Here is a 112,557-nt window from a genome sequence, read left to right as displayed (position 1 = left end):
CGGTGGTGCGGGCCTCGCGTTTTGTGGCCTGTGGCTGTACCGGCGTAGCCACGCGCCGGCCATCTAGGCGGGTCGACGTATCTGCGCGCCCCCGCAGGTACGGCGGGTCCGTGTCGGAAGCTGGCCCGATCGTCAGCTGTCGCGGTGGACGGCCAAGCGTTCGGCGATAGCTGCCGCTTCCACGCGGGTCGAGGTGCCGGTCTTTCGGAGGATGTTGGAGACGTGCACGCTGACGGTCTTGTCGCTGATCACGAGTTCCTTCGCGATCTCGCCGTTGGAGCGTCCGGCCACCAGGAAGGCCAGGATCTCTCGCTCGCGGGCGGTGAGGCCGGCGAGCGCGGCTGGTGGTCTAGGCGTGTCCGCGATCGGGACGGGTTCGCGAAGGGTGACGCGTGCCATCCGTGCGAGCGATTCGACCTGCTCCTGCAATGGTCGGGCCCCGAGCTCAACAGAAGTCCGGTGGGCCTGCCGCAACAGCTCGCTCACGTCCGAGCCGGCCGACCCGGTGGCGATCAGAGCGTTGGCACAGCGCAGGCGCGACACGGCGGCATGCCACGGAGCACCAGCGGCGCTGCACTTCTCGATCGCCTGCTCCCATCGCGCCGCCTCATCGGATTGCCCTCGGCATCGGGCGACCTCGGCGTCGAAAAGCGCTGCGTGCATAGCTTGGATGTCGACGTCCGGGCCTGCCTTGAAAGGTCCCCGTGGCCAGCGTCCGAGCACTGCATCGAGAGTGGACACGGCCCGCGCGACGCTGTCGGTGTCACCGGTATCTCGACCAGCCACCGCGAGTTCGGCCGCGGCGTTTGCGAGGGCCACGAGGAGGTGGTCGTCGTAAACGCCGGGCATGCCTTCCGGAGCGAGCCGAGCCCGGATCCACTCGAGCGCCTTGCGCGGTTCACCAGTCGCCACGAAGACCTCCGCACCAGCCAGGGATATGCGCATGCGCAGTCCCGGGAAGTCCACTGAGATCAGCTCCAGCGCCCGATCCAGGTGCTGCCTGGCTTCAGCCAAACTCCCCAACCTGACGGCCAGTTGAGCCGCGACCAATCGAACCGCTGCACCGGGAATGGTTCCGCAGCGCGCGGACAACGCCTCCCGCAGTAGATCGCGACACTCCGGCCAGCGTCCCGAGAACAGCATGCCCTCAGCTGCCAAGGAGGCGAGATAGTAGCCATAGTGCGCTGATCCCGCCCGGAGCACGTCCTCGAACGCTGTCAGGGCGACATCCGTGGCCTCGTGGACCAGTCCGAACTTCAGCAGGCCAAGCACCCGCCAGTTCGCAGCTCTCTCAAGTTGCGCACTGTCGCCGCACAGCCGCGCAAGCCGGTCCGCTTCTGCCGCGTCCTTCATCGAGGACTCGACATCGTCGAGGCTGAAGTGGACGCTCGCGCGGACATTGAGGGCGCCAGCGAGCGCCACTTGCGCCCCAGATCTGCGAGCGACCTGCACGGCTTCCTCCGCGTGGCTCGCGGCCTCGGGGTGCATACCGTCCCACATCTCGGCGTCAGCCAAACTCGCTAGCGCGTGGGCACGCTGAGAGCTGTCATGAAATGGCTCAGTCAGCTCAACGGCTTCGAGGATCTCCTTGACAATTGCCGTCCCCGGAGCCGAGCGCTCCCATCTGTATTCGCTCAACGCCCCAAGCAGGGTGCTCGCCAAGAGGGGCTCGCGATCCCGCTTCACGAGGCTCAGCGCTTGTTCGAGCTGGGCGATGGCCGCATCGATTCGTCCGGCTCTCTCGCAAGCCTGGCTGGCTCGGAACAGGAGATCGACATGCTCGGCCGGTGTCCCCCGGACATCCAGGGAGACCGCGTTCCACAACGAACAAGCACGCTCCAGATTTATGGCCTCCTCAGCAGAGGCATGCAGACCTGCGGCATGGTCCGCCGCCATGAGTGACCACTGGAAGCTCTCGTCAGTCTGTCCGGCCCGCTCATTGTGAACCGCCAGGTCTGCCGCCGCACTTCCGCGTAACTCGTCGGGCAGGGACTCGAGCCCACCGATGTAGGTCGCGTGGACGCGAGCAGCTTCGCCCGGCGGCATGGTGTCGTACAGGACCTCTGCCAGCAGCGGGTGGCGGAACCACTGTCGTCCCTCGTCATCTGGGCGCAGTACGCCGTGGTCCTGGGCCTCGGTCAGGCAACCGGGTAGCTGGGCGGGGTCGACGCCGTGCTTTGCAACCACCTCAGTCAGCACCGCGAACTCGGTCGGACGGCCGCTTACGGCGAGCACGCGGGTGGCCTGGCGGGCCGGGGCTGAGAGGCCGTGCCAGCTGGCCAGCAGCGCATCGCGTAGCGCGGCCGGCGCGGTCGCCGGCAGGTCTGCCTCGGTCCCCGACAGGCCGTGGACCATCAGCTCGGTGAGATAGGGATTCCCGCCGGAGCGCTCGTGCACTTGGGCCGCGAACCCGACGTCCGTCGTGCGTCCCAGCAGACCTTCGAGCTGGGCCTCCGTCCCTGCGAGGTCGAGCCGGTCGAGATGGATTTCGGTGAACAGTGGCATCCGCCGCATGTCCGCGAGCCAGCCGTGCAACGGATGGCCCTCACCGCGGTGCTCGTCCCGACACGTCGCGAGCAACGCAATCCGCTGCTCGCGGAACCCGGTGATCAGATACGCGAGCACGTCCAGCGAGGTACTGTCCGCCCAGTGCAGGTCGTCGATCACGACCACGACCCGATGTCGGTCGGCGAGACGGTTGACGACCAGGTCGATCAGGGGCAGCAGCCGTCCAGGCTGTCCCGTGGGCGTATCACCCAGCCCCATCGCCGGCAGCAATACCGCGAGGTCACCGGCGCCGGCCAGCACTTCCGCGCGAGTCGCCGCGTCAGTCCGCGCCAGCCATGCCTGCAACGCGCCGATCACCGGCGCGAACGGGACCGATGCCTCGCCAAAGTGCACGCAACTGCCCCACAGCACCTCGGTCTCGTCGCCAAGACCTTCACACACCTCGCGAACCAGCCTGGTCTTGCCCACGCCGGCCTCACCGTGCACCACCACCGCGCACGGGTGTCCGCCCGCGGTCCCCTCCAAAGCACTCGCGAGAAGTTTCTGCTCGGCCGCCCGGCCGGCAAGCCGACGATCCGGCCCTACCGCCGCTGTCCCCACGAACTCAGTGTCCACCGCCCGGTTGCGGGTCACTCCAGATCGTGACGAACTGTCCGTTCACCGGACTCAGCGGCTGCCGCGGGGACTGCTGTAATTGGCTGGTGTTGACGGGCGAGTGGGTGCCGGTGACGAGCGGTGAGTCGGATACCAAGGTGTACCGGCGCGGCGACGGCGCGGCGTACGCCAAGGTCGCTCCGGCGAGCGGGATCGACGCATTGCGGGGCGAGCGGGATCGAGTCGCGTGGCTCGCCGGAACCGGGATCCCAGGTGCCGAGGTGCTCGAGTGGTCCGAGTCCGGCGACGGCCGCGCGTGCCTGGTGACGTCCGCGGTGGCCGGTGTTGCCGCGGTTGAACTGCCGCCGGATGCTCGGCCCAAGGCGGTGGAGCGGCTAGCTGGGATGCTTCGGCGGCTGCACGACCTTGACGTCGCGGCCTGCCCGTTCGTTCGTCCGTTGGGCAGCGTGTTCGGCCAGGCGGAGGACGTCGTACGGCGGGGTGCGGTGAATCCGCAGTTCCTCAGGGATGAGTGGCGACGGGAACGGCCGGAGGACCTGCTCGCTCGCCTAGAGTCCGAGTTGCCGTATGCGGAGGAGCGGGCGGCCGGTGATCTCGTGGTTTGCCATGGCGACGCGTGCCTGCCGAACTTCCTCTTCGACCCGGACTCGCTCGAGATCACCGGCCTGATCGATCTAGGTCGGCTGGGCGTCGCCGACCGGTACGCCGATCTCGCGCTGACCGCGGTCCAGCTCGTCGACGAGTGGGACCTCGATCCGGCCGGCTTCCTCACCGCATACGGCCTGCCGGATCCCGACCGGCGCCGCCTCGACGTCTACATGCTGCTCGACCCGCTCACCTGGGGATAGGGCTCTGGGCTGATGGCGTCAACGGCAGCGACCGCGGCAGCGCCGGCCAGCGGAAGCGCGGCCGCGGTGACGAAGTCCAGCTCGGCCGGCTTGACCGTGACGGAGGCAGCGGGCAGGAGCGCGTAGTCCGCGAGGGTGCCGGCCTGGACCGGGGGCGCGAGCAGCACATGGCCGAACACCTCGTCGCCGACCTGTACGTGGTCGACACCGGCACCGATCGCCTCGACCACCCCGGCGGCGTCACGGCCGAGGACGAGCGGGTACTCGTGCGACAGCATCGCGGCCATCATCCCGGCGGCGATGGCGTTGTCGATCGCGTTCAGCCCGGCCGCCTTGACCCTGACCAGAACGTGGCCGTCGGCAACCTCCGGGGTGGGCAGCTCGGACAGTTGCGGCTGCTCACCGGCGGCCGGGACGTGCAGTGCGCGCGTGATTTCTCCGGGTTTCAGTTGAACGAGTAAGGGCCGAAGCGGCCCCAGACGACGAGCGCGGCCAGGACGAGGATCACCAGGTTGACGGCGATCATCGGGAACTCCTTGCGGCGGGTGTGCGTGAGCGCGGCGCCGGCCATGATCAGCACCAGACCGACCGCGGCCAGCGGAACCAGTACCGGCACGATGTCGACAACGGCGGGCAGGATGAGGCCGATCGCCGCGAGGATCTCCAGCCCGCCGATCAGCTTGACCGTGTTCGCGCTGAAGTCGGCCGTCCACTCCATACCCGACGCGGCGAGCTTCTCCTTCGGCTGGCTGACCTTCATCAGCCCGGCTGCCAGGAACGCGGCGGCGAGCAGGCTCGCGATGATCCACAAGACGACGTTCATACGGGCGGTTCCTTCATGAGTTGAGTTCAAGCGTTAACTCAAACCTAGCTTCGATCAGTTAAAGGTGCAAGTGATGGGATCGTCGATCGTGAAGCTATAGTTGGGCGGTATGGGGACCGAGGAGGAGCCGCGCTGGCTGGATGACGAGGAGTGGCCCGCGTGGGTCGCACTGGCCAGCATGCTGGTGCGGCTGAACTCGGCGCTGGACGCACAGCTGCAGCGCGACGCCGGTATGAGTCACTTCGAGTACGGGGTGCTCGCAGCTCTGTCGGAGGTTCCGGAGCGCACGTTGCGGATGAGTTCCCTCGCGATGTTGTCCGATGGGTCGTTGCCGCGGTTGTCGCAGGTCGTCGGCCGGCTGGAGAAACGCGGCTGGGTCCGCCGTACGCCCGATCCCACCGATGGTCGCTACACCCTGGCGATCCTCACGGACGACGGCTGGGCGAAGCTCGTCGACACCGCACCAGGACATGTCGGGGCAGTCCGGCAGTACGTGTTCGACTCGTTGACCAGGGCCCAGGTCCGGCAGCTCACCAACATCGGCAACCGGGTCGCCCAAGCCATCGACCCCGGCGCACCCTGCCCGACAGAGCTGCGCAGCCGAAGCGCCGATTCCCAGCCGCTCCGCTGAATCGCGGTAGAGCCGTCAGCACCGCGGGCCAGCGTTGGTTCCGCGGGTTGCGGGCCAGGTTTGGTACTGCGTGTCGCGGGCTAACGTTGAGCGGTGGCCATCAGCAAAGACGTTGTCGTGGTGGGGTTGGGGGCGTTCGGGTCGGCCGCGTTGTGGCGGCTGGCGGGACGCGGGGTGGACGTCGCGGGGATCGAGCGGCAGGGGATCGGGCACCACCTCGGCTCGTCGCACGGGGCGACGCGGTTGTTCCGGATTGCTTGCCTTGAGCATCCAGGGCTGACCCCGATCGCGCAGCAGTCGCTGGCGTTGTGGACCGCGCTGGGGGAGCGGACGGGTGAGGTGTTCGTCCGGCAGAGCGGGTGCCTGAACGTCGGCGCCCCGTATTCACGCGCGGTCCGCGGAGCGATTGCGGCTGCGTCGGCGGCCGGCGCACCGATCGAGGAGTTGGGACACGACGAGCTTGCCGCGCGGTATCCGCAGTACGCCGGGCTCGGGGCGGACGATGTCGCGGTCTGGGATCCGGGCGCGGGGATCTGTTATGCCGAGCCGATCGTGCGTGCTCAGGTCGCTGAGGCGGAGCGGCTCGGCGCGGCGGTCTACCCGCACACGATGGTGACTGGGGTCGAGTTGGTCGACTCTGGGGTGGTCGTGAGGACGCCGACCGTCGAGTTCCGGGCTCGTCAGGTGGTCGTGTGTGCGGGTGCATGGCTGGGGAAGCTGGTCGGGGATCTGCCGTTGTCGCCCCGGCGGACGCCGCTGTACTGGTTCCGGGCGAAGGATTCGGGGGAGTTCGATCTCGGCCGGTTCCCGGCGTTCGTCTGGAAGCGTGAGGGCGCGCACTCGCTCTGGGGGCATGGGTCCGGGGACGGCTTCGGGGTGAAGATCGGGCTCGAGCACCTGGAGACCGAGGCTGGTCGGGTGGTGGTCGATCCGGACGAGGTGGATCGCTACATCCACCTGAGGGCGGACGTGGATGAGCTTGCCGAGACCGTGGCGGACGCGTTCCCGGGGCTTGAGCCGCGGCCGGAGAAGGTGCTGCCGTGCATGATCACCGATTCCCCGGACGGCCAGTTCCTGGTTGGCCGGCCGGGTGAGGATCCGCGGTTGGTGATCGCGGGTGGCGACAGCGGGCATGGCTTCAAGCACGCGGGCGGTCTCGGCGAACTCCTCGCTCAGCTGACCGTCGACGAGAGCCCGTACTGCGACGCGACCTTCCTCGACCCCAACCGCTTCACGCGCTGACGTGCACATCTCGACATGAGGTAGTCGGCTCGGCGGCAGGCCGCCCCGCCTGAGAGCAGGGAAAACTGGCCGCTGAGACCCACTACCTCCAGTCGAAATGCACGCAACCAGGCAGGCGGTCGCCCAGAGGAGGGGTTGGGATGGGGCCGGCCGCAGGGGTGTTGGCGGCCGGCCCCCTACGTGATCAGGCCGTGCGTACCAGCTGGGGGCGAGGAGCTGGGGCGGCCAGGGTTAGGAGGTCCAGACCGGCTACTCCGTAGCGGAGGAGGACCAGGCGGGCGACTTCGGCGCTCACGCCGAGGGGGCGGGAGACGGCGACGGCGCCGGCCTTGCGGGCGGTTTGCTCAGCCGTGTCTGGGAGGACGCCCGGGGCCAGGAAGAAGGAGCCGACAGCAACGTGGCGGCGGCCCTCGAGACGCCACTGGAGGACGGCCTCGGCCGGGCTCGGTGACGCGGCGGTGGTGAAGGCCGCGGTGACCGGGAGCTTGTGCCGCTGACCCCAGAGGCGGGCCAGCCGGGACACGGCCGCGTTCGCCTGCGAGTCGCTGGACCCGGCGCAGGCGAGCACCAGGGCGTCGAGTTCACGCACCCGGCCGTCCTTGAGCTCGGCCCGCATCCGCCGGTCGAGCACGTCCAGCAGCGTCTCGTCGTACCCGAGCACGTCGGAGGCGATGATCCGCAGGTCGGGGAACCGGGACCGGGCCTCGTCCACGACGGCCGGGACGTCGACCCGGGCGTGGAAGGCGTTCGACAGCAGCAGCGGCAGGATGACGACCTCTTCGACGCCTTCGGAGCCGAGTTTGCCGATCACCTGGTACGGCGTGGGCGGGCAGTGGTCGAGGAAGGAGGCTTCGATCCGCAGGTCGTCACGCAGCTCGCGCAGGCACTTCACGAGCGAGTGGACGGTGGCGGCCGAGCGCGGGTCGCGGCTGCCGTGGGCGAGGATCACAAGTGCTGGAGCGGTCACAGCGGTTCCCCTTCTTCGTGGTCGATCATGCCGGCCGCGAGGGTCCACCCGTCGTGGGCGTCGATCAGCAGGAACGATCCGGTGATGTTGTTGCTGGTGTACGGATCGGCGGCCAGCGGTGCGGCGATCTTGAGTTGCACCTTGCCGATGTCGTTCAGTTCGAGCCCGGTGGCGTCGATGACTCCGAGCGTGTCCAGGTCCAGGGCGCCGCTGATCTTGGTGACGATGGCCTGGGCGGTCGTGGTGGTGTGCTTGATCAGCAGCCGGGCGCCGACGGTCAGCGGGCGTTCGGACAACCAGCACACGGTGGCGGACAGTTCCCGGCGGGTGCCGGGAGAGGCGTCGGCCGCGACGATGACGGAACCGCGGGCGACGTCGATGTCGTCGGCGAGCCGCACGGTGACGGCCTCACCGGCGACAGCGGACGGGCGCTCGGCGACGGCCGTGGAGGTGGCGGTGACCACCGCGCGGTCGATCCCGACGATCGAGGTACGCCGGCCGGCCGGCAGCACGATCACCGGGTCACCCACCGAAACGGTGCCGGAGGCAACGGTCCCGGTGTAGCCGCGGTAGTCGCGGTACTCGTCGTCGGTCTGCGGCCGGATCACGTACTGGACCGGGAACCGCAGCGGTTGACCGGACACGTCGATCCGCCCGGACGCGTTCTCCAGGAACTCCAGCAGCGTCGGCCCGTCGTACCACGAGGTCTGCTCGGACCGCTCGACCACGTTGTCACCGACCAGCGCGGAGACCGGGATCGCCTGGACATCAGCGATCCCGAGCTGGTCGGCGAGTTGATCGACGTCCTTGGCGATGCCCTTGAACACGGCCTCGTCGTAGTTGACCAGGTCGATCTTGTTGACGGCCAGTACGACGTGCGGCACGCGGAGCAGGCCGGCCACGGCAAGGTGCCGCCGGGTCTGCTCCAGGACACCGTGACGGGCGTCGACCAGGATGATGACCACGTCCGCGGTGGACGCGCCGGTCACCGTGTTCCGGGTGTACTGCACGTGCCCGGGGCAGTCGGCCAGGATGAACGAGCGCTTGTCGGTGGCGAAGTACCGGTAGGCGACGTCGATCGTGATGCCCTGCTCGCGTTCGGCGCGCAGGCCGTCGGTCAGCAGGGCGAAGTCGAAGTCGCCGCCACGTGCTTCGGAGACCGTCTTCACGTGCGCGATCTGGTCGGCGAGGATCGCCTTGCAGTCGTGCAGCAGCCGGCCGACCAGCGTGGACTTGCCGTCGTCGACCGATCCAGCCGTGGCCAACCGAAGAAGGGTGTGCTCAACCGTGCCCATCAGAAGTACCCTTCCCGCTTGCGGTCTTCCATCGCGGCCTCGCTGACCCGGTCGTCGGCCCGCGTCGCGCCGCGCTCGGTCAACTCGCTCGCCGCGACCTCGACGATCACGTCGGCCGGCGTCGTCGCAGTACTGGCGACCGCGCCGGTGCAGGACATGTCGCCGACCGTGCGGTACCGGACCACCCGCTGGGTCACGGTCTCGTCCGGCCGCGGCTGCGAGTAGGGGCCAACGGCAAGCAACATGCCGTCGCGCTCGAACACGTCCCGCTCGTGCGCGTAGTAGATGCTCGGCAGGGCGATCTCTTCGCGGGCGATGTAGTTCCAGATGTCCAGCTCGGTCCAGTTGGACAGCGGGAACACCCGGACGTGCTCGCCCGGCCGGTGCTTGCCGTTGTACAGCGACCACAGCTCCGGCCGCTGGTTGCGCGGATCCCACTGGCCGAACTCGTCGCGCAGGCTGAAGATCCGCTCCTTCGCCCGGGCCCGCTCCTCGTCCCGGCGGCCACCGCCGAAGACGGCGTCGAACCGGTGCCCGTTGATTGCGTCGAGCAACGGTACGGTCTGCAGCGGGTTCCGGGTGCCGTCCGAGCGCTCGCGCAACCGGCCATCGGCGATGTAGTCCTCGACGCTGGCGACCTCGAGCCGCAGCCCGAGCGCCTTGACCGTGGCATCGCGGTAGTCGAGCACTTCGGTGAAGTTGTGCCCGGTGTCCACGTGCAGCAGCGTGAACGGCACCCCGGCCGGCGCGAACGCCTTGCGGGCCAGGTGCAGCATCACGATCGAGTCCTTGCCGCCGGAGAACAGGATCACCGGCCGCTCGAACTCCGCCGCCACCTCACGGAAGACGAAGATCGACTCGCTCTCCAGCGCGTCGAGCTCGCTCACGGTCGACCCGTTCGCGGGCGCTTCGGTGCTGACAAGGGCGGGCACGGACTCTCCGATCGTCGCGGACAAGGTAGGCAGTGCGGTAACCGGCGTTCCGATCGTCGCGGTCATGTGTGCAGCCCGCATTCGACCTTGCCCTGGCCGGCCCAGCGCCCACTGCGCGGATCCTCACCCGGTGCCACCTGCCGGGTGCACGGCGCGCACCCGATCGACGGGTAGCCGTCGTACTGCAGCAGGTTCACCAGGACCCCGTTGTCGGCGATGTAGCCGTCGAGATCGTCCTGCGTCCACGGCGCGATCGGGTTCAGTTTCACCATGTCGCGCTTCTCGTCGTACTCGACGACCTGGGTGTTCGCCCGGGTCGGGGCCTCTTCCCGCCGGACGCCGGTGACCCAGGCCTTGTAGCCGGACAGCACGCGGTTCAGCGGTTCGACCTTGCGGAGCGCGCAGCACTTGTCGGGTTCGCGGGCGAACAGGTCCTTGCCGTACTGCGCGTCCTGCTCCTCGACGGTCTGCTTCGGGGTCGCGTTGATCAGGTTGATCGGCAGCGTCGCGGCGACCGCGTCACGGGTGCCGATGGTCTCGGCGAAGTGGTAGCCGGTGTCGAGGAAGAGCACGTCCACGCCGGGGGCCGCCTCGGCCGCCAGGTGGGGGAGTGCCCCGTCTGCCATCGAAGCGGTCACCACGAGTTCGTCACCGAAGGTCTCCCGCGCCCACGCCAGCACTTCCTGCGCCGAGGCGTCGGCTAGTCGTTCATTCGCTTCCTCGGCGAGCGTCTTCAGGTTCGTACTCATTCCACCGTCACCCGCAGTCCGATCATCTTCAGCTGGAACACCCGTGCGCATGGCCGGCACTCCCAGGCGCCGTGCCCTTCCTCCGAGGGGCGGAGATCCTCGTCTCCGCAGTAAGGGCAGTACAGCGGTGCAGCACGCTCACTCATTGCAAAGCCTCCTCGTCAGCACGGACGACCCACTGGGCGAAGCGCTCGCCCTCGGACCGCTCTTTCAGGTAGTTCTGGGTGACGCGTTCGACGTAGTCGGTGAGTCCTTCCGCGGTGACCTTGTGGCCGCGCAGCTTGCGGCCGAACCCGGCGTCCAGGCCGAGCCCGCCACCGAGGTGCACCTGGTAACCGGGAACCTGCTTGCCGTCGGCACCCATCACCAACTGGCCCTTGAGGCCGATGTCGGCGACCTGGATCCGGGCGCAGGAGTTCGGGCAGCCGTTCACGTTCACCGTGATCGGCACGTCCAGGTCGGGGATCCGCTCCTCCAGCTCGTCGATCAGCTGGGCGGCCCGGGCCTTCGTCTCGACGATCGCCAGCTTGCAGAACTCGATCCCGGTGCAGGCCATCGTGTTCCGCCGCCACGCCGACGGCTTCGCCTTGAAACCGAGCGCGTCCAGCGCGGCCACCAGGGAGTCCACGCGAGACTCCTCGATGTCGAGCACGATCAGCTTCTGCTGCGCCGTCGTCCGGATCCGGTCCGACCCGTGCGCGGCGACCACATCGGCCACCTTCGCCAGCGTCTCGCCGGACACCCGGCCGACCACGGGCGCCACGCCCACGTAGTACCGGCCGTCCTTCTGCTTGTGCACGCCGACGTGGTCACCCTGTACGGCGGGAGTCTCGGGCGCGGGCCCGTCGATCAGCTTGCGCTTGAGGTACTTCTCCTCGAGGATCTCGCGGAACTTCTCGACGCCCCAGTCGGCGACCAGGAACTTCAGCCGCGCGCGGGTCCGCAGCCGGCGGTAGCCGTAGTCGCGGAAGATGCTGGTGACGCCCCACCAGGCCTCGTGCACCTCTTCGAGCGGGATCCAAGTACCGAGTCGCTGTGCCAGCATCGGGTTGGTGGACAGGCCGCCGCCGACCCACAGATCGAAGCCGGGGCCGTGTTCGGGGTGCACCACCCCGACGAAGGCGATGTCGTTCACCTCCGGCACCACGTCATGCGACGGGTGGCCGGTCATCGCGGTCTTGAACTTCCGCGGCAGGTTGGAGAACTCGTTCGTGCCGATGTACTTCTCGACGATGTCGTCGATGGCAGGCGTCGGGTCGATGATCTCGTCCGCGGCGATCCCGGCGACCGGGCTGGCAATGACGACGCGGGGGACGTCGCCGCACGCCTCGGTGGTGTAGAGGCCGACGGCTTCGAGCTTCTGCCAGATGGCCGGTACGTCCTCGACCCGGATCCAGTGCAGCTGGATGTTCTGCCGGTCGGTGATGTCGGCTGTGTCGCGCGCGTAGGTGCTGGACACCTCGGCGATCGTCCGCAGCTGCTCGGTGCTGAGCTGGCCGCCCTCGATCCGGACCCGGAGCATGAAGAACTTGTCGTCCAGCTCCTCGGGCTCGAGCGTCGCGGTCTTGCCGCCGTCGATCCCGGGCTTGCGCTGGGTGTAGAGACCCCACCAGCGGAACCGGCCGCGCAGGTCGGCGGGGTCGATCGAGTCGAAACCGCGGTGGGCGTAGACGTTCTCGATCCGGGCGCGGACGTTCAGCCCGTCGTCGTTCTTCTTGTTCTCCTCGTTCTTGTTCAACGGCTCGCGATAGCCGAGCGCCCACTGGCCTTCGCCCTTGCCTTTGCGGGGACGGGCAGGCTTGCGGGGGGCGGCAGAGGTGACGCCAGTCATCTCGGACGTGTCCTTGTCTGGTTGCGACAGGTGCGTCCGCGAGCCGAGCTCGAAGCGTCGTCGATTCGATCCGGTCTGCGGTGCACCCAGCGGTGATCGGGGGTGATCAGGGGCTCAGCGGCCTGCGGGGTGGCTGTCAGAACGTCGAAGGACAACAGATGGCACTGCGCATCCGCCCGAGGTCGACATGAATGCGACCTACGAGGTGGATGGTCATGGCAGCGCGCATGTCCACAACCATCAGCGCCAACAGCTGATAATTCAACTCCCAATCCTGCGATCTGAGACGCGATCTCACGATGCGGCTAAGTCAACCAGTCTGGTGGAGATTGATTCGCGCTCAATTCGTGATCTGCAAGAATTCTTGTGCAAGAGGTCTTGCGGTAATTAGTGTTGCCGTTGTGAGTCCTGTGAACCGCCGTACGGCGGACCCGTCGGTGATCGCCGCGATCCATCATCCACTCCGTCGCCGGCTGATCGACCTGCTCGGCGCGGACGGGCCGTCGACCGCGTCCCGGCTGGCCGCGTCGACCGGCGAGCTGGTCGGGAACATCAGTCACCACCTGAAGGTTCTCGCCGCCGCGGGGGTGATCGAGGAGGCTCCCGAGCTGGCGAAGACGCGGCGCGAACGCTGGTGGCGGACCGCCAAGGCGCCGTACACGTGGTCGTTCGCGGATGCCGGTGGAGACCCGGCCGGCGAGCTCGTCGCGGCGACCGTGGAGGAGGCGGATCTCGGTCGCCACGTGGCGAAGGTGCGGGAGTGGTTCGACGTTCGGGCCAAGTACGACGAGAGCTGGATCCGGGCCGCGTTCTCGACCGAGAGTTGGGTCACACTGACCCCATCGCGGCTCACCGAGCTCGGTGACCGGATCGGTGAACTGGTCCAGGAGTACGCCGATTCGCCGGACTCCGGTGACGATGCGAGAGCGGTCTACGTCTTCGCCCACGGCGTACCGGCCCGGCCCTGAGCGCGCCCCGCAGCCTAAGACGTGGTGGGGTGCTCCGAGCGCCAGTTCTTGATCAGTTGGTCGAGGTCGCTGTGGATGAAGGCGAAGAAGTCGGCGGCCTCGATCAGTCGGCGGCCGACCTCGGTGTCTGCACCGAAGAGGTCGGCGCCGGCTCGGCTGGAGGATTCCCATTCGGACAGCGCGTTGTTGCGGCGTTCCAGGATGGCCATGAAGACGTCGTCGCGGATCCGGTACTGGTCCTTGCGGGAGCCGGGCAGCCGTTCGCGGGTGATGAAGGAGACTTGCAGCAACTGGCGGACCGCGCCGGACACGGCCGGCTGGCTGATCTGCAGCGACTCGGCCAGCTCGGAGGCGGTCATCGTGCCGGTCGGGCTGACCAGCATCCGGCCCATCACCCGGGCCGACATGCTCGGTACGCCGCTGTTCGCGAGCACCCCGGCGAACCGTTCGACGAACTGGCTGACAGCTTCGGGAGACGGTTCCGGTGACATGTCAACACACTACTGGAATGCGATGTATCGGAAAATTGTGATCGTTGTGGGAACACGGAAGCGCCTCACCCAACCGGATGAGGCGCTTCCGCAAAAGGACGTCAGCTGAGCTCGAGGCCCGGGTACAGCGGGTGCTTGTCGAGGATCTCGGCGGAGGCCGCGTGGACCTTGTCGGCGACGCCGTCGGCGAGCACGTACTTCGCCTTCGACGGCGCCCCGGCCGAGGTGGTCGTCGGGGTGACGCTGGACAGCACGTCGACGATCAGCTCCGCGACCCGGTCGAACTCGTCCGCCCCGAAGCCGCGGGTGGTCAGCGCCGGCGTACCGATCCGGACGCCCGAGGTGTACCAGGCGCCGTTCGGGTCGCGCGGGATCGCGTTGCGGTTGGTGACGATGCCGGCGTCCAGCAGCGCCGACTCGGCCTGCCGCCCGGTGATCCCGTACGGCGAGACGTCGAGCAGCGCCAGGTGGTTCTCCGTGCCATCCGTGACGAGCTTGACGCCACGCTTCATCAGGCCCTCGGCCAGCGTGACCGCGTTGTCCGCGACGGCCTGCGCGTACGTCTGGAAGGAGGGCTGACGGGCCTCGGCGAGCGCTACCGCCTTCGCCGCCATCGTCTGGCTCAGCGGGCCACCCAGCACCATCGGGCAGCCACGGTCGACCGCGTCGGCGTACTCGGGTTGGCAGAGCACCATGCCGCCGCGCGGGCCGCGGAGCGACTTGTGCGTGGTGGTCGTGGTGACGTGCGCGTTCGGGACCGGGTCGAAGTCGCCGGTGAACACCTTGCCGGCGACCAGACCGGCGAAGTGGGCCATGTCGACCATCAGCGTCGCGCCGACCTCGTCGGCGATCTCGCGCATCTTGGCGAAATCGATCTTGCGCGGGTAGGCCGAGTAGCCGGCGATCAGGATCAGCGGCTTGAACTCACGCGCGGTCCTGGCGACCTCGTCGTAGTTCAGCAGCCCTGTCTCCGGGTCGGTGCCGTACGAGCTCTGGTGGAACATCTTGCCGGAGATGTTCGGCCGGAATCCGTGCGTCAGGTGGCCGCCCGCATCCAGCGACATCCCGAGCATCTTCTGGTCGCCGAGCGCCTTGCGGAGCTTGGCCCAGTCCTCGTCGGTCAGGTCGTTGACGTGCTTGGCGCCGGCCTCGGCGAGCGCGGGTGACTCGATCCGCTGGGCCAGGATCGCCCAGAAGGCGACCAGGTTGGCGTCGATCCCGGAGTGCGGCTGGACGTAGGCGTGCGGTGCGCCGAACAGGGCCGTCGCGTGGTCGGCGGCGGTCTGCTCGACGGTGTCGACGTTCTGGCAGCCGGCGTAGAAGCGGTGCCCGATGGTGCCCTCGGCGTACTTGTCGGACAGCCAGTTGCCCATCGTCAGCAAGGTGGCGGGGGAGGCGTAGTTCTCGCTGGCGATCAGCTTCAGCGAGGATCGCTGGTCGGCCAGTTCGGCCCTGATCGCACCGGCGATGGTGGGCTCCACCGCGCCGATCACCTCGAGCGCGTTGCGGTACGCGGCCGACGCCGCGGCAGCATCGAAGGGTTGAGTCATCGTCGTCTCTCTCCTGAGGTTGCTCGTTCGCGGCACCCAGGCGCACGGTGCCGGCGTGATTTCGCTCCCCGGTGGTTCTCCACCTCACGCGCCAGTCGCGACGCCGTAACCCTAGCGCCTGGCAACGTGATCAGAAGATGCGGTCGACTATCGGACCGAAGGGTGTCGTCCGGGGCAGGGTCCCGAACACACCACCCCAGTCGTTCGCCAGCCTGGAAGCCACGAAGGCGTCGGCGACCTCCGGGGTCGAGTAGCGGACGAGCAGAGACGCCTGCAGGCAGACGGCCATCCGCGCCGCGAGCCGGCGTGCTCCCGCTTCGGCCTCGGATACGTCGGAGAGCGCTTCGAGTACGTCGATGACGGCGGCGTCGAGCCGGGGATCCGCACCGCGGGCGGCGCCGACCTCGGTCAGCCAGGCGTCGAGCGATTCCGGCCGCCGCAGCGCCCGCAGTACGTCGAGGGCGTTGACGTTGCCGGAGCCCTCCCAGATCGAGTTGAGCGGCGACTCCCGGAACAGCAGCGGGAGACCGGACTCCTCGACGAACCCGTTGCCGCCAAGGCACTCCAGCGCCTCGGCGACTGTCATCGGGGTCCGCTTGCAGACCCAGAACTTGGCCAGCGGCAACGCGATCCGCCGGAACGCCTTGGCCTGTTCGTCCCCCTGCTCCGACGCGTCCACAGCCGCGGCGAGACGCATCGCGAGCGCGGTCGCGGCCTCGCTCTCCAGGGCCAGATCGGCCAGCACGTTCCGCATCGCCGGCTTGTCCCGTAGCAGCCCACCGAACGCACTCCGGTACGACGTGTGCCAGCTCGCCTCGACCAGGGCGCGACGCATCAACGCGGCCGACCCGAGAACGCAGTCGAGCCGGGTCGCCGCGACCATCTCGATGATCGTCCGGACCCCGGCGCCCTCGTCGCCCAGCCGGTACCCGACCGTGCCGTAGAACTCGACCTCGCTGGACGCGTTCGACCGGTTGCCGAGCTTGTCCTTCAGCCGTTGCAGGGCGAACGTGTTCCGGTTGCCATCGGCAAGGACCCGGGGGACGACGAAGCAGCTGAGACCTTCCGGCGCCTGGGCCAGGACGAGGAACACGTCCACCTGTGGGGCCGAGCAGAACCACTTGTGCCCGGTCAGCAGGTACTCGTTGCCGGTGCCGGACGGGGTGGCCGTGGTCAGGTTGGCCCGGACGTCGGAACCACCTTGTTTCTCGGTCATCCCCATCCCCGCGAGCACGCCGGTCTTCGCGGACGCGGGCAGCCGGCGTACGTCGTACTGGGTGGCGGCGAGGCGGGGGATCCAGTCCTTGGCGAGGTCCTCGGAGGCGCGGAGGGCGGGGACGGCGGCGTACGTCATGGAGATCGGGCAGCCGTGGCCGGGCTCGACCTGCGACCAGAGGTAGAAGCCGGCCGCGCGGGTCAGGTGGGGCGACGGGCGGTCGCTCGTCCATGGGGCCGCCTGCAGACCGAAGCCGACCGCCTTCTCCACCAACCAGTGCCAGGACGGATGGAACTCGACCTCGTCGATGCGGTTGCCGTAGCGGTCGTGGGTCTTCAGGACAGGCGGGTTCTGGTTCGCCGGAAGAGCCTGGGAGAGCGCTTCCTGACTACCCGCCAGCTCACCGATCCCGGTCAGGCCGGGATCGCCTTTGAGGTCCGCGTGCGGACGCAGAGCGTCACCAAGTGCCTGGTCCTGCGTGAAGAAGTTCACTCCCCGGAGTGGGGGAGCCTGATTCGTTACCGCGAATGGGTCCGCCATGTCAGTACGGTAAGCGGTATGGCACGCTCTGGGTCAGCGCACGGCGGTGGGACATCGGTCCCATTCGCCATGGTGCGGCGTATCCCCGCGACGACCTGGAAGCTGATCACCCAGACGGTCGGGGTCTGTCTGCGCTACCGGGTCACCGGGCTCGCGGCCGAGGCGGCGTTCTTCGCCATCCTCTCGCTGCCACCGCTGATCTTCGGGCTGGCCGGAAGTATCGGTTACATCGCGAGCCGGTACTTCGAGGTCGAGACGATCGAGGAGATCAAGACCCAGATTGCCGAGATCGCCGGCCAGGCGCTGACCGCCGACTCGGTCCGGGAAGTCATCGTGCCCACGCTCGACTCGGTGCTCGACGGCGGCCGGCCGGACGTGATCTCGATCGGTTTCGTGCTGGCGCTGTGGTCCGGCAGTCGCGCGCTGAACGTCTTCGTCGACACCATCACGATCATGTACGGGATGGGGGGCCGTCGTGGCATCGTCCGTACCCGCGCCCTGTCCTTCAGCCTGTACTGCGCGGCCCTGGTGATCGGCGTGATCGTTCTTCCACTGGTGCTGGCCGGTCCGGACGCTGTCAACTATGTGCTGCCGCAGCGAGTGGACTTCCTCAACCAGCTCTACTGGCCCGTGGTCACCATCCTGTCGGCGGGCTTCCTGAACACGCTCTATCACTTGTCGGTGCCGGTCCGGACGCCGTGGGTGTCGGATCTGCCGGGTGCGTTCCTGGCGTTGTCGATCTGGATCCTCGGCAGCTTCGTGTTGCGGTGGGTCCTGCAGAGCACGGTGGGCGGGACGTCGATCTACGGACCGCTGGCGGCACCGATCGCCGTTCTGCTGTGGTTGTACCTGACGGCGATCGCAGTACTGATCGGGGCGGCGCTGAACGCTGTGGTCGATCGGTTGTGGCCGCACAAGGCGCGGCAGGAGAAGCTCGCGCAGGAGCAGCTGGAGCAGGAGAGGTTGGCGCAGTCGGCGCAGGAGGGGTCGGAGCCGGTGATGAAGGCCGAGGCGGATCCGCATCACATCGCCGAGGAGCCTGGTGTCGGGGAGGAGCGGCCGGAGGTGAAGCTCGCCCGTGCGATCGAGGGGTCGGCGGGCCACGGGAAGCCGGCTCCCGCTCCCATCGACGCAGGGACGATCACGCCGGTCTCGGCGCCGGAACCCGTCGTCCGGCCGGGGCGGGAGGACGGTAAGGCTCCGCCGCGGACAGTGTCACCGCAGGAGGGGCCGTCGCGGGAGCCGGAGCGGGTCGGAAAATCTGGTGCGCCGGTCGACGGCGAAGACCTAGGCTGAGGGCATCGCGACAGTCCGTCGGAACCGACGGCAGGACAACCGAAGGGAGGCGAGCCGCCATGAGCCATCGATTGGCCGATTCGGCCGCAGTCTCCCGTACCGTCCGTCCGTTGAGCTGATCTCGCGGCCGGACCTCTTGAAAGGTTCGTCGCACGATGTCAGCTGATCTTCTGGCCCTGGGTCTCGACGACACCACGGCTGATTACTTCACCACTCTTCCGGGTTCCGCCGAACTGGTTCCGGGGCGAGTTGCCCGGGTCGACAAGGGTCTGTCGACCGTGTTCACCGAGGACGGGCCGGTCCGCGTGACCTGGTCCGGCGGCGTGCTCGCGGCGATCGCGGCCGATCCCCAGGCGGTGCCGTGTACCGGCGACTGGGTTTCCCTGCGCAACTGGCCCGACGACCGGATCACGTTGGAGGCGATCGCGCCACGCCGTACTGCGATCGTCCGCGCCGAGGTCGGCGGATCCTCTCGTGGTCAGGTGCTCGCGGCGAACGTCGACGTGATCGCGATCGTGGTCGGCCTCGAACCGGAACCCAACATCGGCCGGATCGAACGGTTCCTCGCGCTCGCGTGGGAAAGCGGTGCGCGCCCGGTCGTCGTACTGACCAAGGCCGATCTGGTCGGGGATGCGGAAGCCGTTGCCGAGGATGTGGCCACGGCCGCGCCCGGGGCCGACGTACTGGTTTGCAGCGCGACGACGGGTGAGGGGCTCGACGCAGTACGGGCTCTCTTCGACGGCAACGCGACGATGGCTCTGCTTGGTGCGAGTGGCGCCGGCAAATCGTCGTTGGTGAACGCGCTGGTTGGCGTGGAGTTGCTGGAGGTCCGGGCGATCCGGGATGACGGCAAGGGGCGGCATACCTCGGTACGGCGCGAGTTGATCCCGCTGCCTAGTGGTGGGGTCGTGATCGACACGCCGGGGCTGCGTGGCATTGGGCTGCAGGAGCTGGGGGACGGCGTGGTTGCTGCCTTCCCGGATGTTGCGGCGCTTGCGGAGCGGTGCAAGTTCAAGGACTGCGTGCATGTGACGGAGCCTGGTTGTGCTGTGCGGGCTGCGCTTGAGGATGGGACGCTGCCGGTACGCCGGTTTGAGAGCTGGCAGCGGCTGCAGCGGGAGGCGGCCTTCATGGCCCGGCGTACGGACGCCCGCCTTCGGGCCGAGGCCAAGAAGGAATGGGTTCGCGCGTCCAAGTCCTATCGGCGCGACTCCAAGCCTCGTCCGTAGGGGCTCGTGAAAGACTCGGGGCATGGGTCGAGCTGTGTTGGTGACGGGGGCTTCGCGGGGGATTGGTGCTGCTACTGCGTTGGCTTTCGCGGAGGCAGGGGACCGGGTTGCGGTCCACTACAGCAGGTCGGAGGACGCGGCGGCCGCAGTACTGAAGTCGTTGCCGGGTGACGGGCATGTGATGGTTCGGGCGGATCTCGCTCAGCCTGCCGAGATCCAGCAGATGGTCGATGAGGTTGCTGCGGCGCTCGGCGGGATCGACGTGCTGGTGAACAACGCGGGGGTGTACGAGACCCATCGGATCCGTGAGACGTCGTACGAGGAATGGCAGCGGGCTTGGTCGGAAACGCTCGGAGTGAACTTGCTGGGAGCGGCGAACACGACGTGGTGCGCGGTTCGGCATATGGGGCGTGGTGGGCGGATCGTGAACGTGTCCTCGCGGGGTGCGTTCCGTGGTGAGCCGAACCAGCCGGCGTACGGCGCGAGTAAGGCCGCGCTGATCTCGTTGGCCCAGTCGCTCGCGCGATCGCTCGGACCTGACGGGATCGCGGTGACGGCCATCGCGCCCGGGTGGACCGTGACCGATATGAATACGCGTGCGCTTGAGGGTGACGGGTATGAGCGTCGGCGTCTTGAGAGTCCGCTTGAACGGATCGCGTCGCCGGATGAGGTTGCGGCGGCGATCCTGTATCTCGCGTCACCACAGGCCGAGTTCGCGACCGGAACCGTGCTCGACTTCAACGGCGGCTCGTACCTGCGGATGTAGTCGGACCGCGGCGCCCAGCCCCCGCCGCCGAGCGAAGCGAAGGCGTTGGGGGGTGTGGGTGGCGAAGCCCCCACCCGCGGCAAGCGAAGCGCAGCCGCACAAACGACGAAGGCGAGGCGCTCCGCGCTTTCCGCGGACACACCTCGCCCATCGCCTTCGTGGACGATACTGGGATCGAACCAGTGACCTCTTCCGTGTCAGGGAAGCGCGCTACCGCTGCGCCAATCGTCCGCGGTACCTCGGTTGTTCGAGGTGGAGACGGGATTCGAACCCGTGTACACGGCTTTGCAGGCCGTTGCCTCGCCTCTCGGCCACTCCACCACAGAGTCTCAGGCCTGCTGGACCTAGTCCGAGCGGACGACCGGGTTCGAACCGGCGACCTCAACCTTGGCAAGGTTGCGCTCTACCAACTGAGCTACGTCCGCATCGCGTCGAGCTGTTCGGCTCGGTGCGAGAGCAGAACAGTAGCGCACTTTCGGCCCCCGCAGAAACCGAGTATCCGGGGTGTCGCGCTCACTCCGGCCCAGGCGGGCAAAATGTCACACGAGTCACACCAGCCCCACGAGCGTCGTACGCCGAACCTGACACCGAACACCTGCCCACACCCCGCGCAATCCGACAGAACGAGCACCTATTCCTCGACTGGCGACAGCTCGACCTGCTGCAGGTAATCGTCGTCGCCGAGCAGTTCGATGGAGGTGATGCGGCCATCCGTGACCGTGAACGCGAAGACGACCCGCGGCTCCCCGCGCTGCGCCCACACGAGCCCCGCGAGACCGTCGACCAGAACCAGTTTCGCCGCCTGCGCCCGCCCCGAGAACGACTCGGCGACCGCGGTTGCTCCACGTACCAAGGCCACCGCACCACCCAACGCGACCACGGCGTCGTCGGCCCGCAGTACGACGCCTGGATCGAGCAGCTCCAGCAGCGCCTCGAAGTCCCCACCACGAGACGCCGCGAGGAACGCGCTCACCACCTCCCGCTGCCGCGCCGCGTCGGCCTCCGGAGCATCAGGCTTCCCCTGCACCCGCCGCCGAGCCCGACTCGCCAACTGCCGAGCGGCCGCGGGAGATCGCCCGATGATCACCGCGATCTCCTCGAACGGCACCGCGAACATGTCATGCAAGACGAAAGCCAACCGCTCCGCCGGCGTCAACGTCTCCAGCACGACGAGCAACGCCAACCCCACCGAGTCGGCCTGCACGGCCTCGACTTCCGGATCTGCGATCTCCTGATCGGCCAGCGCGGGGGAGTGTTCCCCGACAGCCTGCTCGGGATGCGCGCGCCGCGACCGCAGTACGTCGAGGCAGATCCGCCCGACCACAGTGGTCAGCCAGCCGCCCAGATTGTCGATCGACCCCGGATCCGAGCGGCTCAGCCGGATCCACGCCTCCTGTACGGCGTCTTCCGCCTCCTGCCGGGACCCGAGCATCCGGAAAGCCACCGCGCCCAGGTGCTCCCGGTTCTCCTCGAACCGCGCCGCGAGCCACTCGTTGTCCTGCATCGATGCCTCTTCCCCTCCGGCGGTCACACTTCTGTCCGGACCGCGTCATAGAGGTGACGTCACCACCCACCAAGATGTGACACTGACAGACCCCGCCGATCAGGAGACCACAGTGGCAGACCCCGCCCGCACCCCCGAAGAACGCAAGCACGACGCGCTGAAACGGCTGGACACAGAGGTCGACGCGTGGGTCTCCACCGCCAGCACGGACGGCACCCCGTACCTGGTTCCCCTCTCGTTCCTGTGGGACGGCGGATCCCTCTGGCTGTCCACCGCCGCGAACAACCCCACCAGCCGCAACCTCAAGGCGTCAGGCCAACTCCACCTCGCCATCGGCCAAACCCGAGATGTCCTCCTCATCACCGGCACCGCCACCCCGGCCGTCCCGTCCGACGAACTGGCCGACGCCTTCGCCACCAAATGCGGCTTCGACCCCCGCCAAAGCAACTACCCCTACTTCCAGGTTCAACCCCAACGCATCCAAGCCTGGCGCGAGGTCAACGAACTCCCCAACCGCATCCTCATGAACAACGCCACCTGGCTCATCTAAAAGCACGTCGCCTAGTACGGCGCGCCCCTAGTCGCTCGCCGCCGACGGGTGTGGCCGGCCGCTTCCCGCCCGGCCGGCGAACTGATCGACATGTAGTAGTCGCCTGCCGGGGCGTCCACTTGATGGGTTTCAGGCGTAGAGAGCCGCCGCGCGGCCGACTACGTCATGTCCATCGGTACAGGCGGCGAACAACCAGAGACGCATTACCAGACCGGCGATCAGCCAGGGGCAGCACCCCAAACGACGGCGATCAGCCAGGGCAGCACCCAACGTCGGCCATCAACCACAGACCCTGCACCCGACCGCGGCGCCCAGCCCCAGCCGCCGAGCGAAGCGAAGGCGTAGGGGGTGTGGGTGGCGAAGCCCCCACCGCGCGGCAAGCGAAGCGCAGCCGCACAAACGACGAAGGCGAGGCGCTCCGCGCTTTCCGCGGACACACCTCGCCCATCGCCTTCGTGGACGATACTGGGATCGAACCAGTGACCTCTTCCGTGTCAGGGAAGCGCGCTACCGCTGCGCCAATCGTCCGCGGTACTGAGGGTTTCGAGGTGGAGACGGGATTCGAACCCGTGTACACGGCTTTGCAGGCCGTTGCCTCGCCTCTCGGCCACTCCACCATGAGAAAGCTGGCCTGCCGAACCCTCTCCGAGCGGACGACCGGGTTCGAACCGGCGACCTCAACCTTGGCAAGGTTGCGCTCTACCAACTGAGCTACGTCCGCGTTGCGACCGGGTTTTCGTTCCCCTCGGCGCGAGAAGAACATTAGCTCATCGGGGCTCGAACTCAAAAATCGGGGGTCACCTCCCGGCCTACCGGGTGTCATCAGCCGGTCACCGAAGGCGTGCGCAACGTAGCCGAAATCCCAATCCTGTAAGACGAAACCGTCGCCGGGCGCGAACGTCCGACCGAGTTGTGAGTACGCCGCGGCACGTTGCCTGCACCGAATTGGGCGCCGCGCGGCGTACGGGCTGGGCGTGTGATCGCGTGGGAATGGGCGCGGTCGCGGACGGGCGGATCGGCGGCACTAAGGTGTCGATTGGAAGGAGAGCTGATGATTGTCTGGCTGAACGGTGCCGTGGTGCCGGATCCGGTCGCGGGTGCGATCTCGCCGTTGGACCACGGACTGACCACGGGTGACGGGGTCTTCGAGACGCTGAAGATCGTTGACGGGCAGCCGTTCGCGGTGACCAGGCATCTGGAGCGGCTGGTCACGTCGGCGACGGGTCTCGGGCTGCCGGAGCCGGACGTGGCGCAGGTCGAAGATGCGATCGCGGTGGTGATGAAGGCGGATCCCGGTATCGCATTCGGCCGGCTGCGCATCACGTACACCGGTGGGGTCTCGCCGCTGTCCTCGGATCGCGGTACCACCGGGCCGACCCTGCTCGTCGCGTCCCAGGCGATCCAGCCGCCGGCGCCGACGTCCGCGATCGTCACCGTCCCGTGGCTGCGCAACGAACGCAGTGCGGTCGCCGGCCTGAAGACCACCTCGTACGCCGAGAACGTTCGCGCGCTCGCCTACGCCAAGGAGCGCGGTGGCACCGAGGCGATCTTCGCCAACACGATCGGCAACCTCTGCGAAGGTACCGGTACGAACATCTTCTGCGTCTTCGACGGCGAACTCGTCACGCCACCGCTCTCCTCCGGCGCTCTCGCCGGTGTCACCCGCGCATTGGTCCTGGCCTGGTACGGCGCGACCGAACGCGATCTCCCGCTGACCGCACTCGCCGATGCCGACGAGATCTTCCTGACGTCCACCACCCGCGACGTTCAGGCCATCCACCGCGTCGACGACCGCGAGCTCCCAGCGCCGGGCGAAGTCACCGCCGCCGTCGCCAAGATCTTCGCCGACCGAGCCACCGAAGACCCCAACCCGTAGCAGCCCCAATCCACAGGCGACGGCTCGGGATCAGGCGGGGTTCTTCGGGCGCGCGGCAACGGGACGAGGTGCGGCCTGGCGGGGGTAGTACTGGCTGCTCGCTGGAGATGAACTACTCGCCGGAGGCTTTGCGGCGCTCTCGGTAGGCGGCTACGTGGAGGCGGTTGCCGCAGGTGCGGGCGTCGCAGTACCGCTTGGAACGGTTGCGGGACAGGTCGATCAGGGCGTCGTCGCAGTCGGGGGCCTCGCAGCGGCGCAGACGTTCGCGCTCGCCGGCCGAGATCACCTGGGCCAGCGCGATCCCGCACTCCACCGTGATCCGGCAGGTCATCGACGCGCCGTCCCGCGAATAGTGGATGTGCCACGGATGACCGTCGTGATTCGTCAGCCTCGGCGTCGTCGTACCCCGGGCCACGATCGCGTTGATCAGCGCGGCCGCCTCCGCGTCGGAGTTCGTGGTGAACACCGGCGAGAACATCGGCCGCAGATCCCGGATCTCCTGCAGATCCGTCTCCGTCAGCGTGCCGACCGCGCTGAACTCCCGCTCCTGGATGAACTTCTCCAGGTCCTCGAGGGTCTCCAGCGTGTCGACCTGGCTGTTCGGCCCGGGCAGCGTATTGACCAGCCGGACCAGTGTGGCGAGCGCGTGCTCGGTGTCGTGCGAGAAAGTCACAGTCTGTCTCCAACGGCGACGGGGTCTCCGTCTTGCAGCAAGAGTAGCCCCGCCGGATTCGTACGTCGCGGACCAATGCGCTATGGTTTCACCCGCAAGACACCACAAAGCATCACCAGCACGACCAGAACGGGCGATTGGCGCAGTGGTAGCGCGCTTCGTTCACACCGAAGAGGTCACTGGTTCGAACCCAGTATCGCCCACGGTAAGAAACCGCAGGTCAGAGCGGGAACCCAGCAGCATCCGGGTTCCCGCTCTGGCCTGATTCAAACCATTCCGCCGTACGACTCCACGAGAGCTGCAGGACGGCGTACCGTCGGGGCGTGGATATGGGGGCGGGCCTTCGGGGCAGTGTGGAGGATGGGTTGTGGCCTCTGGTCGAGGCCTTTGTCGGGTCGCACGAGGTGGCGGGCCTGGCTGTTGCCCTGGTGCGCGATGAGGAGGTCGTCTCGCGCGGGTTCGGCGTCCGTGACGTCGGCACCGGCGCGCCGGTCACGCCCGAGACGATGTTCCACCTGGCGTCGGTGTCCAAGCCGTTCGTAGCGACCGCGATCGTGTCGCTGGCGACCGCTCGCGACGGCGGCGAACCGGTGCTCGATCTGGATGCTCCGATCACCGAACGGGTGCCTGAGTTCACGCTGGCCGACGGTCGGGCAGGAGAGGTCACAGCCCGGCGTCTGTTGAGCCACACGAGCGGTCTCCCCGACGTCGCGGACTACGGCTGGCACGACCCTCAGCTCGGCGACGACGCGCTCAGCGAATTCGCTCGCAGCCTGTCGGACTGGCGGCTGCAGGCGGAGCCCGGCTCGGCGTTCTCCTACTCCAACGCCGGGTACGAGCTGCTCGGGCTGCTGCTGTCCAGGGCCACCGACACGACGTTCGAGAAAGCCATGCGGCAACAGGTCCTGGCCCCACTCGGGATGCGGAACAGCACCTTCCTGCGCGGCGAGGTGCCCGCGCACCTGGCTGCCTCACCGCACGTGGGGATGCCACTGTCGGTGCCCGAGGGAGCCTATCCGTACACCAGGCGCCATGCCCCGAGCTCGACTCTGCACTCCAACCTGGTCGAGATGTGTCGCTGGATGGTGGCCCACTTCGAGCCGGCCGAGGTGGCTGCCGGGGGTTCCGACGGGCAGTGGGCGAGGCTGGACGCTGGGCTGCTCGACCTGATGTGGCAGCCGGTGGTGCCGGTGGGTCACCCCCCATGGCAGGATGCGGCGACGCTCGGCTGGGCCATGGGCAGCTACCGCGGGCACCGAACGCTGAGCCACAGCGGTGCGGACCCCGGGTTCGGGTCGAGGGTCGTGCTGGTGCCTGAGCGGCGGACCGGCGTCGTCATTCTGGCCAACTCCAACACCGTCCCCGCCTCGCCCATCGCGGCAGCAGCGCTCGACATCGCCCTCGCCGATGTCCCCCTCTCGGTGATCTCCGGTGCGACGCCCGGGGAGCTGGGCGAGGGGGTGGTGGCCATGCGCGCCTTGGTGCCCCCGGTCGTCGGCCCCGTCGCCGAGGCGCTGACAACGTCGGGGCCGGACGCCGCAAAGGCGGTGTACCACCGACTGGCGGCGGTCGAGCCGGCCGAGTTCGACCTCGACGACGAGGGGTTCGTCGACGCCACGTGGGGAGCGATCGAGCTGCACCGCCCAAGCCTGGTCTGGCCCCTCCTGCGAGTGTGGACCGAGTTGCGTCCGGACTCATCCGTGGCTTGGACGATGACCGGATGCGCCCATCAGCTGGACGGGCAGCTCAACCTGGCGAGGACTGCCCTCCGACGCGCCCTCGACCTCGACCCCGAGAACGACGACGCCGCGCAGGTCCTGAGCAGACTCCCATCGGCGTGACCCGGCCGTAGTGGCGGAGGGCGGGCCAGGGGGTGGACCAGGGGCTGGACCAGGACCAGGGGTGGGTGGAGTGGGTTAGTAGTAGCGGCGTAGGGCTGGCCATAGGGCGGACCAGGGTTTGGTGGGGGCGGTGCAGAGGACTATGGCGGTGTTGGTTTCCTCGTTGTCCACCTCGGCGGGGGTCGTGAAGGTGGCGACCTGGGTGCAGGTGGTGAAGTGGGATTCGTAGCGGGGGGTGCGTTCTTGTTCGACCAGGAGGACGGGGCCGGTTTGGGTGTCGGGTGGGGCGGGCCAGTCGGCGAAGGACATGTGGCCGGAGTACGGGGTTGGGAGGCCGTGTTGGGGGCCGTAGCGGGCCAGGGCGCCTGCCTGGCCGTAGTTGCCGGCGAAAAGGACTGCGGTTGCGCGTTGGTCGGCGGGGATTTGGTTCCAGGCGGTGGCGACGGTTTGGGCTAGTTCGGGCCAGCCGATTTGTTCGCCTTGTTCGGGGTTGATGGGGAGGACGGCGTTGACGGCCGAGGTGGGGAGGACGGGGAGGGTGAAGATGGCTGACGTGATTGCGGTTAGCGCGAGGCCGGCTGCGAGCAGCGTCGTACGGCGGGCGCCGCGGGCCCAGTCGATAGTGGGTTGGCAGCCCGCTGCGACTAGGACCAGGAGGAGGGGGAGGGCGTAGTAGCTCTTGCCGCCGGTGGCTAGGACGATGACGCAGAGGATGGGGTAGGCGAGCGCTATCGGGCGGGCCCAGCGGAGGGTGGGGGTGCGCCACAAGCGGAGGAAGCCGGCGATCCAGATGGGGACCAGGAAGGGGGAGAGTTGGAGGAGTTGGAGGGGGGCGAACATGATGCGGTTCTCGGTGCCGTCGTCCTCGCTGATGCCGCCGGCAACCGTGAGTTGCGGCCAGTCGTGGGTGGCCTGCCAGATGAGGTTGGGGGCAGCGAGAAGACAAGCGAGCGCTACACCGGCGATCAACCACCAGGACTTCAACACGTTGCGTGGGCCCAGGATCAGTACGGCGATCAGGAGTGCTGCCAGCGGTAGGACGACCAGGTACTTGTTCTCGAGGGCGATCCCGGTGGTGAGGCCGAGGGCGATCCACCAGCGGCCGTCGCCGGTGCGGAGTAGGCGGATCGCGAACAAGCAGATCAGCATCCAGGCGAGCAGGTCGAAGGTTGCCGTCGACACCATGTGACCGGTGCCGAGGACGAATCCGGCTACGGCGGCGGCCAGCGCGGCCAGGATCTGAGCTCGACGCTCGCTGCCGAACTCCCGGGCGATCAGCGCGACCACGACCACGGTCAGACAGCATGCGAGGGTCGCGACCACGCGGAGGCCGGCTGGGGTGTCGCCGAAGATCGTGGTGGAGATCCGGGCCAGGAGCGGGGTCAGCGGGGGTTGGTCGACGTATCCCCAGGCCAGGTGATCGCCCGCGACCAGGAAGTACAGCTCGTCGCGGTGGTATCCGTAGCGGCCGGAGAGAGCGGTGAGGACGGCGGCGACCGTGAGAGCGATGGCCGCGACCGGGACGATGGCGAAGGCGGGGACCGGCGGGCGCGTCATGGCGAGCATGCTCCCAGCCCGAAAGGTCGCCGAACAGGCCGAAATCCGGCCGAAGTGTCAGGCGAGCACACCTACCCGGTCATGGCGACGGCAGGAGTTCGGGAGGCTTTCCGCGGTCGAGCAACATGACCCGTCCGGCGAGGGTTTCGTCCTCGACGAATCGGATGACCGCATCGGTCAGCGTCTCGAGTGGTACGAGAGCGGGGCCGCGCTGAGGCGGAGGCAGCGCAGCCTGTTCTGCCAACCCTCGCTCGGTCGCGACCCAGTCTGGGACGACGCAGTTGACTCGTACGCCGTGGCTCTCCCGCAGTCCCGCGAGCGTCGAGGTGAAACGGATCAGCCCTGCCTTCGCAGCGCTGTACTCCGGTGATACGTGCGGGCTGTGTCCCAGTCCGGCGGTCGAGCCCACGTTCACCACCGCCCCGCCACCCACTCGGCGCATGGGCTCGAGGACGAGTTGGGTCGCGAGCATCGGCGCGCGAAGGTTGAGCTCCAGCGATGCAGTCCACCGTGCGGCCGACGCCTCAGGGAAGCACGGCCGGAGGTCGGGGCCGCCGCCGGCGTTGTTCACCAGGATGTCCGGTGCGCACTTCAGCACCGCTGCCACGGCGAGGTCGTCACGCATGTCGACGGGCTCGAACCGAGCGGATGAGCCGATCGCTGCCGCGACGCGCGAACCAGCGGACGCGTCGATGTCCACGAGCACGACTTCGGCGCCTTCGGCTACCAGCCGTTCCGCGATGGCGCGGCCGGTTCCGACCGCGGCGCCGGTGATGAGGGCACGCTTGCCTGTGATCCACACGCTCGATCACCTCCGCGAATCACCCTGCCGGACGCCGCCGACAAACACCGAGTCGTCCTTGCGCCGGCCTGGTGGAGGTGATTTGGTATATCAACTCAAGCTGTGGAGGAGGGCTGGATGGCGCCGCTGTACCTGCGGATCACGAACCATGTGCTGTCGGAGATCAAGCGCGGTGTACTCCGGCCGGGCGACCGGGTGCCATCGGAGATGGAGCTCGCGGCGCAGTTCGAGGTCAGCCGGATCACGTCGAAGCGGGCGCTCGAGGTACTCCGGGAGGCGGGCCTGGTCGAGCGGATCCGGGGTAAGGGCTCGTTCGTCGTCCGTGAGCTACCTGACCTGGAGGGGATGACGCTGCCGGCGGTCCGGGCGAGAACTCGGGAGCGGCGGAGGACGATCGCGCTCGTCGTACCGGATGTCTCGGAGGCGTACGGGCTGGAGTTGTTGCGTGCGATCGAGGAGCGGTGTGCCGACCACGGGATGAACCTGCTCGTACGGCGGACGCGTGGGCGGCAGGCGGATGAGGAACGGGCGGTGGAATCGCTGGCCGGGTCGGGTGAGGTCGATGGGCTGATCGTGTTCCCGGTGCATGGCGACTTCTACAACGCGAGCTTGTTGCGGCAGGTGCTCGACGGGTATCCGATGGTGCTGGTCGACCGGCACCTGTCCGGGATCCCGGTGTCTGCCGTGCACACGGACAACGTCGCGGCGTCCCGGGCGTTGACCGAGCGGCTGCTCGACCTCGGGCATCGGCAGATCGCGTTCGTGTCGCCGCCGCCGCAGAACACGTCGAGTATCGAGGACCGACTGGAGGGGTTCCGGGCCGCGTTCGCGGAGCGGGAGCCGGGGGAGTACCGGGCGCACCAGCTCACGTCGTTGCGGAGTACGTTGCCGGGGTCGTTCACGCGGGAGAGTGTGAACGCCGATGTCGAGGTGATCCGGGCGTTCCGCGATCGGGTGCCCGAGGTGACGGCGTACGTGGCGTGTGAGTACAACCTGGCGCGGATGCTGGATCGGGCGTTCGGGCAGCCGCGGGAACAGGTGATCAGCTGTTTCGACTCGCCGGGGGATCCGATCGGTGGGTTGCCGTTTCTGCATGTCCGGCAGGACGAGCGGGAGATGGGGCGGCAGGCGGTCGATCTGCTGCTCGCCCAGTTGCGTGGGGAATCGGTGCCGAAGCTGTCCACCGTCCCGTTCGAGCTGGTCGATGCCGAGCGCAACTGAACCGCCGCGACAAGGGCCTGACTTTTGGCAGTACTGCGGGTCGGCGCGGGCTGTGTAGCGTCGGGCCTGTGAAGTGGCGGCGGATCGGGGACCTCGGCCTGTGGTGCGGGCTGGGGTTCCTGGTGATCGCGGAGAGCGGTACCCGGGGCGACCCGTACTGGCTGATGGCGACCTGTCTCGCGCTGCTCGCCGCTGCGGTTCTGCTCCGGCGGTCCCGGCCGATCGTGGCGCTGGCCCTGGTCGTCACGCCCGAGATCCTGATCTTGGCCTACGCGATGAACACGGCGTTCGGCGTACCGATCGCGCTGATCCCGGCGATCTCGTTGCTGAGTTACCTGGCCGGGCGCCGGGAGACCCTCCTACGGCACTTCGTGATGCTGGCCGGTTGGGCCCTGGTCGCGTTACTGGCGCTGGGGTTGGTGCTGCACCGGGAGATCTCGGTCGGCGAGGCGGTGCTGAGCTGGCTGGTGATCTTGCTGCTCTCATTGATCCTGGTCGCGCTCCCGTGGCTGATCGGGCGGTACCGCGCACAGCAGGCCCTCCTCGCGACCGCCGGCTGGGATCGGGCCGAGCGGATCGAACGTGAACACCGGATGGAGATCGACCGCGCGCGACTCAGAGAACGCTCCCGGATCGCCGAGGACATGCACGACTCGGTCGGCCACGAGCTGAGCCTGATCGCGTTGCGCGCCGCCGCGCTGGAGGTCGACGCCGATCTGCCCGTGCGGCACCGCCAGGCCGCGACCGATCTCCGCGAAGCCGCCGCCACCGCGACCGACCGCCTCGGCGAGATCATCGGCGTACTCCGCGATGCCGACGCCCAGGCCCCTGTTGTCCCGAGCCACGAAACGGTCGCCGACCTCGTCGATCGAGCCGCCGCCTCGGGGCTGGCGGTCCGGCTGGTGGAGGACGGGGATCAATCAGACGTGTCGCCGATGGTGGATCGGGCTGTTCATCGAGTCGTGCAGGAGTCGCTGACGAATGCGAGCAAACACGCTCCGGGTGCGTCGGTGGTCGTGACGATCAACAGGTCGGCCGACATCGTCGTACAGGTCGTGGACAGTGGAGCAACGCAGACGGTCGAGAACGTGCCGTCGACGGGGAGTGGGTTGGCCGGCCTGACCGAGCGGGTTCGGCTGGTCGGTGGGACGTTGACTGCAGCCCAGCGGTCCGAGGGTGGGTTCGAGGTGGTCGCGCGGATTCCCCGGTCGGGTGGCCGGCAGGAACCCGAGCAGCCGGTGGAGTCCGCGACGGCCGACGAGCGAGCCGACGTACGACGGAGGGCCCGGCGGGGGCTGATCACCGCGGTCGCGGCTCCGCTCGTGCTGGGTTCGGTCATCGGAGTGGTTGCGATGGGCTACTACCTGGTCGCCGGATACAGCGCGATCCTGCGACCGGACCAGTTCGACGCGCTGCGGATAGGTCAGAGCAAGGAGGAAGTCGAACGGGTGTTGCCGGCGATGCGGATGCTCGATCCGCCCAGCGAGCGGACCACGACACCGGACGGCTGGGACTGCCGGTTCTATCGGCCGGACGGCCCGTTCTCCATCAATTACGCATACCGGCTGTGCTTCGCGGACGAACGGCTGGTTGCAAAGGACGTAGTACAGACCGGGTCCGTGCCACCGACGATCGAGGGAACACCACGTTGATCAGGGTTCTGCTGGCGGATGACGAGGCGATGGTCCGGGCGGGGGTGCGGGCGATCCTCGGTTCGGATGAGGCGATCGAGGTGGTGGCCGAGGCGGCGGACGGGTTAGAGGCGGTCGAGTTGGTGCACCGCCATCGGCCGGACGTCGCGGTGCTGGACATCCGGATGCCGCGGCTGGACGGGTTGGCGGCGGGCGCGGAGATCCGGCGTACGGCGCCTGGTACGGCGGTAGTGATGCTGACGACGTTCTCGGAGGACGCGTATATCGCGAAGGCGTTGGGGGACGGCGCGAGCGGGTTCCTGCTGAAGTCGGGTGATCCGCGAGAGCTGATCGCCGGGTTGAAGGCCGTCGCGGAGGGAGCGGCGTACCTGTCGCCGAAGGTCGCGCACCGGGTGATCGCCGAGCTGAGCGGCGACGGCGCGGGTGGTGGGCGGATGACCCGGGCGGCGGCCGCGAAAGCGCAGGTCGACGTACTCAGTCCGCGGGAGCGTGAGGTGCTCGCTCTGGTCGGGGCTGGGCTGTCGAACGCCGAGATCGCGGGCCGGTTGTTCCTCGTGGAGGGCACGGTGAAGGCGTATGTCAGCGCGGTGCTGAACCGGCTCGGGGTGAAGAACCGGGTGCAGGCCGCGATCGTGGCCTACGAGGCCGGTTTGGTCGGGTCCTGACAATGGCAGGAAGGGGCCGGGCGACGCTCCGGGGCGTGACATCCCGTCGACACTTGGTCATGGGATAGTGGAGCTTCCCCGGGGGTACAGCCCGGGCGGACCAGCACACCGCGGGCGGCAGGCACCGCCCCGCTGAGAGAAACAGGGGATCCAGGTCGTGACCGACTCGCACAACTCCGGACAGCACAAGGACCGGGAAGCGGCGGCGGCCGAGGTCCGGAGAATGTGGCAGCCGACCCCGTCGTGGTCCCAGCCGGATCCGGCCGGTACCACTCCCGAGCCCGAGCCGGTCGACGAACAGCCCGAGGACAAGCCGGCCGACGCTCTCGCCCAGGAGTTCCCGGGCGATTCGTGGAACCAGCCTGAGACCCAGCAGGCCCAACCGGCCAGCGACCCCTGGACCCATTCGGCGAGCGACGGCGGCGACTCCAGCACGGCGTCGGGCAGCGACGCCTGGACCCAGCCCGCCGGGGACGCGTGGGGTCAATCTGCCGCGGCCCACCACACGCCGGCGAAGGCGGCCTCAGATGGGTGGACCCAGCCTGCACCCGAGCAGGAGGAGCACCACCAGCCGCTGTCCCCGGCCGCACAGCACTTCTTCCCGCAGGGCGTCCCCAGTCAGCACGCACCGCAGCCACAGCGGGAGGTCTCGTACCGGACCGACGAGCTCATCCAGGCCCTGCCGCTGCCGCGGGAGGCTCCGGCTGAGCGCGGTGTGCGCAGCATGCTCAAGATGCGTCCTGGTTCGTCCGAGCGGACGGAGCGCATCGCCCGGGCGACTGCCGCGACCGCGTTCCGTCGTCCGGTGACGATCACCGTGGCGAACCCGAAGGGCGGCTCGGGCAAGACCCCGACGACGCTGTTGCTGGCCGGTGCTCTCGGCCAGGCCCGCGGTGGCGGGGTAGTGGCCTGGGACAACAACGAGCTGCGCGGCAACATGCACCTGCGCACCCACGACACGAACGCGCGCTCCACCGTGACCGACCTGCTGCAGGCGATGCCGATGCTGACCCAGCCGGACGCGCGCCTCGGTGACGTCGCCGCGTACCTGCGGCATCAGGTGGCCGGTCAGTACGACGTGCTGACGTCCGCGACCACGACGTACGCGCAGATCGAGGCGAAGGACTTCGACCAGGTGCACCGGTTGCTGAGCCGGTTCTACAAGGTGCTGGTGATCGACACCGGTAACAACGAGGGCTCCAGCAACTGGCGCGAGGCGATGAAGGCGTCGGATGCCCTCGTCATCCCGATCAAGTGGAAGAGCCTGTCCTGTGCCGCCGCGGTGCAGATGCTCGAGGAGCTCGACAACCAGGGTCCCGAGGCGCAGCGGCTGATCCGCCGTGCGGTGATCGCGGTCAGCAACGGCCCCGGCGACGTGAACAAGGAAGTCGAGAAGCAACTCCGCCCGTACTTCGAATCGCGCGCCGCCGCCGTCGTGGACATCCCGACCGACCCGCACATCGCCGCCGAGGGTCCGCTGGATCACTCGGCCCTCCTGCCGGCCACCCGCCGTGCCGGGCTGGAGTTGGCCGCCAGGGTCGCCGAGCAGATCACCATCGCCCTCAACGTCCCGCGCTAACAGCACAGCGGAGTCGCCCAGGCCCTCAAGGCCCGGGCGACTCCGCTGTTCTACCCGAGTACGGCGACCACCACCTGCCGGAGACGGGTCGCCAGTGGCGGAACCAGCGGTGCAACAAGCTGCCAGTGGCGGGACAGTTCGGCAGTGGTGCGGTGCGATGGCCATTACCTTGAACAGGAACTGGGGAGCTCGGTCAAGAAGTGGGGGGCTTGAACATGAAGTAGCCAGTTCACGGTCCCGGGTTGTTGTTCACGGTCCCCGGTTGTCGTTCGAGGCCCCGGGTTGTTGTTCGAGGCCCCGGGTTCTTGTTCACGGTCCCCGGTTGTTCACGGTCCCGGGTTCTTGTTCGAGGTCCCCGGTTGTTGTTCAAGGCGGCGGGGTTGTGCTTGGGCGCCGGACCTCGACCTGAGGGTGACGGTTGCCGTGCTCACCTTTCACCTGCTTCCACGAGTTCACTCTGAGGCTCGACCTGAGCTTCACGCCGCTTCCGGAGCCGATGCCGGACGAGTTCGACGATCAACGTCACCGCGAGGGCCAGGCCGATGCCGAGGACGACGCCCTTCAGCGGGTTGTCCTCGAAGGCCTTGCCGCCGATGTAGCCGACCAGCGCGCAGTACAGGCCCCAGCTGACCGCCGCGATCCCGGCGAAGAACGAGAACTTGCGCAGCGGATAGCGCACAGATCCCATCGTCAGCGTGACGGCGGTCCGGCCACCCGGGACATACCGCGCGACCACCAGGACGAGCCCACCGCGATCTTCGAGCGCCTTCCGCGCCCACAGGCTCATCGCATGCCGCTTCGTCCCTGGCTTCAGCCGATCGATGAGCCGCCCACCCGCACCCCGGCCCAGTGCGTAGGAGAGGTGGTCGCCGAGGAACGCTCCGGCTGCGGCGGCCACCACGACGCCGTACAGGTTTGGCTCGCCGGTGGCTGCGAACACGCCGGCCGTGACAACCAATGTCTCGCTCGGAATCGCCGGGAAGAATCCGTCCAATGCGGCGAATCCCCACAGCGCCAGGTAGATCCACCAGGACGACATCAGCTCATCGGTGAGGTGCAGGATCGCGTCGCTCATGAGCCCGCCGCCACGCCGTACTGGACGCTGTCGGCGGTGAGCTCCATGTAGGCCTCTTCCAGCGACGCCCGCTGGGTGTGTAGCTCGTGCAGCCGGACACCGTGCTCGTGCGCGAGGTCGCCGAGCAGCGCCCCGACCTTGGTCAGTGGTGCCGGCCAGGCGGCGTACGGGCGGCCGTCGACGAGGGCGGCGCCTTCGGTCGGGGTGTCGAGGCCGAGGATCATCCGCATGGTGGTGGACTTGCCGGCGCCGTGCGGGCCGAGGAAGCCGGTCACCCGGCCGGGCGAGACGGTGAGGTCGAGCGAGTCCACGGCGGTGGTGTCGCCGTATCTCTTGCTGAGTCCTTCGAGCCTGATCACGCGGCCGCCCCTCCTGGTTTCGGATCGTTGACTCGAACCTAGGAAGCAGGGCACCCCTTCCACATCGGACCTACGGCTGGTCGTACCCCCGACTTTCGTCAGGTACGACCCTGAGCCGGGCCTGTGGATACGCCGTCCGGGCGCGGGACGGGAGTCGATACCATCTGTGCGTGACGGCCCGCAGTTCCGTGGGCCGCCGGAAAAGACGCAACGCTGTCCTGAGGAGTGAACGTGTCGGAAGTCAAGGTCCATCTGGTCGGCGTCGAGGGCGAGGCTGAGCGGAGCGTGACCGAGACGACGACGATCGGGGAGCTGTTCGCCGAGATCTTCGGCCAGGACCGCTCCGCCATCGCCGCGCGGGTCAACGGCGAGCTGCGGGACCTGTCCCGGGTGGTGGCCGACGGCGACGAGATCGAGCCGGTGAAGGCGGCCTCCGAGGACGGCCGCGCGATCATCCGGCACTCGACCGCGCACGTCCTCGCGCAGGCGGTGCAGGAGCTGTTCCCGGCCGCCAAGCTCGGCATCGGCCCGCCGGTGGAGAACGGGTTCTACTACGACTTCGACGTACCCACTCCGTTCACCCCGGAGGACCTGGGCACGCTCGAGAAGAAGATGCAGCAGATCATCAAGGAGCGGCAGCGGTTCAGCCGCCGGGTGGTCTCCGACGACGACGCCCGTACCGAGCTGGCGGCCGAGCCGTACAAGCTGGAGCTGATCGGCATCAAAGGCTCCGCGGCGGACGCCGCCGAAGGGGCGAGTGTCGAGGTCGGCGGTGGCGAGCTGACCATCTACGACAACGTCCGGCGCGACGACACGGTCGCCTGGAAGGACCTGTGCCGCGGTCCGCACGTCCCGGCGACCGGGTATCTGGGCAACTTCAAGCTGATGCGGACCGCCGCGGCGTACTGGCGGGGGAGCGAGAAGAACCCGCAGCTGCAGCGCATCTACGGCACCGCCTGGGAGTCGCGCGACGAGCTGAAGGCGCACCTGACCCGGCTCGAGGAGGCGGCGAAACGGGATCACCGCAAGCTCGGCACGGAGCTGGACCTGTTCAGCTTCCCGGACGAGATCGGCTCCGGGCTGGCGGTCTTCCACCCCAAGGGCGGTGTCCTCCGCAAGGTGATGGAGGACTACTCCCGCCAGCGGCACGTCGAGGACGGGTACGAGTTCGTCTACTCACCGCACATCACCAAAGCACACCTGTTCGAGACCTCGGGCCACCTCGACTGGTACGCCGACGGCATGTACCCGCCGATGCACCTGGACGAGGAGCGCGGCGCGGACGGACAGATCCGCAAGCAGGGCCAGGACTACTACCTGAAGCCGATGAACTGCCCGATGCACAACCTGATCTTCGCGGCGCGCGGCCGGTCGTACCGTGAGCTGCCGTTGCGGCTGTTCGAGTTCGGCACGGTCTACCGGCTGGAGAAGTCCGGGGTCGTCCACGGTATGACGCGCGCCCGCGGCTTCACCCAGGACGACGCGCACATCTACTGCACCCGCGAGCAGATGCGCGACGAGTTGCGCAACCTGCTGACGTTCGTGCTCGGCCTGCTCGCCGACTACGGTCTGGACGACTTCTACCTCGAGCTGTCGAGCAAGAACCCGGACAAGTTCGTCGGCTCCGACGAGGTCTGGGAGGAGGCGACCGAGACGCTGCGCGAGGTCGCCGAGGGTTCCGGCCTGGAGCTGATCCCGGATCCGGGCGGCGCCGCGTTCTACGGTCCGAAGATCTCCGTCCAGGCGAAGGACGCGATCGGCCGGACCTGGCAGATGTCGACGATCCAGCTGGACTTCAACCTGCCCGAGCGGTTCGAGCTGGAGTACACCGCGCCCGACGGTTCCCGGCAGCGGCCGGTGATGATCCATCGCGCGCTGTTCGGCTCGATCGAGCGGTTCGTCGCGGTGCTGACCGAGCACTACGCGGGTGTCTTCCCGCCGTGGCTCGCGCCGGTCCAGGTGATCGGCATCCCGATCACCGACGGGCACGTGGACTACCTGTACGACGTGGCCGCGCAGCTCAAGGCGCAGGGGATCCGGATCGAGGTCGACTCCTCGGACGACCGGATGCAGAAGAAGATCCGGAACGCGCAGAAGTCGAAGGTGCCGTACATGCTGATCGCCGGCGACGACGATATGGCGGCCGGCTCAGTCTCGTTCCGCTACCGCGACGGCTCCCAGAAGAACGGCATCCCGATCGCCGACGCGATCACCGAGATCGTCGAGGCCGTGAAGAAGCGCGTGCAGGTATGACGGACGATCTCGGGGCGGGCGGCGATCCCGAGGTGGGCGGCGATCCTGGGGTCGGCGGCGGTCTCGGGTCGGGTGGTGATCCCGGGGTAGGTGGTGATGCCGGGTCGCCGTACGAGCCGGAGGAGCTGGGGACTCAGGACGGGGTCGGCATACCGGATCCGTTCCTGCGGTTGTGGACGCCGCATCGGATGGCCTACATCGCCGGTGAGAACAAGCCGACGAGTGCGGAGGCGGGATCGGGCTGCCCGTTCTGCCGGATCCCGGGGCTGTCCGACGCCGACGGGCTGATCGTGCAGCGGGCGGACTCGGCGTACGTGGTGCTGAACCTGTATCCGTACAACCCCGGTCACCTGATGGTGGTCCCGTACCGTCACGTCGCGGACTACACCGAGCTCACGCCGGGGGAGGTCGCCGACGTCGCGCGCCTGACCCAGGAGGCGATGCAGGCGATCCGGATCGTGTCGGGCGCCCACGGCTTCAACATCGGCATGAACCAGGGGGAGATCGCGGGCGCCGGTATCGCCGCCCACCTCCACCAGCACGTCGTCCCTCGCTGGGGCGGCGACACCAACTTCATGCCCGTCGTCGGCCAGACGAAGGTCCTGCCCCAGCTCCTCTCCGACACCCGGGCACTGCTGGCCAAGTCCTGGCCGACCGACTGAGTAATCCAAGGGATAGACAATCTGCCCAGCGGGCTTGACCTTGACGTAGCGTCAACCCTCCATGCTGGCTGGCATGAGCATCTCGCCAACAACCGATCATGTCGAGCAGCCCGCTATACACGTGCAAGGCCTGGAGAAGTCGTTCAAGCAGTTGAAAGTGCTGCGCGGTGTGGACATCGACGTGGCGCGGGGCAGCATCTTCGCCCTGCTCGGCTCGAATGGGGCGGGCAAGACCACGGTGGTGAAGATCCTGTCCACGCTGCTCAAGGCCGACACAGGAACTGCCCGGGTCAACGGCTTCGATGTCGTGACCCAGGCCGCCGACGTCCGCGAGTCCATCAGTCTCACCGGGCAGTTCGCGGCGGTCGACGAGATCCTCAGCGGGCGGGAGAACCTCGTCCTGGTCGCCAGGCTGAGGCACCTCGAGGACCCGGGCACGATCGCGGATGACCTGCTGAGGCGCTTCTCGCTGACCGAGGCGGGCAGCCGGAGGGTAGCGACGTACTCCGGTGGCATGCGCCGCCGGCTGGACATCGCGATGAGTCTGATCGGGAGCCCGCCGGTCGTCTTCCTCGACGAGCCGACGACCGGGCTCGACCCGGAGGCGCGCCTCGAGGTGTGGCAGGCCGTCAAGGAGCTGGCCCAGGGCGGCACGACCGTGCTGCTCACGACTCAGTACCTCGATGAGGCAGAGCAACTCGCCGACCGGATCGCGATCCTGCACGAGGGCCGGATCATCGTGAACGGCACCCTCGATGAGCTCAAGCAACTCCTCCCACCCGCCGAGGTCGAGTACGTCGAGAAGCAGCCGACCCTCGAGGACGTCTTCCTCACTCTCGTCGGCGCCAGAACGGACAGCGCCAGAACGGACGGGGAACAACGATGAACAAGCACTTCCTCGGCGACACCACCGTCCTCACCGGACGTTCGCTGCGCCACATCGCCCGCAGCCCGGACACCATCATCACGACCGCGATCATGCCGATCGCCTTCATGCTGCTGTTCGTCTACGTCTTCGGCGGCGCGATCCAGACCGGGTCCGACAAGTACGTGAACTACCTGCTGCCCGGCATCCTGCTGATCACGATCGCCTCGGGAATCTCCTACACCGCCTTCCGGCTCTTCCTGGACCTGCAGGGCGGCATCTTCGAACGGTTCCAGTCCATGCCGATCGCGCGGTCGTCGGTGCTGTGGGCGCACGTGCTGACCTCGCTGGTCGCCAATCTGATCTCGCTCGTGGTCGTCGTGCTCGTCGCCCTGCTGATGGGCTTCCGGTCGGGGGCGGGCGTGCTGGGGTGGCTGGCGGTCGCCGGCATTCTGGTCCTGTTCACCCTGGCGCTGACTTGGATCGCCGTGATCCCCGGCCTCACCGCAAAGTCCGTGGACGGCGCGAGCGCGTTCGCCTACCCGCTGATCTTCCTGCCGTTCATCAGCTCGGCCTTCGTGCCCACCGACACCATGCCCGGCCCGGTGCGCGCCTTCGCCGAGCACCAGCCGGTGACCTCCATCGTCAACGCGGTCCGGGACCTGTTCACCCAGCAGCCGGTCGACTCCGACATCTGGACCGCCCTCGCCTGGTGCGTCGGCATCCTCGTCGTCGCCTACTTGTTCGCCAACGTCTCCTACCGTCGCAAGATCTCCTGAACCGGCGTCGACCGGGCCGGGGGCAGGATTAGAGCATGCTGACGATCGGTCAACTGGCGGCGTATGCCGGCGTCACGGCGCGGGCGGTGCGGCACTATCACCAGATCGGACTACTGCCCGAGCCGGAACGGGATGCTTCGGGATACCGGCGGTACGGCGCAACGGCAGCCGTGTCCCTCATCAAGATCCGCACCCTCGCCGACGCCGGCACGCCGCTGTCCGAGATCGGTCAGATGCTCGAAGCCGACGCATCGACCTTTGCCGAAGCGGTCCAGCGGATCGACGGCCGCCTGCGCGACGAGATCGAACGGCTGGAGACCAGCCGCAAGCAGATCGCGCAGCTCACTGCCGGGGACAATCTGGCGCTCCCACCCGAGGTGATCTCCTATCTCGATCGGCTGCGGGAGATCGGGGTGTCAGAGCGGATAGTGGACGGTGAGCGGGACGGGTGGATCCTGGTCGCGGCTCGCTGGCCCGATCACATCCGCGAGGTGATGGCCGGCAAACACGCGCAGCTCGACGACCCGCAAATGGTTCGGCTCTATCGGGTCCTGTCGGAGATCTCCGAAGACGACCCGCCCGACGGCCTGCTGGAGGAAGCCGCCGACATCATGGCCGGCCTGGCCGAGCAGGCCTACACCTCGGGCGGGATCAACGTCGGCGGGATGGCCTACGACGACCTGGCGTTCGACCTTCTGGACGCACTTGTCCTCGAGACCGACCCGCGGGCGCAGCGGCTGGTGGACCTGATGCGCGAGCGTGGCTGGACTGGTTGGAACCGGCTGGAGCGGCTGGCGGAGCCGCCCGGCCAACCTCTCAGCTAGGTGACCTGGAGGCGGCGGGGTTTCTGGGCGGTGCGTTGCCAGATCTCGTGCCAGCTGTCGTCGGCCTGTTGGCGGATGCCCGCAGGCAGTTGGACCGTCGGGCCGCGAGGGTCAACTCCGCAGGCGGTGCAGAAGGTGTCGACCGGCCGCGGATTCCCGCAGACCGCGCAGGTCGGCTGCGGCTGAGGCTCAGACAGATTCGCATCGATCAGCCGATGGAGCACCTTGATCAGCCGCTCGTCCGGATGCCGGCCAGGATCAGGACAGTACGCGAGGCTCATCACCGACAACCACTGATCACCCAGCGTCGGCTGCCGCTGCCCGATCGCCTTCTCCCGCCGGCGCCGATCCGCGAACGTGTAGCGCAGCAGCAGCCAGTGCCGGCGAGCCTCCTCCAACTCGTCGACCGCCCGGGTCAGAGACTCCGGATCATCCGACAGCTGCCGAGGTACGCCGGCCTGCACGGTCAGGTGATGCCAGGTCGCCCGGAACCCGTAGATCGGGAAGTGCAGCGAACATTCCCGCAGCGCCCAGAACCGCGCGACAGGATCCGCTGAACTGTCACGCACACGCTTCGCGGCCGCCGGGAAGCTGGTCACGATTCGCAATCTAGCGCGCCGGACCCCCTCTCCACCTCCCCTCGATGCGAAGAATTCACTTGCCGGGCCGGCTTGCTCAGCGGATGAACAGTGGCATCAGCGGCTCGACGATGTCGATCAAGGTGTCCATCGGGACCGGCCGGGCGGGGTCGGTGAGCGCGCTGACCCGCACCACGCGCCGGCCCTGGCGGAACACGAGTTCGCCCTGGTCAGGCAGGTAGTACCCGGGCCGCCCGATCGGCGCCGGCCTCGGCTTCGGCGTCTGCCGGGCCTCCGGGATCGAGTCCGCGTGCACCGATTCGACGATCGAGACGGTCGCGTCGAACGTCCCCCAGATGCACGTCAGCGCCCCGTTCACCCGATAGTCGCGCCGCAGTTGCACGATCGTGCCGATGAATCGCTCGGGTTGCGAGTTCGACACCTGGCAGGCCGAGTCCGACTGCCGCGCGTTGCGCATGACACTCGGTACGACCTCTCGTACGGCCTCCGCGATCACGAGCAACTCACCGGGCGGGATATCGCCCTTGGTGGTGATCCGCACAACCCGATCGCCGACCAGGAACACGACTCCCATCCCACCGGATCGCGCCTCCGGACCGAGCCGTACGCCGTTGGCCCCGAGCTTGTCGGCGGGTTCGAACAGGTTCGCGGCGTTGGCGAGCCGTTGCAGCGAATTCGGCTGGGCGGGGAGAGCGCTGACTCCGATCACCACCGGCTTCGCCCCGACCATGAGCGTGCACAGATCGAGCGCGGGGAGCCCACCGTCGTTCCAGGAGTTCGGCTTGGCCGTCCACTTGGTCGGCGGCACCGGCTCGACCCGTCCGAGCACCGCGCTACACGCATGCCTCGCCGGCTGCCCCGAAGTCCCGTCCAGCCCTTCCGCCTGTGGAGGCGCCACCACCGTCGGCACCTGAACGGTCGGCTGCGCCACCCCCGGTCGAGCCCCATCCGCCCGCCGCGCCACCGAACACCCCGCCAGCACCAGCGCGATCACGACCCACCACAACACCAGCCTCTCGGGGGTGGAACGCGGTGTGGACATGTGCGCCTCCGGGCCCGGTCGCAGCGGCCGGGTGAGGCCATCGTCCGTCATCGGTACGGGTCCGCGAAAGGGTTTTGGGGGCCGCCGTCACGCGATGGTGGCCCGGCTGGACTACGATCGCGTCGCCATGCTTAACAGATTCCGGCAGTTCTGGACCAGGCTGATCAAGCCGATCGCCGACCTTCTACTGCGCCTCGGGGTGAGCCCGGACGCGGTCACCCTGGTCGGCACCATCGGCGTGAGCGCCGGTGCGCTGATCTTCTTCCCGCGCGGGCAGGTCTGGATCGGCGTCGTCGTGATCACCCTGTTCGTGTTCTCCGACCTGATCGACGGCTACATGGCGCGGACGTCGGGCAAGTCGTCGAAGTGGGGTTCGTACCTGGACTCCACCCTCGACCGGCTCGGCGACGGCGCGATCTTCGGCGGCCTGGTGCTGTACTACGCCAACTCCGACGCCGGCGACTCGACCCCGATGGCGGCGGTGACGTTGTGGGCGCTGGTGATGGGCGCGACCACGTCGTACGCCCGGGCCAAGGCGGAGAGCCTCGGTCTGCAGGCGAGCGGCGGCCTGGCCGAACGCGCGGACCGGCTGGTCCTGGTCCTCGTCACCGGCTTCTTCTCGGATGTGCTGGACCTGCCGATCCTGCTCCAGATCGTCGTCTGGTACCTGGCCATCGCGAGCACCATCACCGTCGTCCAGCGCTCCCTCTCCGTCCGCAAGCAGGTGCTCGCCGACCCCGCCAACGCCGGCCTGGACACCCCAAATCCGGCGAGCTCCAACGACTCCGGTACTACGGCTGCCGGCGACTCCAGTACGACGGCCCCGGGCGACTCCGGTACTGCGGACTCGGGCCCGGACGGCTCTCCGTCGGCCTGAGTGCGCTGAACCGTGGAAAACCTGCGGCAGCGGTCGGTCGACCTCGCCTTCGCACTCGCCTGGGCGCTGGTACGCCGCCTGCCCGAGCCGGCCGTGACCTGGCTCTTCACGCGTGCCGCCGACTTCGTGGTACGGCGTGACGGCCGCGGTGTCCGACGCCTCCGCTCCAACCTCGGCGTCGTACGGCCGGACCTCACCGAAACCGAACTGGCCGCCCTCACCCGGACAGCCATGCGCTCGTACACGCGCTACTGGCAAGAGGCGTTCCGGATCCCCGACTGGTCGAACGAGCGCATCGTCGGCACAGTCCGCACGGTCAACGAGAAGGTCCTCCGCGACGCACACCAAGCCGGCCGGGGCGTCATCTGCGCCCTCCCGCACCTGGCGAACTACGACCACGCCGGGGCCTGGGCCGGGCTCACCGGGATGCCGGTGTCGACCGTCGCCGAACGCCTGCGCCCGGAGTCCCTCTTCGACCGATTCGTGGCCTACCGCAAGCAACTGGGGATGGAAGTCCTGCCCCTGACCGGCCACGATGAAGACGTGTCCGGCATCCTCGCCGACCGACTTCGCGCGGGAGGCTTCGTCTGCCTCGTCGCCGACCGGGACCTGTCGGAACGTGGTGTTCCCGTCACGATCTTCGGCCGCGAGTCCCGGATGCCGGCCGGCCCCGCCGCGCTAAGCGTCCGGACGGGCGCCCCGCTGATCCCCGCGACCCTGCACTACGACGGCCCCGACCTGGTGATCACGTTCCACGACCCGATCGACCCGGCCGACGGCGCGCCCGCGATGACCCAGCGCTGCGCGGACGCGTTCGCCGCCGGTATCGCCGCGCATCCCGAGGACTGGCACATGCTCCAGCGCATCTTCGTGGACTGACCGATGAAGATCGGCGTGGTCTGCCCGTACTCGCTCGGCACCCCGGGCGGAGTACAGAACCACGTCCGCGATCTCGCCGAGGCGCTCCTCGATCGGGACCACGAGGTCTCCGTCCTGGCCCCGATCGACCACGAACTCGCCCCGCCGTACGTCGTCTCGGCCGGCCACGCGGTCGGGGTGCCGTACAACGGTTCGGTGGCCCGCGTCACGTTCGGTCCTCGTACTGCGGCCCGGGTGCGGACCTGGCTCGCGGACGGGGACTTCGACGTGGTCCACGTGCACGAGCCGACGACTCCGAGTGCTGCGCTGCTGGCGTTGGGGGCGGGGGAGGGACCGTTCGTCGCGACGTTCCACACCTGGCAGGTGCGGTCGCGGGCGATGAGCGCGGCGGCCGGACTGCTGCGGCCGTGGCTGGAGAAGATCGACGCGCGGATCGCCGTGTCGGAGAACGCGCGCTCGATGATGGTCCAGCACATCGGCGGCGAGGCCGTGGTGATCCCGAACGGGCTGTACGTCGACCGGTTCGCCGGGCGGATCCGGCCGGAGTGGCGCGGAGCCGACGGCACGATCAGCTTCCTCGGCCGGATGGACGAACCACGGAAGGGCCTCGGCGTACTCCTCGCCGCCGTGCCGTCGTTGGTGACGGAGCGCCGGGACCTGAAGGTGCTGGTGGCCGGGACCGGGCAGGCGGACGAGGCCCGGCGCTCGCTGCCTGCGTTCTGCCGCGAGAACGTGGTGTTCCTGGGGGCGGTCGACGACGAGGCGCGGGCGGACATGCTTGCCGGGTCCGACGTGTTCGTCGCACCGCATCTCGGCGGGGAGAGCTTTGGCATCGTGTTGCTGGAGGCGATGGCCGCGGGCGCGCCGGTGCTCGCGAGCGATCTGGCCGCGTTCCGTCAGGTACTGGACGGCGGCCGGCTGGGGGAGTTGTTCGAACCTGGCGATCCCGCCGCGCTGGCCTCGGCCTGCCGTCGGTTGCTGGCCTCGCCGGACGACCGTGCAAAGCTGCGCGAGGCGGGCTCGAGCGCCGTACGCCGGTACGACTGGTCCGCGTTGATCGACGAGATCCTGGCCGTCTACGAGCTGGTCGCCCGGCGATAACCAGTCAGGGGCGGCGGGTCCGGAAGCTGTCGAGGAGACTCGTGCGGGCATCAGACGACAGGGGAGTGGTGGGGAGGTCGTCGAGCGCGTGGACGGTCTGGCGGATCTGGTCGAGGTAACGCTCGCAGCCGTCGCAAAGGGGGAGATGCGCGAGGAAGCGCGCCTCGTCGTCGGGATTGAGACCGCCTTCGAGGAAGGACGTCACCTGCTCGACGAAGTGCTGGCAGTCGAGGTCGTTCACGGTTTCGCCTCCCGGGTGTAGTACTCCTCCAGTTTGCCGCGGACGAACGCCCGGGCTCGATGCAACAGAACCCGCTGGTTGGCCTGGGTGATGCCGAGAAGCTCGCACACCTCGTCCGACGGATAGCCCTCGACGTCGCGCAACGTGATCACCAGCCGCTGGCGGTCCGGCAACTCGGCGAGCGCGGCCGCCAGCAGATCCTGTACTTCGCGCCGGAGCAGGCCCTGTTCCGGCGTCGGCCAAAGTGCCGGGAACTCCCACCAGTGGCCCGGGAACGGGTCGTCCGCCGGGCGGAAGCGAGCGGGGTCGACGGTCGGACCCGAGTCGTCGACACTGCTCAGCGGTACGACGCGGTGCTCACGGGTACCGCGGCGTTTGGCCGTGTTCGTGAGGATCCGGTAGACCCAGGTCTTCAGCGACGACCGTCCCTCGAATCCGTCCAGCGCCTCGATCACCGCCAGCCAGGTCTCCTGGACCACCTCGGCCGCCGATTCCTCCGTCGACACGAACGACCGCGCGACCCGGAGCATGCCGCCCGACCACGCGTCGAGCACGAGTGTGAACGCACTCTCTTCGCCCGCGCGCAACCGGGCCACCAGCACGTCCTCCGCCGGCCACGCCTCCATCGCGTCAGCGTAACCACGGATCACCGGAGAGCGGCAGGCCAGCAACCTCACGCCGCCTCCCGACGATCCTGGCCGTCCTCGGCAGGGTCCACCGACGCGGCCGGCGCGGTTCGTAGTACGAGCTCGTGAGCCGGTCGCAGGGTCACCCAGAGGAGAGCCAAACCGGCCAGGACCACCGCGGCGGTGATCATCCAGCCGGACGTGTACACACCCGACCGCTTGCTGACCGCGCCGAACCCCAGCGCGAACGGCATGAAGAAGATCCACGACACAGCCCCGATCCCCGACGCCACCCCCGTACGGATGCTCGACGGCACGGCGTCGTGCATCAACCGGCTCACGTGGATCCCCGCGACCACGACGAGCAACGTCAGCGCGATCATCGCCACGGTCAGTACGACGAGGTTGCGGCTGCTCGTCATCGTCAGGCAGGCGGCCAGCATCACGGCCACGACAATTGCCACCGGCAACCGCCGGTCCAGCCGTAGCCGCCCGGCCAGCAAGCCGCCGATTCCGAGCGTGGAGACCAGCCCGGCCCAGTACGGACCGTAGAACACCGCCGACGCCGACAGCGTGATCAACCACAGCGGCCCGAACTCGAACATCGCCTGCAGGATCAGTCCGCCCATCACCGAGGCCGCTGCGATCGGGACCAACCGGCCACGGTGCAGGATCGCGTGCGTAGTCACCCTGAGGTGCTCCCGGAGCGACGACCGCTCACTCGCCTCGTGCAACCGGGGCTCGCGGAACCGGGCGAGGGCGGCGAGTGCCAGAACGATGAACGGCAAGGTGACGAAGTAGGTCAGCCGCGCCGACAGAACCTCGGCGAGCCAGCCACCCGCGAATGCACTCAGCACCAGGCCGATGCTCTCGACCAGCCGGACCCGGCCGATCTGGCGTTCGTAGCCCTCGCTGCTCCCGGTCTCCTCGAGCACGGTGTCGTACACGACCGCCTCCATCGTGCCGGAGTACATGGCGATGTAGATGCCGAGGAAGAGTGCGGCGACGATGTACGTGAGCACATTCCGGCTCAGGCCGCCGACCAGGACCGAGGCGAGGAGCGCGACACCGGAGACCGCGAGTACGCCGCGACGCGACCACCGGTCGGCGAGGACACCGGAGACGACCTCGACCAGCGGTACCACGGCTGCGTACCCCGCGGCCATCACGCCGATCGTTGCCGCGTCGAAGCCGATCTCGGTCATGAACAGCTTCTCGACCGGCACCCAGAGCCACACGCCCTGGAGGAAAGCGGCGAGCCGCAAAGGCAGCAGACGCCGCGTCAGTCCGGCGCCGGATGTAGCTGTGACATTCAGCATGGCCAACCCCAGCTGCTCCTCGACAGGTCCTTACAGCCCTGCAGTGTCAGCAGCTCCGCCAAGCGTTACATCAGCGCAGTTCGACGGCCGTGGCGGCGATGTCCTCGGCGTCGCCAGGTTTCGGGTGCCAGGGCAGCACGAGCGGGTCGTCCTTGTACCGAGGGATCACGTGCAGGTGGGTGTGGAAGACGCTCTGCCAAGCGTCGGGGCCGATACAACTGAGCAGATTCGCGCCGTCCGCGCCGAGGCGCTCGATCACCCGACCGACCAGCGACTGGGCCAGCAGCGTGGCCGCGATGAGGTCCTCGGGAGCGCTGTCCCGCAGATCTGTGGCGTGCTCGCGGGTAACGACCAGGAGGTGGCCGCGGGTGGCCGGGTTGATGTCCATGAACGCGATCGCCCGCTCGGTCTCGGCGATCTGCTCGGACGGAATGGTTCCCGTCACGATCCCGCAGAAGAGGCAGTTCTCAGTCATCGCCCCAGCCTATGGGGCGTTGGACGGGGAGGGGACACTGGTCATCTGGCTGGCCTAGACTGCCCGGCCTGAACCACTGGCCACGGGAGAAGCATGCCGGACGAATTGCTGCGACCGACGATCCGCGCGGACGTCGACCTGTCGGTGCGGCCCTGGCGGTTGATGTCGCAGACGTACGTCGCGTTCTTCGGCGGTGTGATCGCGGTGACGGTGATCGCGTTCTTCAACGCCAGGCGACTCGGGGTCGACCAGGCCAAGCGTCGCCTCATCCTCCTCGTCGGTGGTCTCGGCCTGATCGCGGCGGCCGTGGTCATCACCGTCCTCACGGCTGACAGCACCTCCTCCGGCCTGCGAATCGCGATCCGGGTGGTCGCGGTGGTGTGCTGCCTGATCCTGCTCCGGATCCAGCAGCCGATGGACCGCGCGTTCCAGCTCCGCGGTGTCGACTACGGGTCGCTCTGGGGTCCCGGGATCGCGGCGGTCATCGGTGGCGGCGTACTGGAGGCGGTCCTGCTCGCGATCGTGGCGGTGACCCTGTGACCGAACCGGGCGCGGTGAACGACCCGACCGAGACCAGGCTGCAGCTGGCCGGTCACTGGCTCCAGATCGGCCACCCCGACCGCACCCTCTCCGAGCTCGATAGCCTCATCGGCGATGCCGCTCTCGACGTCCGCGCCTACCTCTTCCGGGGCGCGGCGTTGCACACGCTCGACCGCCACGCCGAGGCGATCGACGTACTACGGGACGGGCTGTCGCGCCACGGACCGTTTCTCCTGCTGCTGCAGGTTCTCGGTTCGGCGCTCCGTGCGGAAGGCCGGCTCTCGGAGGCCGAGTCGGCGTACCTGCAAGGTCTGAGCCTCGATCCGAACGAACCTGATCTGCTGATCGGCTACGCCCTCGTCTGCCTTACCGCCGGCCAGGCCGAGAAGGCCAGCGCCTTGGTCGAGCGGGCCGCCTCCCAAGCTCCCGAGAGTGCTGCTGTCGCCGCGGCCCGGGCCCAGGTCGCGTTTGCCCTGGGCAAGGACAAGGACATGCACCGGCACTCAGAGAAGGCGCTCTCGGTAGATCCCGAGGATCCGGGCGCACGAGCGTTGCACGGTACGGCTTCCATGCTCACCGGCGACTCACGGGCCGGCTACCAGTCACTCGCGTCGGCCGCGGCCGCGAACCCGGGCGATCCGGATCTTCGTCAGGCGGCCCGGGAGGCCCGGCTGGCGAACCACCCGCTGATGCGTCCGCTCCGACCGTTCCAGCGGTTCAACCCGCTGGTGATCTGGGTGGGTGCGGTCGCGGTGATCTACGGGCTGCGCCTCGCAGGTCTGGCGCCGCTGGCCGCACTGGCGGCGATCAGCTGGTTCGCGTTCTGCGTGTACTCGTGGGTGGCGCCGCCGTTGCTGCGCCGCTGGATCAACCGGAAGTGGGGCTCATGACGAACGACCGGATCTCCGCGCTGCGCAAAGCGGTCGAGGCGAACCCGGACGACGTCCTGCTCCGGCTCGTCCTCGCCGAGACCCTGGTCGCCGCCGGCGAGACCGAGCCGGCGCTCGACCAGTACGTCGTACTCCTCGATCAGCAAGGGCTCCCGGACGATCAGCTGGTCGCGGTCGGCGAACTGGCGGCCGCGAACGGCCGGCTCGCGTTGCTGCGGAGTTGTCTGGAGGCCGCGCGGCAGGCCGGAGTAGTGGAGGGGACCGGGCGGCTGCAGCAGCTGGTCGACGAGATGATCAGCGCGCGCAGCGGCGTGAAGGTGAAGGTCGGGCCGGTCGAGGGCGAGCCGTTCGTCGGCGATACGCCGAAGGAGACGACCACCTTCGACCAGGTCGGCGGGATGGACGAGATCAAGCGGGTGATCCACCGGATGGTGATCCTGCCGCTGAGCCGGCCGGAGCTGTACCAGAAGTACGGCCGCAAGTCCGGCGGCGGCGTGATGCTCTACGGTCCGCCGGGGTGCGGGAAGACCCTGCTGGCCAGGGCGACCGCGGGGGAGTGCGGGCTGCCGTTCGTGAACGTCCGGATCGAGGACGTGATGGACCCGTACCTCGGTGTCTCGGAGCGCAACCTGCACGCCGCGTTCGAGCGGGCCCGGGCGAACTCGCCATGCGTCCTGTTTGTCGACGAGCTCGACGCGCTCGCCTTCGCGCGGCACAAGCACGGTGGTTCCGAGGCGCGGCGGCTGGTCGATGTCCTGCTGCAAGAGCTGGACGCGATCGGCTCGGAGAACGACGGCCTGTTGGTGCTCGCGGCAACCAATGCGCCGTGGGACGTGGATGAGGCGATGCTCCGGCCGGGGCGGTTCGACCGGGTGATCTTCGTGCCGCCGCCCGATGAACCGGCCCGGGCGGACATCCTGTCGGTGCTGCTGAAGGACGTCCCGGCAGGCGGGCTGGACCTCAAGGCGTTGGCGAACCAGACGCCGATGTTCAGTGGCGCCGACCTGCGTGCACTGGTGGAACGCGGCGTCGACGCGGTGATCGACGAGGCGCTAACGACCGGTGGCGAGCCGCCGCTCTCCATGCTGCACCTGGAGAAGGCGCTGCCCACGGTGAAGCCGTCCACGCTGGACTGGCTGCACCGGGTCCGCTCGTACATCGAGTTCGCCAACCAGACCGAGCGCTACGACGACGTCGCCGCCTACCTCCGTTCAAAAGACGTCCGCCGCCGGCTGTCCTGATCAGGACTTGGATTTGACCTTTGCGGCAGCCGAGTCGGGCATGGATTCGTAGCGGGAGAAGCTGCGGGTGAACGAGGCCGAGCCGTGGGAGAGGGACCGCAGGTCGATGGCGTAGCGGGTGATCTCCACCTGCGGTACCTCGGCCTTCACCAGGGTGCGGTCGTCGCCCACCTTGTCCGTCCCGAGCAGGCGTCCCCGTCGCCCGGACAGGTCGCTCATCACCGTGCCGACCAGCTCGTCCGGTACCAGGACCGAGACCAGATCCACCGGCTCGAGCAAATTCACCTTCGTCGCGTTCGCCGCCTCCCGGAGCGCCAGCCCACCGGCCATCTGGAACGCCATGTCCGACGAGTCGACGCTGTGCGCCTTCCCGTCGAGCAAGGTGACCCGGATGTTGACCACCGGGTACCCCGCGCCGACGCCTCTCTCCATCTGCGCCCGGACGCCCTTCTCCACACTCGGGATGAACTGCCGCGGCACCGCCCCGCCGACCACCTTGTCGACGAACTCGAACTCGGACCCCTCCGGCAGCGGTTCCACCTCGATATCGCACACGGCGTACTGGCCATGTCCGCCCGACTGCTTCACATGCCGGCCGTGTCCCTTCGCCTTGCCGCCGAACGTCTCCCGCAGCGGGACCCGGAGTTCGACGGTGTCCACCGTCACGCCGTACCGGTTGGCCAGAGCGTCGAGGACCACATCGGAGTGCGCCTCGCCCATGCACCAGAGCACGATCTGATGGGTCTCGGGATTCTGTTCGATCCGCAGCGTCGGATCCTCCGCCGCCAGCCGCTGCAGCCCGCCCGACAACTTGTCCTCATCGGTCTTCGCGTGCGCCTGTACGGCCACCGGCAGCAACGGCTCGGGCATCGTCCACGGTCTGAGCAGCAGCGGATCGGACTTGTCGGAGAGCGTGTCCCCGGTCTCCGCGCGGGTCAGCCGGCCGATCGCGCACAGGTCGCCCGCGATCACCTCCGGCGCCGGCCGCTGGACCTTGCCGAGCGGGAACGACAAGGTGCCGATCCGTTCGTCCTCGTCGTGATCGGCGTGCGTGTTGCTCGCACCGAAGAAGGACGTGAAATGGCCCGACACGTGAACCGTCGTGTCGGGCCTGATGGTGCCGGAGAACACCCGGACCAGGCTGACCCTGCCGACATACGGGTCGGACGTCGTCTTCACCACCTCGGCGAGCAGCGGACCCTTGGGGTCACCGTCGAGCTTGCCCTTCGGTACGCCGTGCGGAGTGAACACCTCCGGCAGCTGGTGTTCCGGGGGAGCGGGGAACCCACTGGTCGCGACCTCGAGCAGCTCGAGGGTGCCGACGCCGGTACCGCTGCAGACCGGGATCACCGGGAAGAACGAGCCGCGCGCGACCGCCTGCTCCAGATCCTCGATCAGCACGCCCTGGTCGATCTCCTCGCCGCCGAGATACCGCTCCATCAGCGACTCGTCCTCGGACTCCTCGATGATCCCCTCGATCAGGCTGCCCCGCAGGTCTTCGATCCGATCGGCGTACTGCGGGTCGGGGGCGTGCGTGGTCCGCTTGCCGTCGGCGTACTCGTAGTGGGTCTGGGAGAGCAGCCCGATGACGCCGTCGCCGGCCGGGAAGTACAGCGGCAGGACCTTGTCGCCGAACGCGTTCTGGGCGGAGGAGAGGGCGGCGTCGAAGTTGGCGCGGGCGTGGTCGAGTTTGGTGATCACGACGGCGCGCGGCATTCCGACCTGATCGCACTCCTGCCAGAGCGCCTTGGTCGGCTCGTCCACGCCCTCGTTCGCGGGGAACACGAACAGCGCGCAGTCCGCGGCTCGCAGGCCGGCCCGGAGTTCGCCCACGAAGTCGGCGTACCCGGGGGTGTCGATCAGGTTGACCTTGATCCCGTCGTGCGGCAGCGAGGCGAGCGACAGCCCGACCGAACGCTGCTGCCGGATCTCGGCGTCGTCGAAATCGCACACCGTCGTGCCGTCCACGACGGTGCCAGGTCTGGAGAGCACACCGGAGGTCACCAGCAGGGCCTCGACGAGGGTGGTCTTGCCGGCACCCGACGGCCCGACGAGCACCACGTTACGGATGGCGGCCGGGGACTCCGCGGTGGGAGCCACACCTGCGCCCTGGGAAGTATTCGTCTTGTCTGCCATGACGTTCCTCCTAGTTAAGCCACCATTCCCCCAAGCACCCGCCCAGCACAAGCCCAACACCGCCCGAGATCCAGGCGTGGGCCAATCGGGATCCCCGTACCCCCACCACTCACCAAGCTCGCGCGCCCTCGCAGCTCCCCGCTCAACCCAGCCCGGTGGGCCTTCTTCGGCGGAGGTTGATGAGTGGTGGGTGTCCGCTTCGGCTAGACGGAGGTGTGAGTGGCCAATGCCGTGACGAGCGCCTGGAGGTCGTCGGGGTGCAGGCGAGGCGCCGCAGTGACCTCGGCCCGCAGCCGACCGAGCTCGGCGGTCTGGTTGAGCTCGGATAGCTGAGCGCGCAGGGAGGTGAGTTCGTCGTGCGCCTGCTGGAGGTCTTGCTCAGCCTGGCGGTGTGCTTCGGTCACGGCTGCGAGCTCATCTCTGCGAGCCCCAAGCTCACTGGCCTGGGTGGCTTCGGCGCGATTGGCGGCTTCTTGGATCGTCTGCAGTTCGGCTTGGTGGGTGGCCTCAGCTCGGGCGTGCTCGGTCGCCAGCGCTTGTTTCTGCCGGCGCTCGTCGGCCAGTTCCCCGCGCAGGGCGTCGGCTAGTGCGTCGGCCTGGGCGCGGTGCTCGGCCTGCGCGGCGTGGGCGGCGTCTCTTTCGGCCTGAGCCCGTTCGGTCGCGACCGCCAGTTCCTTGAGGTGGTGGTCGAGCATGGCTGCCCGCTCAGCTTGCTGGGTCGCGTGCGTCTCAGCTGCTCGCCGGGCAATGACCGCTTCCTCGGCTTGCTGCCGGGCGGCGCCCAATGCCTCAGTCGCGTCCATCGCCTGACGCGCGGCCGCCGCCGCTCGCTCCAACGCTTCGGCACGCGCCTTCCCTGCCCGCTCGGCTGCGACCGCACTCTGGCGTGCTCTCGCCTCGGCCTGCTCACGCGCCTCCTCCGCCGCGACCCGAGCGCGCTCAGCCTCGGCCACCTGGCCATGAGCATTCTCAACGGCCGCCACGGCCGCAGCCTCCACCTCATCCAGCCGACTCGTCACGGCGGCCAGCGCTGCCGTGAGCCCGTCGACCGGACCCCTGACCGCATCCAACTGTTCCCGCAGGCGATCAGCGTCGATCCGAAAGGCGCTGCTGTCGCCACCGACATCCAGCCCCAGCGCACCCAACGCCTCCCGCTCCGCACGAGCCATCTGCGCGCACGTCCGGCCGCCTTCCCACCGGGTCTCCCGGCAGAAACTCCGTGGCCTCCCACCCTGCGCACCCGGTACCGGCAACTCCGCCCGGCACTTGCTGTACCCGCACCTTCCCGCCTCCAAGATCATGCCGAGAACCCTAGAGGTTGAAGGTTTGCAAACTCAGAAACCAGTTCGGCGTTTCGAAAACCAAACCAACAACCAACGAAACCTGTGTTTCGTTGGCGCGTGATCCGCGTGGCCAGAGGAGGGGCTGGATGGTGGGGTCGGTGTAGTCCGGACCGCCGATTGAAGGGTCGATGCGGGCCAGGAGATTGTTGGTGTGGTCCGCTCCCGGCCGCCAGCGGTTGTCGGCGGGCTGGAGGTGGATGGCGATGGACCGGCGGGGCGCCGTACTGCGGTTGGCGGAGCTGCCGTGGACCGTGCGGCAATGGTGAAAGCTGATCTGGCCGCGGCGCATCCGGGGCGTGACCGGGGTCGGGTCGTATCCCTGAGCCGCGATGGAGGCGTTCAGCGACTCCAAGTCCTGGGAGAAGAAGTCGAGCCCAGAGACGTCCCAGCGGTGACTGCCGGGCAGGAACGAGACAGCTCCGTTGACCTCGTCGACGTCGTGGAAGCCGACCCACGCGGTGAGCATCTCGTCGGAGGTACAGGACTGCCAGTACTGCCGATCGGTATGCCACCCCACTCGCGCCGCACCGCCAACGCGATCCACCGGCTTGTACAAGAGTTGGTCATGCCAGAGGCGGATCCCGTCGGCGCCCGAAAGTGCTGCGGCCGTCGCGCCGATCGCGGGATGCCGTACAAGGTCGGCCAGTTCGTCCACGCGAAGGGAGGCGTAGTCGTTCTTGCGCAGTACGTCGCCGTCGCTCGGCTGCCAGCCTCGGGTCCCGGGGATGTCGGGGAGGGTGTGGTCGTGGTCGCCGGCGTAGAGCCGTTCCATTCCCCGCTCGGCAGCGTCGAGCACTTCGGCCGGCAGGATCACCGGCGAGATCCAGTAGCCGTTGGCGCGGTAGAAGGCGATGTCGTCAGGTCCTGGTAGCAGCCCGACAGTGCTGGACACGAAACCAGGCGCGCCGGGTCCGCCGTCCGGGGGATGCACGTCGGGTCGGCTGTCCGGGGCGGGGGAGGGCGGTGCGGCGTGGTGTTGGTTGGTGTCCATGCCGCGACTCTAAGAATCTGGTGATGGTCGGCGCGTTGCCGATGTTCAGGCGGATGGACACAATCTTCAGGTGCCTCTGATTCGACCGACCGGACTGCGGGCGGGCTTCCGCGCCGACGTCCGGGATCCCGCCAGCGGGTTGATCCATGCGGGGGAGCAATGGGTGCCGGAGAGCTTCCTGATCGAGCCGCACACCCATCCGGTCTGGGAGGTCTACCTGCAGATGCACGGCGTGACCCGATGGGTGGCGGGAAGCGAGACCTACCTACTCCAGCCCGGCCATCTGTTCGCAGTTCCGCCGGAGCTCGAGCACCACCTGGCCGGGAGCTCCGGCAACCACCACTTCTACTTCGCGGCGATCGACCTCGACCCGGTCGTAAAACGTCGCGGGCTGGCTGCCTGGCCGCCGAACGTGGTTCATCGCGAGAACTCAGGTGACCTCTCCGACGCCTTCGCCCATCTGGTCCGCGAGCTGACGACCAGATACGAGCACGCCGACGAAGGACTTGGGCTGGCGGTCGATCATCTGGTCCTCGCTGTCACTCGAGCTCTGACGCGAACCGCGCGCCCGCAACTCGCCGTACACCCGGCGGTCAGGACGGTGAAGAGGCTGCTCGATCACGACTTCCACGAGCGGTGGACGCTTGAGGAGTTGGCCGCCCGCGTCGGGCTGGCGCCGTCCTATCTCGCCGGCCTGTTCACCGAGCAGTTCGGCCAGCCACCCCATCGGTACCTGACCGAACGACGAGTGGAACGGGCCCGCCAACTCCTGACGACGAGCGATCTGCCCATCACCGCGATGGCTCAGACGCTGGGATTCAGTTCCAGCCAGCACTTCGCCCGGGTCTTCCGCCAGTTCACCGGAACCACACCCACCGCCTACCGCAACCAATAGACGGCCCCGGACTCCCGAAGCTGGCCCGAACCGACAAGTAGCGGCTGTGTGACCCCGGGCAAGCTCTACGGTGCAGGCCCATGCGCCGAGAGTGGACGTCTGAGGATCTGGTGGCGTCGTGGACATTGGTCGAGGACGACTGGCCCCTGGTCGGCAACAAGAGCGGGGCGACCCGGCTCGGGTTTGCTCTCCTGCTGAAGTTCTTCGAGCTTGAGGCGCGTTTCCCGCGCGATGCTGGCGAGATCCCGCTGGCGGCAGTGGCGTACGTTGCCGAGCAGGTCAGGGTCGACGCGGACGCGTTCGAGTTGTACGACTGGGCGGGTCGGGCGGTCGAGCGGCACCGGGTGCAGATCCGCGTCGTGTTCGGGTTTCGCGAGTTCAGCCGTGGTGATGAGGACAAGCTGGCTGACTGGCTCGCTGCCGAGGTGTGCCCCGTCGAGCTGCGAGACGAGCAGCTTCGCGAGGCCTTGGTCGTCCGCTGTCGGGCGGAGCGGATCGAACCGCCGGGACGTGTGGATCGGATCGTCGGGTCGGCCCGGGCGAGGTTCGAGCGGCAGTTCTGTGACCGGACGACGGCCCGGCTGGGCGATCGCTGCATTGAACAGCTGGAGGCTCTGGTCACCGAGGAGACCGGCCTGCTGGCGGATCTGAAGGCCGATCCGGGTCAGGTGAGCCTGGAGACGCTGCTGCGCGAGATCGACAAGTTGGTTGCCGTCCGGGCTCTGCGGCTGCCGCCGGACCTGTTCGCCGACACCAGCGAGAAGCTGGTCGAGGCGTGGCGATCGCGGGCGACCAGGTCGTACCCGTCGGACCTGCTGGCGGCGCCGGGGCCGGTGCGGCTGACGCTGCTGGCTGCGTTGTGTTGGGTGCGGTCGGCCGAGATCACCGACGCGCTGGTGGACCTGCTGCTCGGCCTGGTGCACAAGATCAATGCTCGGGCCGAGCGGCGGGTGGAGGAGGAGCTTACCGAGGATCTGCGACGGGTCCGGGGCAAGGAGGGGATCTTGTTCCGGCTGGCCGAGGCCGCGGTCGGGCACCCGGATGACACGGTGCGGGCGGCGTTGTTCCCGGTGGTGGGTGAGAAGACGCTGCGGGAGCTGGTGAAGGAGGCGAAGGCCAACCAGCGGGTGTTTGAGGAGAAGACGCGCTCGGTGCTGCGCGGCTCGTACTCCAACCACTACCGGCGGATGCTGCCACCGTTTGCTGGCCGCGCTAGCGTTCCGGTCGAACAACACCAGCTACCGGCCGGTGATCGAGGCGCTGGAGCTGCTCGCGCGGTACGCCGCGGTGGACGGCAAGACCCGCTTCCACGCCGTCGGCGACGCCGTACCGGTCGACGGCGTGGTCCCGAAGGCCTGGCGCGCGGCGGTGATCGACGACCGCGGCCGGATCGAGCGGATCCCGTACGAGTTGTGCGTGCTGGTCGCGCTCGGGACGCGCTGCGCCGCCGCGAGATCTATGTCGACGGCGCGATCCGGTGGCGCAACCCCGAGGACGACCTGCCCGGCGACTTCGAGCACGCCCGCGAGGTGCACTACGCCGCGCTGCGGCAGCCGGTCGATCCAACCTCGTTTATCACGAGCCTGAAGCAACGAATGACCGATGCGCTCACCCGGCTGGACCAGGCCCTGGTCGACGACGCCGCCGGCGGCATCAAGGTCACCAGTCGCCGCGGTGAGCCGTGGATCTCGGTGCCGAAGCTTGCCGCGCTGCCGGAACCGCAGCACCTGCAGGCGGTCAAGGACGAGGTGGTGCGCCGCTGGGGCACCCTCGACCTGCTCAACATGCTGAAGGATTCGGACTTCCTCGCCGACTTCACCGCCGAGTTCACCTCGGTCGCCACGAGGGAGCTGATCGACCGGGACACGCTGCGCCGCCGGCTGCTGCTGTGCCTGTTCGCGCTCGGCACGAACATGGGCATCAAGGCGATCGTGGCCACCGGCGAGCACGACGAGACCGAGGCCGCGCTGCGGCACGTGCGCCGGCACATCATCACCGCGACAACCTGCGCCGCGCAATCGCCAAGCTGGTCAACGCCACCTTCGACGCCCGGGACCCGAGCTGGTGGGGCACCGGCACCGCAACCGCAAGCGATGCGAAGAAGTTTGGCTCGTGGGAGTCGAACCTGATGACCGAGTGGCACCAGCGCTACGGCGGGCCTGGGGTGATGATCTACTGGCCGTCGAACGCCGCTCCACCTGCATCTACTCCCAGCTCAAGTCCTGCTCGAGCTCGGAGGTGGCGGCGATGATCGAGGGCCTGCTGCGGCACTGCACCGACGCCGACATCGACACCAACTACGTCGACGCCCACGGCGCATCCGTGGTCGGGTCCGCGTTCACCGAACTGCTCGGCTTCCGGCTCCTGCCCAGGCTGAAGAACATCGGCTCGATCCAGCTCTACCGCCCCGACGACCCCAAGACCGACCCCGCCGCCGCGAACGGGGCCGCGGCTGCGGTGTATGGGCAGCTGGGCGCGGTACTGACCCGGCCGATCCGCTGGGACCTGATCGCCCAGCAGTACGACCAGATGGTCAAGTACGCGACCGCGCTGCGGCTCGGCACCGCGGAGTCCGAATCGATTCTGCGCCGGTTCACTCGCGGCGGCCCGAAGCACCCGGCCTATGCCGCGCTGGAAGAGCTCGGCCGTGCGGTCCGGACGATCTTCGCGTGCGACTACCTCGCCGACCCCGAGCTGCGCCGCGAGATTCACGGCGGCCTGCAGGTGGTGGAGAACTGGAACTCCGGCAACACTGTCATCTTCTACGGCAAGGACGGCGACCTGACCGGCCCGGACCGCGAGCACGCCGAGGTGTCCATGCTCGCGCTGCACCTGCTGCAGTCCGCGCTGGTGCACATCAACACGCTGCTGCTCCAGGCTGTGATCGAACAACCTGCGTTCCATGACAGCCTCGACGACATCGACCGCCGAGCCCTCAGTCCGCTGTTTTGGTCACACATCAACCCGTACGGGCGCTTCCGACTCGACATGGACAGCAGGCTCGACCTCACCGCGGCGGCCGTGGCGTCCGGGCTCGACCCGGTTCAAGTTCGCCCGCGATAGGCGTGGTGGTAGCTGCCGGGTTCGCGCAGTTGGCGATGGACCGGTGGGTCGGCCTTGGTCGGCGATGTGGAGTGGGCGGCGGTGTGGTCAGGTGTCATCGTTACGGGTGGAGTCGCGAGTGGATGATCGTGCGTCGTGGCATCTGTTGGATACGGCGCCGGTCCGCCCGGGCCAGCTTCGGGAGTTCCGGGCCATGTTGTGGACCGCTGTAGTGTGGAGGTGACTGACCGTCCGGTGGCCGCCATCCGGAGGCTTTGGGCCGGTCGAGAGGCGGACGTCATGACGACGTCGACGTCGAACAACCCCATCCTCCTGCCGCCGGACGGCGCCTGATCATGGCCTACCTGATGCTCTACGGCAGCGGATGGACCCAGCGCTGGCGCATCGCCGAGGGGATGGAGCGGCAGATAGGCGAGGCGATCACCCAGGTCGGGAAGAACGAGACCACCCAACTGTCGGTGCTCGACCCCACCTCGGATACGCCCGCCACTCTGGTCGTGGCCTGGGCCCAGGTCGCCGCCGCCGTCATCCTCGACTCCGGCCACGGACCGGCCCACGACGAGGCGACCGGCCAGTACGCCTGACCAGGGGTCTGGCCGTCATGCCGACCCCAACCCGGGCATACCGCGGGCACCACCGACCTCGACGCTCGCCCCCGCCAGCCGAAGGACAGGGCCACATGAAGCGAATTGACCGCACCTTGCGGCACCTGGCCAGCCGGGACACCGCCCGTGCCGACGCGGCCGAGGCCAGCGCCAAGCTGTGGAAACGACGTCACGAGCACCAAGAGGTTGACGCCCACCTGCAGGCACGGCTCCGGGCCAACCGACCGGGCGCAGCGGGATGCTTCCACGCCGGCGGCCCAGATCTTGGTGGCGGCGGGTATGACCGCAGTCGGAGATCGTCGGCGTTCGTGTCGATGCCGCCTCGATCCACGCCGATCCCCATCGTTGACACGAGGATCTTCACGCCCAGGACCCGCGCCGACCATTGCATGAGCTCGGCCGCCTGGTCACGAGTTAGGCCGGCAACTCGGTGAGCCAGGCGCGGCGGTCAATGGCCAGCCGACGACGCTGGGCCACAGGCGCGTTCAGCCGACGCCGCCCGTGCTACCGGCGGGCGCGTCGCCCGGCTCGACGGTGCTCCCCGAGATGGTGCGGCCAGCGCCGCTCGCATGGGTGATCTCGACCCTACGGGGCTGGCTCCGCGGTGACGCCGGGAGGGTCACATGCAAAACACCGTCGGCGTAGGCGGCGGTGAGGTTCTCCGAGTCCACACCCTCGCCGAGGGACAGGTGCCGAGTGAACGACCCCTGGGATCGCTCGGCGACAATTACCTGCTGGCCCTCGCGGTAGGACGGGCTGCGCTCGGCCTGGATCGTCAATGCGCCGGAATCGACGGTCACCTCGATGCTGTCAGGGTCAACGCCGGGCAGGTCGGCCTCCACGTGGTAGCTGCCGTCCTCGCCGCGGTAGACATCCAGCGGCATCGCGAGAGGGGCGCGCGTCCCACTCGCGGCCATCGCCATGAGCCGGTCGAGCTCACGGGCAGGGTCACGGAAGGGCTCAAACCTGAACACTGACATCGCTGCCTCCTCCTTGGGAGCCGTCGGCTCCGGGACCACGTACCGCCCGGGCGACGCCGCCGCGGGCCAGTTCGCCGACGGGATGACCTATCAACTATCGGTGGATGGCCTTGCGCCGAACGAACCCGATCGCCCCGGTCCCTAGGAACAGGACGATCCCGATGATGCCGAGCCAGACCAGGCCCTCGACGGCGAAGCCGACGATCGTCAGGACAAGCCAGAGCACCAGTAAGAGGATCAGCAGTATGAGCATGACCACCTCCGTGGTTCCACGCACTCAGACCGACCCGTCGACATCGCCGAAGCGGGACGCGCAGGTCGACCGCTATAAGAACAGAATCCACGGTGTGGTGCCCGATGTCCATGGACCAGAGCTCGGTGAGCAGCGGTCTGCGCGGCCCTCCCGGCCGAACCATGGCGGCTGGCGTCACCCCCAGCTGCCTCGAGGTGTCCTGGATGTGCGTCGCGCAAACAGATGACCCTACAGCACCGACTCGTTGCCCACAGCCACGTCGAGTTCGGACGCCACCGCGGCCGTAGCGTCCGGGCTCGGCCCGGTTCAAGTTCGCCCGCGATAGGCGTGGTGGTAGCTGCCGGGTTCGCGCAGTTGGCGGTGGACCGGTGGGTCGGCCTTGGTCGGCGATGTGGAGTGGGAGGCGGTGTGGTCAAGTGTCATCGTTACGGGTGGAGTCGCGAGTGGATGATCGTGCGTCGGGGCATCTGTTGGATACGGCGCCGGTCCGCCCGGGCCGACGAGACGGCGAGGCTTCGGGGTTCAGAAGCGACGTGCTTGGGCCGCCCAAGAGGCGGCTCACTAAGGCCCACCCGTGCTCGGGTGTCGGTCTGAGGAGACCAGCATCTAGGAGTGAACCATGACTTCAGCAGCAGGTTCCGATGATTCGCCTCCGGGCGAATTCCAACCCGTTGGTGGCAAGCTCGAGCGTGGGCTCATTTGGGTTTTCATCGTCGTGCCTACTCTCGCGCTACTGCCAGGGATCTTCTTCGCCTGGGGCGGCTGGATCGGCTGGCACGACATCGTCCTCCTGGTCGTGTTCTACGTGATCACCGCCACCGGCATAGGCGTCGGCTACCACCGAGGCTTCACCCACGGCTCCTTCAAGAGCAAGCGTGGCCTCAAGATCGGACTCGCAATCGCCGGCAGTATGGCGCTTGAAGGACCCGTCATCCGCTGGGTGGCCGACCACCGCAAACACCACAAGTTCTCCGACAGAGAGGGCGATCCACACTCGCCTTGGCGCTACGGCACCACCGCTTGGGCGGTGACCAAGGGGTTCATTTTCGCCCACGTCGGGTGGGTGCTCTGGGGCGAGGATCGCGCTGACCCGAAGCACTACGCCCCAGATCTCCTGAAGGACCGCGACATGGTTTGGATTTCGCGGCATTTCCGTGAGTTGGCGGCGGTCTCTTTGCTAGCACCGGCGCTCATCGGCGGGCTTTGGGACAGGTCGTGGAACGGTGCCGCTACCGGATTCTTCTGGGGCACTCTGGTCCGCATCGCCCTGATGCACCACGTCACATTCTCGATCAACTCGATCTGTCATGTCACCGGCGAGAAACCCTTCGACGCCCGCGACCGGTCAGGGAACGTCTGGTGGCTTGCCATCCTGAGTCAGGGCGAGTCATGGCACAACCTCCACCACGCCGACCCTACCTGCGCACGCCACGGTGTACTCAAGGGACAGATCGACGTCAACGCCTGGTTCATCAAGCGATTCGAACGGCTTGGCTGGGCGTACGACGTCAAATGGCCAGACCACGAACGCCTCGAGAAAAAGCGCGCGGCCGCCGCTTGACTCGGGTGTACATCGAGGCCCTTCGTGGCGCTGCGCCCGGCAGCCGGCGTCGTTTGTGTCTCATTCGTTGGGTAACGGGATAGGCACGGAACGCGGCTCGCCCGGGCGGCCGTTGCCCAAGGCCCCGGCGTTGAGGCTTACAGCGCCGGGGTCGCGCCTATGGGTTGGCGGGCCACTGCGGCGACGGTCCGGTGAGGAATCAGCCTGATCGGCAACGGAGTCGTCGGCAGCGATGTCTTGGCCGGCACGTTCGGTGGCGGTAGTCGGCGTGGCGTCGAGCTGGTACGTAGCTCCTGGACCTCCCTGCGGCGGCGGTAGCCGCGGCGCATGCCCTTCTTGAGCAGCCAGAGCCCGAGAACCAGCGCGGCCGCGGTCGCGGCGCCGGCAAAGAAGATACCTGCCACGGTGACGCCGAGGCCGGCGCCGAAGACCTCCAGGTTTGCGTCGGCGGCGGACGAGGCAGCCACGCCAACACCAAGCGCCACGGCGACGGCAACAAGGATCAGCGCGAGCACAATCATGGCTACGGCCTCCGCGGAATCGATGCTGTTCCCGCTCACCCGTCGTTGGGCGGCGGGTCGCTGGCTGGGCCGCCCCCCGTCGCCTTGGTCGCGTCTGTCGATGACGCTGCTGGAGGCGTGTCGCTGATCTCGATGCGGCGGCCTTTGGCGGCTTGGGCCTTGGGTGCGTGGACGGTGAGGACCCCGTTTGCCAGTGTGGCTTCGATCTTGTCGCCGTCGACGGCGCCGGGCAGGGTGATGGTGTGGTCGAACGGGCCGGTGCGTCGGGCCTGCTGGTGCAGGATGCCGATCCGTTCCCGGTCTTTGACCTCGCCGTGCAGGGTGAGCTGGCGGTCGTTCCACTCGAGGGCGAGGGTGTCGCGTGGCACGCCGGGCAGGTCGATCTCGACCAGGTAGGCGTCGTCGGTCTCCTCGATGTCGACCGGGGACCGCCACGAGCGCAGGTCGACGTCGTCGGCGAGGTTGCGCATCATCTGGTTCATCCGCCGGTAGATGTCTTCGAGGTGGGCGAACGGTTCGCTCGGCAGCCAGCGCATCGGTTGACCCGGCCGGTCCAGGCCACCTGTCTCGTCTGGGTCCTTCCGGGACGGCTGGTCCTGTTGGCCGGCCCGGCTGCTGTGGCGTCGGTTCGGGTGCAGTGGTCGCGCCATGGTGATGTCACCTCTTCGGCTGGTCTTCGGGGCCGTCCGTTCCGGCCGCGAGGCCTGCCCGGGTCGGTGGATGGGCCGCCGGCCGGTCGGGAAGGTCATGATGTTGGGGTGAGGGGTGTTGTGGTCTGCGGACCCGGGTGGCGGTGATCCAGACCAGGCGCCCGTAACAGGTGATCAGGACTTGTGCGCCGCGGCGGCCGCCGCGGACGGCGTGCGCCTTGGCGGTCAGCCACCGGCCACCGATCAGGACCTGCACGGGCGCATGGGCGGCCGGTGCGACCCGATGCCTGGTGGGTCGGCTGTTGTCCGCCACCGCGACGTCTCCCTCGCCAGTGGAGCCGGGGCCCTGTGTTGGCCGCGGCCTTCCGATCAGCGCTATCTCCCGGGGCCTGGCGCTGCCGGCTGACCCAGGGACTACGAGCCTGCTCAGTGACGCTGCCGGCGGTCGCGGACGAGCCGGCGCAGCTGGGTTACCCGCGCGGTGCCGACCACCATGGCGACGATGCCGACGCCGACGCCGGCGATCAGCAGTGCCAGCGCCAGCGGCACGGACCCGTTCATCCACAGGAAGCTGACCTCGACGCGGTGGGTGTTTTGCAGCATGAACACGATTAGCACCACGAGCGCGAGCACGGCGGCGCAGATCCCGACCCAGGTGGCACCCGTGCGGGTCCGGGGCACCGGACCCGGCGAGGGCGCCGGTGCGGCTGCTGGCTCGGTCGCGGCTGCGGGCGTAGGGATCGTTGCGTGTGTTGGATCCGCGGCGGCCGTGTCAGCAGGATCCGCCGGGGTCTTCTGTGATCTCCGGTGGCGGTGCAAGACGGACATTTGGCGTCTTCCTTGCGGGGAGCCGGTGTGGCTGGCACCTCAGGAGTGGAGTGTCGTCGTTCCGGACACCCCCATTCTACGCCGGTTCAGAGAACATAGTTTCTCTAATAGAATCGCTCTTGTGAGTTCAGAGAACACGGCACCGGCGCCGGTTGAACCAGCCGCAACCGGTTCAGAGAACAAGGCGCCCGGGCGGCGGGGTCGCAGACCGACGTCACTGCCGACGACGCTGGTGGCGGTGCTCGACCAGTACGCCGGCGACCTCGCCCGGGCGGACCTGACCACGCAGGCCCGGCGGACCTACCTGTCCAGGGTGCGGATGTACCTGGCCTGGCTGGCCGACGCGACCGTCGACGGCAACCCGCTCACCGACCCGGCCGCGGCCACCTGGGCCGCCCGCGACTACAAGACCTACCTGTACGGCACGCTGAAGCGGGCGCCGGCAACCGTGAACGGCGCGCTCGCCGCCGTTTCGGACCTGGCGATCCGCCGCGGCCTCGGCAAGCTCGACGGCGACCAGGTCGCCCGCGTCGACCTCCCTGCCCGACGGGCACCCAGGGCACTGGTTGGTCGCGACGACCTGCGCTGGCAACGCGCCGCTCAGTCCGCGCCGCCGCGGGAACGCGCGGTGGCGGCGCTGATGCGGCTGGCCGGCACCCGGATCGCCGAGACGGTCGGCCTGGACTTGAACGACCTGCCCACCACCCAGCGGCGACGCCGACTGCGGATCCGCGGCAAGGGCCGCAAACAACGCAGCATCCCGGTCCACACCGAGCTCGGAACCACACTCGACGCCTGGCTCGCCGAGCGGCCCAACTGGCCCGGCAGCGACACCAACCCCGCGCTATTCCTCAACCGGTCCGGTGGCCGACTGTCCACACGTGCGGCCGACACGATCATCGCCCGCATCGCGCGCGCCGCCGGCCTGGCCGACCACGTCACCCCACACGTGCTACGACACACCTTCGGCACCGACCTGGTCCGCGCCGGCACCGACCTGGTCACCGTCGCCGAACTCCTCGGCCACGCCTCATTGGACTCGACCCGGGTCTATACCCTGCCCACCGAGGACGACCTCGACGCGGCCGTCGCCCGACTCACCGTCGACCGCTGACCACCTCGGTCCGGCAACCACTACTTGTCGGTTCGGGCCAGCTTCGGGAGTACCGGGCCTAGACCGCGCGCCCGGCCCGTCGCCCCGCTCCCCGCTCTTGCCGCTCCCCGCTCTTGCCGCCCCCGCGCCCTCGGCCGCCCCGCCCCCGCGGCTCCCTCGGCGTGGGAGCCGCGGGCGCTCAACCGCGATCAGCAAGAATCCAGTAGTGAGTGATCCGCAGCCCAGCCCGCTCGTCCTGCTGGAAGCACTCCGCCCGACGACCGCCGCGACTCCTGCGCTCCGGACAGAGGATTGGCCGGGCGTCGACGACCCCGAGCAACTGAAACTGCAGATCGCCGATTGGCTGAGCCAATACGCCAACCCTGGCACCCGCCGCACCTACGCCTACGCCCTCGGCCTCCCCACCACCTGGCGGCTGATCGAGGCGGCGTTGGGCGGAGCTGTGTCGGGAGGGGCGGGATCGGGTGGATCGGCGTCCGCTGGGGCGGGGTCGTGGGAGGCGGGGGTGGGGGGACCGCCTGCGGGCGCGGAAGGGCGGCTTCATCAGCTTGCGTGGTTTCGGTGGTGTGCGGGGCGGGGGATCGATCCTCGGGGTGTGACCGGGGCGGACGTGAAGCTGTGGCTGCATCTGCTCGAGGCGGCGGGGGCGGGGAAGCGGACCAGGCAGCGGATGCTCTCGACGCTGTCGGCCTTCTACGCGCACCTCACCGAGACCGGCGTCGTCCCCGCCAACCCGGCGGCGCTCAACCGCGCACGTCTCGGGTTGAACCGCAGCTCACGGGACGCCTCACCAACGATCCGGCTCACCCCAGCCCAGCTCCACGCCCTCCTCACCGCCGCCGGCCAACTTACGAACCGTACGAAACTAAGAGACCTGTACGCCGCCCGCGCGGTGGCCGTCGTCGCTCTGCTGACCCTCGGCCTCCGGGTCTCGGAATTGGTCAATCTCGACCGGGATCACCTGATGGTCTCCGGCGGCGAACCGATGCTCCGGGTGCTCGGCAAAGGCGGTGTCCACCGCGAGGTCTATCTGACCGACCTCGCCATCGGCGCCGTGCTGGACTACCTGGCCGAGCGCGATCGGCTCCAGCGGGCGTCGACTCCCACCCTCCGCGGCCGGACGAAGGCGGAGTCGAGTCCGTTGATCGCGACCCGCGACGGAGGACGCTGCTCCCGGTTCGACATCAACGCGCTGCTCCGGCGGATCGCAGTACAGGCTGGGCCGGCGTTGGCGGACGTCGCGGACCGGATTCATCCGCATGCGTTGCGGCATGCGTACGTGACGATCGCGCTCGAGCAGGATGCGCGGATCCAGCACGTGCAGGCCGATGTTGGCCATGCGACCATCTCGACCACCCAGTACTACGACCGCGGCCGGCGTACGCGGGACACGACTGCAGCGGACGTGGTCGCCGCGGCCATCCGGGCGGCGGGTCAGCAGAAGGTGGACTGAAACCCCGCTACTGTCGCGGCATGCGTAGGGGAGTCTTCACCGCGGTAGTCACAGTGTTCGCGGGTCTGGTCCTGGCCGGCTGGATCGCACCCGGCCCAGCCGCTGCAACAGAGGCTGCGGCAACACAGCTCGCCGCAACACAGATCGCAGCAGCGCAGACCACGCCGACCGGGATTGCGGCCGACGGCGATGTCGTGACGAGCATGCAGATCGACTACATGGTGAATCGTGACGGGGAGCTGCACGTCAAGGAGACGATCGCCTACCACTTCGGCGGCATCGGCCGGCACGGGATCTACCGGAACCTGGTCACCCGCGAGCCGTACCGCGACGACGACTCGAAGGACCAGAAGTACGAGATCTCGAACATCAAGGTCGACACGACCACTCCAGGCGCGAGTGACGAGTTCTCCGAGTCGACCACGAAGAGCAAGAACCAGCGCGACCAGAGCGTGCAGATCAAGATCGGTTCGGCCAACGAGACCGTCCCCTCCCGCGACGTGACGTACGTGATCGAGTACGACGTCCGCGGCGCACTGCGGCACTTCGACGACCACAGCGAGCTCTACTGGGACGCCGCGGGTTCCGGCTGGGAAGCGGTGTTGCAGCAGGTGACGGTGAACGTCGAGGTACCCGAGGGCGTTCAGCAGGTCGAGTGCTTCGCCGGCCCGCCGCAGTCGGAGACGAGCTGCGAGCAGAAGTCGGTCAACGGCGAGAGCGGGGTGTTCCGGGCTTCGAACCTGGAGCGTGGCGAGCAGCTCACGATCGTGGCAGGCATCAGGCCCGGCGTGGTCGCGAACGACACCCCGATCGTGGTCGACCCGCCGAGCGCGCTCCAACGAGCCGGCGTTAGCGTGCCCAGCCTGATCGGATCGGGTCTCGTCACGCTCGGCGCAATCGCCGCCGCCGTCCTCTACAGCAGGAACGGAAACCGCGACCAGAGGTTCGCCGGGATGCCGCCCGGCACCATCCCGCCCTCCGGGACCACGGTGGCCGCAGTGAAGGACGAGCTGGGCACCGACCAGATCCCGGTCGCGTTCGCGCCGCCGCGGATCCCGGTCGCCGAGGGCGGTCTGCTGATCGACGCGAAGGCGAACACGACCGAGACCGCCGCGACGCTGATCGACCTGGCGGTACGCGGCGGCGTACGGATCGACAACACCGGATCCGAGCAGAAGGCAATCCTGCTCAACCCGGCCGTGGCGACGGCGCCCCACGAGCAGGTGCTACTGCAGAATCTCTACCCGGGCCTGCAGCCCGGCTCGGAGATCACCCTGGAACGCCGGCCGACGGGTGACACCTGGATGCGGCAGGCGCACACCGCGATGATCGACGCGCTCCGCCAGCAGATCAAGGCGCGCAACTGGTACCTCCGGATGCCGCGAGCGGGCGGCGGATCGAGCTTCCCCAGCGGCTTCCCATGTGCCTGTATGGCGATGATCGGCCTCTGGGTCTTCGGTGCGGGTATCGCCGGTACGGCGGTCGGCGCGGCCACCGGCGGTCTCGGTCGCGCCGCCATCATCGTGGTACCTGTGCTCGCCGTGGTCGTTGCCATCGGCATCTGGATCGGCAAGCGGGCGAAGGGGCAGCGGAATCCGTACGGGCGGGCGGTGACCGACCAGTTGATCGGGTTCCGGACCTACCTGGCGACGGCGGAGGCGGATCAGCTGCGGTTCGAGGAGGGCGAGGACATCTTCAGCAAGTACTTGCCCTGGGCCATCGCTTTCGACCTGGCCGATCGGTGGCAGCGGGTCTGCGCGCAGTTGGTCGCGGCCGGGCGGATCACGCCGGATCCCTACTGGTACACGGGTCCGGCGTACTACAGCTCGGGCTTCGCGGCCGGGACCATCAGCCAGACCGTGGCGAACACCTTCGACCCACCTCCGGCGCCCGCGGGCAGCGGCGGTGGGGGAGGCAGCTCATCCGGCTTCAGCGGCGGCTCGTCCGGCGGCGGTGGCGGCGGTGGAGGCGGCGGATCCTGGTAGTTGCCAACGGCACCGGCGCTAGTTGCTAACGGCACCGGTCATGGCAGACAGGCCGGGCCGGAGGCCGCCGTGCGCATGACGGCGGCCCGGAACTCCCGCAGAAAGACAGGTCAGACCCTGCCACCGGCCGCGGTGGGAGCGGTCGGGTCTTCGGAACCCTCGTCGCCGACCGCCTCGCGGTTGATGAAGTCCTCCAGGTGGAACAGGTTGTCACCGGCCCGCTTCGCGACGTTGAGCAGGGTCGTCATCATCGAGACCTCTTCGACCTGCTCCTTGAGGAACCACTGCATGAACTGCTCGCCGATGTAGTCGCCCTCGTCCCGCGCGGTCTTGGCCAGCCCCTCGATCTGCTTCGTGACCGTGATCTCCTGCTGCAGCGCGAGCTCCAGCGGTTCCAGCGCGGTCTTGAAGTCGTCTACGACGTTGTTGATACCGGGCACGTGCGGCCGGATGTCCTTGTCGAGCAGGTACTGGACCATCATCATCGCGTGGTTACGTTCTTCCAGCGCCTGCTTGTAGAAGTGCGCCGCCAGCCGGGGCAGATCCTGGTCGTCATACCAGACAGCCACAGCCAGATACTGCTGCGACGCCGTGAATTCGTTACGGATCTGTTCTTGCAGGAGTTTCACGTACGTACTCATGAGGACACCGTAGTCCGCAGGCCCTGCTTTCTCACCGTTGGCGAGGCTGCCCTAACCGAGTGCTTTTCAGCCGACGCTGACCACGTGTGAGCGGATCGCGGGGAGGTTACCGAGCGGAGCGAAGTACCCACTGATTCCGTGGTCGAAGGTGATCGCGGCGATGCCCTGCTGCAACCACACCGGCGCCTGCACGACCGCCTCCTGAGGCGCGAGCGCGAGCACCAGCACGTCCTCGTCGGCGGCCGCGAGCCCGTTGACCACGGCGAACTCGCGGGCCCGCTCCGCCGAGGTGAACGCCATCAGGAACGGCTGGTCCTGGTGCACCCCGACGAACGGCTGCGGGTTGTCGTCCGAACCCCGTTGCACGAACCACCAGCGCTCCAGCGAGAAAGTTGCCGACCACAACTTCTCCTGGTTCTCGGTACTCGGGTCGGTGCGGACGGCCTCGGCGAGGACGTCGGTGACACTTGCTTCGTTCATACCAAGACCGTACGACAGTTTTCGATTCCTTCCCCGCCCCACCACCCCGGTCAGCGGCTCCCCAGGCGGACGATCTCAGCATCGCCACCGGGAAGTGTGATGGTGATCTCGCGACCCTCGACGGTGACCTGGATCGCGTCCGCGAGACCCTCCGGTGGGATCGCGTCACGGGTCAGCAACACAGCGTGCACAAGGACTTTCGGCTCACCGTCGTGCCCGGCGGTCAGGTACGGCGTGGCCGAGTGCGGGCCGAACGCGTTCACCCCGAATCCCCGGTGCACACCCGCTTCGGCGTACCCGTGCAGGCCGACGACTGCGGACATCAACCCGTCGTCGTTCCGCGCGCTCGCCCACCCCGATCCAGCGGTTGCTTCAGGCAAGGACTCGCCCGCGACGGCGTACCCACCACTGCGCACCAGCGCACCGGCCGGTCCGTCCACCAGGGCGCACCTGATCTCCCAACCGCCGTGCACGACCGAGACGGTCTCGATCGGCCACGGACCGTCGGCGCCCAGCCACGCCTTGTGCCAGGACCCGGCCGTCCGCGACCCGATCCCAAGCCGACGGATCCGCCCGCGCGTGCTGGACCGGCCCTGCGCGTCGACGAGCGAGATCAGGTTGTCGATCCGCGGGGCGTTGTCGGCGAGATCCGGTCCCGCGTGGCTCGCGTACGCCAACCGGTCGTAGTGCGAGTCGACAGCCGGCTCCACGCCGTCCGGCTCGGCAAGGGGTGCCTTGTCGGAGCCGTGGTTGATCAGTCGCACCACCTGGTCGTGCCGGCTCGCGTGCACGATCCACCCAGGCGCCGGCATCGCACGGACCTGGTCCGCATCGTCGAGCGGCACGGTCCCTTCCGGATCCGTCCACACCGGGTGCGACGGCGGCAGCAGCAGTCCGATGAACCCCTTGCTGGCCCAGTACGGCGAGCCGGGGCCGGAGTACGACTGGGTGGTCGGCAGGAACGTGTCGTACCAACCGAGAGTGAGCAGTCCGCGCTCATCCGGTACGCCGTGCTGCACGAAGTGACGCGCGATCCCCGAGCAGAGCCGACGCGTCTGCCCCGGCGACAACGGCGAGGCGTCGAGCAGCGCCCCCATCCAGTACGGCGTGGCCGCCGCCATCCGATATGTCAGCGAACGCCCCTGGTACACCGGCGCACCGTCGTTCCCGACCAGGTGGACCGCGTCCTCCAGGAACAGCACGATCCGCTCCCGGTAGACCTTCAGCCGGTCCTCGTACTCCGTTCCCGGGGTGGCCGCCGCCATCCGGGTCCAGAGACCGGGGTACAGGTGCATGGCCCAGCCGATGTAGTTGTCGAAGGCCTGCCCGTCTCCGTCGGAGTACCAGCCGTCGCCGACGTACCAGTCCTCGATCCGGTCGAGGCCGCCCTCGATGTCCTCCCTCGAGTACGGCGCGCCGACGGACGCGAGGAACTGCTCGCTGACGACCTGGAACAACCGCCAGTTGTTGTCGTGCGTGGTCGATCCGATGAACCCGCCGAGCCATTCCGCGACGTGTTCCTGGGCGCGGGTGTCGAGCCGTTCCCAGATCCACTCGCGGGTCTCGTGCAAAGCGACCGCGATCGCCGCGGCCTCGACCATCTGCTGCGACCGCGGGGTGAGCCGCAGCCAGGCCTCCGGGTGGTCCGGGTTCGCGCCGTTGGCGACACCACGGGCGTACCGCTCGATCAGCTTCTCGCAACCCTGGCCCTGGACCCCGCCGATCCGGAACGCGGCCAGCATGAATGACCGAGCGAACCCCTCGAGCTCGTCCGACGCCGCACCCGAGCGGCTCAGCCGGCCGGGCAGGACGACGCGAGCGGCGCCGGGGGAGAAGTACGGCACCAGCGAGTCGAGCAAATGGTCGGCGAGGGCCTCCCAGTGGGCCCGGACCCAGCCGGTCTGGCGGGACAACACACGATCGGTATCAGGCAGGACGAGGCGGCTCATCAAGCGATCCTTCCTAGGTCTTCCGGGCTGATGGCGTGTTGGAGGGGTTGGCCGGTGGCGAGGCGTTCGATCTCGCCGACCGCGAGCTCGCCGAGGCGGGCGACCTCGTTGCCGACCGCACCGGCCGAATGCGGGGTGATGAAGACGTTGGGCAGGTCGAAGAGCTTCGAGTCCGGCGGCAGTGGTTCGGGGTCGGTCACGTCGAGGACGGCGTCGATCCGGCCGGCGACGCACTCGCGCTCGAGCGCGTCGGCGTCGATGATCTTGCCGCGAGCGGTGTTGATCAGCACCGACCCGTCGCGGAGCAGACCGAGCAGCCGCCCGTCCACGAGCCCGACGGTCTCGGGCAGCAGCGGCGCGTGCACGCTCAGGACGTCGCTGCGGCTGAACAGGTCGTCGAGCCCGACCAGGTCGGCGCCGAGCGCGGCGGCGTCAGTGGCGGACAGATACGGATCACTGATCAGTACTTCGAGGTCGAAGCCGCGCAGTCGTTCGGCGACCATCCGGCCGATCCGCGAGGCGCCGAGCAGCCCGACGGTCGTGCGGTAGTTCCCCGGCGCGCTGGTCGGATCCGGCCGCCGCCTGGTCGCCTTGTACTCCGCGTTGAGGCGGAAGGCCCGTTTTCCGCTCATCACGATCGCCGCGACGGTGAACTCGGCCACCGGCAACGCGTTCGCCACGACCGCCGACGACACCTGGATGCCGCGTTCGAACGCGACCGGTGAGACGAAGCCCTTCACCGAGCCGGCCGCGTGCACGATCGCTCGCAGTTTCGGGGCCGCGTCGAGCACTTCCGGCGTGATCTGCGGGCAGCCCCAACCCGTGAGTAGCACCTCGACGTCGGCCAAGGCGGCCCGGATCGCGGGGTCGTCGAGGAAGGTGCGGTCGGCCTGCACCCGCAGTACCTGAGCGACCTTTTCGAGACGGTCGCGGACCGGCGGGATCAGCACGCGGGACCGGCCGGGCTCCTTCATCGCCAGCAGCACGGTGAGCCGATCGGGGGCGGAGACAGGGTCAATGCGCACAACAGCAACCTAGCAAGCGCTTTCCAAAACCGCTTCCCCTGCCTGGCGCCGTGTCAGGAACCGGACAGCCGGAAGAAAGATCCGGGCAGCCGGAATTCCTGCCCGGAGCGAGGGCGTTGACTGAGGAGAAGGCAGGATAGAGGTGCCTACCCCGCCCTGTTGGCCACTGTGAAGGAGAACGACGATGCTGCGACCGGACGACCTCTACGAGATCGTCGACGAGTCGGTGGCGACCGGACCGGCGGCCGCGCCGAAGGTGCTGGTGCATTCGCTCGACGGGTTCATGGACGCCGGCCAGGCCGGCCGGGTGACCGCCGACCACCTGCTCGAGGTGCTGGACCACAAGCTGCTGGCCCGCTTCGACGTCGATCTTCTGCACGACTACCGGGCCCGTCGGCCCGAGGTGACGTTCGCCGAGGACCGGTTCATCGACTACACGCCGCCGCAGCTGAATCTGCACCTGCTGACGGACGACGCGGGCGTCGAGTTCCTGCTGCTCGAAGGCGCCGAGCCGGACAACCACTGGAACCGGTTCGCCGGGGCCGTCCGCCAGCTGATCGAGCTGTACAACGTGACGCTCACGATCGGCGTCCACGGCATCCCGATGGGGGTGCCGCACACCCGCCCGCTCGGCATGACCGCGCACGCGACCCGGCCGGAGCTGGTCACCCGCTCGAACATCTGGGACGGCGAGATGCGGCTGCCCGCGAGCGCCGGGACGATGCTGCAGGTCCGTCTCGGTGAGGCGGGCAAGGACGCGATGGGCTTCGCCGTGCACGTGCCGCACTACCTGGCCGAGAACCGGTTCCCGGGTGCCGCGCTGGCGCTCGTGCACGCGATCTCCGCGGCGACCGGCCTGCTGCTCCCTAGCAAGGCGCTGCTCGACGAGGCCGCGGTCACCGGCCGGATGGTCGACGAGCAGGTCGAGCAGTCAGAGGACGCGGCCGCTGTGGTGAGCGCGCTGGAAACGCAGTACGACGCCGCCGCGGGCTCGGTCAGCCGTGGCAGCCTGCTGGCCGGCTCTACGCCGTCGGCCGAGGAGCTGGGCGCCGAGGTCGAACAGTTCCTCGCCGAGCTGAACCGCGACGACGACAACTGAGACTTGCGTGCTGAAGGGGCCCCGTGCGCGGGGCCCCTTCAGCACGTTCAGGCGTGGACTGCTGAGCGTGAGCCCGAGGAGGAGCGGGTCAGGAAGCGGTCGACGGCGATCTTGCCGGGCCCGGTGACGGCGAGGGTGAGCGAGAGCAGGCCGAGGATGACGACGAGCTCCCAGCCGCCTTCCGCGACGAACACGCCGTTCGACACATGGACGAAGAGGAACGCGCCGGCCATGTCGAGGGCCAGCAGCACGCCGGCCACGGTGGTCAGGGCGCCCAGGATCAGCGCGGCGCCGCCGACGAGCTCGACCGCGGCCGCGTAGTACGCGGACAGCGTCGGGGCCGGCACGCCCATCTGGTCGAATGCGGCCGCGGTCTTGTCCAGGCCGTTGGTGCTGAACTTCTGCCACCCGTGCGCGATGAACACGATGCCCAGACCGACCCTGGCGAGCAGCAGGACCAGGTCGCGGGCGGCGTGGACGGGGCGGATCGGCGATACGGGACTCACAGGCGAACTCCTCGGCTAGTTGATGGTTGAGCGTTCAATTATAGGCTACCGGCGGCAACCGAAAGCTCACCGAAAACCCCGGAGTGAGAGAAGCCACAGCCGGTACTGCGCAGCGCGGATGGCGGGGCGCGACCTGTCAGGATGGGGCATGCCCGAATCCCTGGAGGATCTGGTCGACCTGCTCGACCTGGAGATGATCGACGTCGACCTGTTCCGTGGCCGGCAGCCGGAGACCGCCCTTCAACGGGTGTTCGGGGGACAGGTGCTCGGCCAGGCGCTGGCCGCGGCCGCCCGGACCGTCGAGCCGGAGCGGATCGTGCACTCGCTGCATGGCTACTTCCTGCGTCCCGGCGACACCGGCGTACCGATCGTCTACCGGCCGGAACCGACCAGGGACGGCAAGACGTTCAGCAGCCGGCGCGTCGTCGCGTCCCAGCACGGCCAGCCGATCTTCTACATGTCCGCGTCGTTCCAGCGACCCGAGCCCGGCCTGGACCATCAGGACCCGACGCCGGATGACCTGGTCCCGCCGGAGGAGGCGCCGACGCTCGCCTCGGTGCTGGAAGCCGCCTCGAGCCGCAAGGCCGACGACTGGAACCGCGAGTGGGCCGCGCTAGACGTCCGGCTGGCCGGCGTGACTGGCCGGCAGTTCTGGATCCGGGCCGCCGGCAAGCTTTCCGACGAACCGTCCTTACACGCCTGCGTTCTCGCCTACGCCAGCGACCTGACGTTGCTCGGGGCAAGCTTGTTGCCACATGGCCTGATCATCGGCGATCGGCGGATCCAGCCGGCCTCTCTCGACCACGCCCTCTGGTTCCACCGCCCGTTCCGCGCCGACGAGTGGCTGCTCTACGACCAAGCGTCGCCGTCGGCCTCCGGCGCTCGCGGCTTCGCCACCGGCCGCCTCTTCACCGAAGACGGCCGCCTGATCGCCTCCGTCGCCCAAGAAGGCCTGATCCGCCCAATCGGCCTGGACCTGGACGAAGACGAGAACGACGCCTAGGGCAACAATCCGCCGGCTAGCGGGCCTGGACGGCGAGGGCGATCGCGGCCGCGACTCGCTCCGGTTCGGGAATCTCCAGGCCGATCGCGACCCGGATCGCGGGCGGTCCTGGCCTGGTCCAGCTCGCGCCTGCGCCGGCGACCGCGATCCCATGCGAGGCCAGCACCAGCAGTGCCTCGTGCTCGCTCAGCACCGGAACCCAGACCGCCAGCCCGTCCACCCCATCGGACTCGACCCCCTGGACCTTCAACAACCCGATCAACTGTTCCCGCCGTTCCTGGTACGCCGTCCGTGCCCGGTCGACCGCGACCTTGGTGTCCTCGTCCATCAGCAACCAGGCCAGCGCGTTCTGCAGGAACCGGCTCGTCCAGCCCGAACCGAACTGCCGATAGACCCTGACGCGTTCGATCGGTTCCGCGGCGCCGGCCATGATGCCGAGCCGTAGATCGGGGGAGTGGGACTTCGAGTAACTGCGGACCAGGACGCTCCGCTCGGGCAGCGCCGCCGCCACCCCGTAGTACGGGAAGGCGCTCAGCTCGCCGAGGCCGTCGTCCTCGATCACCAACGTGTCCGTGCCGGCGAGCAACGACACCAGTTCGTCCCGGCGCTCGGGTGTCACCGAGGCGCCGAGACGCGAACTGCTCCGAGGCTCGTAGACGAAGGCAACGGGATCGCTCCGCAGCGCCTCCCGCAACGACGCCGGCACCGGCCCGTCCTGATCCGTCGCCACCGGGATCGCGCGGGCTCCGACGTTGTCGAGGATGTCGAGCAGCCGGGGCGTGGCCGGCTCCTCGATGGCGACGTACTCGCCGGGGACGACCGTGGTGCGCAGGAGCAGCAGCAGGCCTTCGTACCCACCGCTCACGCACATCCAGTGCTCGGCGGGGAACGGCCAGCTTTCCTCGGCGGCCGCGCGCAGCGGGTCGCTGATCGACACGACCTCGTACGAATGCACCGACGGATCGCGGAGCGCGTGCTGGAAGGCAGTCGACAGGTCCGGCATCAACAGCGGATCGGGCACCGCCCGGGTCAGGTTGAGCGTCTGGTTCGGCCAGAGCCGGGAGACGTTCTCGTACCGCGCCGGCCGGGGAACCGCGAGGCCGCCGAGCACCCAGGTGCCCTGCCGGCCACCACCGGCCAGGACCCGCTGTTTCCGCAAGGTCATCCAGGCCGCGGACACCGTGGCAGGGCTGACATCGAGCCGGGGCGCCAGCGCTCGAACGGTCGGCAACCGCGTCTGCGGAGCCAGGTCGCCATGCCGGACGAGCCGGGCGATCGAGGCGGCGATCCCGGCCGCGCTGGCTTCGTCGATCTGCTCGGCCAGCCACGCCGACGAGACGGTCGGACCGTCCTGCGGCGGAACGTCCTCGGCCACCAGCGACTCCCTCACTTTTTGATCAGTAACATTTGAACTCATTGTTCGACCCCTAGGGCTGTACATAGGCTACCGCGCAATCGGCCCGCGACATCGTCGTCGCGGCCACCACCCCGCAGAGACATTTCGGTAGCGGAGGAAGCAGCCACGTGACGTTGAAGCTCGGCGTTCGCCAGTGGGACCACGTCGTCCCCATCGCCCTCGGCGACGTCCCCAGCCCGGGTCTCACCCTGACCCGGCTCGAGAGCACGCCCGATCTCTGGACCAGCCCCGGCTACGACGGCGGTGAGACGTCGTTCAGCCGGTATGTCCGGGCCCGGGCGGCCGGCGACGACCGCGTCGTGGCGTTGCCGGTCTTCCTGATGCGCGGATTCCGGCATCGCTGCATCATCGTCCGCCAGGACTCGGCGGCCGAGGACGCGGCGGATCTCAAGGGCGCCCGGATCGGCCTGACCGGCTGGCCGGACAGCGGCAACACGTGGACCCGCGCGATCCTGCTCGATGCCGGTGTCGGCATCCACGACGCGGACTGGCAGGTCGGTCCGCTCACCGCGGCGCACCCGGTCGTGGACCGGATCGGCGGAGTCACCGTCGGCGACAACGTCCGGCACACGCCCGACGATGCTCCGCTGACGGATCTCCTGCTGGCCGGTGAGCTGGACGCGGTCATGACACCGTTCATGCCCACGGGCTTCCATGCGCAGGACTCGGGCCTGCGCACGCTCTTCCGTGACACCCGACGGGCAGAGCAGGAGTACTACGCGCGGCTCGGCTTCATTCCCGGCATCCACTTGCTCGCCCTGCGTTCCGAAGTACTCGCAGACCGTCCGGAGCTTGCTCAGCAGTTGGTCGATCTGTTCGAGTCCGCCAAACAGCTGAGTTACCTTCGCCGGAACAAGCTGATGGACGTCACGCCCTGGCACAACGAGGAAGTTGCGGTCACGGCCCGCGTTTTCGGGCCGGACTGGATGCCGTACGGCGTGTCCGCGGACCGGCGGATGGTCGCCGCCTTCCAGGAACAACTCGTCGCCCAGGAGTTGCTCACCGCGCCGGTCCCGGCCGGCGACCTGTTCCCGTATTCCATCGATCCCCTGGAGAAGACCGCATGAACACGCAGGCCGTCCTGAAGACAGCGGCCGCCCAGTTCGTCGCCAGTGTCGACTGGCAGGAGAACCTGGCCACCGCCGAGGCCTTGATCAAGCAGGCTGATGCCGACGGCATCGATCTCCTCGTCCTGCCCGAGGGGGTGCTGGCCCGCTTCATCGAGGAGCGCGAGCGCATCCGCGACCACGCGCAGCCGCTCAGCGGTCCGTTCGTGACCGGTCTGCGCGCGGCCACCGACGGCCTCGACGTGACGGTCGTGGTCGGCATCCATGAGATCTCGCAGTACGAGAAGCCGTACAACACCCTCGTCGTACTGCGGGACGGCGAGATCACCGGGCTCTACCGGAAGCTGCACCTGTACGACGCGTTCAGTCAACTGGAGTCCGACAACGTGACACCGGCCGAGGTGGTTCCCGAACTGATCGACGTCAACGGATTCAAGGTCGGCCTGATGACCTGTTACGACGTGCGATTCCCGGAGCTGGCCCGACTGCTCACGCTCGCCGGCGCCGACGTACTCGTCCTGCCTGCCGCCTGGGTGAAGGGACCGCTCAAGGAACACCATTGGCGGACCTCCGTCACCGCTCGCGCACTGGACAACACCGTGTACGTCGTCGCCAGCGGCGAGTGCGGACAACGCAACATCGGCCAGAGCCTGATCGTCGATCCGCTCGGTGTCACGATCGCCCAGGCCGCCGAGGAGCCGGCCACCATCACCGCCGTGCTCTCCAAGCAGCGACTGTCGGACGCCCGCGACCGCCTGCCCGTACTGCGGAATCGGCGCTTCACCGTCGATCCGTCCCCACGTCCCCTCGAAGCCGTACGAACCCCCTGAAAGGAGCGGACGTGTCTGCTCATCGCAAGTCCGCGCTGGCCCTGCTGGCCGCCGGCACCCTGGTGCTGACCGCCTGCACCGCCGACCCGGTCGAGACCGATACCAGCGCCAACGCCAAGCCCGGCGCCGCGATCCCGCAGCAGCAGGTCGACCAGGAGCTGCGGGCCAAACTGCCGGAGAAGATCCGGACCGCCGGCAAGATCGTTGCCGTCAACAACGGATCGTTCCCGCCCTACGTCATCGTCGGCACCGCCAAGGGCGCCGAGGTCGAGGGCGCCACGGCCGAACTGTCCCAGGCGGTCGGCCAGCTGCTCGGCATCCGGATCGAGCACACCACAGTCGACGGGCTGGCCAGTGTGCTGTCCGGGATGCAGGCCGGCCGCTACGACCTGGACATGGGCCCGACCGGCGACTTCCCCGAACGGCAGAAGCAGGCCACCTTCATCGACTACGTCCAGGAGTACGTCGTCTTCGCCGTACAGAAGGGCAACCCGAAGGGGATCGACGGTCTCGAGACCGCCTGTGGCAAACGGATCGCAGTACAGGCAGCCGGGTCGGCGGAGCGGGTGATCAAGGCCCAGTCCACCAAGTGCACCGGATCCGGCCAGCTGGCCGTCGTGGTGCAGTCGTACAAGGACCAGCCGTCGTCCATCCTGGCCGTTCAGTCGGATCGTGCGGACGCCTTCTTCTCCTCGCAGGCACCGCTGACCTACTTCGTCGCCCAGTCCGGCGGCAAGCTGGAACTGGCCGGGGTCGGCAAGGGCAACGGGTTCGAGGACCTGTTCCAGGGAGCGCTCGTACCGGTCGGGTCGCCGCTGGCCGAGGTCATCCTGGCCTCGCTGGAGAAACTGCATGCCGACGGCACCTATGACGCGATCATGACCAAGTGGGGCCTGGACAAGAACAAGCTGGACAAACCCGGTATCAACCTCGGGAAGAGCTGATCATGGCAGCCTTGGGAGAAGTCCGGGTGTCCGACCTACCCACCTCGGCCGGCCCGGACCTGGACGTCCGGGACGCGTCCCGGCGCAAGCACCCGTGGCGCTGGCTGTCGGCGTTCGTCGTCCTGGTGCTGGCGGCGCAACTGGTGCAGATGCTGATCACCAACGAGAACTTCGGCTGGTCTGTGGTCGCGAGCTGGCTGCGGGCCGAGTCGGTCATCCGAGGTCTCGGCGTCACGTTGATGCTGACCGTGGTCGCGATGGTGATCGGCATCGTGCTCGGCGTACTGCTGGCGGTCTGCCGGATCTCGGCCAACCCGCTGCTGCGCAGTGCGGCCGGGGTCTACATCTGGTTCTTCCGTGGTACGCCGACGCTGGTCCAGCTGATCTTCTTCTACAACCTGTCGGCACTGCTGCCACAGTTGACGATCGGGATCCCGTTCGGCCCGGACTTCGCCAGCTTCGACACGAACACACTGATCACGCCGTTGCTCGCGGCGATCCTCGGCCTCGGCCTGAACGAGGGCGCGTACATGGCTGAGATCGTCCGCGGCGGCCTGCTCTCGGTGGATCCAGGGCAGCGCGAGGCCGGCCAAGCGCTCGGCATGACGAACGGCCGGATCATGAAGCGGATCATCCTGCCGCAGGCGATGCGGTTCATCGTGCCGCCGACCGGCAACCAGGTGATCAGCATGGTGAAGGCCACCGCACTGGTTAGCGTGATCGCGTTGTCCGATCTGCTCTACACCGCGCAGGCGATCTACAACCGGACGTTCGAGACGATCCCGCTGCTGATCGTGGTCTGCCTGTGGTACCTGGCTGTCACGTCCGTGTTGTACGTCGCGCAGTCCTTCATCGAGCGGCACTACAACCGGGGTGCCAGGCACCAGACGGCCAGTTTCTGGGACTACCTGCGGATTCGCCCGAGGAGCCAATCATGAGTACTGCGGTACTGCAGGCGCGTGGAGTCCGGAAGAGCTTCGGGCACACCGAGGTACTGGCCGGGATCGACCTGGACGTCGAGCCGGGCGAGACGGTCGTCGTACTGGGGCCGTCCGGGTCGGGTAAGTCGACCTTCCTGCGGTGCGTCAATCTGCTCGAGTCGCTCGACGCCGGCCGGATCACGGTCGACGGCCGGGATGTCGGGTACGACGTACGGAACGGCCGGCTGCACGAGCTACCGCCGAACGAGCTCGCCCGGCGGCGGCGCGACATCGGCATGGTCTTCCAGCAGTTCAACCTGTTCCCGCACATGACCGCGCTGGAGAACGTCATCGAGGCGCCGGTCGGGGTGAAGGGGGAGCGGCGTGCTGAGGCGGTGGACCGGGCCGTCGCGTTGCTGGCCCAGGTCGGACTGGCCGGGCGGGAGAAGGCATACCCGCGGCAACTTTCCGGCGGGCAACAGCAGCGGGTGGCGATAGCGCGGGCGCTGGCGATGCAGCCGAAGCTGATGCTGTTCGACGAGCCGACGTCGGCGCTCGACCCGGAACTGGTCGGCGAAGTGCTGGTGACGATGCGCGATCTGGCGACCGCGGGACTGACGATGGTGGTGGTCACGCATGAGATCAGCTTCGCCCGGGAGGCGGCCGATCGGGTGGTGTTCATGGACGCCGGTCAGGTGGTGGAACAGGGCCGGCCCGAGCAGGTCATCGACGATCCGCAGCACGAGCGGACCCGGGCGTTCCTGTCCAGGTTCCTCTGATCTGCTAGCTTGGTTGACGTGAAGCAGCGCGCGATTGTGACGACGACGCCGGAGTACGTCCCGGCGCGCTGACTCACGCAGTCTTCCGAAAGCCCCGGGGCGAGTGCCCCGGGGCTTTTGCATGCCGTGGCCACTCGCCCCTTCTCGAAGAGCGAGGAAACCATGTACGACCATCGCAAGCTTGGCCGTGAACTCGGTCTGTTCGATTCCGACCCGTTGATCGGCGCCGGACTGCCGTACTGGCTGCCGGCCGGTGCCGCGATCCGGGAGGCCTTGGAGAGTTACGTCGCCGAGGTCGAACGAAGAGCCGGGTACCAGCGTGTCTACTCGCCGGTGCTCGGTAAGCGTGAGCTGTACGAGATCTCCGGCCACTGGTCGAAGTACAGCGAGGACATGTACCCACCGATGGAGGTAGGCGGGGAGGAACTCGTGCTCCGGCCGAGTCTGTGTCCGCATCATGCGCTGATCTACCGATCCCGTGCCCACAGCTACCGCGAGCTGCCGCTGCGGATCTCCGAACTCGGCGGGCAGTACCGCGCGGAGTTGTCCGGTGTCATCGGCGGGCTGGTGCGGGTGCGCGCGATGCAGCTGAACGACGCGCACATCTTCTGCAGCCTCGACCAGGTCGCCTCGGAGGCAGCCGGCGCCTTGGACCTGATCAACCGGGCCTACCGCGATATGGGGATCGCCGTCGCGCGGTACGTCCTCGCGCTCCCGGACGAGGATGCGAAGATCGGCGATCCGAGCAGCAAGTATGTCGGGGACGCCGCGAGCTGGGCACGGGCCGCGGAGCTGTTGCGCGAGGTGCTCGAGAACGCGGGTCTGGACTACGAGGACGGTCCCGGCGAGGCGGCCTTCTACGGTCCGAAGATCGACCTTCAGCTGGCTGATGCGGCCGGCCGGGAGTTCAGTCTGTCCACCGTCCAGGTCGACTTCCACCAGCCGGAGCGGTTCGGGCTCGAGTACGTCGGTGCCGACGGCAACAAGCATCGGCCGGTGATGGTGCACCGGGCGATCGTCGGCAGCATCGAACGCGCCGTCGCCCAGCTGATCGAGGTGCACGGCGGCGCGTTCCCGGCCTGGCTCGCACCGGTCCAGCTGGTCGTGCTGCCGATCTCCGGCGACGAGGAGAAGTACGCCGCGGAGGTGGCCCGGCGGGGGGTCGATCGCGGCCTGCGGGTCGAGGTCGCGCATGCCGACGAGGGCAGCCTGGGCGCCCGGATCCGGGAGAACCGGCTCGCGCCGTACCAGTTGATCATCGGAGCCCGGGAGGCATCGGACGGCTCGATCGCAGTACGCCACCGAGACGGCAACCAGTCCGCCCCCGCCCACGCGGCCGCCGTACTCGACCACCTCCGAGAGGCCTGCCTACCCCCTTCCCAACAACCCGCTCGTGCCAACCCCTGACCCCGTCCCGCCGTTCAAACCGCCCACCTTGAGCACCCGCCAGTCGTTCCCGGACGCCGTCCCGCCGTTCAAACCGCGACCTTGAGCACCCGCCAGTCGAGTTCAGACGCCGCAGGTGCCTGGTGGGTGCTCAAGGCCGGGGGATGGTTGGCGGGGCTGGCGGCTTTGGGCACCGGCTAGTCGTGGTTTGGCCGTGGAGATGCGCAGTGGGTGCTCAAGGTCGCGGTGGCTGGTCGTGGGGGAGTCGGCTCGTGGGGAGTGCGGGGCAGGAAACCTGCCGGCGGCGAGGGGAGGGGGGTCATACGAGGGTGGGTTGGGTGTTGCCGGCTTCCTCGATTCCTCGGCGCATGTCTACTCGGCTGAGGAGGACGAGGCCGATGACGAAGAAGAGGCCGAGTGCGACGATGGCGGGGCGGTAGGAGCCGGTGATCTGGTGGACGAGGCCGAAGACGAGGGTGCCGAGCCACGACGTACCGCGTTCGCCGGCCTGGTAGAGGCTGAAGTACTCCGCCTCGCGGCCCTTCGGGATCAGCTGGCTGAACGCGGAGCGGGACAGCGCCTGGGTCCCGCCGAGTACGACGCCGATCGCCGCGCCCATCGCCAGGAACGGCACGATCTGCCGCTCCGGCAGCAGGAACCCACAGATCACGATCACCATCCAGATCACCAGCCCGCCCATGATCGTGCGCTGCGAGCCGTACCGCCGGGCGAACCGGCCGAATCCGAGCGCGCCGAAGAAGGCGACGAACTGGACCAGCAGGATGGTCGCGATCAGCACCTGCGTCTCGAACCCGAGCTGCTTCTCGCCGTACGTCGAGGAGACCGAGATGACCGTCTGGATCCCGTCGTTGTAGAAGAGGTAGGCGACCAGGAACAGCAGCGTCACCGGGTACGTCCGCATGTGCTTGATCGTCGCGGCCAACTGGCCGAAGCTCTGCCGGACCAGGTTGCCGCTGCGCACCGGTACGACGGCGACGGGCGGCCGGTTCCGCAGCTTCACGAACGGGATGAAGCTGAAGGCGCCCCACCAGAGTCCCGCGCTGAGCAGGCTGAGCCGGACCGCGGTGCTCTGACTCAACCCGAGGGCGTCGTGCGCGGTGACGACGGCGAGGTTGAGGGTGAGCAGGATGAAGCCGCCGAGGTACCCGAACGCCCAGGCGCGAGAGGAGACGTCGTCGCGGTCGTCTGGTGGGGTGATGTCGATCAGGATCGAGTCGTAGACCACGAGCGACGAGCCGAGGCAGAGGTTGCCGATGAACAGCAGCAGCGCGCCGAGGGCCCAGCGTCCGTCCGCCACGAACACCATGCAGCTCGCCGCCAGCGCACCCGTCCAGGCGAAGCCGCACATCAGCAACTTCTTGCGGGTCAGCCGGTCGGCGATCGCACCGACCACGGGCAGGAACAGCGCGGAGAACAGGGTCGCCACAGTGACGACGTAGAAGGCGAGCGATCCGGGGGAGACGCCGAGGCCGAGGATCTGGAGGTTGGTATGGCACGGGTCTTCCGTCGTTCCGACCCGGCCGCAGGCCGCCTGTTCGGCGACCGAGGTCAGGTACGGCGCGAACAGCACGGTGCCGACAACGGTCACGTAGCCCGAGTTGGCCCAGTCGTACAGGCTGAAGCCCCAGTACTCCCGCTTGTCCACCGCCGCCGGCGCAGAAAGCAATCCCATGCGCCGAAGTCTCTCAGCTCACAGAACCAGAACGTGTCACCTGAGATAACACTTCGGGCCAAATAGTCAGACCCACTGGCCGCGGTCGACGAGGACTTGTTTGAGGAGGTCGGTGCGGTCGGTGATCAGGCCGTCCACTCCGGCGTCGAGGAGGCGGTGCATGATCGCGGGGTCGTCGACGGTCCAGACGTGGACCTGTTTGCCGAGGGCATGGGCTCGGCGGAGCAGGCCGGAGGTGAGCACCTTGAGGCTGCCGAACGACTCGGGGATCTGGAGGCATGCGCCGGACGTGTTGACCCGGAACGGCGTGAACCGGAGCAGCGCGACCTCACGATCCCCGAATCCGGTCGCCAAGCGGTCGCCGAGGGCGCGGCGTACCCCCTGGACCCGGCGCTGGGAGAACGAGGAGACGCACACCCGGTCGATCGCGTTCGTCTTCCGGATCACCTCGACCGCGGGGCCGACGCCGTTGTCTGCCTTGATGTCCAGGTTGAGCCGGGTCTCGGGGAGCTCCTCGAGCACCTCGGTGAGCAGCGGGATCGGCTCCTTCCCGTTGATCCGCGCCTGCTTCACCTCCGACCAGGGCAGCTCCGCGATCACGCCGGTCCGGTCGGTGACCCGGTCGAGCCGCTTGTCGTGGAAGGCAACGACCATCCCGTCGCTGGTGGCGTGCAGGTCCGTCTCGAGGTACCGATAGCCCAGCCCGACCGCGTGCCGGAACGCCCGCAGCGAGTTCTCGTAGCCGATGTTGTCCGGGTGCAACGCGCCACCGCGATGGGCCATGGCGATCGGCCCCCCGTGGTCGAGGTAGGGATACACAACCGGAAGTATGTACCGTTTGCCGGGTGACGGAACTCAGCCCCCGCCCGGACCTGTGGTCCCTCGACCCCACTGTCCTGCACCTCAACCACGGCTCGTACGGCGCGGTGCCCCGCCGGACACAGGAGCTCCAGGCCCTGCTGCGGGCGGAGACCGAGGCGAACCCGATGCTGTGGTTCCGGTCGGTCGCGGACCGGCTGGCCGCAAGCCGTCGCGAGCTCGCCGACTACCTCCACACCGACCCGTCCGGCTTCGCCCTGATCCCGAACGCGAGTGCCGGCGTCACGGTCGCCTTGGCCACGATCCAGATCCCCGCGGGCAGCCGGATCGTCCTGACCAACCACACGTACGGTGCCGTCCGGTACGCCGCTGAGCGGTTCGCCCGGGCCAACCAGGCCGACGTGGTCGTGGTCGACGTACCGCTGGAAGCCGACGACGACACCGTGGTCGCCCTGATCAAGGCCGAGCTGGACGAGCGGACGGCCGCGTTGATCGTGGACCAGATCAGTTCGGCGACCGCGATGGTGTTCCCGATCCGGCGCCTGGTCGAGGCGTGCGACGGGATCCCGGTGATCGTCGACGGTGCGCACGCGCCCGGCCTGATCGACGAGCCGGCCGCCGACGGGGCCGACTTCTGGACCGGGAACTTCCACAAGTGGCCGTCCTCCCTGCGCCCGACCGCCGGACTGGTGGTTGCGGACAAGTGGCGATCCGGGACGCTCCCCCTGATCGTGTCCTGGTCCGAGTACGACGAACGGCTGCCCGAGCGGTTCGACATGCAGGGCACCTACGACTACACGCCGTGGATGGCGGCCCCCGAGTCGCTGAAGGTGCTGGCCGAGTTGGACTGGCCCGTACGCCGGCCGCAGCTGTCGGCCCTGATCGACGAGGGCGCCCGATTGCTGGCCAAGGCGCTCGGTACGGAGTTGCCGGATGTCGCCCACCCGGCGGCGACGATGCGGTTGGTCGAGGTGCCGTTCACGGGGGAGCGATCGCCGGATGCGGGGGAGGCGTTCAAGGTCCGCGTGTCCCGGGAGCTGAAGGCCGAGATCACCTTGACCGGGTTCGACGAGCGGGTGTTCGTCCGGTTGTCCGCGCACGCCTACAACTCGCTCCGCGACTACGAACTACTGGCCGAGCGCCTGCCGACCGTGCTCTGAGTGTGCGCTGAGTGTGCGCTGACGGATCTTGTCGGTGCCGCCGTTTAGGGTCCCGGACCATGACCTCGTATCTGGAGACGACCCGCGCGTCGTACGACACCGCTGCCGTCAGCTACCACAAGATCGTCCGCGAAATGCTCACCGCGAGCCCGTTCAACACAGCCGCACTCGACCTGTTCGCCGAGTTGCTGCCTGACCATGAGGGATCGATCGGCGATCTCGGCTGCGGTACCGGCGTAGTCACTGAGTACCTGACCGCCCTCGGGCTGGACGTGTTCGGCATCGACCTGTCGCCCGGGATGCTCGAGGTCGCGCGGACGGAGTACCCGGATCTCCGCTTCGAGACGGGCAGCCTGCTGGACCTCGATCTGCCCGACGGTCAGCTCGCCGGCGCGCTCGCGTGGTACTCGCTGGTCCACACCCCGCCGGAGGATCTGCCCAAGGTGTTCGCCGAGATCTTCCGCGTGCTGGCGCCGGGCGGCGTCCTCCTGCACGGCTTCAAGGTCGGCACCGGCACCTACCACCTCGACGAGGCCTACGGTCATCCGCTGTCCCTCGATGTCTACCGCTACCAACCGGCCGACATCAACAGCCTCCTGACCGAGGTCGGCTTCGCCGAGGTGGCCACCCTCACCAGCGCCCAACGCGAGAACGAGAAGCAACCGCAGGCGTACCTGCTGGTGCGCAAACCGGACTAGCCCTTGATGGCGCCGGAGGTCATGCCGGCGACGATCTGGCGGTTGAAGAAGAGGAACATGATCAGGGGTGGGATGGTGATCAGGAGGATGTCCATGAACAGCAGGTTGTACTGGGTGCTGAACTGGCCGGAGAAGTTGTAGAGGGTCAGCTGGACGGTCGCGTTCTGGTCGCCGGGGAGGAAGTACAGCGGGTTCACGAAGTCGTTGAACACGTTGACCGACTGGACCACGACGACCGTGATGATGACCGATCTGAGCAGCGGGAAGATGACCCGGAAGAACAGCCGCAACGGCCCGGCGCCGTCGATGATCGCGGCCTCGTCGAGTTCGCGGGGAATGGTCGCGACGAAGGCCCGGAACAGCAGGATGCAGAACGACAACCCGAAGGCGATCTCGATCAGGATCAGCCCGGGCATGGTCTTGAACAGCCCGAGTTTCTGCAGTACCCAGATCGTCGGTACGACGGCCGGCGGGATGATCAGCCCGGACAGCACCAGGAAGTTGATGAAGCCGTTCCACTTGCTCCTCCGCCGCTGCAGCACGAACCCGGCCATCGCCGCCAGAACCACCATGCCGGCCACACTGGCCACGGTCAGGATCGTGCTGTTGATGAAGGCGATCACCAGCATGTAGTCGCGGGCCTTGACCACTTCCACGAAGTTCTGCACGAACTGGAACTGGTGTGGCCAGGTGAAGTCGAGGTCCGCGGCCTGCTGCCGGTCCTTCATCGCGGTAAGCACGATGAAGGCGAACGGGATGACGAAGACCACGACCGAGGACACGATCGCGACCGCGCTGAGCAGGTAGCTCCGGCCCGGTTTGTGGTTGACGAGTTCGGCGGTGCTCACAGGTTCACCTCCTTCCGGTTCAGGAACCACGACAGCGGCAGGACGATCGCGGTGACCACCAGGAACAGGATCACGTTGCCGGCCGTCGACAGGCCGTAGAACCCGGCCTGGTACTGCTTGTAGATCACCGACGAGATCACGTCCGAGGTGAACCCGGGCCCGCCGCGCGTCATCGCCCAGATCAGCTCGAACGACCGCAGGCCGCCGATCAGGGACAAGATGACGACGGTGACGGTGGCCGGCCGGGACAGCGGCAGCACGATCCGCCGGAACGACTCCCACGACCCGGCCCCATCGACCCGGGCCGCCTCCATGTACTCCCGCGGGATCGACACGATGCCGGCGATGTAGATCAGGGTCGCCAGCCCGACGCCCTTCCACACATCGACGAGCGCGATCGACATCAGCGCCCACTTCGGGTCGGTCAGCCAGCCAGGTCCGTCGATGCCGATCACGCCGAGGGCGCCGTTGATCAGGCCCTGCTCGGGGTTCATCAGCACCTGGAACAACAGGCCGACGCCGATGGTGCTGACCAGCACCGGGAAGAAGACGACCGAGCGAAGATACCCGCGGCCGACGATCCGCGACGTAAGCAGGACGGCGAGCAGCAGGCCGAGCACCACCTTGGACCCGGACGTCACCACCGCGAAGATCAAGGTGTTGGTGAAGCCTTTGACCAAGGCCGGCTCCTGGAAGAACAGGACGAAGTTGTCCAGCCCGATGAATTTCGACTCGAACAGGCTCCACCGGGTCAGGCTGTAGTAGAAGGAGGCGAAGGTCGGGACGAGGAACAACACGCTGTAGATCACCGCGGTGGGCAGGTAGAACCAGAACGAGTACGGCGTGTAGAACTTCCCCCCGGCCGCGGGTGCGGCCGGGGTTGCGTCAGAGCGCGACCGCGGGCGGATCGAGGTGATGGTCACCGACTTCACCAACCCGCCAGTCCGAGCTGTTGCGCCTGCTTCTTGACGTCCTCGTCGTACCGGGCCGCGCCGTCCTTCGCCTTGCGGATGCCGGACCCGACCTCGACGGTGATCTGCTCCAGCGAGGGGCCCTTCACCGGCGACAGGAACTCCAGCGCCAGGCTGGACGCCCCCGGCTTGTCGAGGTATGGCTGCATGTCCTTGATGGCCTGCGGTACGTCGGCCGGCAGTTCACAACCCTTGACGGCGTACGGACCGGTCGGCGCACCCGCCGTGGACTGTGACTTGCAGCCGTCGGGGCTGGCGACGAAGGCCAGGAACTTCTTGGCCGCCTCCAGCTTGTCACCCGTGGTGGTCGTCGGGATGTAGAGGCCGCCCGGCGTCCATAGGGTCAGGCCGTTCTTGGCCGCGTCGTCACCAGGCAGCGCGAACAGTCCGACGGTCTTGGCCGCGTCCGGGTAGGTGGCGATCATGTTGGCGACCACACCGGACAGGATCGGGTAGTGCGCACCCTTGCCGGTGGCAAGCATCTTGAGGCCGTCCGGCAGCTTGGCCGAGGCGAAGTCCTTGTTCTCGTAGCCGAGGTCGTGCACCTGCTGGGTGTGCTCGAACCCCTTCACCGCGGCCGGCGACGTCGCGTACTTCGCCTCGTTCTTGGTGTACTTGTCGGCGAAGTCCGGCTCGGCCGCGGAAACGTTGTGGAAGTCGCCGAGGACGAACAGCTGCGATGTCCAGGTCTCGCCGTAGGTCTGGATCACCGGCGCGACCCCGTCCCCGGACGCCTTGATCTTGGCGTTGTTGGCCATGAACTCGGACCAGGTCGTCGGCACCTTCAGGCCGAGCTTGGTGTAGACCGGGATGCTGTAGAGGACCGCACCGCCCATGAAGCCGCCGACCGGTGCGCCGTACACCTTCCCGTCGGCGGTCACGGTCTTCTTGAAGTTCTCGTCCAGGTCACCGATGTAGGGCTGGTCGTCGATCGGGAGGAGATTCTTCGGCGGCGCGATCGCCTGGAACAGCGACCCGGTGTTGTAGTTGAACACGTCGACCATGTCGCCGGTCGACAGCCGGGTCTTGATGATGTTGTCGCCCTCGGTACCGCCCGGGCGGGTTTCGACCTTGACCGTGATGCCGGGGTTCTTCGCGGTGAAGTCCTTGGCGAGTTGCTCGGCCTCCTTGACGTCCTGGTCCTGGTTGGTCGTCAGATAGGTGATGCTGACCGAGCCGGACCCTCCCTCGTCGCTGGAGCCGAGACTGCCGGCGCTGCAGGCGCTCAGTATGAGTGTGCCTGCCGCGAAGACGGCCAGTGCTGTCGAACGTGTTCCGATCCTCATCGTGACCTCCAGGGGGTGTTCGGGCCGGGGATGTTCATGGCTGCCGGAGCAGGGTGTCGATGCGGGCCTGGAGAGCTTCCGTGCCCGGGCCGCGACCCCAGCCGGTGGCGACCTCCGCGAACTGGCCGGCCGGCTCGTCCAGGTATCGCTGCACCCGGCGCGCGAGGTGCAGATCGGCGTCGACCGGGGTGCCGTCATCGCCGAAGACAACGGCCGACTGGCCGACGACGCCGGCGTCCTGAGCTGCTGCGACGAGTGCGTTCCAGGTCGGTTCGTGGTCCATCAACTGCCGGATGGTGGGATCCGCGGCCAATGGCGTCGCGGTCGCGACCGGGTCCGGCACCGTCCACTCGTGCTTGCCGTGGGCAACTTCAACGGGCTCGCCGCCGCCCGGCACGTGGACTTCAGCCGTCGCACCGACCGGGACCGTGACGGTCAACTGCAGCTGCCCGTCCGCCCGCTTCCACGAGACCGACGCCTCGCCGTACGGCGTGAGGTGGCGGGCCTCGGCGTGAGTGAGTCGCGCGTTGACCTCGGGCCGGATGACGAGCCGTCGGTACCCCGGTGCCGCGGCGGCCAGGCCGGCGACTCGGCGGTGCATCCAGTCCGCCACGGCACCGAGTGCGTAGTGGTTGAACGACGTCATCTGGCCGGGGTTGATGCTGCCGTCGGGAAGCATGCTGTCCCAGCGTTCCCAGACGGTGGTGGCGCCCATCGTCACGGAGTACAGCCAGGACGGGCAGCCGGTCTGCAACAGCAACCGGTAGGCGAGATCGGGCTCACCGGCATCGGTCAACGCGTCCGTGATCAGCGGCGTCCCCACGAACCCGGTGCTGATCCGGAAGCCGGACGTACGGACCAGATCCGCCAGCCGTTGCCCCGCTCGCTTCCGCTGCTCCTCGGTCGGCAGCAGCGCCCACTGTAACGCCAACGCATAGGTGGTCGCCGCATCACTCAGCACGCGACCACCTTCGGTCGCATACTCCTTCGCGAACGCCGCCCGCACCCGCTCAGCCAGTGCGGCGTACTCACGGACCAGCTCGCCGTCACCGACCACCTCGGCCGCCAGCGCGACGACCTCAGCCGACCGGGCCAGGTGCGCGGTCGCGACGACATCGTGATCCGCCTTGGCCTGGAACGGGTTCTCGGGCGGTGCGGTCGGGTCGAGCCAGTCACCGAACTGGAAACCACCGGACCAGAGCAGGTCGTCGCCGGCGAGATCGGCCATCCGGTCGACCCAGGCCCGCATACTCGGCAGCTGCCGCGCGAGCAGACCGGCGTCACCCGTGCGTTCGTAGAGCACCCAGGGCACGATCGTTGCCGCGTCACCCCAAGCGGCGGTCGCCGGACCCTGCTGGCGGATCACGTCCGGGATCACGAACGGCACCGAGCCGTCCTTCTGCTGCTCGACCGCGAGATCGGCGAGCCAGTTGGTCAGGAACCCGGCGCTGTCGAAGAGGAAGCTCGCGCTGGGGGAGAAGACCTGGATGTCACCGGTCCAGCCGAGCCGCTCATCGCGCTGCGGGCAGTCGGTCGGCACGTCGACGAAGTTGCCGCGCATACCCCAGACGACGTTCTCGTGGAAGCGGTTCAGCAGGTTGTGCGAGGAGTCGAACCACCCGGTGCGGCGCAGATCCGAGCCGACCACGACCGCTTCGACATCCTCGGCGCGCAGGTCGGCGACACCGGTGATCTCGGCGTACCGGAATCCGTGGAAGGTCAGCGTCGGCTCGAGCGTCACCTCGTCGGTTCCGGCGAGGATGAACGTGTCGGTCGCCTTGGCGGTGCGCAGCGGGCGGACGCCGAGTTCGCCGTTCTCCAGGACCTCCGCGTGGCGCAGGACGATCTCGTCGCCCTCGCTGCCGCCGCGGACCCGGAGCCGAAGACGCCCGACGACGTTCTGGCCGAAGTCCACCAGGGTCTTGCCAGCGGGTGAGGTGGTCACGGTCTGGACCGGAAGAACATCGGTCACCCGAACCGGCGGTCCATCTGGTGCGACCAGTAGACCGAGATCAGCTTCCACGACGTCGACCGGGCTCACCGCACCGGCTTCGCGGCGGAGGTCGACGCTCTGGCCGTCGTACAGGTCGTCGGCGGTCACGGCACTCTCGCGGGCGGTCCAGGTCCCGTCGCTGGCGAGCACCTTGACCTCGCCGTCGGCGGTGGTGACCTCCAGTTGCGCGAGCACGGCCAGCCGGTCGCCGTACAGGGCCTGCTTGCCTTGGAAGCCGAGCCGGCCGCGGTACCACCCGTTGCCGAGCAGGAATTCCAGCTTGTTCTCGCCGGCCTCGACCAGCTCGGTCACGTCGTACGTCTGATACCGCAGCCGCTGCTGGTACGCCGTCCAGCCGGGCGCGAGTTGCTCGTCACCCACCCGGCGACCGTTCAGCTCGGCCTCGTAGATCCCATGCGCAGTCGCGTAGAGGCGAGCGCGGACGATATCGGCGGGAAGCTCGACGACTCCACTGAGCAGGGGAGCGGGGGCGTTGAGACCACCGATCTCGTGCGGGCTCACGAACTGGGCCGTCCAGTCCTCCGCATTGAGCAAGCCGGCCTCAACCGTGGCCGGCTCGCTCCACTCACTCCAGTCGCCCTCACCGCGAACCCGGACTCGGACGGCGGCCGACTCCCGCGAGCTCAGCGGCGTACCGGGCCAGGGCACCAGCACTTGATCGACGGATTCGACGGCGACCAGCTCAGGCGCTGCGTCACCACGGACGATCTCCACCTCGTACGCCGTCTGCCGGTAGCCGGCGTCGGCGGTCGGGAGCTGCCAGGACAATCGGGGGACGGCGGTCCCGATTCCCAGCACCGGGCCGGGGTCTGTGCGGTGCTCGAAGCGAAGCTGGACGGGTGCTACGGGTCGCGGCATGTGCACTCCAGACGAGACTGAAACGATTCATCGGATGGCTGCGGTTGGTCGGGGTCGAGTTGTTACGGGGTGGTGGCGGGAAGGTTTCGCCTGTTCCCCGATCTTGGGGCCGTTGCTGGTCGCGGCATAGCCCGCAGTGCACTCGTGGTAGCACAAAATGCACTTCGGCTCGTATGTTGGAGCATGGACGATCCGCCGGTCGTGGCCACCCGCACGCTGCTGCACTTCGTCGACGGCACGCTCGCCTTCGCCGGGCGATATGTGCACGAGAACAGCCATCCCGTGCACACCCACAGCTTCTTCGAGGTGGCCGTCGTTGTCGGCGGACAGGGGTTTCACGAGAGTCTCGCGGGCCGGCAGAAGCTGGTCGTCGGCGACGTGATCCTGCTCCGGCCGGGCGTCTGGCACGGGTACGAGGACTGCCGGTCTCTGGAGGTCTACAACTGCTGCTTCTCGGCGGAGCTGATGCGGCGGGAACTCGCCTGGACCCGCGAGGATCCACTGCTGGGCTACCTGCTTTGGACCGGACCGTTCTCGGCCCAGCGCCGGGGCATCCTCGCCACGCATGTCGGCGGCGAGACCTTCGCCGAGCTCCTCGGCCACCTCGACGGATTGGAGCAGCTCCGCGATCTTCCGGTGAGCCTGCATCGGGGTGACATCGTCGGCAGGCTGTCCCTGTTTCTCAGCACTCTGGCGCGGGCCGTCGAGGGCGGCACGTCAGGTGGAGCCGGGCACACGCATCCGGCGGTGCTCGATGCGATGCGGATGATGGAGGCCCAGCCCGAGTACCAGTGGACGCTGACCGAGCTGGCCGACGAGCTGCACCTGGTTCCGGGGTATCTGGTCCGGCTCTTCAAGTCGGCCACCGGGCTGCCGCCGATGGCGTACCTGTCCCGGCACCGGGTCGAGCTGGCGGCCGACCGCCTGCTGCACACCGACGAGCCGATCAACCGGATCGGCGAAGCGGTCGGCTGGCCGGACCAGAACTACTTCGCCCGCCGGTTCAAGTCGCACTACGGCCTGAGCGCGTCGAACTACCGGGCCCGGTTCAGCGTTTCGCGCGCCGCGCGACCAAGACCTCGAGACCGTCAAGGATCCGCTGCAGCCCGAAGTTGAAGCCCTCGTTCTGGTTCTCGCCGAGGGTGGGCAGCGCGGCCGCCAGTCCGGGGAAGCGGTCGGGATCGCTGGTGACGGCGTCGATCAAGGTCTTGGTGATCTGTTCCGCGGTCACGCCGACGGTTCCGCCCGGCATGGTGAGCGACTGCTGGGCGATCGTCCGCACGTGGCCGGTGATGACCACGATCGCGTCGAGTTGCTCGCCGCCGTTGAGCCCGGTGCCGGCCGTCGCTTGGAGGCCGCGGTCGGTCCAGGTCAGCTCATTGGGGCCGATCAGCCGCCGGCCGACCGTCGAGAGCAGCAGCCAGGGGTGGCGCTCGAACCCCCGGTAGAGGTCGTTCGCCCAGGTTTCGAGCGCCTCGCGCCACGGCTTCTTGGGCTGGTCGGGCGGTGCGCCCATGGCCTGGTCGCTCATCACCGCGACCAGTTCGGCCTTGCCCGGGACGTATCGGTAGAGCGCCATCTTGGTGAAGTTCAGGTCGGCCGCGACCCGCTGCATCGAGACCGCGTCGAGTCCCTCGGCGTCGGCGATCACGATCCCGGCGGAGGCGATGCCGTCGAGGGTCAGGGCCGGTTTCGGTCCCCGGCTCGGCGGTGGCTGCCGGTTCCACAGCAGGTCGGACATCGGGCTCCCTGCGTTGTCGTTCCAGTGGAACTGTGTCTACCATACACGTTATTGTGTCCAGTGGACGCAGTTAACTCGATCGAGGAGACTCAGCATGAAGAAGGTCCTGATTTCCGGCGCGAGTGTGGCCGGTCCGGCACTGGCCTACTGGCTGGGTCAGTACGGGTACGACGTGACCGTGGTCGAGCTGGCCCCGGCGCTCCGCGAAGGCGGGTACGCGGTCGACTTCCGCGGTCCGGCGAACCTGACGGTGCTCGATCGGATGGGTGTGCTCGACGATCTGAAGGCGGTGCAGACCGGCGGCAACCCGATGCGATGGGTCGACGAGTCGGGCCGGCGGCTGATGCGGCTCCCGGCCGAGTTCGCCGGGGGAGAGGTGGAGGTGTCGCGGTCGGACTTGTCCCGGATCCTGTACGAGCACGGTCGCGAGCGGGCGGCGTACCGGTTCGGTGACTCGATCGCTCGGTTGGAGCAGCGACCGGGGCGGTGGGGTGGGGAAGGAATTGAACACGGTGGCGGGGTGGAGGTGACCTTCGAGAGCGGGGTCGAGGAGACGTACGACCTGGTGTTCGGTGCCGACGGGTTGCACTCGATCGTGCGCCGGCTGGCGTTCGGCCCAGAGCGCGATTACGTGAGTCACCTCGGGTACTACATCGCGGGCTGGGACGTGCCGAACGAGTACGGCGACGAGCGGGACACGCTGATGTACAACGTGCCGGGCAAGCTCGCGAGCGTCGGTGTGGACCAGCGGGACCTGAGCAAGGCCGGTGCGATGGTGATCTTCAAGTCACCCGAGCTGACCTACGGCCGCCGCGACCTGGACGCCCAGCACGCGATCATCCGCTCACAGTTCGCCGGGCTCGGCTGGCACGTGCCCCGGTTGCTCGACGGACTCGCCGGCGCGACCGATCTGTATTTCGACTCGATCAGCCGGGTGGACATCGACCGCTGGTCCGTCGGCCGGGTGGCACTCGTCGGTGATGCCGGGTACGGCGCGACCGTCGGCGGGATGGGGACCGGTACGGCGATCGTGGCCGCCTACATCCTGGCCGGAGAACTCGCCACCCGGCGGAACCACGCGGACGCGTTCGCGGCGTACGAGAGTCAGCTCCGCAAACCGGTCCGCGGTACCCAGCAGGGCGGCAACCGGACCGGGAAGTTCCTTGCCCCAGGCACCCAGTTCGGCATCGCCACGCGGAACCGGATGATGAACACGCCCATCCTGCTCAACGGAATGCTCAAGCTCGGCGAGAAGCTCAGCAACCAGGTGGCGATCAAGAACTACGCCGTCAGCGCTCCTGCGTGACGGCTGGTCACTTCAGGAGTGGCAGCTTGTGCAGGAACGACTCCCACGAGTCCGGCAGCCAGCCGGGGACGCCGAGGACGGCCAGGTAGAGCCAGATCGCGACCAGCACACAGAGAAACAGCGCGAGCGTGCCGAGCGCCTTCAGCCAGGCCGGTTGCTTACCGGTCCAGGTGGTGAGGACGTGCACCCACACCTTGACCCGAAGCAGCACTCGCTGGGCCCACTCGAACTCGGTGGACAGCACGGCCAGACCCGCGATCAGCAGTGGGATCCCACCCGGTCCGGGCAGCCAGCCGGTGAGCGGCGCCGCGATCACGAGCAGGCCCCCGACCACGCCGACCCCGATCCGGTAGATCAGGTGCTTGCGTGGGTTCGCGCGGATCTTCCGCCGCCACTCCCAGCGATCGTCCTGGGCGTCCAGCGTGATGTTGTCGTCCGTACGGTCAGGACTGAGATCCGTGCGGTCGGGACTGGTTTGCTCGGCCACCTCACCAGCGTACGTGCCGTCCGGGCCGCTTCCGGGGAGCGTGGATCCCTGGCCCTTCCCTGATTCTGGCCCTGACGTTGTGCTCATGCGCTGTTAGGCCGGCCGAACTCCCAGTGCCAGGGCTCCTCGCGGCTGCCGCCCTGCTTGGCCCAGGCCGGGTGGACCCAGCCGAAGGCGGCCGCGTTCTGAACCATCCACTGGTACTGCGCCGTGCCGAACTTGTCGACGCCACCGCACAGGTCGATCGCGATGCCCCAGCCGTGGTTCGACGTACCGGGCAGTGCGGCCAGGGACGGCTTGCGGCCGTACAAGTCGACCTGGGACGCGTACGAGCGGTAGGAGTCCGTGATGCAGATCGTCTTGCCGAAGCGATCCTTGTACGCGGCGGCCAGGCGCACGTACGCCGCGGCTGCGTCGCAGCGGAGCAGGTGGCCGTTGCCGAGGCCGCACAGCTTCGAGGCGGGGATCATGCCGTTGCTGTAGCCGCCCCAGCCGAGACTGGTCCCACCGGTGGCCAGGAACGGCATCGGGTTCACCGGATCACCGCCGAGCCGGACCTCGAAGTGCAGGTGTGGTCCGGTCGAGTTGCCTTCGTTGCCGACGGCTCCGATCTCTTGTCCGGCCTGTACTTGGGCGCCATTGGCAACGGTGATCGAGCTGAGGTGCGCGTACACGGTTTCCAGGCCGTTGCCGTGGTCGATCCGGACCAGGTTGCCGGCCCAGGCCGGGTGCTCGACCGTCACGGTGCCGGCGGTGACCGCGCGGACCGGCGTACCGATCGCGGCCGGGAAGTCCTGGCCGGTGTGGAATCCGCTCGACCAGAGTGCCCCGGGCTGTCCGAACGGCGTCCCGATCTCGTAGGTTCCGTCGGCCAGCGGCCAGGTCCACGCGCCGTCGCCGACCTCGTACGACGTGGCGGTGTTGCCGCAGCGGAAGGCGTACGCCTCGGACGTTGCGACCGGGGCCACCTGCGCCTTCGCCGGGCGGCCGAGGGTCGGGCGGAGGGCGGCGTACAGGCTGTCGGGGACGGTGGTGACGACGACGGATCCCTTGGCCTCGTCGGCCGCGATCATCTCGCCACCGTCGAGGGCGATGCCGATGTGGTAGAGGCCGACCGACTTGGTGCCCATGACCAGCAAGTCGCCTGGCTGGACTGAGGCGGCTGGGACTTGCTGGTAGTTCGGGTAGACCTTGCCGACGAGGTTCGGCAGCGTCGTGTAGGGCTGCCAGGCCGTCCGGGCGGCGCCGAGGCAGCCGTACTTGTTCGGGCCGGTCGCGGCGATGCCGTACGGCTTGCCGATCAGCGCGAAGGCCTGGTTGACGGCGCGGATGGTCTCGGCCGACAGGATCCGGACCGTGCGGCCGCCATCGACCACGCTGGCCGTGCCCGCAACGGTCTGCCCCGCGGCGGTGAGCGGTTTGAGGCCGGCGGGGAGCTTGGCCGGGTTCCGGATCGCGCTGGCGGCTGGTGCCTTCACGCCGGCGGCTGTGAGCTCGGCGAGGTACGTCTGCCAGCGGGACAGGGCCTGCTGGTTGCGGGTGGTCTGCAACTGCTGCGACAGCTGGGTGGCACCGGCCAGGTCGGCCAGCTGGCCTTCCATGGTCATCGACGCGTTGGCCGCCTTCTCCTGCAGTTCCTGGTTGAGCTGGCGGGCGGTGGCCGCGGCCTTGTCGGCGGCGGCGCGTTTGGTGGTCGCGTCCGCAGCTGCTGTACCGGCTGCGTTCTCCGCGGCGGTGGCCGCCTCGTACTGCGCGACCTGGTAGCTGCCGAGCTGGTTGATCGCGGTCTGGCGGTCGGCGATCTCCTGCAGGTTCTCCGCGATCGGCGCGAGGGACCACAGCATCGACTCGGCGCCCATCACGGTCGGGATGCCGAGCTGGTACGCCTGGGCGGTGAGCAGGCCGAGTTTGCGGCGCTCGACGTCGGACTTGGACTTCGAGCTGGCGGCGAACTGCTCGGCCTTCTTCGCGGCCGCTTCGGCGGTCTGGGCCTGGTTCAGGGCGTTGGTGTAGGCGATGGTCGCCTTGGCGAAGTCGGCCTGGATCGCGGCGGCCTCGGCCTGGAGCTGCTGGAGCGAACGCTTCACATCCGTCACCGAGGCCGGTGGCGGCGGCGTCGGATCGGCGTACGCGGGTAGTGCGACGGCGACCGCCGCCAGCACTGCGCCGAGCGCGGCGAACCGCACCGCACGCTTGTTCCTCATCCAGCCCCCATTGCCCGTCGCCTCACGCACGCACGAAGGAGGACGGCCCCCGCGCGTGCCAAGCGTAAGCGCCGGGCGGGCCCGGCGAAAGCCCTGGTCACGGATCGTGACGATGAGCCAGGACACACCCGCCGCGGGTGACCGCCGTCACAGGCGTGATCACGAGGGCGACCACTGGCGCGGAGTACTGGCGTGACCCACTAAAGTTCATCGCATGGCCTCGCACTTTGACGTTGTTGTCCTCGGCGCAGGTCCGGGTGGGTACGTCGCGGCGATCCGCGCTGCCCAGCTCGGGCTCAAGACCGCCATCATCGAGAAGAAGTACTGGGGCGGTGTCTGCCTGAACGTGGGCTGCATCCCGTCCAAGGCGCTGTTGCGCAACGCCGAGCTGGCGCACATCTTCCGCAAGGAGGCGAAGACCTTCGGCATCAGCGGCGAGGTGAGCTTCGACTTCCCGACGGCGGTGCAGCGCAGCCGCAAGGTGGCCGACGGCCGCGTCAAGGGCGTGCACTTCCTGATGAAGAAGAACAACATCACCGAGTTCGACGGCTGGGGCAGCTTCGTCGACGCGAACACCCTCGACGTCGCGCTGAACGACGGTCAGTCCGAGACCGTCACCTTCGACAACTGCATCATCGCCACCGGCGCCACCACCAAGCTGCTGCCGGGCACCCAGCTGAGCGAGCGCGTGGTGACATACGAGGAGCAGATCCTCACCGAGGAACTGCCGGGCAGCATCATCATCGCGGGAGCCGGCGCCATCGGCGTCGAGTTCGCCTACGTGCTGGCCAACTACGGGGTGAAGACGACCATCGTCGAGTTCCTGGACCGGATGGTCCCGCTCGAGGACGTCGAGGTCTCCAAGGAACTGGCGAAGGCCTACAAGAAGCTCGGCGTCGACGTGCTCACGTCCACCCGGGTCGACTCGATCGACGACTCCGGCTCGACGGTCAAGGTGACCGTCACCGGCAAGGACGGCAACCAGCAGGTGCTGGAGGCCGACAAGGTGCTGCAGGCGATCGGCTTCCAGCCGCGCGTCGACGGCTACGGTCTGGACAAGATTGGCGTCAAGCTGACCGAGCGCGGCGCGATCGAAGCCGACGGCTTGCTGCGCACCAACGTGGCGAACATCTTCGCCATCGGCGACGTGAACGCGAAGCTGATGCTCGCCCACGCCGCCGAGGCGCAGGCCGTGATCGCGGCCGAGACGATCGCCGGAGTCGAGACGATGGAGCTCGACCACGTGATGATCCCGCGGGCCACCTTCTGCCAGCCGCAGGTGGCCAGCTTCGGATACACCGAGGAGCAGGCTCGGGAGAAGGGGTACGACGTCAAGGTCGCCAAGTTCCCGTTCACCGCGAACGGCAAGGCGCACGGCCTCGGCGACCCGACCGGCTTCGTCAAGGTGATCAGCGACGCCAAGTACGGCGAACTGCTCGGCGCCCACCTGATCGGTCCCGAGGTCACCGAGCTCCTCCCCGAGCTCACCCTGGCCCAGAAGTGGGACCTCACCACCAAGGAACTGGCCCGCAACGTCCACGCCCACCCCACCCTCTCCGAGGCGCTGCAGGAAGCCTTCCACGGCCTAGAAGGCCACATGATCAACTTCTAAACAACCGGCGTCCTGATCGCGGTCGACCAGACTCAGGCCGGTTTCAGTCGGCGGATCAGATGGTAGGCCTTGCAGCCCAAACACAGCCCGGTGGATGCGTTGAGGGCTGCCACGCCGAAGGCGACAGCGGTGAGGCCGTAGCCAGCGACATCGACGCCGAGTGCAAAGGTGGTCAGCGCCAGAGCGGTGAACACGAAGCCGACGAATTGGGCGAATCTCGGCGGCCGAGCATCCTCCAACTCGGCCGGCGCTCCGATCCGCGGCCAGATGACACGGGCGAAGATCTGCGCCCACAACGACCACTGAAAACTCACGAACGCGGTGAACGCAAACACGGCGACCTGGGAGGCGAGCAGGCCGAGACCCAATGGTCGAGCAACGTCAACGATGAGCATCACGACCGCGAGCACGCTCGCTGTGGCCCCGGCGCTGAATCGCAAGAGGCGCGGATCGACATGGGCGCGGAGCGGGCACGCGCCGATACCGTTGCCGCGCATGTGGTTCTCCAGAGAGTGAGATGCCAGCTAGTCCGATCCAGGTCAGGGTACTCGGCCCGCACCTGCATCTGTTCGGACCAGCGTTTGAACCACGGGCGCCGCCGGATGCGAGCCCGCGATAGGCAAGGCCGGGGTGCAGGCGCCCGCTCTCGCACGGTGCTCGTGTCCGAGACGACCCTGGCCATCGAGGGCCGGGGTCATGCTCCGTGGGGAAAGAGCCTCCAGTGCCCCTCGGAGATGACCTCGACGGTGCCGTCGGTCACCTTGATGGCGGTGTAATCATCGATCGCGTACGCCGGACCGGGGATGCCGGCCGCCCAGCTCTCCGCGTCGGCCATGGTGTTCTCCGGCAGCATCTCGTGATCCAGATGCGGGAAGATCGAGAAGTCGACCACCCCCACCGTACTGTCGTCACCACCGGCGGGCGGCTTCCACCCGACGAAGTCCTCCCCGATGCGGGGGGTCATCACCATGCTCCCCGCGCTCAGCCCGACGTAGACCGTCTCGCTCAGTGTTGGCATGAGGTCCGCCAACCCGGACTGCCGCATCCAGTGGTACAGGTACAGGGCGTCTCCGCCCGACACCAGCAGGACGTCTGTCTCGCGGACCTTGGGGACCCAGTGCTCCTCATCGATGCTGGGCAGCGCGGTGAGCTCCAGCACTCCCAAGGACTTCCACCCCAGCTCGCACATGGGCTCGGCGGATCGTCCGCTGATGAAACGCCATACCCCCGCACCTGGACCGACGTTGGGATGCCCGTACATCGCGGTGGGGATGCAGAGGGCGTTGCACTCCGCGATCGGTTTGCCCAGGAGGTCGACCAGCGCGTCGTGGATGCTCGTGTTCTTGACGCCCGCGGACGTGAGAAGAAGCCTCAAGATGTCTCCCGATTCGAGTGCAGCTCAGGAAGCAGGTTAGCGGTCGCTTTCCTCATGTCAGGTGCTTCAGTCGGTTGCATACTGCGGGCGTCCGGCCGGCCGGTAGACCTGGATCGTTACGCCCTTCGAGTCGGCTCGCGAGTCGACCAGATCCAGCGCAATGTCCGGGCCGGCGTCCGCCGCGCACGAACCCGTTCCTGCGGTCCTCATCCGACGCGCCGCCGTTTCCCTGCATCACTCCGTCGACGGTGACTTGCGTCATGGTCGTCCGTTTCATGGGTCGCAGATCCTTTCTCGCTGGGTTCGTCCCTTTGGGGCGCCCCCGTGGGCGGCCGCTCACCCCTTCTACGAACACCTCTGCCCCGATCCGACACCACCTCCCGGACTTCTTTCGAGGACTTTCTGGTACGCCGGTTGTGAGTGGAGCGAACGTTTCGACTGGCGTGGCCGAGGGCGGAGAGCCACACTGCGATCCAGCCGCAGACGACGACCAACGCGATCGTGACGAGGTGGAGCAGTGGTGGCGCGGGAAGTCCGACGGTTCACGTTCGGGCCCGCGCCTGGTACGCCGAATCGAAGCCGGCCACTCAGTCGAGACAGAACTCGTTGCCCTCGATGTCCTGCATCACGAGGCACGACTCGTTGACGCCATCGGCAACCAGTAGTCGCACGCGTACCGCGCCGAGCGGGATCAGTCGTGCGCATTCGGCCTCGAGTGCTGCCAGGCGCTCTTCACCCACGAGCCCGGTGCCGACCCGCACGTCAAGATGCACCCGATTCTTGACGACCTTGCCTTCGGGAACGCGCTGGAAGAACAGTCGCGGGCCCACACCTGAGGGATCAACGCATGCGAACGCTGAACCCTGATCCTCAGGCGGCAGCGCGCGATCGAAATCGTCCCAACTTGCAAACCCCTCCGGTGGCGGCGGTACGACGTACCCCAACACCTCACACCAGAAACGAGCGACGCGCTCAGGTTCCGCGCAGTCGAAGGTGACTTGGAACTGCTTGACCGACGCCATCGCTCCACCATAAAGGCGCGCCCCAGCCATCGCCACGCAGGTCGCGTCTCGCGGGACAATGTCCGGATGGGAGATGCGCAACTGCCACGCAGCGTGTTCACGGCTGAGGATCGTGAGGCCCAACTAGTCGACTTCGAGCTGCTCTGTGGGCGGCTGGCCGATGCCTTCGCAGCGCACGCTGACCTGCGTGCTGCTGAGTTGTTTCGAGCAAGGGCCGCAAGAGCGCGGCGCCTACAGGTTGAGGGTTTCTCGCAGGCCGACTTGAACGAGCTCGGTGGCCAGTTTCCTGCCGGCGCGTGGTGGCTCAACCCGAAGGCCGCGGACTACGACGCGCCACGTGAACCATGGCAGGACGACGTCGCATCGCTTCATCGTCTCGCCTCGGCTACAGCTTCTGACCTGCGGGCAATCGCGATTCTGTATCGCCCATAGTGGGCGCACGCTCTTGCATGAGACCCCTTCGTGACGATCGGCAGGTCCGAGCGGATACGGCAGACGTCCTTGTCTGCCGTGAGCGCCGCACTAGGTGGGAAGCGCCCTGTCGTCGGCATGAGCGCGGATCGCGGCATGTGCGGACGACTAGTCAGGGTCTTCGCGATCGATCTGGTCCCAGAGCTCGTCCGCACTGGACGCGCACATTGAGGAACTGGAGCGCAGTCGCCCCGAACCCGTCGCGCGGTCGGATCGCTGACAACCGGCGTACCAGGAAACCCTCAGAAGAAATGCGGGAGGCAGTGTCGGATCGGGGCAGAGGTGTTCGTAGCAGGGGTGAGCGGCGCGGAGGAGCGGGCTCGCGCCGCGGCGGAAGATCAGGGCAACCACCAGATCGCAGCTGCCTTGAACACGAGGGCCAAGTACCTCGCATCGACCACGCTCACCGAACCGCGCTGGGCGAACACGACCGTCGTCTCCGGTGACCTCGCGGCGGCCATCGGCGAGCTGAAAGCCAAGCCGGCGGGTGAGCTGCATGTGCACGGCAGCGGTGCCCTGATCCGCTGGCTGCTCGAAAACGACCTCGTCGACGAGATCAACCTGCTCATCGTCCCCGTGGTCCTCGGCCAGGGCACGCGGCTGTTCCCCAACGCCGGCCCGGACACAGCGCTAGACCTGCTCGACTCGCGAGTCGACTCGAAGGGCGTAACGATCCAGGTCTACCGGCCGGCCGGACGCCCGCAGTACGCCGACTGAAGCACGTGACATCGGTGCCGCACTAGACGACCGACCGGTTCCAGCCGTATGGCCAAGACCCACCCACGTTGGAAACGAGAAGTACCTCGGCGGCTTCTGGATCATCGACGCCTCCGACCTCGATGTGGCGCTCAAGCTCGCCGCCGAGCGGCGGCGCCTTGCGGGGCCGTTCGCAGCGGGTTCGGCCCTGGTCGGGAGTCGAGCAGGGGCCGTTGCGCCAGAGCGGGCTAGCCCCAAAGGCGCCGTACTTGCTAGCGTTCGAGCTCCACCAAGGCCAGCGTGATGTTGTCCGGGGCACCGCCGGCGATCGCCGCCTTCCACAACTCGAATGCTGCCTTGCCGCCCCGGTGATCGCTCAGCAGCCGTCTGATCATCCTGTCGTCGACAACGTCGCTCAGCCCGTCGGAGCAGACCAGGTATCGTTCGGCGTCGTTCAGCGGGCGGATGCTGACATGCGTGTCGATTCCCTTGTACGACGGATATCCGCCGAGCGTCTGCGTAACGATCGTCGTGTGTGTCTGTCCGGGCTGCAACGGAGGACTGTCGTCGATGCTCAGGCGCGACAGCTCCAACCCGTTCCAGGCGTACACGCGGCTGTCCCCCACGTTGAAGACAAACACCGAGTCACCGGTCAGAACGACACCAGCGACGGTCGTTCCCATGGTGATGCGGCGCGGATCGCGGCCAGCCGCCTCATAGACCCGCTTGTTGCAGTCGTCGATCGCCGAGCGCAGGGACCGCTCGTCAGCCAGGCGCGGCCCAACCCGGGCCAGTTGCTGGACCACCAACGTGCTGGCCAGTGCCCCGGCCGGATGGGCGCCGAGCCCGTCCGCGACCGCGACCACCAGCGGCGGCCCGATCGGGAACATGAGCGTCTCCGGGACGAGGGTCGCGGACGCGCAGATAGTCCACGGGCCGACGACGAGACTGTCCTCGTTGTGGTCACGGAGCAACCCGTCGTGGCCGAGCGCGGAGATGGCGGCAAACCTCACCGATGCTCCAGATACGGTCGATCCGATCCTGCCTCGACCCTACCGCGAGGGCGCTGCCCGGCGGGTGCGAAATTGGTCGCGGATCCGACCGCTCTCCACTCAACACACCTGGGCGCTGTAGCAGTTGGTGTAGCAACACCGACCGTTGTCGGCCTCACGCGATTGACGTCCTCACGTGGCCGGTCGCGACCGTGTCGTCTGGCACTCGACTGCGAGATCCTCGGGATCGAGAGCGCGGCCGGAGACCACTCACCGCCGCTGGCCGTCGGTGACAGTTGTTTGTGAGGGCCGCCGAGTCGGCTCACCACAGGATCTACCGATGCGGGGTGGGACGTTACCGCCGGGGTGTACGTCGACCACGGCAACGACGGTCATGGCTGACTGTTCGTCAAGCAGACCGCGTTGGCGGATCCAGGGTCACGCGCGCCACTTTATGGAGCAGCCCATACTGGGCCGGTGTGGCTCGGGCACCGGCTCGTGAGCCAGCACGTGCCGAATCGCGGCGGTGAGCAGATCGCCCGTCACCGGGACGAGGTTGCCCGGGGTCGAGGCGTCGAACGCGCCACGGTAGGCCAGCCGGCCGTGCGCGTCGTACAGGAAGAAGTCCGGGGTGCACGCGGCCCCAATCGACCGGCCGACCTCCTGGGTGGTATCCACCAGGTAGCGGAATCGCCAGTCAGCGCGCCGGGCCTGCTCGGCGAGCCTCTCCGGTGCGTCGTCGCGATAGGCAACCGCGTCGTTGGAGCAGATCCCCACCGCCGGAAGATCGGCGAACTCGTGCAGCACCTCACCGAGCCGAGTCTCGACGTGCCGGACATAGGGACAGTGGTTGCACAGGAACATCACTAGGGCCGGCCTGCCCGCCAGGTCCGTGCTCTCGACCTGGTGGCCGTTCACGTCGGTGAGCGCGAACTCGGGCATCGACGTACCCAGCGGCACCATCGTGGACTCCACTGCCATGTCGCCCAGGCTACTCGCGTCCACGTCTGTCCAAACGACGGTGCGAGTGCTTCACTGCCGGCGGCAGATGGTCGAAGTCCACGGGATCGGCGTGGTAGGGGAGGGTCTGGACTTGCCCGCCGTCGTTATCTTTGGTCGCCGACGCTTCCTGCCACTCGAATCCAGCCAGCCGAGTAACCGGATCGATGTGGCGCCGAAGAATCGCTACCAGCTGGTGGTCAACCGTCGGCTAGTTGGTCCTGTGCATCATGCAGCCACCCGCCACGCACGGCGAGTTCCTGCCGCCGGCACAACCTTGTCGCGAAGCCGGACAGGCTCCGGCTGTCGCCTCGTCGAACGGCGCCCGGAGTCCGACGGATCTCGGCACGTCCCTGTGTTTACCTGTCGGCGGCATGAGCGGACGTTCTCACTCAGAGCAAGTCTCCCGTCTCCATGGGCTCCGTGAGCTCCGTGCGGGATCATCGACGTCGTGCCACAGACCGATGACGCAATAGAAGCGCGCAGACTCTACGAGCAGAAGACCGCAGCTCTCGTTGGGCGGCGGATCGTCGGAGTGACGTATTGGGACATCCACAACTACGGCACAACTCCTCGCTCCTGGGACTACGGCGACTGGCACCACGCGGTCATGGGACTAGAAGTCGAGACAGAGAGCGGGCCGCTGTGCATTCTGTGGACGGACACGTTCTTCCCATACGGCGTCGAGGTCTTTCGCGAGCCCCTCGCGAACCACCTCATGCTGGGGCCGGACGGGCCGGAGGGATGGCGAGTCGAGGACCATCGACACTGGCGATCACGCGTAGGCTCGCCCGTGCTGGGGACGGCCACCTTCTGGGAGGACATCGAGGTCGGACCAGCCCGTCGCCTCGGTGACAACCAGCTCGTGTCGGAGCCGAAGACGTACACAGTTCCGATCGCGCTGCGGCTCGACTTCGAGGCTGGGCCTGTCTGGATCGTTGCGGCGATGCCTGATTGGCCAGACCTCGAACGCGTCTTCGTACCCGCCGACGAGATCATGGTCGTGTTCTCCCCAGCGCGGATGCGCAAGATTGGCTTCCCAAAGACGGACTTTCTCTCGGCCGGCCCAACGTTCTGAACTGACGTCCTCAATTCGGCAGCTCCGCACCTTTACGGTCGGCGCAGATGAGTGTGCACCATGGGGCGGTACGGGTCGCGGCCCGGCTAGCCCTTACACCGCGCGGCGAGTGGTAGGTCCGGCGGTGCTCTGAGCGCGTGGTCTGATGTCCAGAAGGGCCCATAGACTCCCCGCCATGACCGCCCAGGACCAGTACCGACGCATGCTCAAGGAATGCGTTACGCCCGCGCTGCGGGAACGAGGCTGGCGAGGAGGATCCGGCAAGTACTACCTGCACGGCACGACCGGCCATGTAGGGAGCGTGATTCTCTCCGGCAACCATCGCCGCTCCGCCGCGCAGGTGCGCACCTTCCACGTGCACATTGGCGTGGCCTCACAGTATCTGCAGGAATTTCAGGAAGGTACCGGGCGAGCACCACTCTCGAAGCGCCCCTCTTACGCGCTGGACCACGACTGGTTCGACGAGGTCGCGAACTTCACAATCACGAGCGAGGATGACCCGCTGGAGGTGGGCGCCTTCGTGTGGATGGTCCTGGAAACGCAGGCCATCCCAAGGGTCGCTGCCAGCCTCGACGACGACGGGCTGCGGAGCGCCGTCGACGGCTGTCCCGTCGGCGCCGGGCGGGGAGGGGCGCACCCTGATGGAGATCGCCCAAGGAAACTTCGAGGCGGCCCGGACCAGAATCGAGTCCTCCGAAAACGCCTTCGGTGGTGACGACCCCGGCGTCATGTTCCTGCGCAGCCGACTGCGTGAGGCCATGACCAACAATGACTGAATCGGGTAGTGCCGAAAGTGACACGGCACTACCGGGGGATTACCGCACTTCGGCACGACCGGTTGGTTTGGTCAGGTGCCGGAGGCCATGTAGGCGGCCAGGATGTAGTTGGGGTGTCGGTCGAGGTTCTTGCGGGCGCGGTCGTAGCGCATGGTCGTCCGGGGGGTCGGCGTGGCGGGCAGCGATCTGTACGTCCCGCAGGTCGACGCCGGCATCGAGCATCGTGGTAACGAAGGTGTGTCGCAGCATGTGCGGGTGGATGCGTGGCAGCCTCACGCCGGCTGCCTCGGCGAGACGCCGCAGCCGCCGGGTGGCACAGTGACGGTCCATCGGAGTCGCGCGCCGGGTCAGCAGAATCGGTCCGGTGACGCGGTCGTCGATGGCCCGCTCGATGGCGCGGCTCACGGCCGGTGGGAGCGGGACGAGGACGACCTTGCCGCCCTTGCCGCAGACGCGCAGCACGCGGTGTCCGTGTTCTTCGCCGAGGTCATCGATGTTGCTTCCGGTGGCCTCGAAGATCCGCAGGCCGAGTAGTCCCAGCATGGTGACCAGAGCGAAGTCGTACCGGTTGGTCGACTCTCTGGCGGCTGTGAGTACAGCCTCGAACTGCAGGTGGGTCAGCCCCAGGGTCGGGGACTCGGCCGGCACGTTGGGTCGACGCACGTAATCAGCTGGCGAGTGTTCGAGAGTGCCGTCGATGACGCAGGTGCGGTAGAACCCGGCGACCACCGACATCCGGCGTGAACGGTCGAGGGCCGGTACTGCCGCACCTCTTGGAGCCAGCGGACATAGAGCTCGACGTGAGGGCGCGTCGCGGCGAGCGGGTCGAGCCCGCGTGCTTCGCACCAGATCAGGTAGCCCCTCAAGTCCGACTCGGTATGGATTCGCGACTGGCCCTTGAATCGCGCCAGGTACGCCGCAGCTGCCAACCGCAGGACAGTCGGCGTGGTGACAACTACACCGGAGACGGCCGGGCCCGAATGCGAGTGCTGCATCCCTCATTGCCGGAGGCACGGCCTATGCCGTTAACCCCCACGGGACCTTCACCATGAGCGGCAATGTGCGGACGCCTGGGTCCGCGGCTGAGACACTGTCGCCATGAGGTCGGTGCAGGTGTTCCCAGGGCATGGATCTGCGTCGGCTGACGTCCTGCTCGATAACATGGGTGACCGTGCAGGGTCGGAATGGTTCGGGGTTGCCGATCGACGGCTTGAGGTCAGTTTGACCCAGTACGAATCTGCGCAAGACCTAATCCACGCGTTGGAGGACGAGGGCTCGTTCTCCGCGTCCGAGGTGGACGCCCTGCGGCAGGTGAGGGATGAACTCGCGGGGAGCTGGGTCGAGGTTCGTCTTTCCGGTCGCGGGGACTACCAAGCCGAGATGCGTGACCTTGTTGAGCGTCTCCTAGCCGAGGGCGGATACGCATTCGACGACTACTCCGACGACCCTTGGTCACTCGAACAGATCCGGCATGGCCGCCCGAAGGGCCAGACCTTCCGGGCCTGATGGTTCCCGGACATCGGCAGACCGCGCGGACAGCGGCATGTGCGGACGTTCGTCATCGGCATGTCGCGTAGCAGCGTAGGAGCGACAGATCGTCACTCGCGGCGTAACACGCAGGTCCTAACCGCCCGCCAGAACTAGTGGTTCGCGGCGGTTCATCGCGTTGCGACAGCACGTACTAGCCGCAAGACAGCCTCGACAGTCAGTCGCCGCTGCCGGGGTGGATGCCGCTCTGATGAAGAGTCGCTAGGACGCCATCCGCGTCGCGACGAACGTCGCCAAGTGGGTAGTCGAGGAGCCCAACGACATCCGCGAGCGCTTGCAGGTCCCCTCGCTTGAGGTGCTCTTCGGCTTCGGTCGCGTGATCGAGGACCTTCTGGGCGTCTCGACGCAGTTCTGCCACTCGTGGAACCAGATCGTCCGTCATGCCGCCCAGCGTATCGGCGCAGTGGGCTTTGGCCTGAAACGGCGGTATGACGCGTCTCCTCCGCGCGGTCTGCGCGGCGTGAGCGGAACCATCAAATAGGTTGATGACGGCCGAGTGCAGTCAGGCAAGCGACGCTGAAACGATCACGTCGACGGTGTCGCTTACATTCGAAAGCACGCGGGTCGAGTAGCGTTCGGGGACCTTGCCTTGCCGCATCCGGTGGGCCCACTGCTTTTCTGTGACGACAACGTCGCAGTAGACGGCTGCTACCGGCAGGCCCTCTGTGTCAAGGTTGTGTGAGGCAACATTCGATCTTGAAACAGTGTGCTGAGGGCGAGCGAGGAGTCCAGTTCTACAGTGAGTTCGACCAATGAGCAGGTGCCTGATCCGGAGGTTCCGGCGAGGGCACGGACGCGAAGGTACTCGGCGTCTTACAAGGCCAGGATCCTGGACGAGTACGAGCAGTTGGACAAGGCCGGCAAGGGGGCCCTGCTGCGGCGGGAAGGCCTGTACTCGTCGCTGATCTCGGCGTGGCGAGACCAGCGGGACAAGGGCGCGTTGGCGGCGCTGGCGCAGCCGGCGGGCCGCCCGTCGGCCGATCCCCGCGAGCGGGAGAACACCAAGCTGCGCAAGGAGAACGAGCGGCTGCGGGCCGAGCTGGACAAGGCGCAGAAGGTCATCGATGTGCAGGGAAAGCTCTCCGCGCTGTTGGGTCAGCTCGCGACCGGCAGCCCGACCAGCGGGAGCGAGCCCACGCCATGATCGACGACGCGATCACCGAACTCACCCCGCTGGTCGGCACCCGCAAGGCGTGTGCCGCGGCCGGCCGGGCTCAGGCCAACCACTACCGCCGGCACCGCAAGAGCCCGGCCCCGGCGAGGCCACCACGCGAACCCAAGCCGCAGCCGCGGGCGCTGGGCGCGGCCGAGCGTGCCGAGGTGCGGGCGGCGCTCAACAGCGAAGAGCATGTCGACAAGGCGCCGGCGGCGGTCTACCACGAACTGCTCGACAACGGTGTCTACCTGGCGTCGATCTCGACGATGTACCGGATCCTGCGCGACCACGACGAGGTCCACGAACGGCGCCGCCACGCGGTGCATCCGGCCCGGGTGAAGCCCGAGCTGGTGGCCACGAAACCGAACATGTGCTGGTCGTGGGACATCACCAAGCTGCACGGCCCGGCGAAGTGGTCGTACTACTACCTCTACGTGATAATCGACATCTACAGCCGCTACGTGGTCGGCTGGCTGATCGCCGAACACGAGTCGGCCGCACTGGCCGAGAAGCTGCTCGCCGACACCATCACCAAGCACGGCATCGAGGCCGATCAGCTGACCCTGCACGCCGACAACGGCTCCTCGATGGCATCCAAGCCGGTCGCGTTCCTGCTCGCCGACCTCGGCGTGACCAAGACCCACTCCCGGCCGCACACCTCCAACGACAACCCCTACAGCGAGGCTCAGTTGCCGGGTAGCGGGCAGGAATCGCACCTGCCCGCCCCCACAGATCCGGACGTGAACCTCTCGATTCATCCGGCTCGTGCCGTCCAACCTTCAGGTCAATACCGTAGTTCCCAGTGCGCGAACAGCCGAGGCGCCCGTTCCCGGACGGCCTTCAACCATTGCCGCGCCTTCTTGTCACTGCGTTTGAATCGCTCGTACTTCCATTGCGCCCAGCGCATCAGATGGCGGTCGATGCGCTCGCAGAGGGGTTTCACCCTGCTCGGGTAGAACACGGTGAAGTAGTTGAACCAGCCCCGCAGGACCGGGTTCAGCCACCGTGCGATTTCGCTGAGTGTCTGATTGGTGCGCCGATGGATCCGCCAGGCCGCAAGCTTGCGGCTCATCTCGGTCAGCTTGTCCGGGGACACCGCAGGCAAGAACCCGGTATAAACCTGTTTCCGGTTCTTGTCGAACGCCATCCTCGGACGGAACGCATACCGGCTCTTCGATCTTGACCGGGCACGACACGCGGTCTCTGCCTGCGGGGTAGGGGCTCGTGGCCTCTGAACACTGGCTGTTGTCGAGACAGTT

The 112,557-nt window shown here is 68.1% G+C and carries 108 protein-coding genes, 7 tRNA genes, 2 pseudogenes and 1 riboswitch (1 of these 118 only partly in view); of the genes and pseudogenes, 54 read left to right on the top strand and 63 right to left on the bottom strand.

The genetic code is table 11. From position 1 onward, the window contains the following. Positions 1 to 67 carry the end of a hypothetical protein gene (locus EV643_RS18020; RefSeq protein WP_133801246.1) on the top strand. It extends 302 nt beyond the left edge of the window, so only the last 67 of its 369 coding nucleotides appear in the window; its start codon lies off the left edge, out of view; the stop codon is at positions 65 to 67. A gap of 65 nt (positions 68 to 132) precedes the next feature. Here EV643_RS18020 and EV643_RS46720 read toward each other — a convergent pair whose 3' ends face one another. Beyond that, entirely contained in the window at positions 133 to 3,108 is a 2,976-nt protein-coding gene (locus EV643_RS46720; protein WP_166665482.1) for a helix-turn-helix transcriptional regulator, read from the bottom strand. 101 nt (positions 3,109 to 3,209) lie between these two features. Between EV643_RS46720 and EV643_RS18010 the strand changes: the two genes are divergently transcribed. Then, positions 3,210 to 3,971, top strand: coding sequence for an aminoglycoside 3'-phosphotransferase (locus EV643_RS18010; protein WP_166665481.1), 762 nt, complete (start codon positions 3,210 to 3,212; stop codon positions 3,969 to 3,971). Here the strand turns inward: EV643_RS18010 and EV643_RS18005 are convergent. Together EV643_RS18005 and EV643_RS18000 are read right to left on the bottom strand one after the other, a co-directional pair. Beyond that, the gene (locus EV643_RS18005; RefSeq protein WP_255513007.1) at positions 3,938 to 4,318 is read right to left on the bottom strand and encodes an alcohol dehydrogenase catalytic domain-containing protein; all 381 of its coding nucleotides are present in this window, start codon (positions 4,316 to 4,318) and stop codon (positions 3,938 to 3,940) included. The genes EV643_RS18010 and EV643_RS18005 overlap by 34 nt on opposite strands. A gap of 98 nt (positions 4,319 to 4,416) precedes the next feature. Beyond that, complete coding sequence (locus EV643_RS18000; protein ID WP_133801244.1) at positions 4,417 to 4,794, bottom strand: DoxX family protein; 378 nt, start codon at positions 4,792 to 4,794, stop codon at positions 4,417 to 4,419. A 109-nt stretch (positions 4,795 to 4,903) separates the two neighbouring features. On the opposite strand from EV643_RS18000, the gene EV643_RS17995 reads away from it, so the two are divergent. Both EV643_RS17995 and solA read left to right on the top strand, forming a co-directional pair. Further along, positions 4,904 to 5,425: a MarR family winged helix-turn-helix transcriptional regulator gene (locus EV643_RS17995; protein ID WP_133801243.1), complete on the top strand. Its 522-nt coding sequence runs from the start codon at positions 4,904 to 4,906 to the stop codon at positions 5,423 to 5,425. Positions 5,426 to 5,518: 93 nt separating this feature from the next. After that, positions 5,519 to 6,667: an N-methyl-L-tryptophan oxidase gene (solA, locus tag EV643_RS17990; RefSeq protein ID WP_133801242.1), complete on the top strand. Its 1,149-nt coding sequence runs from the start codon at positions 5,519 to 5,521 to the stop codon at positions 6,665 to 6,667. A gap of 184 nt (positions 6,668 to 6,851) precedes the next feature. Here solA and EV643_RS17985 read toward each other — a convergent pair whose 3' ends face one another. Genes EV643_RS17985 through EV643_RS17965 form a run of 6 tightly spaced genes read right to left on the bottom strand, consistent with a single transcriptional unit; the run spans position 6,852 to position 12,441 of the window. Continuing rightward, positions 6,852 to 7,634: a sirohydrochlorin chelatase gene (locus tag EV643_RS17985; protein WP_133801241.1), complete on the bottom strand. Its 783-nt coding sequence runs from the start codon at positions 7,632 to 7,634 to the stop codon at positions 6,852 to 6,854. After that, on the bottom strand, positions 7,631 to 8,929 hold the full coding sequence (locus EV643_RS17980; protein ID WP_133801240.1) for a sulfate adenylyltransferase subunit 1: 1,299 nt from the start codon (positions 8,927 to 8,929) through the stop codon (positions 7,631 to 7,633). The genes EV643_RS17985 and EV643_RS17980 overlap by 4 nt, the downstream gene beginning before the upstream one ends. Further along, positions 8,929 to 9,885: a sulfate adenylyltransferase subunit CysD gene (gene cysD / locus EV643_RS17975; RefSeq protein WP_370452315.1), complete on the bottom strand. Its 957-nt coding sequence runs from the start codon at positions 9,883 to 9,885 to the stop codon at positions 8,929 to 8,931. The genes EV643_RS17980 and cysD overlap by 1 nt, the downstream gene beginning before the upstream one ends. A gap of 38 nt (positions 9,886 to 9,923) precedes the next feature. After that, positions 9,924 to 10,610: a phosphoadenylyl-sulfate reductase gene (locus EV643_RS17970; protein ID WP_133801238.1), complete on the bottom strand. Its 687-nt coding sequence runs from the start codon at positions 10,608 to 10,610 to the stop codon at positions 9,924 to 9,926. Beyond that, positions 10,607 to 10,756, bottom strand: coding sequence for a hypothetical protein (locus EV643_RS44180; protein ID WP_166665480.1), 150 nt, complete (start codon positions 10,754 to 10,756; stop codon positions 10,607 to 10,609). Before EV643_RS44180 ends, EV643_RS17970 begins: the two co-directional genes overlap by 4 nt. Then, positions 10,753 to 12,441, bottom strand: a complete 1,689-nt coding sequence (locus tag EV643_RS17965) for a nitrite/sulfite reductase (protein WP_133801237.1) — start codon at positions 12,439 to 12,441, stop codon at positions 10,753 to 10,755. The genes EV643_RS44180 and EV643_RS17965 overlap by 4 nt, the downstream gene beginning before the upstream one ends. 401 nt (positions 12,442 to 12,842) lie before the next feature. Between EV643_RS17965 and EV643_RS17960 the strand changes: the two genes are divergently transcribed. Continuing rightward, on the top strand, positions 12,843 to 13,409 hold the full coding sequence (locus EV643_RS17960) for an ArsR/SmtB family transcription factor (RefSeq protein ID WP_238165650.1): 567 nt from the start codon (positions 12,843 to 12,845) through the stop codon (positions 13,407 to 13,409). A gap of 14 nt (positions 13,410 to 13,423) precedes the next feature. On the opposite strand, the gene EV643_RS17955 is transcribed toward EV643_RS17960, so the two are convergent. The 3 genes from EV643_RS17955 to EV643_RS17945 form a co-directional block, all read right to left on the bottom strand. Next, a complete protein-coding gene (locus EV643_RS17955) occupies positions 13,424 to 13,900 on the bottom strand; it encodes a GbsR/MarR family transcriptional regulator (RefSeq protein ID WP_133801235.1) in 477 nt (158 codons plus the stop codon). A 101-nt stretch (positions 13,901 to 14,001) separates the two neighbouring features. Continuing rightward, entirely contained in the window at positions 14,002 to 15,450 is a 1,449-nt protein-coding gene (locus tag EV643_RS17950; protein WP_133801234.1) for a glycine hydroxymethyltransferase, read from the bottom strand. Positions 15,451 to 15,477: 27 nt separating this feature from the next. Continuing rightward, a riboswitch (ZMP/ZTP riboswitch) is annotated at positions 15,478 to 15,559 on the bottom strand. A 21-nt stretch (positions 15,560 to 15,580) separates the two neighbouring features. Beyond that, the gene (locus EV643_RS17945) at positions 15,581 to 17,206 is read right to left on the bottom strand and encodes an acyl-CoA dehydrogenase family protein (RefSeq protein ID WP_133801233.1); all 1,626 of its coding nucleotides are present in this window, start codon (positions 17,204 to 17,206) and stop codon (positions 15,581 to 15,583) included. Between the two features lie 18 nt (positions 17,207 to 17,224). On the opposite strand from EV643_RS17945, the gene EV643_RS17940 reads away from it, so the two are divergent. The 3 genes from EV643_RS17940 (at position 17,225) to EV643_RS17930 (ending at position 20,497) form a co-directional block, all read left to right on the top strand. Further along, complete coding sequence (locus EV643_RS17940; protein ID WP_133801232.1) at positions 17,225 to 18,502, top strand: YihY/virulence factor BrkB family protein; 1,278 nt, start codon at positions 17,225 to 17,227, stop codon at positions 18,500 to 18,502. 155 nt (positions 18,503 to 18,657) lie between these two features. After that, positions 18,658 to 19,731 (top strand): ribosome small subunit-dependent GTPase A, encoded by a 1,074-nt coding sequence (gene rsgA / locus EV643_RS17935; RefSeq protein WP_133801231.1) that lies wholly within the window; start codon positions 18,658 to 18,660, stop codon positions 19,729 to 19,731. Between the two features lie 22 nt (positions 19,732 to 19,753). Continuing rightward, complete coding sequence (locus EV643_RS17930; protein WP_133801230.1) at positions 19,754 to 20,497, top strand: SDR family NAD(P)-dependent oxidoreductase; 744 nt, start codon at positions 19,754 to 19,756, stop codon at positions 20,495 to 20,497. A 159-nt stretch (positions 20,498 to 20,656) separates the two neighbouring features. Here EV643_RS17930 and EV643_RS17925 read toward each other — a convergent pair. The 4 genes from EV643_RS17925 to EV643_RS46715 form a co-directional block, all read right to left on the bottom strand. Beyond that, positions 20,657 to 20,728: transfer RNA gene (locus EV643_RS17925), tRNA-Val, on the bottom strand. Positions 20,729 to 20,747: 19 nt separating this feature from the next. After that, positions 20,748 to 20,818 (bottom strand) — tRNA-Cys (locus tag EV643_RS17920). A 31-nt stretch (positions 20,819 to 20,849) separates the two neighbouring features. Further along, a tRNA-Gly gene (locus EV643_RS17915) sits at positions 20,850 to 20,922 on the bottom strand. Between the two features lie 206 nt (positions 20,923 to 21,128). Then, positions 21,129 to 22,001: a sigma-70 family RNA polymerase sigma factor gene (locus EV643_RS46715; protein WP_133801229.1), complete on the bottom strand. Its 873-nt coding sequence runs from the start codon at positions 21,999 to 22,001 to the stop codon at positions 21,129 to 21,131. A 76-nt stretch (positions 22,002 to 22,077) separates the two neighbouring features. Here EV643_RS46715 and EV643_RS17905 point away from each other — a divergent pair, with 76 nt between their 5' ends. Further along, entirely contained in the window at positions 22,078 to 22,551 is a 474-nt protein-coding gene (locus EV643_RS17905; protein ID WP_238165649.1) for a pyridoxamine 5'-phosphate oxidase family protein, read from the top strand. A 456-nt stretch (positions 22,552 to 23,007) separates the two neighbouring features. Here EV643_RS17905 and EV643_RS17900 read toward each other — a convergent pair. The 3 genes from EV643_RS17900 to EV643_RS17890 form a co-directional block, all read right to left on the bottom strand. Next, positions 23,008 to 23,079 (bottom strand) — tRNA-Val (locus EV643_RS17900). Between the two features lie 18 nt (positions 23,080 to 23,097). Then, positions 23,098 to 23,168 (bottom strand) — tRNA-Cys (locus EV643_RS17895). A gap of 31 nt (positions 23,169 to 23,199) precedes the next feature. Further along, positions 23,200 to 23,272, bottom strand: a tRNA-Gly gene (locus EV643_RS17890). Positions 23,273 to 23,602: 330 nt separating this feature from the next. On the opposite strand from EV643_RS17890, the gene EV643_RS17885 reads away from it, so the two are divergent. Then, on the top strand, positions 23,603 to 24,427 hold the full coding sequence (locus EV643_RS17885) for an aminotransferase class IV (RefSeq protein WP_133801227.1): 825 nt from the start codon (positions 23,603 to 23,605) through the stop codon (positions 24,425 to 24,427). Positions 24,428 to 24,539: 112 nt separating this feature from the next. Here EV643_RS17885 and EV643_RS17880 read toward each other — a convergent pair whose 3' ends face one another. Continuing rightward, a complete protein-coding gene (locus tag EV643_RS17880; protein WP_133801226.1) occupies positions 24,540 to 25,100 on the bottom strand; it encodes a CGNR zinc finger domain-containing protein in 561 nt (186 codons plus the stop codon). Between the two features lie 131 nt (positions 25,101 to 25,231). Between EV643_RS17880 and EV643_RS17875 the strand changes: the two genes are divergently transcribed. Beyond that, positions 25,232 to 25,303: transfer RNA gene (locus tag EV643_RS17875), tRNA-Val, on the top strand. 126 nt (positions 25,304 to 25,429) lie between these two features. Next, on the top strand, positions 25,430 to 26,941 hold the full coding sequence (locus EV643_RS17870) for a serine hydrolase domain-containing protein (protein WP_238165666.1): 1,512 nt from the start codon (positions 25,430 to 25,432) through the stop codon (positions 26,939 to 26,941). Positions 26,942 to 27,016: 75 nt separating this feature from the next. Here EV643_RS17870 and EV643_RS17865 read toward each other — a convergent pair whose 3' ends face one another. Then, positions 27,017 to 28,498, bottom strand: a complete 1,482-nt coding sequence (locus EV643_RS17865) for an ArnT family glycosyltransferase (RefSeq protein ID WP_133801224.1) — start codon at positions 28,496 to 28,498, stop codon at positions 27,017 to 27,019. A 79-nt stretch (positions 28,499 to 28,577) separates the two neighbouring features. Beyond that, positions 28,578 to 29,300 carry an SDR family NAD(P)-dependent oxidoreductase gene (locus EV643_RS17860; protein WP_133801223.1) on the bottom strand — a complete coding sequence of 241 codons (723 nt, stop codon included), beginning with the start codon at positions 29,298 to 29,300 and terminating at the stop codon, positions 28,578 to 28,580. A 117-nt stretch (positions 29,301 to 29,417) separates the two neighbouring features. On the opposite strand from EV643_RS17860, the gene EV643_RS17855 reads away from it, so the two are divergent. The 4 genes from EV643_RS17855 (at position 29,418) to EV643_RS17840 (ending at position 34,417) form a co-directional block, all read left to right on the top strand. Then, positions 29,418 to 30,521 carry a GntR family transcriptional regulator gene (locus EV643_RS17855; protein ID WP_133801222.1) on the top strand — a complete coding sequence of 368 codons (1,104 nt, stop codon included), beginning with the start codon at positions 29,418 to 29,420 and terminating at the stop codon, positions 30,519 to 30,521. A gap of 68 nt (positions 30,522 to 30,589) precedes the next feature. Then, the gene (locus EV643_RS17850; RefSeq protein WP_133801221.1) at positions 30,590 to 32,173 is read left to right on the top strand and encodes a sensor histidine kinase; all 1,584 of its coding nucleotides are present in this window, start codon (positions 30,590 to 30,592) and stop codon (positions 32,171 to 32,173) included. After that, positions 32,170 to 32,838 (top strand): response regulator, encoded by a 669-nt coding sequence (locus EV643_RS17845; RefSeq protein WP_133801220.1) that lies wholly within the window; start codon positions 32,170 to 32,172, stop codon positions 32,836 to 32,838. Before EV643_RS17850 ends, EV643_RS17845 begins: the two co-directional genes overlap by 4 nt. Positions 32,839 to 32,995: 157 nt before the next feature. Continuing rightward, complete coding sequence (locus EV643_RS17840; RefSeq protein WP_133801219.1) at positions 32,996 to 34,417, top strand: MinD/ParA family ATP-binding protein; 1,422 nt, start codon at positions 32,996 to 32,998, stop codon at positions 34,415 to 34,417. A gap of 427 nt (positions 34,418 to 34,844) precedes the next feature. On the opposite strand, the gene EV643_RS17835 is transcribed toward EV643_RS17840, so the two are convergent. Further along, complete coding sequence (locus tag EV643_RS17835; RefSeq protein ID WP_133801218.1) at positions 34,845 to 35,492, bottom strand: DedA family protein; 648 nt, start codon at positions 35,490 to 35,492, stop codon at positions 34,845 to 34,847. Continuing rightward, on the bottom strand, positions 35,489 to 35,851 hold the full coding sequence (locus tag EV643_RS17830; protein WP_133801217.1) for an ATP-binding cassette domain-containing protein: 363 nt from the start codon (positions 35,849 to 35,851) through the stop codon (positions 35,489 to 35,491). The genes EV643_RS17835 and EV643_RS17830 overlap by 4 nt, the downstream gene beginning before the upstream one ends. A gap of 231 nt (positions 35,852 to 36,082) precedes the next feature. Here EV643_RS17830 and thrS (EV643_RS17825) point away from each other — a divergent pair, with 231 nt between their 5' ends. The 5 genes from thrS (EV643_RS17825) (at position 36,083) to EV643_RS17805 (ending at position 41,234) form a co-directional block, all read left to right on the top strand. Next, a complete protein-coding gene (gene thrS / locus EV643_RS17825) occupies positions 36,083 to 38,104 on the top strand; it encodes a threonine--tRNA ligase (RefSeq protein WP_133801216.1) in 2,022 nt (673 codons plus the stop codon). Next, positions 38,101 to 38,766 carry an HIT family protein gene (locus EV643_RS17820; RefSeq protein WP_133801215.1) on the top strand — a complete coding sequence of 222 codons (666 nt, stop codon included), beginning with the start codon at positions 38,101 to 38,103 and terminating at the stop codon, positions 38,764 to 38,766. The genes thrS (EV643_RS17825) and EV643_RS17820 overlap by 4 nt, the downstream gene beginning before the upstream one ends. Before the next feature lie 73 nt (positions 38,767 to 38,839). Then, positions 38,840 to 39,652: an ABC transporter ATP-binding protein gene (locus EV643_RS17815; protein WP_133801214.1), complete on the top strand. Its 813-nt coding sequence runs from the start codon at positions 38,840 to 38,842 to the stop codon at positions 39,650 to 39,652. Continuing rightward, the gene (locus EV643_RS17810; RefSeq protein WP_133801213.1) at positions 39,649 to 40,410 is read left to right on the top strand and encodes an ABC transporter permease; all 762 of its coding nucleotides are present in this window, start codon (positions 39,649 to 39,651) and stop codon (positions 40,408 to 40,410) included. Before EV643_RS17815 ends, EV643_RS17810 begins: the two co-directional genes overlap by 4 nt. Before the next feature lie 35 nt (positions 40,411 to 40,445). Continuing rightward, positions 40,446 to 41,234, top strand: coding sequence for a MerR family transcriptional regulator (locus tag EV643_RS17805; RefSeq protein WP_133801212.1), 789 nt, complete (start codon positions 40,446 to 40,448; stop codon positions 41,232 to 41,234). Here EV643_RS17805 and EV643_RS17800 read toward each other — a convergent pair. After that, positions 41,231 to 41,833, bottom strand: coding sequence for a hypothetical protein (locus EV643_RS17800; protein ID WP_133801211.1), 603 nt, complete (start codon positions 41,831 to 41,833; stop codon positions 41,231 to 41,233). The genes EV643_RS17805 and EV643_RS17800 overlap by 4 nt on opposite strands. A 76-nt stretch (positions 41,834 to 41,909) precedes the next feature. After that, positions 41,910 to 42,875: a hypothetical protein gene (locus EV643_RS17795; protein ID WP_238165648.1), complete on the bottom strand. Its 966-nt coding sequence runs from the start codon at positions 42,873 to 42,875 to the stop codon at positions 41,910 to 41,912. 127 nt (positions 42,876 to 43,002) lie between these two features. Between EV643_RS17795 and pgsA the strand changes: the two genes are divergently transcribed. Genes pgsA through EV643_RS17780 form a run of 3 tightly spaced genes read left to right on the top strand, consistent with a single transcriptional unit; the run spans position 43,003 to position 45,732 of the window. Further along, a complete protein-coding gene (gene pgsA / locus EV643_RS17790; RefSeq protein WP_133801210.1) occupies positions 43,003 to 43,752 on the top strand; it encodes a phosphatidylinositol phosphate synthase in 750 nt (249 codons plus the stop codon). 12 nt (positions 43,753 to 43,764) lie between these two features. Continuing rightward, the gene (locus EV643_RS17785) at positions 43,765 to 44,631 is read left to right on the top strand and encodes a phosphatidylinositol mannoside acyltransferase (RefSeq protein WP_133801209.1); all 867 of its coding nucleotides are present in this window, start codon (positions 43,765 to 43,767) and stop codon (positions 44,629 to 44,631) included. Positions 44,632 to 44,634: 3 nt separating this feature from the next. After that, positions 44,635 to 45,732: a glycosyltransferase family 4 protein gene (locus tag EV643_RS17780; protein WP_133801208.1), complete on the top strand. Its 1,098-nt coding sequence runs from the start codon at positions 44,635 to 44,637 to the stop codon at positions 45,730 to 45,732. A 4-nt stretch (positions 45,733 to 45,736) separates the two neighbouring features. Here EV643_RS17780 and EV643_RS17775 read toward each other — a convergent pair whose 3' ends face one another. From EV643_RS17775 to EV643_RS17760, 4 genes are all read right to left on the bottom strand, one after another. After that, a complete protein-coding gene (locus EV643_RS17775) occupies positions 45,737 to 45,973 on the bottom strand; it encodes an anti-sigma factor family protein (RefSeq protein ID WP_133801207.1) in 237 nt (78 codons plus the stop codon). Next, entirely contained in the window at positions 45,970 to 46,599 is a 630-nt protein-coding gene (locus EV643_RS17770; RefSeq protein WP_133801206.1) for an RNA polymerase sigma factor, read from the bottom strand. The genes EV643_RS17775 and EV643_RS17770 overlap by 4 nt, the downstream gene beginning before the upstream one ends. A 47-nt stretch (positions 46,600 to 46,646) precedes the next feature. Then, positions 46,647 to 47,918: an MFS transporter gene (locus EV643_RS17765; protein ID WP_133801205.1), complete on the bottom strand. Its 1,272-nt coding sequence runs from the start codon at positions 47,916 to 47,918 to the stop codon at positions 46,647 to 46,649. Between the two features lie 70 nt (positions 47,919 to 47,988). Then, on the bottom strand, positions 47,989 to 48,393 hold the full coding sequence (locus EV643_RS17760; protein WP_133801204.1) for an HIT family protein: 405 nt from the start codon (positions 48,391 to 48,393) through the stop codon (positions 47,989 to 47,991). A 93-nt stretch (positions 48,394 to 48,486) separates the two neighbouring features. On the opposite strand from EV643_RS17760, the gene EV643_RS17755 reads away from it, so the two are divergent. From EV643_RS17755 to EV643_RS17745, 3 genes are read left to right on the top strand one after another with little or no spacing between them, the layout of a single operon-like run. After that, positions 48,487 to 48,933, top strand: a complete 447-nt coding sequence (locus EV643_RS17755; protein WP_133801203.1) for a hypothetical protein — start codon at positions 48,487 to 48,489, stop codon at positions 48,931 to 48,933. Next, the gene (locus EV643_RS17750) at positions 48,930 to 49,823 is read left to right on the top strand and encodes a tetratricopeptide repeat protein (RefSeq protein ID WP_133801202.1); all 894 of its coding nucleotides are present in this window, start codon (positions 48,930 to 48,932) and stop codon (positions 49,821 to 49,823) included. Before EV643_RS17755 ends, EV643_RS17750 begins: the two co-directional genes overlap by 4 nt. After that, entirely contained in the window at positions 49,820 to 51,064 is a 1,245-nt protein-coding gene (locus EV643_RS17745) for a tetratricopeptide repeat protein (RefSeq protein WP_133801201.1), read from the top strand. Before EV643_RS17750 ends, EV643_RS17745 begins: the two co-directional genes overlap by 4 nt. On the opposite strand, the gene EV643_RS17740 is transcribed toward EV643_RS17745, so the two are convergent. The 3 genes from EV643_RS17740 to EV643_RS17730 all read right to left on the bottom strand — a co-directional run bounded on the left by EV643_RS17740 (position 51,065) and on the right by EV643_RS17730 (position 55,534). Beyond that, a complete protein-coding gene (locus tag EV643_RS17740) occupies positions 51,065 to 53,200 on the bottom strand; it encodes an elongation factor G-like protein EF-G2 (RefSeq protein ID WP_133801200.1) in 2,136 nt (711 codons plus the stop codon). It abuts the gene before it with no gap. A gap of 203 nt (positions 53,201 to 53,403) precedes the next feature. After that, positions 53,404 to 54,501 carry a coiled-coil domain-containing protein gene (locus tag EV643_RS17735; protein ID WP_133801199.1) on the bottom strand — a complete coding sequence of 366 codons (1,098 nt, stop codon included), beginning with the start codon at positions 54,499 to 54,501 and terminating at the stop codon, positions 53,404 to 53,406. Between the two features lie 10 nt (positions 54,502 to 54,511). Beyond that, positions 54,512 to 55,534 carry a phytanoyl-CoA dioxygenase family protein gene (locus tag EV643_RS17730; protein ID WP_133801198.1) on the bottom strand — a complete coding sequence of 341 codons (1,023 nt, stop codon included), beginning with the start codon at positions 55,532 to 55,534 and terminating at the stop codon, positions 54,512 to 54,514. A 70-nt stretch (positions 55,535 to 55,604) separates the two neighbouring features. Here EV643_RS17730 and EV643_RS17725 point away from each other — a divergent pair, with 70 nt between their 5' ends. The 3 genes and pseudogenes from EV643_RS17725 to EV643_RS17715 all read left to right on the top strand — a co-directional run bounded on the left by EV643_RS17725 (position 55,605) and on the right by EV643_RS17715 (position 60,076). After that, positions 55,605 to 56,429: a helix-turn-helix transcriptional regulator gene (locus tag EV643_RS17725; protein ID WP_133801197.1), complete on the top strand. Its 825-nt coding sequence runs from the start codon at positions 55,605 to 55,607 to the stop codon at positions 56,427 to 56,429. Between the two features lie 80 nt (positions 56,430 to 56,509). Further along, a pseudogene (locus EV643_RS17720) lies at positions 56,510 to 59,492 on the top strand (Tn3 family transposase). A 335-nt stretch (positions 59,493 to 59,827) separates the two neighbouring features. Further along, positions 59,828 to 60,076, top strand: a complete 249-nt coding sequence (locus EV643_RS17715; protein WP_133801196.1) for a hypothetical protein — start codon at positions 59,828 to 59,830, stop codon at positions 60,074 to 60,076. 506 nt (positions 60,077 to 60,582) lie between these two features. On the opposite strand, the gene EV643_RS17710 is transcribed toward EV643_RS17715, so the two are convergent. Then, complete coding sequence (locus EV643_RS17710; protein WP_133801195.1) at positions 60,583 to 61,077, bottom strand: Hsp20/alpha crystallin family protein; 495 nt, start codon at positions 61,075 to 61,077, stop codon at positions 60,583 to 60,585. 94 nt (positions 61,078 to 61,171) lie between these two features. Further along, positions 61,172 to 61,330 carry a hypothetical protein gene (locus EV643_RS44175; protein WP_166665479.1) on the bottom strand — a complete coding sequence of 53 codons (159 nt, stop codon included), beginning with the start codon at positions 61,328 to 61,330 and terminating at the stop codon, positions 61,172 to 61,174. A gap of 619 nt (positions 61,331 to 61,949) precedes the next feature. Here EV643_RS44175 and EV643_RS17705 point away from each other — a divergent pair. After that, the gene (locus EV643_RS17705) at positions 61,950 to 62,891 is read left to right on the top strand and encodes an acyl-CoA desaturase (protein ID WP_133801194.1); all 942 of its coding nucleotides are present in this window, start codon (positions 61,950 to 61,952) and stop codon (positions 62,889 to 62,891) included. 137 nt (positions 62,892 to 63,028) lie between these two features. Here the strand turns inward: EV643_RS17705 and EV643_RS44170 are convergent, their stop codons facing one another. The 4 genes from EV643_RS44170 to EV643_RS44165 all read right to left on the bottom strand — a co-directional run bounded on the left by EV643_RS44170 (position 63,029) and on the right by EV643_RS44165 (position 64,695). Next, complete coding sequence (locus EV643_RS44170) at positions 63,029 to 63,412, bottom strand: hypothetical protein (RefSeq protein WP_166665478.1); 384 nt, start codon at positions 63,410 to 63,412, stop codon at positions 63,029 to 63,031. A 35-nt stretch (positions 63,413 to 63,447) separates the two neighbouring features. After that, a complete protein-coding gene (locus EV643_RS17695; protein ID WP_202869601.1) occupies positions 63,448 to 64,062 on the bottom strand; it encodes an Hsp20/alpha crystallin family protein in 615 nt (204 codons plus the stop codon). Between the two features lie 7 nt (positions 64,063 to 64,069). Further along, positions 64,070 to 64,375 carry a hypothetical protein gene (locus EV643_RS17690; protein ID WP_133801193.1) on the bottom strand — a complete coding sequence of 102 codons (306 nt, stop codon included), beginning with the start codon at positions 64,373 to 64,375 and terminating at the stop codon, positions 64,070 to 64,072. Between the two features lie 113 nt (positions 64,376 to 64,488). Further along, on the bottom strand, positions 64,489 to 64,695 hold the full coding sequence (locus EV643_RS44165) for a lipopolysaccharide assembly protein LapA domain-containing protein (protein ID WP_166665477.1): 207 nt from the start codon (positions 64,693 to 64,695) through the stop codon (positions 64,489 to 64,491). A 316-nt stretch (positions 64,696 to 65,011) separates the two neighbouring features. Between EV643_RS44165 and EV643_RS17685 the strand changes: the two genes are divergently transcribed. The 3 genes from EV643_RS17685 (at position 65,012) to EV643_RS17675 (ending at position 69,442) form a co-directional block, all read left to right on the top strand. Next, a complete protein-coding gene (locus tag EV643_RS17685; RefSeq protein WP_166665476.1) occupies positions 65,012 to 66,004 on the top strand; it encodes a tyrosine-type recombinase/integrase in 993 nt (330 codons plus the stop codon). Between the two features lie 205 nt (positions 66,005 to 66,209). After that, entirely contained in the window at positions 66,210 to 67,457 is a 1,248-nt protein-coding gene (locus EV643_RS17680; RefSeq protein ID WP_238165647.1) for a tyrosine-type recombinase/integrase, read from the top strand. Between the two features lie 20 nt (positions 67,458 to 67,477). Further along, positions 67,478 to 69,442 (top strand): DUF2207 domain-containing protein, encoded by a 1,965-nt coding sequence (locus EV643_RS17675; RefSeq protein ID WP_133801191.1) that lies wholly within the window; start codon positions 67,478 to 67,480, stop codon positions 69,440 to 69,442. A gap of 110 nt (positions 69,443 to 69,552) precedes the next feature. Here the strand turns inward: EV643_RS17675 and EV643_RS17670 are convergent, their stop codons facing one another. From EV643_RS17670 to EV643_RS17655, 4 genes are all read right to left on the bottom strand, one after another. Beyond that, entirely contained in the window at positions 69,553 to 70,083 is a 531-nt protein-coding gene (locus EV643_RS17670) for a ferritin (RefSeq protein WP_133801190.1), read from the bottom strand. 66 nt (positions 70,084 to 70,149) lie between these two features. After that, positions 70,150 to 70,563, bottom strand: a complete 414-nt coding sequence (locus EV643_RS17665) for a hypothetical protein (protein ID WP_133801189.1) — start codon at positions 70,561 to 70,563, stop codon at positions 70,150 to 70,152. Positions 70,564 to 70,613: 50 nt separating this feature from the next. Next, complete coding sequence (locus EV643_RS17660; protein ID WP_133801188.1) at positions 70,614 to 72,512, bottom strand: DUF2264 domain-containing protein; 1,899 nt, start codon at positions 72,510 to 72,512, stop codon at positions 70,614 to 70,616. Beyond that, on the bottom strand, positions 72,512 to 73,537 hold the full coding sequence (locus tag EV643_RS17655) for a hydroxyacid dehydrogenase (protein WP_238165646.1): 1,026 nt from the start codon (positions 73,535 to 73,537) through the stop codon (positions 72,512 to 72,514). Before EV643_RS17655 ends, EV643_RS17660 begins: the two co-directional genes overlap by 1 nt. 184 nt (positions 73,538 to 73,721) lie before the next feature. On the opposite strand from EV643_RS17655, the gene EV643_RS17650 reads away from it, so the two are divergent. Then, complete coding sequence (locus EV643_RS17650; RefSeq protein ID WP_133801187.1) at positions 73,722 to 74,636, top strand: proteasome assembly chaperone family protein; 915 nt, start codon at positions 73,722 to 73,724, stop codon at positions 74,634 to 74,636. A 47-nt stretch (positions 74,637 to 74,683) separates the two neighbouring features. Here the strand turns inward: EV643_RS17650 and EV643_RS17645 are convergent, their stop codons facing one another. Further along, complete coding sequence (locus EV643_RS17645; RefSeq protein WP_133801186.1) at positions 74,684 to 75,142, bottom strand: DoxX family protein; 459 nt, start codon at positions 75,140 to 75,142, stop codon at positions 74,684 to 74,686. Positions 75,143 to 75,290: 148 nt separating this feature from the next. Between EV643_RS17645 and EV643_RS17640 the strand changes: the two genes are divergently transcribed. Beyond that, positions 75,291 to 76,145: an acyl-CoA thioesterase gene (locus EV643_RS17640; protein ID WP_133801185.1), complete on the top strand. Its 855-nt coding sequence runs from the start codon at positions 75,291 to 75,293 to the stop codon at positions 76,143 to 76,145. Positions 76,146 to 76,161: 16 nt separating this feature from the next. On the opposite strand, the gene EV643_RS17635 is transcribed toward EV643_RS17640, so the two are convergent. Then, positions 76,162 to 77,520 carry an aminotransferase class I/II-fold pyridoxal phosphate-dependent enzyme gene (locus EV643_RS17635; protein ID WP_166665475.1) on the bottom strand — a complete coding sequence of 453 codons (1,359 nt, stop codon included), beginning with the start codon at positions 77,518 to 77,520 and terminating at the stop codon, positions 76,162 to 76,164. A 149-nt stretch (positions 77,521 to 77,669) separates the two neighbouring features. Here EV643_RS17635 and EV643_RS17630 point away from each other — a divergent pair, with 149 nt between their 5' ends. The 6 genes from EV643_RS17630 to thrS (EV643_RS17605) all read left to right on the top strand — a co-directional run bounded on the left by EV643_RS17630 (position 77,670) and on the right by thrS (EV643_RS17605) (position 83,509). Further along, positions 77,670 to 78,629: a substrate-binding domain-containing protein gene (locus EV643_RS17630; RefSeq protein ID WP_133801183.1), complete on the top strand. Its 960-nt coding sequence runs from the start codon at positions 77,670 to 77,672 to the stop codon at positions 78,627 to 78,629. Continuing rightward, the gene (locus EV643_RS17625) at positions 78,626 to 79,459 is read left to right on the top strand and encodes a deaminated glutathione amidase (RefSeq protein ID WP_202869600.1); all 834 of its coding nucleotides are present in this window, start codon (positions 78,626 to 78,628) and stop codon (positions 79,457 to 79,459) included. Before EV643_RS17630 ends, EV643_RS17625 begins: the two co-directional genes overlap by 4 nt. 11 nt (positions 79,460 to 79,470) lie before the next feature. Continuing rightward, on the top strand, positions 79,471 to 80,403 hold the full coding sequence (locus EV643_RS17620; protein ID WP_202869599.1) for an ABC transporter substrate-binding protein: 933 nt from the start codon (positions 79,471 to 79,473) through the stop codon (positions 80,401 to 80,403). Between the two features lie 2 nt (positions 80,404 to 80,405). Next, the gene (locus tag EV643_RS17615) at positions 80,406 to 81,341 is read left to right on the top strand and encodes an amino acid ABC transporter permease (protein WP_133801182.1); all 936 of its coding nucleotides are present in this window, start codon (positions 80,406 to 80,408) and stop codon (positions 81,339 to 81,341) included. Beyond that, positions 81,338 to 82,102: an amino acid ABC transporter ATP-binding protein gene (locus EV643_RS17610; protein ID WP_133801181.1), complete on the top strand. Its 765-nt coding sequence runs from the start codon at positions 81,338 to 81,340 to the stop codon at positions 82,100 to 82,102. Before EV643_RS17615 ends, EV643_RS17610 begins: the two co-directional genes overlap by 4 nt. A 117-nt stretch (positions 82,103 to 82,219) precedes the next feature. Next, complete coding sequence (gene thrS, locus EV643_RS17605; RefSeq protein WP_370452298.1) at positions 82,220 to 83,509, top strand: threonine--tRNA ligase; 1,290 nt, start codon at positions 82,220 to 82,222, stop codon at positions 83,507 to 83,509. 298 nt (positions 83,510 to 83,807) lie between these two features. On the opposite strand, the gene EV643_RS17600 is transcribed toward thrS (EV643_RS17605), so the two are convergent. Together EV643_RS17600 and EV643_RS17595 are read right to left on the bottom strand one after the other, a co-directional pair. Beyond that, the gene (locus EV643_RS17600) at positions 83,808 to 85,181 is read right to left on the bottom strand and encodes an MFS transporter (RefSeq protein WP_133801179.1); all 1,374 of its coding nucleotides are present in this window, start codon (positions 85,179 to 85,181) and stop codon (positions 83,808 to 83,810) included. A gap of 66 nt (positions 85,182 to 85,247) precedes the next feature. Next, positions 85,248 to 86,000 carry a glycerophosphodiester phosphodiesterase family protein gene (locus tag EV643_RS17595; protein ID WP_202869598.1) on the bottom strand — a complete coding sequence of 251 codons (753 nt, stop codon included), beginning with the start codon at positions 85,998 to 86,000 and terminating at the stop codon, positions 85,248 to 85,250. A 26-nt stretch (positions 86,001 to 86,026) separates the two neighbouring features. On the opposite strand from EV643_RS17595, the gene EV643_RS17590 reads away from it, so the two are divergent. Further along, complete coding sequence (locus EV643_RS17590) at positions 86,027 to 87,160, top strand: aminotransferase class I/II-fold pyridoxal phosphate-dependent enzyme (RefSeq protein WP_133801178.1); 1,134 nt, start codon at positions 86,027 to 86,029, stop codon at positions 87,158 to 87,160. A gap of 59 nt (positions 87,161 to 87,219) precedes the next feature. Next, the gene (locus tag EV643_RS17585; protein WP_133801177.1) at positions 87,220 to 87,858 is read left to right on the top strand and encodes a class I SAM-dependent DNA methyltransferase; all 639 of its coding nucleotides are present in this window, start codon (positions 87,220 to 87,222) and stop codon (positions 87,856 to 87,858) included. On the opposite strand, the gene EV643_RS17580 is transcribed toward EV643_RS17585, so the two are convergent. Genes EV643_RS17580 through EV643_RS17565 form a run of 4 tightly spaced genes read right to left on the bottom strand, consistent with a single transcriptional unit; the run spans position 87,855 to position 93,835 of the window. Continuing rightward, positions 87,855 to 88,706 (bottom strand): carbohydrate ABC transporter permease, encoded by an 852-nt coding sequence (locus tag EV643_RS17580; RefSeq protein WP_133801176.1) that lies wholly within the window; start codon positions 88,704 to 88,706, stop codon positions 87,855 to 87,857. The two genes, EV643_RS17585 and EV643_RS17580, sit on opposite strands and share 4 nt — an antisense overlap. Then, a complete protein-coding gene (locus EV643_RS17575) occupies positions 88,703 to 89,629 on the bottom strand; it encodes a carbohydrate ABC transporter permease (protein ID WP_238165645.1) in 927 nt (308 codons plus the stop codon). Before EV643_RS17575 ends, EV643_RS17580 begins: the two co-directional genes overlap by 4 nt. Positions 89,630 to 89,634: 5 nt before the next feature. Continuing rightward, entirely contained in the window at positions 89,635 to 90,963 is a 1,329-nt protein-coding gene (locus EV643_RS17570) for an ABC transporter substrate-binding protein (protein WP_133801174.1), read from the bottom strand. Positions 90,964 to 90,997: 34 nt separating this feature from the next. Further along, a complete protein-coding gene (locus tag EV643_RS17565) occupies positions 90,998 to 93,835 on the bottom strand; it encodes a glycoside hydrolase family 78 protein (protein WP_133801173.1) in 2,838 nt (945 codons plus the stop codon). A gap of 183 nt (positions 93,836 to 94,018) precedes the next feature. On the opposite strand from EV643_RS17565, the gene EV643_RS17560 reads away from it, so the two are divergent. Then, positions 94,019 to 94,951: an AraC family transcriptional regulator gene (locus tag EV643_RS17560; protein WP_133801172.1), complete on the top strand. Its 933-nt coding sequence runs from the start codon at positions 94,019 to 94,021 to the stop codon at positions 94,949 to 94,951. Here EV643_RS17560 and EV643_RS17555 read toward each other — a convergent pair. Beyond that, positions 94,884 to 95,576, bottom strand: a complete 693-nt coding sequence (locus EV643_RS17555) for a TetR/AcrR family transcriptional regulator (protein ID WP_133801171.1) — start codon at positions 95,574 to 95,576, stop codon at positions 94,884 to 94,886. The two genes, EV643_RS17560 and EV643_RS17555, sit on opposite strands and share 68 nt — an antisense overlap. Before the next feature lie 94 nt (positions 95,577 to 95,670). On the opposite strand from EV643_RS17555, the gene EV643_RS17550 reads away from it, so the two are divergent. Next, positions 95,671 to 96,882, top strand: a complete 1,212-nt coding sequence (locus EV643_RS17550; RefSeq protein WP_133801170.1) for an FAD-dependent monooxygenase — start codon at positions 95,671 to 95,673, stop codon at positions 96,880 to 96,882. A 7-nt stretch (positions 96,883 to 96,889) separates the two neighbouring features. Here the strand turns inward: EV643_RS17550 and EV643_RS17545 are convergent, their stop codons facing one another. Continuing rightward, positions 96,890 to 97,369 (bottom strand): PGPGW domain-containing protein, encoded by a 480-nt coding sequence (locus tag EV643_RS17545; protein WP_238165644.1) that lies wholly within the window; start codon positions 97,367 to 97,369, stop codon positions 96,890 to 96,892. 83 nt (positions 97,370 to 97,452) lie between these two features. Next, positions 97,453 to 99,573, bottom strand: a complete 2,121-nt coding sequence (locus EV643_RS17540) for a peptidoglycan DD-metalloendopeptidase family protein (RefSeq protein ID WP_133801168.1) — start codon at positions 99,571 to 99,573, stop codon at positions 97,453 to 97,455. A gap of 214 nt (positions 99,574 to 99,787) precedes the next feature. Between EV643_RS17540 and lpdA the strand changes: the two genes are divergently transcribed. Further along, complete coding sequence (gene lpdA / locus EV643_RS17535; RefSeq protein WP_133801167.1) at positions 99,788 to 101,185, top strand: dihydrolipoyl dehydrogenase; 1,398 nt, start codon at positions 99,788 to 99,790, stop codon at positions 101,183 to 101,185. Between the two features lie 32 nt (positions 101,186 to 101,217). Here the strand turns inward: lpdA and EV643_RS17530 are convergent, their stop codons facing one another. The 4 genes from EV643_RS17530 to EV643_RS17515 form a co-directional block, all read right to left on the bottom strand. Continuing rightward, positions 101,218 to 101,682: a DUF4395 domain-containing protein gene (locus tag EV643_RS17530; RefSeq protein ID WP_133801166.1), complete on the bottom strand. Its 465-nt coding sequence runs from the start codon at positions 101,680 to 101,682 to the stop codon at positions 101,218 to 101,220. A gap of 197 nt (positions 101,683 to 101,879) precedes the next feature. Then, a complete protein-coding gene (locus EV643_RS17525; RefSeq protein WP_133801165.1) occupies positions 101,880 to 102,560 on the bottom strand; it encodes a Type 1 glutamine amidotransferase-like domain-containing protein in 681 nt (226 codons plus the stop codon). A 66-nt stretch (positions 102,561 to 102,626) separates the two neighbouring features. Further along, positions 102,627 to 102,770, bottom strand: a complete 144-nt coding sequence (locus EV643_RS17520; RefSeq protein ID WP_202869597.1) for a hypothetical protein — start codon at positions 102,768 to 102,770, stop codon at positions 102,627 to 102,629. A 377-nt stretch (positions 102,771 to 103,147) separates the two neighbouring features. After that, positions 103,148 to 103,582: a VOC family protein gene (locus EV643_RS17515; RefSeq protein ID WP_133801164.1), complete on the bottom strand. Its 435-nt coding sequence runs from the start codon at positions 103,580 to 103,582 to the stop codon at positions 103,148 to 103,150. A gap of 66 nt (positions 103,583 to 103,648) precedes the next feature. Between EV643_RS17515 and EV643_RS17510 the strand changes: the two genes are divergently transcribed. Next, positions 103,649 to 104,014 (top strand): hypothetical protein, encoded by a 366-nt coding sequence (locus tag EV643_RS17510; protein ID WP_133801163.1) that lies wholly within the window; start codon positions 103,649 to 103,651, stop codon positions 104,012 to 104,014. A gap of 336 nt (positions 104,015 to 104,350) precedes the next feature. Beyond that, entirely contained in the window at positions 104,351 to 104,770 is a 420-nt protein-coding gene (locus EV643_RS17505; RefSeq protein WP_238165643.1) for a dihydrofolate reductase family protein, read from the top strand. 251 nt (positions 104,771 to 105,021) lie between these two features. Here the strand turns inward: EV643_RS17505 and EV643_RS17500 are convergent, their stop codons facing one another. Then, the gene (locus EV643_RS17500) at positions 105,022 to 105,762 is read right to left on the bottom strand and encodes a PP2C family protein-serine/threonine phosphatase (protein ID WP_133801161.1); all 741 of its coding nucleotides are present in this window, start codon (positions 105,760 to 105,762) and stop codon (positions 105,022 to 105,024) included. Between the two features lie 417 nt (positions 105,763 to 106,179). Then, on the bottom strand, positions 106,180 to 106,722 hold the full coding sequence (locus EV643_RS17495) for a thioredoxin family protein (RefSeq protein ID WP_133801160.1): 543 nt from the start codon (positions 106,720 to 106,722) through the stop codon (positions 106,180 to 106,182). Between the two features lie 469 nt (positions 106,723 to 107,191). Here EV643_RS17495 and EV643_RS17490 point away from each other — a divergent pair, with 469 nt between their 5' ends. Beyond that, complete coding sequence (locus tag EV643_RS17490; RefSeq protein ID WP_238165642.1) at positions 107,192 to 107,818, top strand: hypothetical protein; 627 nt, start codon at positions 107,192 to 107,194, stop codon at positions 107,816 to 107,818. Between the two features lie 175 nt (positions 107,819 to 107,993). Next, entirely contained in the window at positions 107,994 to 108,533 is a 540-nt protein-coding gene (locus tag EV643_RS17485) for a hypothetical protein (protein ID WP_133801159.1), read from the top strand. 100 nt (positions 108,534 to 108,633) lie between these two features. Here EV643_RS17485 and EV643_RS17480 read toward each other — a convergent pair whose 3' ends face one another. After that, positions 108,634 to 109,329: a tyrosine-type recombinase/integrase gene (locus tag EV643_RS17480; protein WP_202869596.1), complete on the bottom strand. Its 696-nt coding sequence runs from the start codon at positions 109,327 to 109,329 to the stop codon at positions 108,634 to 108,636. 426 nt (positions 109,330 to 109,755) lie between these two features. Between EV643_RS17480 and EV643_RS17475 the strand changes: the two genes are divergently transcribed. Next, positions 109,756 to 110,100: a hypothetical protein gene (locus tag EV643_RS17475; protein ID WP_133801158.1), complete on the top strand. Its 345-nt coding sequence runs from the start codon at positions 109,756 to 109,758 to the stop codon at positions 110,098 to 110,100. A gap of 199 nt (positions 110,101 to 110,299) precedes the next feature. Here the strand turns inward: EV643_RS17475 and EV643_RS17470 are convergent, their stop codons facing one another. Further along, positions 110,300 to 110,524, bottom strand: a complete 225-nt coding sequence (locus EV643_RS17470; RefSeq protein WP_133801157.1) for a hypothetical protein — start codon at positions 110,522 to 110,524, stop codon at positions 110,300 to 110,302. Positions 110,525 to 110,881: 357 nt separating this feature from the next. On the opposite strand from EV643_RS17470, the gene EV643_RS17465 reads away from it, so the two are divergent. Both EV643_RS17465 and EV643_RS44870 read left to right on the top strand, forming a co-directional pair. Further along, entirely contained in the window at positions 110,882 to 111,286 is a 405-nt protein-coding gene (locus EV643_RS17465; RefSeq protein ID WP_202869595.1) for a transposase, read from the top strand. Beyond that, positions 111,283 to 112,254 (top strand): DDE-type integrase/transposase/recombinase, encoded by a 972-nt coding sequence (locus tag EV643_RS44870; RefSeq protein WP_133801156.1) that lies wholly within the window; start codon positions 111,283 to 111,285, stop codon positions 112,252 to 112,254. Before EV643_RS17465 ends, EV643_RS44870 begins: the two co-directional genes overlap by 4 nt. Here EV643_RS44870 and EV643_RS46910 read toward each other — a convergent pair. Then, a pseudogene (locus tag EV643_RS46910) lies at positions 112,203 to 112,370 on the bottom strand (group II intron maturase-specific domain-containing protein); the annotation flags it as partial. The gene EV643_RS44870 and the pseudogene EV643_RS46910 sit on opposite strands and share 52 nt — an antisense overlap. Positions 112,371 to 112,557: the final 187 nt, after the last annotated feature.

Origin of the sequence: Kribbella caucasensis (genome assembly GCF_004361855.1) — a bacterium.
Taxonomy (GTDB): domain Bacteria; phylum Actinomycetota; class Actinomycetes; order Propionibacteriales; family Kribbellaceae; genus Kribbella; species Kribbella caucasensis.
Note: the sequence above shows the minus strand (reverse complement) of the source record. Positions and strands in the feature narration are given on the sequence as shown.

Excerpts from the sequence above, each read along its gene's own strand:
- EV643_RS17550 (WP_133801170.1), top strand. The coding sequence starts at position 95,671 with ATGAAGAAGGTCCTGATTTCCGGCGCGAGTGTGGCCGGTCCGGCACTG.
- EV643_RS17745 (WP_133801201.1), top strand. The coding sequence starts at position 49,820 with ATGACGAACGACCGGATCTCCGCGCTGCGCAAAGCGGTCGAGGCGAAC.
- EV643_RS44175 (WP_166665479.1), bottom strand. The coding sequence starts at position 61,330 with ATGCTCATACTGCTGATCCTCTTACTGGTGCTCTGGCTTGTCCTGACG.
- EV643_RS17705 (WP_133801194.1), top strand. The coding sequence starts at position 61,950 with ATGACTTCAGCAGCAGGTTCCGATGATTCGCCTCCGGGCGAATTCCAA.
- EV643_RS17730 (WP_133801198.1), bottom strand. The coding sequence starts at position 55,534 with ATGGACACCAACCAACACCACGCCGCACCGCCCTCCCCCGCCCCGGAC.
- EV643_RS17965 (WP_133801237.1), bottom strand. The coding sequence starts at position 12,441 with ATGACTGGCGTCACCTCTGCCGCCCCCCGCAAGCCTGCCCGTCCCCGC.
- EV643_RS17585 (WP_133801177.1), top strand. The coding sequence starts at position 87,220 with ATGACCTCGTATCTGGAGACGACCCGCGCGTCGTACGACACCGCTGCC.
- EV643_RS44870 (WP_133801156.1), top strand. The coding sequence starts at position 111,283 with ATGATCGACGACGCGATCACCGAACTCACCCCGCTGGTCGGCACCCGC.
- EV643_RS17520 (WP_202869597.1), bottom strand. The coding sequence starts at position 102,770 with ATGAGGACCGCAGGAACGGGTTCGTGCGCGGCGGACGCCGGCCCGGAC.
- EV643_RS17530 (WP_133801166.1), bottom strand. The coding sequence starts at position 101,682 with ATGCGCGGCAACGGTATCGGCGCGTGCCCGCTCCGCGCCCATGTCGAT.
- EV643_RS46715 (WP_133801229.1), bottom strand. The coding sequence starts at position 22,001 with ATGCAGGACAACGAGTGGCTCGCGGCGCGGTTCGAGGAGAACCGGGAG.
- EV643_RS17660 (WP_133801188.1), bottom strand. The coding sequence starts at position 72,512 with ATGAGCCGCCTCGTCCTGCCTGATACCGATCGTGTGTTGTCCCGCCAG.
- EV643_RS17540 (WP_133801168.1), bottom strand. The coding sequence starts at position 99,573 with ATGAGGAACAAGCGTGCGGTGCGGTTCGCCGCGCTCGGCGCAGTGCTG.
- lpdA (WP_133801167.1), top strand. The coding sequence starts at position 99,788 with ATGGCCTCGCACTTTGACGTTGTTGTCCTCGGCGCAGGTCCGGGTGGG.
- EV643_RS17615 (WP_133801182.1), top strand. The coding sequence starts at position 80,406 with ATGGCAGCCTTGGGAGAAGTCCGGGTGTCCGACCTACCCACCTCGGCC.
- EV643_RS17885 (WP_133801227.1), top strand. The coding sequence starts at position 23,603 with ATGATTGTCTGGCTGAACGGTGCCGTGGTGCCGGATCCGGTCGCGGGT.
- EV643_RS17870 (WP_238165666.1), top strand. The coding sequence starts at position 25,430 with ATGGGGGCGGGCCTTCGGGGCAGTGTGGAGGATGGGTTGTGGCCTCTG.
- EV643_RS17670 (WP_133801190.1), bottom strand. The coding sequence starts at position 70,083 with ATGAGTACGTACGTGAAACTCCTGCAAGAACAGATCCGTAACGAATTC.
- EV643_RS17930 (WP_133801230.1), top strand. The coding sequence starts at position 19,754 with ATGGGTCGAGCTGTGTTGGTGACGGGGGCTTCGCGGGGGATTGGTGCT.
- EV643_RS17945 (WP_133801233.1), bottom strand. The coding sequence starts at position 17,206 with ATGGCGGACCCATTCGCGGTAACGAATCAGGCTCCCCCACTCCGGGGA.
- EV643_RS17510 (WP_133801163.1), top strand. The coding sequence starts at position 103,649 with ATGGGAGATGCGCAACTGCCACGCAGCGTGTTCACGGCTGAGGATCGT.
- rsgA (WP_133801231.1), top strand. The coding sequence starts at position 18,658 with ATGTCAGCTGATCTTCTGGCCCTGGGTCTCGACGACACCACGGCTGAT.
- EV643_RS44170 (WP_166665478.1), bottom strand. The coding sequence starts at position 63,412 with ATGATTGTGCTCGCGCTGATCCTTGTTGCCGTCGCCGTGGCGCTTGGT.
- EV643_RS17815 (WP_133801214.1), top strand. The coding sequence starts at position 38,840 with ATGAGCATCTCGCCAACAACCGATCATGTCGAGCAGCCCGCTATACAC.
- EV643_RS17570 (WP_133801174.1), bottom strand. The coding sequence starts at position 90,963 with ATGAGGATCGGAACACGTTCGACAGCACTGGCCGTCTTCGCGGCAGGC.
- EV643_RS17715 (WP_133801196.1), top strand. The coding sequence starts at position 59,828 with ATGGCCTACCTGATGCTCTACGGCAGCGGATGGACCCAGCGCTGGCGC.
- EV643_RS17735 (WP_133801199.1), bottom strand. The coding sequence starts at position 54,501 with ATGATCTTGGAGGCGGGAAGGTGCGGGTACAGCAAGTGCCGGGCGGAG.
- EV643_RS17995 (WP_133801243.1), top strand. The coding sequence starts at position 4,904 with ATGGGGACCGAGGAGGAGCCGCGCTGGCTGGATGACGAGGAGTGGCCC.
- EV643_RS17940 (WP_133801232.1), top strand. The coding sequence starts at position 17,225 with ATGGCACGCTCTGGGTCAGCGCACGGCGGTGGGACATCGGTCCCATTC.
- EV643_RS17515 (WP_133801164.1), bottom strand. The coding sequence starts at position 103,582 with ATGGCGTCGGTCAAGCAGTTCCAAGTCACCTTCGACTGCGCGGAACCT.
- EV643_RS44180 (WP_166665480.1), bottom strand. The coding sequence starts at position 10,756 with ATGAGTGAGCGTGCTGCACCGCTGTACTGCCCTTACTGCGGAGACGAG.
- EV643_RS17765 (WP_133801205.1), bottom strand. The coding sequence starts at position 47,918 with ATGCTGAATGTCACAGCTACATCCGGCGCCGGACTGACGCGGCGTCTG.
- EV643_RS17610 (WP_133801181.1), top strand. The coding sequence starts at position 81,338 with ATGAGTACTGCGGTACTGCAGGCGCGTGGAGTCCGGAAGAGCTTCGGG.
- EV643_RS17795 (WP_238165648.1), bottom strand. The coding sequence starts at position 42,875 with ATGTCCACACCGCGTTCCACCCCCGAGAGGCTGGTGTTGTGGTGGGTC.
- EV643_RS17980 (WP_133801240.1), bottom strand. The coding sequence starts at position 8,929 with ATGGGCACGGTTGAGCACACCCTTCTTCGGTTGGCCACGGCTGGATCG.
- EV643_RS17480 (WP_202869596.1), bottom strand. The coding sequence starts at position 109,329 with ATGTCGGTGGTCGCCGGGTTCTACCGCACCTGCGTCATCGACGGCACT.
- EV643_RS17855 (WP_133801222.1), top strand. The coding sequence starts at position 29,418 with ATGGCGCCGCTGTACCTGCGGATCACGAACCATGTGCTGTCGGAGATC.
- EV643_RS17495 (WP_133801160.1), bottom strand. The coding sequence starts at position 106,722 with ATGGCAGTGGAGTCCACGATGGTGCCGCTGGGTACGTCGATGCCCGAG.
- EV643_RS17780 (WP_133801208.1), top strand. The coding sequence starts at position 44,635 with ATGAAGATCGGCGTGGTCTGCCCGTACTCGCTCGGCACCCCGGGCGGA.
- EV643_RS17970 (WP_133801238.1), bottom strand. The coding sequence starts at position 10,610 with ATGAGTACGAACCTGAAGACGCTCGCCGAGGAAGCGAATGAACGACTA.
- EV643_RS17695 (WP_202869601.1), bottom strand. The coding sequence starts at position 64,062 with ATGGCGCGACCACTGCACCCGAACCGACGCCACAGCAGCCGGGCCGGC.
- EV643_RS17475 (WP_133801158.1), top strand. The coding sequence starts at position 109,756 with ATGGGTGACCGTGCAGGGTCGGAATGGTTCGGGGTTGCCGATCGACGG.
- EV643_RS17600 (WP_133801179.1), bottom strand. The coding sequence starts at position 85,181 with ATGGGATTGCTTTCTGCGCCGGCGGCGGTGGACAAGCGGGAGTACTGG.
- EV643_RS17810 (WP_133801213.1), top strand. The coding sequence starts at position 39,649 with ATGAACAAGCACTTCCTCGGCGACACCACCGTCCTCACCGGACGTTCG.
- EV643_RS17560 (WP_133801172.1), top strand. The coding sequence starts at position 94,019 with ATGGACGATCCGCCGGTCGTGGCCACCCGCACGCTGCTGCACTTCGTC.
- EV643_RS17675 (WP_133801191.1), top strand. The coding sequence starts at position 67,478 with ATGCGTAGGGGAGTCTTCACCGCGGTAGTCACAGTGTTCGCGGGTCTG.
- EV643_RS17755 (WP_133801203.1), top strand. The coding sequence starts at position 48,487 with ATGCCGGACGAATTGCTGCGACCGACGATCCGCGCGGACGTCGACCTG.
- EV643_RS17955 (WP_133801235.1), bottom strand. The coding sequence starts at position 13,900 with ATGTCACCGGAACCGTCTCCCGAAGCTGTCAGCCAGTTCGTCGAACGG.
- EV643_RS17835 (WP_133801218.1), bottom strand. The coding sequence starts at position 35,492 with ATGAGCGACGCGATCCTGCACCTCACCGATGAGCTGATGTCGTCCTGG.
- EV643_RS17805 (WP_133801212.1), top strand. The coding sequence starts at position 40,446 with ATGCTGACGATCGGTCAACTGGCGGCGTATGCCGGCGTCACGGCGCGG.
- EV643_RS17485 (WP_133801159.1), top strand. The coding sequence starts at position 107,994 with ATGACCGCCCAGGACCAGTACCGACGCATGCTCAAGGAATGCGTTACG.
- EV643_RS17650 (WP_133801187.1), top strand. The coding sequence starts at position 73,722 with ATGCTGCGACCGGACGACCTCTACGAGATCGTCGACGAGTCGGTGGCG.
- EV643_RS17665 (WP_133801189.1), bottom strand. The coding sequence starts at position 70,563 with ATGAACGAAGCAAGTGTCACCGACGTCCTCGCCGAGGCCGTCCGCACC.
- EV643_RS17760 (WP_133801204.1), bottom strand. The coding sequence starts at position 48,393 with ATGACTGAGAACTGCCTCTTCTGCGGGATCGTGACGGGAACCATTCCG.
- EV643_RS17565 (WP_133801173.1), bottom strand. The coding sequence starts at position 93,835 with ATGCCGCGACCCGTAGCACCCGTCCAGCTTCGCTTCGAGCACCGCACA.
- EV643_RS17470 (WP_133801157.1), bottom strand. The coding sequence starts at position 110,524 with ATGACGGACGATCTGGTTCCACGAGTGGCAGAACTGCGTCGAGACGCC.
- EV643_RS17740 (WP_133801200.1), bottom strand. The coding sequence starts at position 53,200 with ATGGCAGACAAGACGAATACTTCCCAGGGCGCAGGTGTGGCTCCCACC.
- EV643_RS17625 (WP_202869600.1), top strand. The coding sequence starts at position 78,626 with ATGAACACGCAGGCCGTCCTGAAGACAGCGGCCGCCCAGTTCGTCGCC.
- pgsA (WP_133801210.1), top strand. The coding sequence starts at position 43,003 with ATGCTTAACAGATTCCGGCAGTTCTGGACCAGGCTGATCAAGCCGATC.
- EV643_RS17865 (WP_133801224.1), bottom strand. The coding sequence starts at position 28,498 with ATGACGCGCCCGCCGGTCCCCGCCTTCGCCATCGTCCCGGTCGCGGCC.
- EV643_RS17710 (WP_133801195.1), bottom strand. The coding sequence starts at position 61,077 with ATGTCAGTGTTCAGGTTTGAGCCCTTCCGTGACCCTGCCCGTGAGCTC.
- EV643_RS17770 (WP_133801206.1), bottom strand. The coding sequence starts at position 46,599 with ATGGAGGCGTGGCCGGCGGAGGACGTGCTGGTGGCCCGGTTGCGCGCG.
- EV643_RS17950 (WP_133801234.1), bottom strand. The coding sequence starts at position 15,450 with ATGACTCAACCCTTCGATGCTGCCGCGGCGTCGGCCGCGTACCGCAAC.
- EV643_RS17555 (WP_133801171.1), bottom strand. The coding sequence starts at position 95,576 with ATGTCCGACCTGCTGTGGAACCGGCAGCCACCGCCGAGCCGGGGACCG.
- EV643_RS17640 (WP_133801185.1), top strand. The coding sequence starts at position 75,291 with ATGCCCGAATCCCTGGAGGATCTGGTCGACCTGCTCGACCTGGAGATG.
- EV643_RS18000 (WP_133801244.1), bottom strand. The coding sequence starts at position 4,794 with ATGAACGTCGTCTTGTGGATCATCGCGAGCCTGCTCGCCGCCGCGTTC.
- EV643_RS17820 (WP_133801215.1), top strand. The coding sequence starts at position 38,101 with ATGACGGACGATCTCGGGGCGGGCGGCGATCCCGAGGTGGGCGGCGAT.